Genomic DNA, 115343 nt, shown 5'->3' on the forward strand with positions numbered 1-115343 from the left:
AAAATGAATGTATCAGATTTGGCAGGAGGTATATATATACTAAAAGGTCTTACTTCTAACGGGGTACCAGTAACACGTAAGTTTATTAAAAAATAGGACTTTAATGCTTTTAAGATGTTTTTGCTGAAATGTTATCAGTTTTAAGATTTCATCAAAACACATCAGGATTGATAAATAATTAATGATATAAATTTTAAATCAAAACCAATGAAAAAATATACTATTCATTTATTTGTAGTTCTTCTATGTCTATTTTTCACAAACATAGATATCCAAGCCCAACAAATTCCAGATCCAGATTTGGGATTAAGAGCAGATTGGATGCGTGGATCCTTAGGCCTATTATGGTTACCAGAAAATAACCATAATGGAAATATAGAAGGCGTTTCTATAGAAGCTTTTTTAACTCAGATACAACACCTTAAAACTGTAGATTTTATTCAGGTAGGTTTAGCAAGCCCATATATTTATTCTCCTGTGCATACAGCACCACATCCGCTTTTAGAAAAGTTGTGGGAAGGAGATTTGGGACCGGATGGAAAACCAATAAATTTGGTGGTACCTCGGGCTTCAGCACCAGATCCATTTTTGAGTTGGTTAAAGGCTATAAAAGCAGCTGGCCTAAAAACAGAGGTGTACGTAAATTCGGCTAATTTGTTGCAATGGGAAGCTTTTAATGGTGCTCCAAGTGAGTTCCCTGATTTTTCAAATCGCTGGAAGGCCTATTGCGATACAGATCCTACAGTTCAAGCTTTTATTAATAGTGAAGCATACCATAAAGATGGAGTTAACGATGATCGTCGTCCTTATATGTTTGCTTATGCGGAGTTCATTCTTAAAGACTATGCCATGCGTTATGGCGATTTAATAGATGCTTGGTGTTTCGATGCTGCTCATGTAAACATGGCATCTGCAGGCGACGATTATAGTACGGGAAATATAGATACGCAAAGAGTTTATCAAGCATTTGCTGATGCCTGTCATGCAGGGAATCCAAATGCAGCTATAACCTTTAATAATGGAATTGGTGATCGCGATAGTGATCCGTTTTTACCATATCGAACACCTTCACTTTTTGAGGATTATAAATTTGGACACCCTTTTGGTGGAGCAGGAAATATGGTTGAACCTAGAGATCCGCTATATACCGTGAATTTTGGTATATGTGAATACATGCGAGACAATAATGGGCTTCCGTATACAAACGATGGTATAGATTGGAACGATAATGTTGTTGCTCATTTTTTTCCAAAACAAAGTACTACCTCGTGGAATGATGGGGGTACACCGTGTTTAACCGATGGAGAGTTTGTGGAATGGAATAATGTGGGCTTAATTAACGGAGGAGGTATCACTTGGGGAACACCTCTTGTGATAACAAATTTAAACAATGCTTCTCCAAACCTTACACTCCAACCTTATGCATTAAGACAATTAGAATTGGTAGATGCCGATCTAAGTGTAAATCAATATCCAGGAGCACCAAATTGGGCAAGACAATATACAGTTTTACCAGAAATCATTCCTGGACAAGATTATAGTCATACTTTAATCGAAGGCACAGATTTTTGGGATCCAGAAAATGTAGGGATAACAAATTTGGCTATTGTTGAAGGAGGAGAAGCTCTAGATTGGTTAACACTAACAGAAACAGAAGAGGGAATATGGGTATTAGGAGGTACACCAACTGAAAGCGAAGTGACGACATATACGTTTAAATTAAGAGCCGAAGATAGTGATGGATTTACAGATAGAGAAGTGACTTTAAATGTGGTATCTCCTCCTGATGGTTTTACAAATCCTGAAGACGGTTCTCCTGTTTGGAAGCTAAATTCCATGACTTTAGAAAACATACCAGTTTTAGAACCTTTTGAATATTATTTAGAAGAAGGTGTAGATTTTTATGATTTTGAAGGTGATGATCTTAGCATAATCATTAATGACGGCGCAGTTTGGCTTAATGTAGAAAAGTTGTCTAATGGGATTTGGTATTTAAGTGGTATACCAGAGTTAGACCATGTTGGTGACAATACGTTTACACTTACGCTTAATGACGGTACACATTCAACTGATAGCGAACTACAAATAACAGTAGATCCTTTAGACACTTCAGATGGAGTAGCAGTAGAAATTAGAGCGACTCCAGTGACTAATTATGGTATAGGAAAAATGGCCACTATGATTTCTGAAACACAAACCGCTACAGACGAATTGGCTACTTATAAAATCTCAATAGAAGTAATACCACCAAGCGACAAAGCTGTGATTTCAGGGCTCTCTGGTGGTGTGTCTACTGAATTTGCTTGGGGATTAGGTGATGGTACAAACGAAAATAGCGATGATATTTTTACAGGAAGTGATAACGAATGGGTAGAACGTATTCAAAATATTAAAATCATAGATTTTAATGCAAACGGCGGAAACCTAACTTTAGATAACATAACCATGTCATTTGAATCGGTTACTATTGTAAATGCTCAATCTGCAAACGATCGGGTTTCCTTAAAAGTAAATGATGTTATAACCAATTTGGCAAGATTATCTCTTACACCTGAGGTTATTTACTTAAGTGCGTCTACAGGAATTGAAAATATTCAAGATTTTGCAATAGGAACTGGAAATGAAGCAACCACTAATAAATGGTCGATAGAAGGTATTAATGTGCTTGTTAAATTTGATGAGACACTCTCTGTTGATGACACTATTCAAGAAGTTGGATTAGGATTTAGGTTATATCCTAACCCAGCTACAAACGAAATTTTTATGAACAAACCAATGCAGTCAGGCCAAATCATGGATCTTACTGGTAAGGTTATAATAGTTTATAATTCCGAAGTTCAGCATTTAGATATCTCTCAATTAGCCGCAGGCGTATATTTCTTAAAAGGGCAAAGTCCAGAAGGATATACCTTAATTAAAAAGTTTGTAAAGCGTAACTAACCATTACCAAAACTTTGCAACTTAAAACGTAATAAAACTAACAAAAAACTAATTATGAATTTTAAACAAACTAAATTAAAAACATATGTCAAATTTGTTTTACTATCCTGTTGCGCTTATGGTATAGCAGGGTTTCAAACAACCCATGCACAAATTTTCCATGATGAGTTTTCACCCTACGAGGTAAATTCAGTTAACGGAAATGCCACATGGCAAAAAGATGAAACCAGTGGAGATTATGTTTATAATAATGGAGGAACTCAATACACGCGGAGAGCAGTAATGTATTCAACCGAATCGTTTCAGTCTAATGATGGTTTCATATTAACTGTTGAATATACTACCGGTACTATTGATGTTGCCGCGGCACACAATTTTTCATTTGGATTAATAAGTGATGAAATAGATTTAGCTTCATTTACAGGTTTTAATCCGTATAAGAGCGACCTTTCGGTATACAGTATTGGAGCCAATTTAACTGCCGATGATGACGCCACAGCTAGAGGATTAAACTTTACAAATGGCACGGAACGTATCACTTTAGATGAATCTGGGACGAGGACGCAATTTGTTGCTGGAGAAAAGACTAAGGTAACTATAGAAATAGGCATAGGAGGTTCTTGGACGTATCGTATAAACGATGTTTATGAGGCTTCAGGAGTTATTGCTGATGGTATTGATTTAACCAAAAAGTATCATGTTGCTATTTACGGTCAAGATGATCAAGGTGGCGGAAAATCTATTCAATCCATAACATTAGAAAAAAACTATGCTCAAGGTGAACGTGCAAATAAATTAAGAGGAACATGGAATTCAGAAATCGATATAGATTTATTAGATGATAGAATAAAGAATCTTAAAACATTAGATCGTCTAGGCGTGAGTTTTACAAATGGTGCGGTATTATCTGCTGAACATTTTGCACCGCATAAATTATTTGATATGCTGCCTGGGGGCGATGCAGTAGCTCCAGCTTGGGGTAATTTAAATTCAGATAAACCGGAAAACGATAAGCTACTAACAAATATCTTAAAAGCAAAAGAAGCAGGTTTTAATGTTAAGGCCTATACAAATTCTGAAAATTTTGTTGGTGAAAACTCTGAATATCTTCAGCAATTTGTAGATAGTTGGATAGAATATTGCGATACAGATCCGGAGATTCAAGCTTTTATTAATAGTCAGCCTTATCATACAGCTATATGGAATGAAGTTACTGGTGAATATGAGGATGCTTCAGAAACTTTTCCAATGAGAAAGTATATGTTTTGTTATGCAGAATACTTTCTTAAAGACTTTGCCATACGTTATGGAGAGCATTTTGATTCATGGATTTTTGATGACGGAGGTACCATGGAGCAAAATGGAGATAATGCAGCAAGTGGCCTAATTGAAGAACAAAGAATTTATCAGGCTTATGCCAATGCAGTGCATGCAGGTAATCCTGATATAGCAATCGCTTTTAATAACGGAAGAAGTACAGTAAATTATGATGCATATCCTTATGCTCATCCAACTAGATTTGATGATTTTACCTTTGGACATGCTTTCGGAGGCAATAATAACCATGCTGAAAAAATAGAAGGAAATCAATTCGATCTAAATTACCAACATATTACTCGTATGACAGAAACAAATGGTTCTGTGCATTCTGGAGGAAATTGGGACTGGGATGATAAAATTGTTGGTAATTTTCATTCAAAATTATCAACAACAGCATGGAAATATGGAGCTACTCAAGCTTGGGAGCAAGACGATTTCAATCAATGGAACTTAGAGGCGATACAAGCGGGAGGATCTATGACTTGGGGTGGATCTTATAATAGAACGGTAACAGCTATATACGATTGGGTGTATGTTCTTTTAGAAGGGATGGATAACTATCTAATGACGCATGAAAGCCCAGGTAGTCCGAATTGGTCAAAAGCACATACGATTTTACCAGATGCCATTATGGGGCAACCTTATTCACATACTTTAGTTGAAGGTACAGATTTTTGGGACCCTGAAGGAGATAAAATTATATCACTTTTGGCTCTTGAAGATTTTCCTTCTTGGTTAACAATTAGTGAGCCTAATTCTGGTGTTTGGATACTTAGTGGTACACCTTCAGAATCAATAGAAACAAATTATGAGTTTAAATTAGAGGTAAGTGATGCTACTTCAGGAACAGAAAGGGTAGTAGAATTAAAAATATTAGACCCAGATTCTATAGGGGTAACTGATGTAATTATTTCTAAAGATCAATATTATTTAACTGTAAACGAAAATGTAGAACTATCTGCTCAGGTCATGCCTGAAAACGCCGCAAATCAATCAGTAATTTGGAGTAGTAGTGATTCTTCTATTGCTAGCGTAGATGAAAACGGTGTAGTAGAAGCTCATACATTAGGAAATGTTATAATTACAGTAAGCACCGTAGATGGTGGCTATAATAGTGAATGTGCAATTAGTGTTTTAGAGAGTTCAGATCTTAACCTTGCTTTGAACGGAGTAGCTACGCAATCGTCGACAGATTATGGGGGAGAGCCTTCACGTGCAATTGATGGTAATACAGATGGTGTTTTTGGAAACAATTCAGTAACACATACACAAGAAGAGGAGAATCCTTGGTGGCAGGTTGATTTAGGAGATGAGTATAGTATTGGTGATATTAATTTGTACAATAGAGTAGGAACTAATTATACAAGATTATCAAATTTTACTATTAGTATTATTAATTCAGAAGGAACGGAAGTCTATTCAGAATTAGTTGAGGAGGCTCCAAATTTGACGTCAACTATAAGTATTCAAGGTGTTGTGGGACAAGTTGTAAGAATTCAATTAAACACCATCAATGTTTTGTCTCTAGCAGAAGTTGAGGTGTTTAAATTTGACTCTGCATTGTCAATTGACACAATAGAAAATACATTCAAACTTTATCCTAATCCTGCAACAGATGTCTTAAATTATGACTTTAAAAATGTTGAAGGATTTAATCAAATTATAATATTTTCCATTTTAGGAAAACAAGTAAGTGTTGAGAATGTTAAAACTCCAAAAGGACAGATTGATATAAGTAATTTAAAAAGTGGTTTTTATATTTTAAAAGTAGTTGGAAGAACAAATTTCGTAATGAAATTTATTAAAGAGTAGGTATACAGTTTAAAGAGAACATTAATAAGTTTTTGATATCTAGGTACTATTGGTCGTTTTTTGTTTGGATTGTTGTGAAGCATTTAGCCGGATTTTAAAAATTGTTTTATAGTAATGTGTTTAACAAAATTGTTTTAATTCGGCTTATGCTTTTTTTTAATAGAAAGACATCCTAAATAATTCAACTAAAATATTAAGAGAAAAAATTAAAGAACAGGCAAATATATTACTGAACCACAAATACTTTAAATAGAATAAAATTTTAATATATATGAAGTACTATTTCATTTTGTTATGTACGCTATTCATGGTAAGCATGAGTAGTGTAGCTCAGGTAAAGGCAACAGAACATGCCGATTTTTATGTGTCAACCAAAGGTTCAGATACTTGGTCTGGTACCTTGGCTGCTCCTAATGCAAAAGCTTCAGACGGACCTTTTGCAACTTTAGAGCGCGCCCGAGATGCTGTACGCGATTTAAAAAAGACGAAATCAGGAAATATTACGGTATTTGTTCGTGGCGGTTTTTATCAATTAGATAAAACAATTGTTTTTGGTATAGTAGATTCTGGTGAAGGAAATTCAACCATTACTTATGCTGCTTATCCAAATGAAACACCAGTTTTTAGTTCAGGAAAACCAATTAGCGGTTGGGAAAAAGTAACAACCTATATTCCAGGCTTGCCTGAAAAAGCTAAAGGAAAAATATACGTTGCTAATGTGTCAGATGCCTTCAAAACACTTTATGATGAAGATGGGATGTTACCGCGTGCGCAATCTGAGGGCATTATTACGGAGGAAGGAAAAAATAGTAGAAACACACTTCATTTTCCTAAAGGATTTTTAAAAAATTGGTCTAATATAACAGATGTCGAAATTAAAGTACGACCACATCATGCTTGGATTGTGAATATGCTTCCTTTAGAGTCTGTGAATGAAGATACGCAAACAGCTACCACGTCTATTGATGCGACTTACGCCATGAATACCCTACATTTTTTAAAAACGACAGATAATTTGTGGGTTGAAAATGTTATAGAAGTTTTAGACCAAGAAGGTGAGTGGGTTTTAAATACTAAAGAAGGAAAGGTTTACCTATGGCCACGAAATACATCAACAGTATATGCGCCTCAACTTTTGGAACTTATCAGAGTTGAAGGTAAAATAGATTTCGATGGCCCTACCGATGTGCCTGTACGCAACCTTCATTTTAAAGGACTAACCTTTAAACATGGGGAGCGTTATACCTTAACCCCAGACGATAAAGGCCTACAGCATGACTGGGATATGCTAGATAAAAACAATGCTTTGGTTCGATTAAGAGGTTCAGAGAATTGCGTTATAGAACAATGTCATTTTCTTGATAGTGGTAGCGGTGCTATTCGTGTCGATTTATACGGAATGGAAAATACCATATCTAGTAATCATATTGAGCATATGGGTGGTGGCGGCATTCTACTTGCTGGTTATGGACCAGGTACTAAAGATGTTAATAAAAAGAATACGGTGTATAACAATAATATTCATCATGTGGGTGAGATATATTGGCATTCACCAGGGATTTTTGTTTGGCAAAGTGGCGAAAATCGCATTGCAAATAATTTAATTCATCATACCGATTATACAGGACTTATTTTATCGGGTTGTATGACCGATTTCTTTGCGAAAAATGGCAATGGGAGAGAATTGGTACGCACATTACGTAGAGATGATATGCCTAAGTTCTCTAAAGGGTTAAGTCTTGAAGAGGTGTTACCTTATTTACATACGCACAATAATATCGTTGAAAACAACGAGATTCATCATGCCATGAGCCGATTAGGCGATGGGAATGGGATTTACATTCGAGGAGCTGGTAAAAACAATATCATTAAAAGAAACTATATTCATCACTTGGAAGCCGATATGATCATGCAAGCTGCACTTCGTACCGATGGCGGACAAACAGGAACTCTAATCACTGAAAATGTGATCTATAAATGTACGTCTCAGGGTATCTTAACCAAGCTTGATAACAAAGTAGAAAATAATATAGTTGCCGATATTATTGCACCACCTCGTGGGTATTATTTGTCGGTAAGAGAAGGTCCTTTAACTGGAGCCACTATAAAGAATAATATATTTTACTCATCTTCTAAAGACGATACGTTTATAGATGAATTACCTCCAGGAAAGGCAGGCAGTTCAGAGGACCGTAGAGGAAGAGCTTTAGCACGAGCTCGCGATGCCGATACCGATAATAATATTTATTTCTGTAAGCCAGATTTAAATAAAGGGAAGGCACTTATCGAGAAAAATCGGAAGGACGGTATTGATAAAAATAGCCGCGCGGTAGATCCTATGTTTGTCGATCCTGAACATGGGGATTTCAGATTTAAACCAGGTTCCCCAGCCATCGAGATGGGAATCACACCTATCGATTTATCTCAGGTAGGATTGCGTAAAGACTAATAATTTAAAAAGATAATGCAATGAAATTAAAAGCAATCGGACTTTTAATACTTAGCCTGTTTTTTGCTCCTACGGATGTTTTAGGACAAGACAGACCAAATATCATAATGGTTATTACCGACGATCAAGGTATGGGCGATTTGTCTTGTTTGGGTAATCCATACATTAAAACGCCGAGTATTGATAAATTTTATGCCAATGCGGTTCGTTTTACCAATTACCATGTGTCTACAACTTGCGCCCCAACCCGAGGTGCATTAATGTCGGGAAGGCATTCTAATCGTGTTAATGTGTTTCATACCATTACAGGGCGCTCTTTGCTTTTTGAAGATGAGGTTATTTTGCCTCAAATATTAGCTCAAAATGGGTATGTAAACGGCATGTTTGGCAAATGGCATTTGGGTGATAACTATCCGTATCGTCCAGAAGACAGAGGTTTTCAAGAAGTTGTGAGACATGGTGGTGGCGGAATTACCCAAGGACCAGATTATTGGTGGAACGATTATTTTGATGATACCTTTTGGCACAATGGCAAAACACAAAAATATAAAGGCTATTGTACCGATGTGTTTTTTAATGAAGCCTTAAATTTTATTGAAGAAAACAAAGACAGACCGTTCTTTTGTTACATCTCTACTAACGCGCCTCATGCGCCGCTTAATCTGCCAGAAAAATACTTTAATATGTATAAAGATTTGGACGCGATTAACGAGAATGCTCAACGTTTTTATGGGATGATTACCAACATTGATGATAATTTTAAACAGCTTCAAAAAAAATTAGATGCTTTAAATCTTACAGATAATACCATTCTAATTTTTACAACTGATAATGGCTCGGCGTGGGGCAGAAATGTGTACAATGCAGGCTTAAAAGGCGGTAAAGGTAGTGTGTACGACGGTGGACATCGTGTGCCACTATTCATTCGTTGGCCTAACGGAAAACTAACAGGAGGTAAGGATATCGATGCCTTAGTGGCGCATTATGATTTGATCCCCACCTTTGTAGATCTCTTCGGGTTAGATTTTAACCCTGTAAAACCACTGGACGGGAAAAGCTTAAAACCATTGCTTTTTGATGCTAATCCCAAATGGGAAAATCGCATGTTATACATGGACACCCAGCGAAAACAAAATCTTATAAAATACAGAACTTATACGGTTATGGATGATAATTGGCGATTGATAAATGGTGATGAGCTGTATAATATTACCAAAGATCGTGGCCAAACTAATAATGTATTTAATCAATATCCCGAAGTGGCAGCACGTTTGTCTGCGGGTTACGAAATTTGGTGGCAATCCATTATGGCCGAAGGTCCAAACGAACGTTATGGGTATATAAAAGTAGGATCGCCTAATGAAAATCCTAGTCGAATTTCTGCCCACGACATGTTTACAGGAAAACATAATGGTGCCTGGCACCAAGACGGTGCTTCAAAAGCTGTTCAGGCCAGCGGAAGTTGGAAAATTGAATTTGTAGAAGATGGCGAATATGCTATTGCATTAAGAAGGTTTCCAAGAGAAAGTGGCTTAGCCATAAATGCAACCTTTCCAGGTCAAGAAAAACAAGTAGAATTACATAAGGTTCTTGAAGGTAGCGAGAAATCCGATTTTGAAACTGCTTTTTTATACGTTGCAAATATTGAAAAGGAACTGAAAATTGAATCAGGCCAGTCCGAAGTTACCTTTAAAGGAAAAATACCAGCGGGAAAATACGATATGGAAGCCCAACTTATTGATAAGGATGGGCATGTGCATCCGGCTTATTATGTATATATCGAGAAATTGTAGCTGGTAAATTTCAAAAGGAATTGAGTTTTTTTATGAATATAACTAACTAAACAAAATGAATAAAAATATAAAGTTTTCGAAGTTCAAATTAATAGCCATGGCTGCGCTGTGCTTTTTTCAATTTAATTGTAAAAACGAAAAGCATAAAAGCATTCCTGAAAACTCTGAAATCGATTATGTTACCGAAACGGTAGGAGACGTCGATTTCGGGAAAACAAAAATGTCTGAATATACGCCTGAAATCAGGGCGAATATGAATAAACTGTACGATGCTAAATTTGGCATGTTTGTGCATTTCGGACCATACGCACAACTTGCAGGAGAATGGAAGGGCAAAAAAGGAGCTGCAGAATGGATTATGAGACGTAGTTTTATACCAGTAGCAGAGTATGAAAAAGAAGCCGCAGGTAAATTTAAACCAGAAAATTTTAATGCTAAAGAATGGGTAGATATTGCTGAAAATGCAGGCATGAAATTTATTGTACTTACCGCGAAACATCACGATGGATTTGCCATGTATAAATCGGAGCATCCTTATAATTTGTTTGATTTTGCAGGTTTTAACCGTGATATTTTGAAAGAACTAGCGGAAGAATGTGCAAAAAGAGACATGAAATTGGGCTTTTATTATTCGCAGGACCAGGACTGGCATGAAAAAGGAGGCGCTGGTAACGATTGGGATTTTGGCAGTGTTATCAAACCAGCCGATGAATTTGATGCCTATTTTAGAGAAAAAGCAGTGATGCAAATAAAGGAGTTAACCACTAATTATGGCGATATTTTTATGGTTTGGTTCGATACACCTTTTCAAATTACAGATGAACAAAGTCAGCTCATGATGGATGTTGTTAAGGAACACCAACCGGGAGCATTAGTTAATGCACGACTGGGTAATGGATACGGCCATTTTGACGTGTCTATTGATAACGGTACCACACCAAGTGTAAGCAAAGCGACGTGGCTTCCTGATTTAAAAGTGCCTTGGCAAACGCATGAATCAGTAACAAAACATGGATGGGGTTACACATCTCGAGGTGCCGAACTTGACCGATCAGAAGATTATTCCGATTTTATTTATAGCCTGTGTAGAATTATAGGAAATGGAGGTGTTTATTTATTGAATGTTGCACCACGCCCTGATGGAACCATACCAGAATCGCAGGTAAATAGTATTCATGTTATTGGAGATTGGCTAAAAGTAAATGGTGAAGCCATCTACGGCGCTGACCCAAGTCCTTTAAAATTTCCGCCTTATGCCATCACAAGCAAGCCAGGTAAAGTCTACTTACATGTTCAAGATTTAGAAAATAATCAAGTGGCGTTAACAGGTCTTTTGTCTAAAGTAAATAAGGCTTATGTTTTGGCAGATACATCACAGCAAGCTTTAAAATTTACTCAGAAAAACGAAAAATTAAGTGTTACGCTTCCCGATGATTTAAAACAACAATATGTAACCGTGGTGGTCTTAGAAATAGAAGACCAAATCGCCAAAGTTGTTGATGAAACCTTACAGCAAGCAGCAGATGGAAGTATCCAATTACCGGTTTCAAAATGTGAGTTTTCTATTCGACGCATTAGTTACGATTACGATAAAAAGGTAACACACCGTTGGGGAGAAAATACCAAACAAGGTTTAATATGGACTGTAAATATTAAGCAGCCAGGAAGGTTTAAAGTTGTTAGTGAAGATTCTGGAAATGATGGATTTGAATACCAATTAAGTACATTAAAAGATACCATAACACTTAATGCAAAAGGAGAGATTGGTAAATTAACTAAAAAACAGCAAGACGGGTATATTAAAATTGATGAAGCTGGGATTCATAAATTAACCGTTTATCCTACAATACCGGCATCAAAAGCAACAAAAGGAAGCTATGAATTTAAAGGTTTAGAGCTTATTCCTGCAAAAGAATAAATACACACGACATAAATTCAATGAAAAATATAATCACTTTAGTCTGCCTAACTATTGGTCTATTAAATAGTTTTGCACAAACGAAATCCTTAAAAAATACGAAGCCAAATATCATTTTGGTAATGACCGACGACCAGGGGATGGGCGATTTAGCCTGTATGGGAAATCAAGTTTTAAAAACACCACATATTGATGCTTTTTATAATCAATCAACACGTTTTACAGATTTTCAAGTAAGTCCAACATGTGCCCCAACGCGTTCAGCTTTAATGAGTGGGGCTCGACCTTTTGAAGTAGGTGTAACACATACTATCATGCAGCGTGAACGCATGGCATTAGATGTTTTTACCATGCCACAAGCCTTACAATCGGCGGGTTATAAAACAGGTCTTTTCGGAAAATGGCATTTAGGTGATGAAGAAGAATACCTACCTATTAACCGTGGTTTCGATGAAGTACTTATGCACGGCGCTGGAGGTATTGGGCAAACTAAATATGGCGATTTTCCTCCAAATGAAGAGAATTTATATTTCGATAATGTCTTACTTCACAACGATAAAATTGTGCAAACTAAAGGCTTTTGTACCGATGTGTTTTTTGATGCTGCCGAAGCTTGGATAAAACAACAAGAGGATGCCAAGCAACCTTATTTTGCCTATGTCGCCCTTAATGCACCGCATGCGCCATTGGTAGCGCCGGAGGCTTATAAAAAACGATTTTTAGATTTAGGTTATGATGAAGGCACAGCAGGGCGTTATGGCATGATTGAAAATATAGACGATAATTTTGGCGAACTCATGCAAAAGCTTGAAAAATGGGACGCTTTAGATAATACACTGGTTATTTTCATGACCGATAATGGCGCAACCCATTTAAAAGGAACCCTTAACGGAAAACCAGTAACGCATTTTAATGCTAATTTAAGAGGGGCCAAAAACTCACCTTTTGAAGGCGGTACTCATGTGCCTGCGTTTTGGTATTGGAAAGGGAAATTGGGGACAGGAGTCGATATTAAAGCCTTAACAGCTCATATCGATATGTACCAAACTTTTTGTGAATTGGCAGGTGTAACCTTACCCGAAAAGATGCAAGAATTAAGCGGTCGATCATTGGTGCCACTATTAGAAAATCCGAACACAGTATGGGCCGATAGAGAATTGTTTATTCATTGTGGGCGATGGGCTGCAGGCGAACGCGAAGATGCCAAATTCAAGAAGTCGGCGATTCGAACACAAGAATGGCGATTTGATAATAATAGTCAATTGTATAACATTCCAAACGATCCCTCGGAAACAAATGATGTATATGCAGAACATCCAGAACTAATAGCACATTTAAGAACTACATATGATAAATGGTGGGAAAATACTAAGCCTTTAATGGTAAATGAAGGTTTGCCGAAAGTAGAACCCAAAGATCAGCCACTCGCTAAACGTTATTACAAGCAATTAAAAGAAACAGGGATACCAGAATGGCAGCCTAAAAGCACCGAATAATAGGTTCATTTAATATGCCTAACGTTCGATTATTAAATTAAATAAATCAACCTATCTGATATATTGTTAGGAGTTTAGAAAATAGAATACTTGAAATGGTGCGATTTAAGGCTTAATTTTATTACATGGTTATTGGTATTATTTGGTGGTAGAATTTATGCCAAGTTTAGAGTTAAAAACACCCTCGGCCCATTCCCACTACATGCCGAGAAAAGCTCCATTTTGGAAAAGCCCTTCATTAAAAAGTCTTGAACATAACGTTAATCGTTCCGGATTTCATTGCACTTGCTTGCTAATCCACGAGAAAACCTGGAAGCAACCAAACTCCATTTCACCTACACTATTAACCTTAAGTTTGCTTGGCTTAATTCCGTTGCGAGTCCAGTTGCTCAAAGTCCAACTTTAAAGACTACGATTGCATGACCTAGGCTTAAACGAAAAGGGCATAAACCTTTGCTAGATTACATTAATAATTTGCAAAATTCAATTTAGTGAAACGGCGTATACGAGACCCGTTTGGTTTATCCTGTGTTTTAGCCTAAGGATGGTGTGAGAGGAGCAGTGACGCCTTTTAAGTCGTCTACCGTCTACACGATTGTAAAACGTTTTTTATTCAGATACTATGTATGAAATTTTAACATAATTAGGCGAATATTTTAAAAGTTCTTCTGTTCCTTCTTCATTTTCTTTCAAATATCGAACCCCCAAAGGACTTTTGTAAACTGGCTAGGACTAGAAATTAAACTTATACGTTGTTCCTGTTTTACAAGTTATTTTATTAATTTTATTATGGTCGGGTAAAAATTTCCTGTTTGTCCTTTGTTAACTTTGATTGCAAATATTATTGGTAAAATGATGTTTATAACATAAAGAAAAAGCCAAAAATATAATGAAAGTATTAAATTTCCTGGCCCAATATCTAAATGTGTAATCTTAAGAAATGCTCCAATTATTAACCCAAAAGAAGCAAGTAAAGTCCAAATAATTTGAAAATTCAAAAGATTGGCTCCAATATCTTTCAAATCAATTATTTTATCTTTCTTAGTTATCCATAAGATAAATAGAATTACTATATTTCCTATTGGGATAAAAAGACCAAATAATACAGATAAATGAAAGTAAGTTAAATAGCTTCTGTCAGTTTTTTTTCCGTAATCTAAGATGTCTTCTGCATTTAAGTCTAAAACTTTGCAAATTAAATTCAGAGTTTTTCCTCTAGGTTCACTTTCATTATTTTCAATCCGTTGAATAGTTCTCAAGTTAATTTTTGCAGATTCAGCTAACTCTTCTTGAGATAGTCCTTTTTTCTTTCTAATGTCTCTAATTTTTTTTCCAATTTCGTTCATATAATAACGTTTATTTTTGGGTAAAATTAATTATGAAACTACCATTTTGATAACGGTTTACATACGACATTTTTACGACATTCATGCCAGTCATTGATTTTGTTGGATTCTAATTGGTTCTAACGTCAATCTGTATAATAACGTGCTGCAATTTTATATATTTCTACTAAAATACAGTTTTTTCTATTAGACGGGAGCTAAGATTCTATATTTTGAATTTTGTTTGTAAGCTTCTTGAAAGCCTATTGGAATGGTTGCTTTAATTCTTATTGAAGACGTGTAGCACAAGAATGGGAGGTTAGGCAGTTACTCAGAGTCCAATTTTATTACTTCTACGTTCTAAAAGAATTGTATCACGCCAAACTCCTTCCATTTTCCCTATTCGTTCTCGATATCCAACTTCTCTAAAACCAAGTTTTTATGAATTCTCAAACTTCCTTTATTTTCAGGGAAAATTCCTGCTTGTAAAGTCCAAATTCCATTTTTTTCACTTTCAGCTATTAGTTTCTCTAAGAGTTTTGTTCCAATTTGTTGTCCTGAAAAATCATTCGCAACATAAACACTAACTTCCGCCACTCCACCATATACACATCGACTAGATACGGGTGAAAGAGCAAACCAACCAACTATGACATTATCTAATTCGGCAACAAATCTACAGGTCTGCAAATGTCCATTATCCCAATCCACCCAATTTGGAATATCAAGTTGAAAAGTTGCATTCTTAGTTTCAATCCCTTGTCTATAAATTTCAGAAACTTGATCCCAATCTTTTTTTTCTAAAATTCTTAAATTCATTTTTATTTAGTGTTTTTTTGTTATGCACTACAACGGTTAATATATGAAAATTAGGCGAATTCGAAGCACAAAATTTTCGGTTAAGCACAAAGTTTAATAGGGGCTAAAAGCTATGATTTTACGTATGTTTCTCCTATTTTTTATAGCGTCTATTAAAAGCAGTAAGATGAGATAAAAAAAATATACTAATTTTGAAGATTTAGGCAATTGCTTTTTTTAGGATACGGAGTTATGTGCCATTGTAATACTGTAATTGCTTCAACTTGGGTTTGAGACAACTTGTTGTGTCTACCTTTTAGAAGAATAATCTATCTCCCCATATTTTCCTTCATTAAAATCTTTATATGCCAAGGCTATTCCTGCTTCACTATTCATTACAAATGGACCTTGCGAAACAATAGGCTCTGTATAATTTTCTCCACCAAAAAGTAAAATATCAATAGCCAAATCAGATAAATTCTCTATTTCAACTTCTCCAGCTTCTTTGTCAAATGCCACCAATTCTCCAGCATTAAAACTTTCCGTATTGATTATTGCTGAGTCTGTAGGTAAAACGGTCGCAACTTCTATTTTTTGAGGAAAGTCCATGCTAAATTTCTTCCCTGGGTTTATTTTGATATGAAATAGAAATTGCTCGGTGTAGGTCGGTATTTTTGATGTTAATTCTTGATAATCTCCAACAAGAACCCGTATAGATCCAGCATCTTCCGCTAATTGTTTTTCAGGTATATCCTTTGCTTGCAAAGGCAGGTACTCAGGTTTTTCTTCTTTGATTTTTGATGGTAGATTAATCCAAAATTGAAAAGCATAAATTTCCTTTTGACTGAATTCACCACTTGCTCCTGATCTCTCATCATGAACAATCCCATTGCCTGAGTTCATCCATTGTACACCTCCTGAAGAGACCAAAGAACGATTTCCTAAACTGTCAAAGTGTTCCACTTCGCCTTTAATGGAATAGGTTAGGGTAGCAATACCTCTATGAGGATGTGGACCCGTGCCTCCAGTCTTTTTGCCAACTACTTTTATAGGTCCTGCCTGATCAAGCAGAATAAAAGGTCCGACAGCTTTTGCCTGCCAGCTTGGTAAAAAACGGTTGATTGGTGCTCCGCCTACCGAAGTGCTATTGCCTTTGCCTGAAAAACTGATTTTCTTCTTCATAATTGTTCTAGTTTAAAATTTTTTTAACTTAAAGCTTTCCATCTTTCAATGTAAACATTCTGCTATATTGAGAAATAAGGGATGTCTCTGCTTATCTTTCTTCTGTAGTACCATCTGCATATTTTGCAAATCGTCCTTTTGTACGATCAAAAACTTGTTCTGTTTCAGACCAAGGCCAGCCGCCAAACTGAGTTTTTCTGTACTCTGCAAAACCCTGATTTAATTCTTCCTCGGTGTTCATTACAAAAGGGCCACGACTGGCTACGGACTCATTAATAGGTTTTCCTTGTAGAATTAGAAATTCGGACTCTTTATTACCATTGGTAATTGTTAGGCTTTGACCTGGTACCACTTTAACTAGCTGGTTGACGGTTACTATTTTGCCTTCTACATCTATTGAATTTCCCCTATAAAAGTAAAGCGTATTGTTTACCTGCTCGCTTGCCGTTGCTGGAAGCGTCCATTGGGCGTTAGCTTCCATTTTAACACTTAGGATGGCTACTCCATTATCAGGGTTGGCTGCCCAAGAATCTGGAGTTGGTTTGGGTGCTTGATTGGATTTATAGTTTCCCGCATATAGCTCAATTTGGGTTTTCTTACCATTGTTATCTGTTTCTTCGATTTTTGGAATGCTCTCTCGCCATAGCATTTTGTAATGTGGTTCTACCAATTTACTCCGACTAGACAAGTTTATCCAAATTTGAAAAATCTCCAGTGTATTTTCTTTATCTGTATGAATGAGCGGAAACATTTCTGAGTGTTGAATTCCTTTTCCTGCTGTCATCCATTGTAGATCACCAGCACCAAACCTGCCTGCACCACCAAGAGAATCACTATGGTCTACAAAACCTTGTTTCCCAATGGTGATTGTCTCAAATCCTCGGTGCGGATGATACGGAAACCCAGGGATGGTTTTTCCATGATACATACTATAACCGTCTTTCCCTTGAAAGTCTTGACCTACTTTTCTACCTTCTAACTCAGAAGGATCTACACCCATTTGCTCATTTCCTTTTGGATAGTGGTCAAGATGATGCATGGCAACCAAAAAAGGATCTTGCGTTTGCCAAGGCATACTCATAGCTTCTACTGCAATTATTTTATCTGTCATTTTAATCTGTTTTTGTAGTTACGAATTCTCTCTATTCGCTAAAAGATTCAAACCTTAAATTACTGGCACAATAATAAACCTTCCTACAGCAACAAATAAGGCAAGAACCATAAGAACTAGATTCATTTTGACCTTGTTTTGTTCCTTTCTGTCAGCGTGCACCTTCATAGCTCCAAGCATAGTCATGGCAAGCCCAATGGCGGCTATAGGCGTTAATACAGAAAAGAAATTAATGCTCATTGGTAAAATAAGACCTACAGCTCCTAAAAGCTCCAAAAGTCCAATGAGTTTGAGTGTTGAGCTTGAATAATTATCTACCCAATCACCAAGTTTTTCACGAAGTTCATTCTTGGGTTTACTAAGTTTTGTGGCTCCTGCCATTAGAAACATAAGGGCTAATAAGACTTGTACAATCCAAAGTGCTACATTCATTTTTTTCGATTTTTATATTAATTATTTTTAATTACAATACAAATGTCGTAGAAAATACATGCCTATGCATTAATGTATATTAAGAAATGGAATTCGGTTATTTTCCGGACTTCAATCTTTGACTTTTAGCAGCACTCAATGCTTCGGGAGTTACACCTAGGTAGGATGCCACCATATGTTGCGGCACTCTTTGCATTACATTTGGATAAGTTGAAACAAAAAAATCGTAACGCTCAATGGCCGAAGTACTCATGAGCATAATCACTCTTTTCTGAAGTACCCGCATACGTTTTACAAATTTCTTCAAATCGGGTTCAATCTTACCGTCTTTTTCGACCTGTATTACTACCGAGTCTTCTAAGGCATCGATGTATAAATCGCAGGGCTCGTCTGCTGCTGCATAATCAGTAACAATCCATCCTTCAGGGCCGAACATGAAAATGTGTTCTTTTCCTTTTTCATCAATAGTATAACTTCTGAGTAAACCAGACTTTACAAAATATGATTTTCCACCCAAGTCACCTGTTCTTTGCAGAATTTCCTTCTTTTTTACATTGATTTTTTTCATCTGAAATTTTCAATTTAAGAATTGATTTAATGGCATTCAACGTTTCCATAAGCGAAAAGTAGCAGGATTTACAAACTACATGTTCAATTAGTCACAGGTTTTAAATTTATAAATTATATTTCGTTTTAGCACTTTGTTGTTGGTTTATCCTGGGCCATTTAGTTGGTCTACCGCAACATCTAACGGACAGCGAGCATTCATTAAACCTTTTTGCGTAACATCAGTTTAAATCATAGTGGTTTCTGGCTTGGTATCTACTAATAAAACTTGAATATTATGAAAATCTTTCTGTTTTTTATAATAATTTGACATTCCACGCAAACCAATGGATGTGAACTAACATGGAGATTATTATGGGAATTTTACGAATAAATTCGAAGTTAAATACGCCGAATCTTATTTTCTTAACGAGATATAAAGATTCATTTATTTCATTGTCCGATAGGTTACAAATAGCCAAATCATTAAACGGAGATTTATTTTTGTTGCTACATTGTAATCATGCAGTAAATGTAAATGCTAGAGGTGTTTAAGTTTATGTAGGGAAAAGTCTAACGAAAAACACTAGAGAAACTATATGGTTAGCTTACTAGTTACCAAATCAGTTTAAAAGCACTTAGGATTTGATAGTCGGGGCGTAACACGTTTTTTTATTCAGTCAGTTTATTTTCAATGTTTTGATTTTTATTAGTCAATTCATTTGCAAATTCAAATTTATCTTTTGGTGAAATGACGATTAAATCAAATTTTCCGTAAGTCAGCTCAATTCTGTCCAAAGATGGGGCAGGAGATGAAATCAAATTAGTACTTTTTTTTATTGATGTAATTTTATTAATATCAAATGATTTATGGTAAAAAAAACCGCACTTTACTTTCAATAAACCATCCTTGGTAATAGTATATTTAGTAGAGAAGTTTAAATAAAGAAAATAAACATAAACTAGAGCGAATATTCCGCAAACCGAAATTATCGCTTTTAGGGGTTCACTTTGATAAATCATTAATCCAATAATTATCCCGAAAATTACAGTTAGGAACACCACCACTTCATATCCGAATTTTGATTTGTATGTTTTCATTTTATAAATCTGTTTTATTCAAATTATGTAGTGGTTCAAAAATATCACAATGTTTTGTAAGCCGCGCTAAATTAGAACTGTTTAATTGTCTAAAACTTTGATAAAGTTATTGTTTTAGTTTCCAGATTTAAACGAAAAGGAGGGAAACCTTTGCCAGATTACATTAATATTAGGCAAACTTCAATTTGGTGAACCGCCGTAGCTGTCTAGTCGATTGGCAATAGTTATTTTTAATTTCTTATCCTTGATAATTCAATTTCTAACTCTTCTTTAGATTTTTTTTCAATGGTACTTAGTTCTGAATTCAGAATGTTGTTTTTTTCGTAAGGATCATTACTTAAGTTGTACATTTCTTCTTTTCCATTAGCAAACACTAATAATTTGTAGGTGCCATTGCTAATGGTCCAAGCATCATTTTTTTCATTCTTCATTTCTGAATATTGATACTTTCTTATCGATTTTTTTTCAGAGAAAAGCGACTTAAAGCTTTTACTATCATTAATTTCATCAATTTCTACACCTGAAATTTCGGCTATTGTAGCAAAAATATCTGTACTTGTAATTAAATTGTTATCTATCCCTTTTCTTTCAACTCCCTTGCCAGATACAAATAATGGCATATTAATTCCACCTTGATATAGGCTTCTTTTTACCTGATTTTTATAATATGGATCTTGGGTAACTACGGGTTCGGTGCCGTTATCACCCATAAAAATGATAATAGTATTTTCTCTGTCTTCTTTTGATAATGAATTTAAAAGTTTTCCTATTTGAAAATCCATTGCCTCAATAGATGCCATAAAATAAGGAGTTGGATCTAGATCTTCATTGTAAGGAGGCAAATCTCCTTGCCTATGCATTTCTGCAGGAGGAACATGAAAAGGAGTGTGAGGAGCATTATAGGCTAACCACATAAACCAAGGTTTTTCTTGTTTTTCAATCCAACTAGATGCTAAATCTGTAAACTTTTTGGTAGTATATTCTGTTGATGTTGTTTGTTTTCCTTTTTCTGATAATGGCCAATTATAATAATCTTTTACAGAACCTATAAATATGCCTGCGTAATAGTCTATGCCAAATGTCTCGGGGTTAATAGTGGCATCGTAACCAGAGATATGCCATTTGCCAACTACAGCTGTGGCATATGAATTATTGGTGTTTTTGTTAATGTATTTTTGCAATAGAACTTCACTTTCATTCAATTTTTGATTTGCCCATCTTACATCTGTTCGGTATCCATATTTCCCCGTAATCATGGATGCTCTAGTAGGTGAGCAAGTGGGATATGTCCAGAAATTATTAAAGTTTAAACCTGCTTTTCTAATTGCATCTATGTTTGGTGTATGTGGTTTTATAGTACCTTCTGTAAATCCGGCCAAGGCATCTTTCCCCATATCATCTGCTATTATAAATAATATATTTGGTTCTTTATCAGGTATTTTTTTATGATTTATTTCACAACTAAATAATAAAATTGATATTAAAATGTAGAATGTTTTTTGCATTAGTGGATGGGGTTGGGGTATAGTTATTGGTACCAAAAGTATATAAAATGTAGCGTTAAATTAGCCCTAAGCTTTTTTTAGTTATAAAGAAACAAAAAACGAATCATTAGATCCAAGCTCGCTATGTTTTATAGCATTCATGAAAAAGCAGGAAGTAGAGTATATCTATAGGTCACTATAACAATAAATGAACACTCAAATTACGTCACCTTTAAATTATAGCTAGGAATCGACATAGTCTAGCGACGCTAGAAAATTCAGCATTTCAATACCTCATAATCATGAGATAAATAAAAAATTAAATACTAATATAGAAAAACTGAGCTAGTACTTTTGATAGGATGCGGTGTAGGCAATTGGCTTTAATTTTATTGGTTCTATTATAAGTTATTGATTTTTAATTTATTTGAAGTGTAAAATAACTTAGATGTATGGTTTTGTTGTTATTGTGAAAGGTTGAAAAATAATAGAGCGATCAAAATTTAATTCTGATCGCTCTATTATTCTAATTACTAAAGATTTTACCCCAAAAGGTTAATCTTGATAGGTCTGAATTGTACTAAATAGCTGTATATCCACCATCAATGAGATAATAACCTCCAGTTATAAAGGATGATTTTTCAGAACTCAAGAATAAAACGAGTTCTGCTACCTCTTCAGCTTTACCTAATCTATTCATAGGGTGTTTAGCTTTAAGCATTTCTAACATTTCCGGGTCTGCTATATTTAAAAGAGGCGTCTCGATGTATCCCGGTCCAACGGCATTGCATCTAATGTTTTTTTGCGCATATTCTGCACCTATATTTTTTGTTAAACCAACCACCGCATGTTTCGTAGTGGTATATGCAGACGACATAGGAGCAGCAACCATTCCGTGAATAGATGCCATATTGACAATAACACCGCCGTTATTTTTTTCCATCTGTTCTAGCTGATACTTACAATTTAAAAACACACCATTTAAATTAATAGCTACTACTTTTTCCCAATCACTAACGGAGTATTGTCCTGTTAAATTCTGTTCTCCCGAGATTCCAGCATTATTACAAGCTATATCTAGTTTTCCATATTTGGCTACGGTATTTTTAATTAAATTCTGAACATCTTCCTCTTTAGAAACGTCTCCTTCAATAAAGGAAGCTTCGCCTCCTTCAGATTTTATTTGATTTACAACACCCTGTCCGTTTTCTTCGTTAATGTCATTTATAATTACTTTGGCACCTTCTTTAGCATACAAAAACGCTACAGCTTTACCAATTCCAGATCCAGCACCTGTTACTAATGCTACTTTATTTTCTAACTGTTTCATATTATATTATAGATTAAATTTTACTTAAAAAACTTACTGTAAAAATCAATTACAATAGGAATTTTAGGTATAAAGGTAGCGTGGCTTTACCAAAAAAGAATGCACCATTTGGTGCAAATGTCCATTAGTGGTTTGAGAAAACGCGTCTAAATGTGTTTCTATGAATACCTAAATAAGATGCAATATGCGTGTATGGAAAGAGTTCAAAAACTTTAGGCTTATTATTTTGTAGCAGTGTTATTTTTTCTTCAGCAGATTTAAGTTGTAGTATTTGATTTTTGTGAACAGCATTTATAAATTCTTGCTGTGTTAGCAAAAGTTCAAATTGAAGAAAACGAGGATATTCTTTGTGCAATTTTTTTATGTCTTCAATATAAAAATAGGATATCATTGAATCCTCTTGAAATTTGATGTTTAAAATAGATTTTTCTTGGAGAAAATAACTTTCATAATCAAAAAGAGTCTCTTGACCATTGGGGTAAAAGAAATCTTGAATGACTTCTTCACCCTGATCATTTATTTTATATGAATATGCGGTCCCTGTTACTAATAACCCCATTTTTTCACATGTTGCATGCTCTTCTAAGAATAGCTCATTACGTTTAAAATGCGCAACTTTTATGTATTCTCCTAATACAGAAAGTTCATTTTCGGTAAGATTAAAATGGCTGTATTGTTGTTGTATATATTTTAAGATATCCATTCTTATTATTCAAGTTGTTTTAGCTCACTTAAGTTTGGCTCTAGTTTAGATGGCGAATTAAATTCTAAAGTAAGCAAATTAAATTATAGATAGAAGGTCTGCCAAGGCTTTCGTAAGTAGGCTTTAAGTGGCAATGAATTATAAATGATCGAAAACCAATTTATTGGGTAAATCACCTTCTATAGATGCGATTCAGTTATACTCAAACGAGTTACAGGTAACTAGTGAAACACCTCCCACATTTTTAGTACACGCCATCGACGATAAAGCAGTGCCGGTGGAAAATAGTATAAATTTATTATGTTGCTTTAAAAACAAAGGGAATTCCTGTAGAAATGCATTTGTTTGAAAAAGGCGGTCATGGTTTTGAATTAAGTAACGAGGCCACCCATGTGCATTGGAAAACACCTTGCGAGCATTGGTTGAGGTTACATGAATTCATTGAATAATCCCTTAGCTAGGAGTTAAACACTAGATTATAATTTAAAAATCTAAGCTAAATTATTCCGTAATCCTTGTTTTGAGAGTTAAGACTAGCATTTTAAACAAATATTCTTAAAATGAAACTTTTGTTTATATGGAACCATAATTCAGCTACATTCTGGGTTTATAGTAATCTGTTTTTGCAGTAAAATTATTGCTTTAATGGGAGATTAATTAATTCTGTTAGAATATAGCATATAACTTTTTATAAAATTATAAACCAGCAACTCAATTTAAACTTGCAAAATACCAAATCATAAGTTCTCCACAAGTCCCTAAAAACTAATCGAGCAAGTTGTTTAATTAATCAACCCGGCATGGATACTAAAAGTAATTAATTCGGCGGTATTTAATGCTCCGGTTTTGGTTAGCACATTTTTTCGGTGTGTATGGACGGTATCGATAGCGATATTTAAAATATTTGCAATAGATTTTGTGGTATGTCCTTTGGCGATATAGTTTATAATTTCCCGTTCCCGTTTGGTGATATTTTCTACCCAAATAAATTTATTTTTTAAGGTATGATCTGGAGAAAAATAATTTTTATCAATGCATATGTTGTAATACGATTTTCCTCCCTTTAAATGGATAAATGAAACAGCATCTAAGTTTTGAGGTTTAAGATGGCTAATATCGCTATGTATTCCTATTAAATGTTTCGGAACCAAATCGTCGGTAAATCCAATAATAGCAACCTGTAACATCATGGTTCGCTCCTGATTTGATTGATCTACATATTTATAAGTATAAATAGATTTGTAGTTGGCTACCTCTTCTTTTTTAAAAAGTTATAAAAGAAATCTTGAACAATTACCTCTTTCTTGTTTATGGATTCCATTTCACTTTCTAAGGCTTTATCTAAAAGTTTTTGCATAGTCACGGTTTTAGGGCATATGCCTAACATAGTTTCTACACTTGGTGAAATGTAATCAATACTTAAATCTATAAGATTAATTACATAATAATAACAAGTTCCAGGAGAAAAGATATCAGCAATTCGAACGAGCTGATCCGTTTTGTCGAAGATATCGTGTTGCTCTAAATTTTTCGTATAATTTTCCTTCCAAAAATCTACAATTGCCGTTGTCGATTGGTTATTCATTAGGTATAGGTTTAGTTAGATCATTTAAATTATAGAAATCCTTTAATTTTAACAATTATTTTAGATAACCTTTAAAAATCACCGACTAGTAACGTGTTTAATATGAATAGTTTAGGTGTGTTGTAAGAAAAATATGAGGTTGTTTTTTTGATCGAATTAATATAATACCCCATTATGTTTTGCTTTATTGATGAAAAAAACATTTAAACTTAAGGTCATTTTATTGAAATTGGATAGGTATAAAAAAAATAAGGACAGGATAACCAGAAGTTAAACTGTCCCATTTTTATAAAAAATTAAGGTTGAATTATTTTAGTTAAAACGTGAATTAAAATCCTCAAGTTCTATGGTAAAATGATCTAAAGCATGAAATTCGCTATCGCTAGTTTCTGGATTTTCGCTTGCTTTATACCAATCTGAATAAGTTGATAAATCGGTAGAAAAAGTATCGTAATGACTAGAATATGTTTTTACAACAATCTTAGGTGTTTCAGACTCAAAATCAAAATTTAAAAGTCTTAACCAGCCATCTCCAATCCCGTAAGTACTACCATATGGTGTGCGTAAATCTGGAGCCACATCTAATACACTTTGTCCACGATCTTGATAATCTGCTAATATTTGAACCACATCATGACCAGCATTATTTTTATCTACACGCATGGCTTTTCCATGATGATGGCCGCTAAGAATTAAAAATATTTGGTCGTTAGGAACTACCAATTTATTAAATACCTCTTCTGCCGAGTTGTTAAATTCCGGATCAATTCTTGCTAAATCAACTATAGGGTTTGCAAGACGTTCAGCATTTTCATTAATAAAATCGTGAGTGGTAATCATGGTTGGTATCCCGATATTTGCATCTAGAACAGATTGTGCCCACTCTAAAACGTCGTTTCCAGGATGCATTTCTAAACTAATATTTATAAAAGTATATCCTGCACCTTCAAATTTTTGAGCTGAGTTTGCACCACCTTTATAGCTCGAGATGTACCAATCTTTATTCTTAAAAAAGCTAGTATCTTCTCCAAAAACAGAATTAAAGTTTTTATGGCCTCCTATATGAAGCATACCTAAAATTTCAGGAATAACACCTACTGTGGCAATTTCTCCTAATCGAGATGGATCAGACTCAAAAGAAGCTTCAGACCACATGGCATCAGAATCATGGTTTCCTGGAGCTGCACCAAACGGAATTCCGGTTTGTGCCACTAATTGATAACCTTCACGAGCCAAAGGCATTTCAAAATTCAAAGTTTCTGGTGTTGGGAATACTTCCCCTGAGTTAGCTATTATCGAGTATGGGTCATGCGAAAAACCTCTTGCAGCATGCGCTTCATCTACAATTTCTGTTTGGTGTTGCCAAATATCTCCAACCGATGTTGCAAACACGATAGCTCCACCATTAGTTACTGCGTTACTTGCAATATATTGCATCATATCATAAAACTGGGTAGACGCATTTATTGGGAAATTTACACCATCTTTGATAGTATAGCTTGTTTGATGTGTAAAATCGGTCATATTTTGCGTATCCGGAATCATCGCAATTGAAAATGTTTTTTCTTCTGTAGTTTGATTGGGTTCATCATCAGAATTTTTATCGCAAGCCAAGAATACATTACTACAAATAAAAAGTCCTAAAATTAATCGTTTTTGAATTTTCATATCTCTGTTTTTTTTAATTGGTTGCGAATGTATCTTTTCACAGCTAGTTGTATGTTACCCTTTTTTTAAGGAACCATTACAATAGGTTTAAGTATTCTGCAAATGTTAAATTTTTATTGAATTAGGCTATTTAATGATATTCTTAGTAATCAATATTTTGCTTGACTTTTTTAATTTGAATGGTCTTTTTAAGTTATGCAATCGTTAAAGTGAATTATGAATAGTAATTTAAAACGATTGCAGTTTATCTGTTTATATCTAAGAATTGTAAATATTTTTGATGAATATGATGTAAGGAAGAAAAATTGTTCGCTTTTTATTTGTAACCCAATAAATGATGGCTGTTAAAAGGATAATTTTTATAGTAAAAATAAATGTTTAGAGGGTAGTGGAAACTAGATTTTTTATTAGGCATTTTGGACTACCTTGGAACAGACAATAGTGAATTAATAAAATTCTTAGTTTTAGGTCTACAACTCCATTTAGCTTTAACCATATTATTTACTGTTCTTTATAGAAGTTAATACGGATTTCGATTTTTTTAGAAAAACAGATACTAGTCGTTTAATGTATTACGAATCTTATCAATATTTAAGCTGTTCGCCATGGCGGTGAAAATTTCGAAATAGGCACGTTCATTATCAAACAATTCTTCGTGGGTACCTTGCTCGATCACGCTTCCGTTTTCTAAAACGATCACATTTTCGGCATCGATAATTTGCGAAATGCTGTGAGAAATAATAATTACGGTACGGCCTTTTTTAATGGCATCTAAACTCTTTTTAATTTGTTCTGTAGAAATGGCATCTAGACTAGCTGTAGGTTCGTCCAGAAAAATAATTGGCGGATTTTTTAAAAACAATCGAGCAATAGAAACACGCTGTTGTTGCCCGCCAGATAAAGAGGTGGCTTGTGTTTTATAACCTTTTGGTAGTTTAATTATTTGATCGTGGATATAGGCTTTTTTTGCGGCTTCAATAACGGCTTCATGTGTCGCATGTTCTTGTCCGTACAAGATATTCTCTTCAATACTACCATTAAAGATATGATTTTTCTGAAGCACCAATCCAATGTTTTCTCTTAGCCATTTTGTGTCGTATTCTAATAAATCAACACCGTCTAGATAAATTGTTCCAGCTGTTGGGGCATAGAATTTAGTCAGTAAATTAATAACCGTACTTTTCCCTGCACCGCTTAACCCAACCAAAGCGTTTATAGTATTTGGTTTAATAACGAGCGACGCATTAAAAAGTGCTTTTGTACCATTGGGATATACAAAATCGACATTTTTCATTTCGAAAGTACCCTCTACATATTCTGGAATATAACTGCCGCTAAATTCAGCTTGATAATCAGCATCCATAATATCGAAAAAGGCTTCCGAGTAAATTAAGGCATCATTCACTTCGTCGTAAATGCGGTGTAATTGTCTAATAGGTGCCGAAACATTATTAAAAAGTAAAATATGAAACATAATCGCACCAATATCCATCGTGCCATTTAGCACAAAATAAGAGGTTAAAATAATAATGATAACCACCCCAATTTGTTCTAAAAACGTTTTTACACTATCGAATAAAAAACTTAATTGACGCGTTTTCATTTGATTTTCGGTCATATTAAACTGAATATCTTCATGCTTTCTGCTTTCTAAATCTTCTCGAGTAAACGACTTAATAACGGTTATGGAATTGATAAGACTAATAATACCATTGTTTCTGGTTTCCCTAAAACGTCTCATCTTGCGTCTAAAACCTTTTAGTTTTTTAGCCTGTAAACTACTTATATAAAAGAAGACAGGAATAATAGCAAGACTGACTAACCCCACATAAACGTTGGCTTGAAACATAAAAAACAAAGCAATAATAGCACTAGAAAATAACGGAAGAATATCGATAAAGAAATTTTTAACTAACTGGGTTAGGCTGGTAATTCCTAAATCTATTCGGGTTTGCAGCTTCCCACTTTCGTTGTCCGGAGCACTGTAAAAAGCCATTCTATAGGTTAAAATTTTATCTACTATATTTTGAGCAAAATCTCTAGAGATATAGATTTTCATTTTTTCACCATAAAATTTCTGACCGTATTGAATAATGCCATAAACCAACTCTTTAGTTAACAGAATGGCACTAATGGTAATGAGTAGCGGAAAACCATCTTGTAGGGTTTTATTATCGTGAATTAAGCTTGAAATTTCATTAACCGCATATCGTAAAACAAGGGCATTTACCTGCGCTAAAAAAGCACCAATTAATGTAAGTGCTAGGGTGGCAATAGCTAAATATTTGTATGGTTTTACATAGACTAGCAATTTTTTAAAAAGCTCGACAGGGGTAAGTTTGGAGACTTCTCTCATTATATCGTATTTTTATTCAAAAGCGTGTATTATTTCATTTTAAGAAGTTATTAAGTTAAGAAGAATAATTGTTATGGGAGATATGGATCTCTTAGTTTTCCTAATTTTTTAATTTATTTTAAACTGAGAACATTTTGCAATCAAATGTTAAAATTATTTTAAAAAACGGATTGGGTTAAAAACCTCGAAATGAATCGTTTATTTTCATAAAAAAAGCTATCATTATGAAAAAAAATACTCACCTTGTTATTTTAGCCTTAGCCGCGATGCTTGTGGCTTGTAAGGCCAAAGAAGAGAATAAAATTGAAGTATCCGATGCTAAAAAAGAGCAATTGGCACAAGAACCTGCCGATACGGTACAAACGGCCATTGGTCCTTTGGTATTGCCAAAACCTTATGCCACAGAATCTGTTAGAAAGCAAAGTAAATTGGTAGATTGGCCAGAAGGTCAACTGCCAAAAGCACCTGAAGGTTTTACCGTTACAAAATTTGCAGATGGCTTTGAAAATCCGCGTTGGACTTATATTGGTCCCAACGGCGATTTTTTTGTCTGCGAAGCCAACACAAAAAAAAGCGCTGGAAGAATTACCTTATTAAGAGACTCAAATAATGATGGAACCGTAGATGTGCGAGAGCCATTTTTGGAGGACTTAAAACAGCCATTAGGTATGCTCATTATAGGAAATCATTTTTATGTAGCGAATACCGACGGACTTTATAAATATCCTTATAAAGCAGGACAAACGGCATTACAACCTGACCAAGGAAAGAAAATAGTTGAGCTTCCTGCAGGTGGTTATAACCATCATTGGACGCGAAATATTATTACCAATGCCAACCAAGATAAAATTTATATTTCTGTAGGATCGGCAAGTAATGTCGGAGAATATGGTATGGATGAGGAAATAAGACGCGCCAATATTCTGGTGGTCGATTTAGACGGTAAAAATGAAAAAATATATGCCAGCGGACTCCGTAACCCTGTGGGTATGGATTGGAATCCAAGTAATGGAGAACTTTGGACGGCCGTAAACGAGCGTGATAAAATAGGAGACAATTTAGTTCCCGATTATGTAACTAGTGTAAAGGAAGGTGGTTTCTATGGTTGGCCTTATGCTTATTTTGGAGCTATTCCAGATCCAAGATTAGAAGGACAGGCCCCAGATTTGGTGGCTAAAACCATTGTACCCGATGTGTCTGTTGGTCCACATACCGCTTCTTTGGGTTTAACTTTTTACGATGGAAATAGTTTTCCCGAGCGTTATAAAAACGGAATTTTTGTGGGGCAACATGGCTCGTGGAACCGATCTGTGCTTTCTGGGTATCGCGTGGTATTTATCCCTTTTGAAAATGGAAAACCAGCTGCTGTACCCGAAGATTTTCTAACTGGTTTTATTGCTGATGGTAGTGATACCGATGTGTACGGACGACCGGTTTGTGTCGCCGTAACCCCAGCAGGCGACTTATTGGTAAATGACGATGCCGGTAATACCATTTGGAAAGTGAGTTACAATCAATAATTAGACCCTACAACGCTGCCATACATGAAATATCTGTTAGTACAACTACTAGCGATTATTACTATAATCGCTAGTATAACCCCCATATATGCCCAAAATATTTCCGGACAAGTGCGTAATAGCAAGGATGTTCCTGTAGCTAATGTTACTATACTTTTTAATAACAATATTATAGGAGAAACGAATGCAGAAGGAAGGTTTTCTTTAACAGATTCCTATGAACTTCCTATAACTTTACAGTTTAAACATCCGGAGTATTATCTTAAATCAGTGACTATTAACCGTAATAATAGTGCGATCTATCTTTCATCTTTAGATCATTCAGAAGATTTAGATGCCGTGGTATTATCATCAACCTATCAAAAAGAAAGTCAAGTTCTTATTCCTACTTCAAAAATAACAACAACAAAATTTGCAGCATACAGTCCTATAGATCTTGTTTCAGCAATTAATGAAACGCCAGGCGTATATATACAAAGTGGCGCTTTAAATACAAATCGTATTATTATTCGGGGGGTCGGGTCGAGAACGCTTTATGGCACGAATAAAATTAGGGCTTATTTTAATGACATCCCCATAACTAATGGTACAGGAGCTACAGATATTGATGCCTATAATGCAGAAGATATTTCTAATATTGAAATCGTAAAAGGACCGAAGGCGACCCCTTATGGTACGAATTTAGGAGGGACTTTATTATTAAACTCTAAAGAAGCTTCAGCAGGAGAAACCTACTTTAAAGACAATGTAACCGTAGGCAGTTTTGGCTTGTTTAAGAACACTTTGTCTTTAGCTACAGCACAAGATAAATTTGCTATAAATCTCAATTATGATCATATGCAATCTGATGGGTTTCGAGATAATAGCGCGTATAACAGGCATAGCGTTTTGTTAACATCTAAGTATAAATTTAATCCAAAGAATGAAATCGGGGTCTTATTAAATTACACCGATTATCATGCACAAATTGCAAGTTCTATAGGGGAAACGGCTTTTCAAGAAGACCCTACACAAGCGGCTTACACTTGGGGTGCAGCACAAGGTTACGAAGCTAATAAGCAGGTGCTTGCGGGAATACATTTTACGCACCGCTTTTCTGAAACGTTTAGTAATACCAGCTCCGTTTTTTATAATTATTTAGATCATTACGAACCAAGACCTTTTAATATTCTCGATGAATTTACCAATGGGTACGGCGCTAGAACCTTATTTGCTAAGGATTTTAAATTTTTAAAATCGAACGCCAATCTTAGTTTTGGAACCGAACTTTACAAAGATGAATATAACTGGAAAACCCTTGAAAATCTTTATGAAGCGAACGATGGGAATGGCAGTCTGGCAGGAGATCTTATTAGCGATAATGTAGAACACCGGAATAACCTTAATGTATTTGCAACGATGACGCTTCCTATAACTGAAAAATTAAAAGCTCAGTTAGGATTTAATGTGAATGCTACTAAATACAGATTTTATGACGAATTTAATACAGGAGAAGCCAATAAAGATGCAGATCGTGATTTTGACCCCATTTTTGCGCCCAATTTAAATGTAATCTACCAGTTTACAGCGCAAACAAGTATGTATGCTAATATTAGTCGTGGGTTTAATTTTCCTTCTATGGAAGAAACATTAACTCCTGAAGGTTTAATAAATCCGGATTTGGGGCCGGAAACAGGATTTAATTATGAAATTGGAAGTGAAGTCTATCTTTTTGAAAGTGCTTTACACATGAAAATTGCTGCCTATATTATGGATATAAATAATCTATTGGTGGCAGATCGGGTAGGAGAAGATCAATATATAGGAAGAAATGCCGGGAAAACAGAACATAAAGGGATAGAACTTTCGGTAAAATACAATTATCATTTTACAAATGGATTGTATATTTCACCTTATCTAAATGCCGAATTTTCCGATCATAGATTTATAGATTTTGTAGATGGAGCTAACGATTATTCCGGAAATGATCTAACCGGAGTGCCCGATATTAAAATTAATGGTGGACTTGTCTTAGCTTATAAAAACCTTCAACTTAGCACTAATGTGCTTCATGTTGGAGAGATGCCATTAGATGATGGAAATACGCTTTCCTCTAATCCGTATACGGTTCTTAACGCCAAATTAGATTATAGTAAGCAAATAAATAAGCATTTGTTTATTGGACTAAATGTAGGTGTGAATAATTTTACCGATGAAGCCTATGCTTCGGCAGTACTTATAAACGCTGTAGGTTTCGGAACATCGGAACCGCGTTATTATTATCCCGGTATGCCCATAAACTGGTATGGCGGTTTAAAAATAGGGTATTCTATATAATATCAATTTTATAAATGGATAGAAAATGTCGAATTTATCATTGATTTGCTTTCAATATTTTAATGATTCGATTATACATTAATTCAGATAAGTTCCAATTGTAACCTTCAAAATTCACCGTATTTGTAAATTGAATTACCACAGCATCTATTTCTTGGTGATATTTTGCGATGGTTTGGTAACCCGGAATTAATCCTGTGTGTTCAAATTTATAAATTGAGGCATATAGGTCTTGTTCTTTCTTATTTTTAAATACCGAGCCATCATTTAAAGCTCTTATAAATTTTCCCAAATCTTCTGCAGTAGCTAACATAGAGCCCACATCATCCGATTTTAAATCGTTTTCATATCCTACGTAATAACCGCTCATAACATCATCCATATCAACCTGCTGTATAGAACCAAAGGTATGATTTAGATGTAGTGGTGTTAGTATGGTTTCTTTAATATATTGAAACGTATCGTACCCAAGTCTTCTACTCATTATTTTATCGAGTAACAAATAGTTGGTATTCGAGTATTCGTAATCTTCTCCAGGTTTAAAATTAGCGGGTAAATCCAGAATCAAGGCGAGATTTTCTTCGGCCGTTTCTTTTGGTGCAGCCCAATACATATAAGTATCGGTATAATTAGGAATACCACTGCGATGCTGAACTAACATGCGTAAGGTAATGTCATCTGCATTTTCAATTCTAGTTTTTAATTCTGGTAAATAGTCGGATAGCGTTTTGTTTAACGATAATTTACCGCTGTTTACAAGTTTTGCCACGGCTACGGCATTATACAGTTTACTAACACTAGCTATTTTAAACAGGGCATTTGGATCTGCAGGGATTTTACCAGTTCTGCTTTTTAAACCTGCAGCATATAATGTTGATGGTTTTCCGGCTTTATCTACATAGACAATAATACCATCAAAACCATAATCTGATACCTTATTTACTTGTTCCTGAACGGTTTTTGGTAATGGTTTTAGCCATGCCGTTACAACAGGCCAAGGGACAAAATATAGGGATATAAGTGTCCCTAGTAATAAAAAAAATCTAATAATTTGTTTTGATGAAATTTTAGCCATTTTAATTAAAATACATCCTCATTAAATCGTAAACATTTACTTAGGCGTTCTATATCTATGTTTTAAATATAAAATTTTCTATTGATTTACTTCTTCCCAAAGTTGTCTAACAAATACGACATCTTTATTTATTCTTTTAAACACTTCTTTATTTGGAATAGTTGGTTTTTCGCCTTTTTCAGCGCCACCTAAATCATATTCAGTATGTATGGAAATAGGTACATTAATTTGGTGTGCTTTAAGCAAAGAAAAATAGCGTTTAAAATCGACCATACCTTCTCCTAAAGGCGTATATTCAAAAGTCCATGATCCACCTTTTTTAGACCAAATAAAATCTTTAATCACCAACGTATTAATATATGGGGCTATAAGTTTAAACCCAATTTCCCAATTTGTTCCCCCATCTATAGCAGCATGAGCGATATCGTATTGACTACCTATGTGTTTTGGAGATAAACCGTTTAGTCCGCTATGTAAATCCCAAAGAGCAGAACCATAAAAGTGACCAGGAAGATTTATATAACTCCCGCTAATTCCACATTTTTTATTCAACTGTTCCAAGTCTTTAAAATAGGTTTTAGCATTTTCTACAACTTCTAAAACCGTTTGATCTTCGGTATATTTAAGTAAATCTGGTCGGTAATATTTATAGCCTAAGGCACTCGCCACTTCTAAGACCTTTACATGTTCTGGGTTGTTTGCGTCCATAACATTAGAGCAAATCATATTCGGTTTTAGATTGAAGCTTTGCATGGCTTCCGTAACTCTAGGTAAATCGTCCTGTACACGTTCTAGTAAAACATGTCCGTTTGGCCTTACCGTTAAATCAATTCCATCAAAACCCATTTCAGAAACAGCTTCACTCATGTCTTTATAATCTAAATATTTTAAATGTTTAGAAAATAGGGATAAGTTAAGAGGTTTAAAAGTTGAATTTTTATTTGTAGAGGCCTCTAATGACCCGCTTTCAGACGATGATTTTGATGCTTTCATGATATTTTTTTATCGTTTTTTGTGAAACTTGAACTGGACTTAATAGATCTATTTTAATAATTCCCTTAAAATAGGAGTGCGTATTTAATACGCTCTAATTTACTAAATACCGAGTGGTCTAAGGCATACTTTCTTAATATTATAAAGTCTCCCAAATCTATGCTTTCAAAAACGTAATTAATGGGTTAATAAATTCATTAAAAGATTCTATATGCGGTAAATGCCCCACGTTTTCAATTTCGATTAGTTGAGCGTTAGGGATTTCTTTTTGGGTTCGTTTTCCAAGCTCGTTGTATAATCCCATAGTTTTTCTAACCGATTCTGAAACCAATGGTTTTCCTAATGCAGTTCTATCTCTAGTTCCAATAATTAATAAGGTTGGTGCTTTTATGTTTTTAAATTCGTAAACCACGGGCTGAGTAAAAATCATATCGTAAGTTAAAGCGGCATTCCAAGCAATAGTTTTATATTCAGAATTTAAGGTCCAACCGGCTAATAAGTTCACCCATTCGTCGTATTCTGGTTTCCATTTATTGTCGTAATAGCTCACTAATTGATATTTTTTTATGCCTTCGTAGTTCTTTTTAAGTTCGTTTTCGTACCACCATTCTACCGGTTTGTATGGGACTTTTAATTTCCAATCTTCAAGACCAATAGGGTTTTCTAATATCAGTTTTTCTGTTGTTTCTGGATACATTAATGCAAAACGTGTCGCCAACATACCTCCCATAGAATGTCCTAAAACGGCAGTTTTTTCTATGTGTAAAGCATCAAGTAAGGCTTTTGTGTTTTGAGCAAGTTGCTGAAACGTATAGTGAAAATGGTCTGGTTTAGAAGATTTTCCGAAACCAATTTGATCTGGAACAATGACACGAAATCCTGCTTTAGTTAAGGCGGCGATAGTTGTTTCCCAATACGCTCCATTAAAATTCTTACCGTGCATTAAAACAATATTTTTTCCGTTAAAGTGCTCTGGTTTTATATCCATATATCCCATTTTTAAATCTTGTTCCTGTATTTTAAGATCTAAAGTCTTTACAGGATATGGATATTGATAATTCGATAATTCTAAATCTAACCATTGTAGGGCATCATTTTGCGCCATACCTACTTGAGTAAACAGTACGAGTAATAGTAACTGGATTACATTCGTTTTCATATTTTTTATTTTTTTTATTTGTTAAACCTTGCTTAAAATCCCTTCTGAATATTCCAGATTTAAAGTTAAGATTTTAATTTATATAGTATTTTCTCTAAAGCAAATATGATTAATCTTTATCGATTACTAATCTGGATAAAGCTTTAGGATAGCCACGTTGTACGGCTAAGGTTTCTGCCAACTCATCGATTTCAGTTTTCGAAATGCACGACAATATATCGTTGTGTTGATCGTCTTTTAACATTTCAGGTATAATCCCTTCTTCCTGAATTTTTTCAATAATTTGATGGGCCACCGTAAGGGCAGAGGAGGCCTTTATAATTTCGCTTCGCGCGTACGATTTACACGGGAAACTAACTTCTCCAACTCTTAAATTAGGATCGTCTCCAGGGATTTGTTGTGCGCCGTATAATGGTGGTCCGCCAACAGTTGCTGTTTTAAAAGTGGGGACAAATTTAGACACCAGTGCAATCCCATTTTCTGTTCTCCTTTTTATTTCTGAAATGTCCCAACCTTGTTTTAATTTCTTGCTAATCGCTTCATTAAATTTTGGTTGTTTGCTGTTGTTTTTAGACCTTACCAATCCTTGTTCAAATAAGGTAATATCGTTGGTCATTCCATGAATTTGATAATAATCGTCGCAATAAGGTGTTAATTGGGCCATGCCGTTTGGAGTACCGCGCTTGCCATGAAAAATTAACTCAGGGATTAAACCTTCAATAGGTTGCCATTTAGATATGTAAGCGGCTTTAAACTCAATTAATCGTTCAGGATTTAAAGCTAAAGATTCATCGAATATACCTGTTTTAAATCCGCAGGAATTCACTAAATATTTTACGTTATAGGTGGTATCTTTAGTCTGTATTTCCCAGTTATATCCTAAATTTTTATCGCGAACATCTTTAATTTTCTTGACGTTGGTATTGGTGTTTAGACTGCAATTTTCGGTTTTATTTAAGGCTAATTGTGCTTGTGCACCAAACCGAAAAAGATTCCATCCGTATTCCTGCACCATGAAAACAGGTGTTTTTAATTTTGTATGGTCAACTAATTTCAGGGTGTTAGTCATCCATTCATCTGTTGTAGCGGGGCGTTTTACTGTTGGTTTTTCTGCCAATGCCAATATATCGGCTTGTGAGTATGCTTTGTAATAATGCTCTGGAGGACCAAGAATTTCATTTAAAGGATCTTGAGTAACCAATCTTTTGTAATAAGAAACTAAATCTTCTAAGCGCTGGGCGATGATATACGGTTCGTAAGTCTCAGATTTTGGAATACTTATAAATGTAGGGCGTTCATCTATAGAATGCGGAAATAAACGGGCCATGTCTATCGATTGTTTCATTAACACCTTACACTGATCGATTGAAATGTCTGGATATAAATTTCCACCAGCATGTAAATGACAAAATGGAGGACCATTAACGACGCTTTTTTCCTGTTCAAACAAAATAGAATCTACCTTATGTTTGGCTAATTCTAAAGCGATAACAACTCCCGAAATACCTCCTCCTATAATACCAACATCGTGTATGTTCTTCATATTAAAACATGTCTTGAAGCTCCGCAAATTCATTAACCACAACAGTCGGGTTATAATCTGCTATATTTTCATTGTAGTTATAGCCGTAACTTACACCTATACTATCCATTTTTGCATTTAGTGCCGCAAGAATATCATTTTTAGAGTCGCCAACCATAATACTATTTTCAATAGAGGTATGGGTTAATTTGGCAAGATGTAAAAGTGGTTCGGCATGTGGTTTTTTTTGTGCTAAAGAATCTTCTCCAACCCAATGTTTGAACAATGATTTAATTTGCAAGGTATTGAGTATGGGTTCTATAAAACCGTAGGGTTTGTTGGTGCAAATTACAAGGTTATAGCCTTTTTTATCCAGATATTTTAAGGTATCCAATACGCCTGGATACATAAAAGTATCTTTACATGTTACTTTTTTGTAGGCCGATAAATAAATGTCGAAAGCTTTTTTTAGAAATTCTTCAGTTAATTTTTGATTGGGCAAAGCATATTCGAGAGAGCGCTTTACCAGCGGTTTAGCGCCATTGCCTATAAAGGGTGTTACTTGCGCTACGGTTAATGGTTGCGTATTAAAATGAGATAACATGGTGTTAACGGCCAAGGTTAAATCGGGGATGCTGTTAATAAGCGTGCCATCAAAATCGAATATAATAAGTTCTTTCTTTTTAAAATTCACAATACTTTATTTTTTGACAAAGATGCAGAAGTTTTAATAAAATAGTAAGGATTTACAGGAATGTTGAATAAAAATTAATATGACTTACTAGTTAAAATCGCGATGAGTCGTGTAAAATTGATGGGAGATATTTTTATTTGCAATAAGGTTGTTTATTACCTTATAATGTCTATAAATTACTTATTTGAATCGGTTAAATTGTTAATTTAACGAAAATATATGTATTGAAAATATTTTATAATTAAGTTTATAGATTATAACCCTATAATAGCTATCTTGAAACTACTTCCTAAATTTTTATTTGTATTTTTTATCTTCTTATTGAAGCCGAGTTTATATGCCCAAAAAGAATCTGCTAATTGGTATTTTGGAGAATCTGCAGCTATAAGTTTTAATAGTGGTACTCCAACTTCCATTTCAGGAAGTAACTTGATTACTCATGAAGGAAGTGCAACCATATCTGATGCAAATGGTAATTTATTATTTTATACCGATGGGGTTACTATATGGGATAAACAAAATAGAGCAATGCCTAATGGCCATGATTTATTTGGTAATAAATCGAGTACTATGTCTGCTTTAATTGTACCTAAACCAGGCACAATAAATAGGTATTATGTTTTTACCATTGATGAACCAGGGAAATCTAAAGAGAATTTTGACGACGGAGAAATTAATGGGGTAAATTACTCTGAAGTAGATATGACCTTAAATGGAGGTTTTGGTGATGTAATTTTAAAAAATAAGCCATTAATTACCTATAATGTTAACGATGAAACGGAGCGATATTTTAAATCTTCAGAAAAAATAACCGCTGTAACCCACGACAATGAAACCTCAATATGGGTTATCACACATTTAGGAAAAACCTTTTATTCTTTTTTAATAGACGAAAATGGCGTAAACGAAACTGCGGTTACTTCTTCAGTGCCAACCGAAGTTTTTCCAAGAGTTAATGCATACAGTATAAATGTTACTGCCATTGGGTATTTAAAACTATCTCCTAACGGGAAAAAATTAGCCATTGCTCATAGCTCTACGGCATTGGGAAGTCCAAGAACAGGAACCAAAAATAATGGTAAGATTTTATTATACGATTTTAATAATATAACGGGACAGGTTACCAACGAAAGATTAATTAAAGTTGATACCTATCCGTATGGATTAGAGTTCTCTCCCAATTCTAAACTACTTTACGCAACGGTTGGGAATTATGATGTAGATGATCATTTTGTCGAAGGTTATTTATATCAATACGACTTATTCAGTACCAATATTCCCGCATCAGAAGTTTTAATTAATAAATCAAATTATTATGCGGGTGCTTTACAGCTAGCCATAGATGGGAAAATTTATAGGGCGGGATATAGAGGAGTCTCAGGAATAAAAACATTATCTTATATCGATAAACCTAATAATATAGGATCGGACAGTGATTATATTCACGCTAGAGTTAATTTAGATTACGGCGTGGTTAAGTTAGGTTTGCCTCCTTTTGTACAATCTATTTTTAAATATAGGTTTGATTACACGTATACGTGTTCGGGTTCTGGTTTCGATGCTACATTTAATATTTTACCAGACCCGAGTGAAGAAGATCCAGATTTTGAAATGAGTTGGGATTTTGGAAACGGACATACTTCAAACACAAATTTTACAAATTATTATGCAAGTCCAGGAGATTATGATGTCACCATGACACTAAATATTAATGGTGAAGACCAAACATTTAAAAAAACAATTACAATTGCAGAATTACCAACATTAGAGAGTTCATACGAACTTGTTGCTTGCGATGCGTTTGATGGAGATGCTACCGACGGATTAACCAATTATAATTTACAAAATGTAAGTGGTGCTAATTCAATATTTACTTCAGATGTGGTACAGGTGTATTATTATGAAACTTGGGCAGAAGCGCATGATGATACAGATAGAATAAATGCTATTAATAATGGTAGTTATGAGAATATTTCAAAAAATCAAATTGTATATGCCAAAGTATATGCTAATAATTCAGACTGTTATCAAATAGTCAGAGTGAAATTAACCACAGAAGATCCTATAACAATAGGAACATACAATCTTGCAGCATGTCCCGATGAAACTCCCGGTATTGGTGTTTTTGATTTATCTGAAATTGAAACTCAGCTTAGAAATAATCCAACTTTTGGAACAGATGTCTTATTTTCATTTCACACTACTCGAACTAATGCTCAATCAGGTTTAGATCCTTTACCTACACTTTATAAAACTCCGGATACAACAATATTTATAAAAGGAGAAAGTAGTAATGCCTGTTTCGATATTGGTGAAGTCCAATTAAAAGTCAATTCATTTCCTGTTTTACAAAATCAAGAGTTTAATGTATGCCCATCAGATTTAGTTGCAGGGTTTACTATAGACACCGGGATTAAAAGTACCACATTCAATTCGAATTCCTACACCTATACATGGGAGCGGATAGGAGGGATCACAAATGTAGGGTTCAATACTAGTGAAACTTATATTGCTCATGCTGCAGGAGATTATAAAGTTACCATTTCAGATGCTCATTGTAACGTTTCAATAGTGGTTAGTGTGAAAGAGTTTGCAAGACCCGATATATTAGATTTAAAGATAGATGATTTAAATTTGGAGGTACAATTATCGAATCCTAGTACCGATTTTGAATATGCGGTAGATTATCCTAACGGATTTCAAACTTCCAATACCTTTTATAATTTACAGCCAGGAGAACACAAACTTTATGTGCGAGATGTTTTTAGATGTAATTTGGTAGAACAAACATTTAATGTTTTCGGATTTCCAAAACTTTTTACACCTAATGGAGATGGATATCACGATTCTTGGAGTGTAGAAGGGTTAGACCGTTCTAGGTATAACAAACCTATTTATGTATATATCTACGATAGATATGGTAAAATTTTGCATGTATTCGATGCTCTAGATTTTAATAGTAGTTGGGATGGCACATTTAAAGGTGAGGTGGTAAAGAGCGACGATTACTGGTATAGTTTTGTGCTTCCAAATGGAAAAGCATATAAAGGTCATTTTACGCTTAAACATTAAAAAAAAATGAAATATTATTAAGAGATTTCCAGCTATTAGATTCTAGGAACATATTGCAGTGAACAGAAAAATAAAGGCTTAAGTAATTTTTTGATAGATTTTACGATCTCGATATAGGTTTTAAGAATCATATTCCATCACATTAAGACATATAAAAAGTGTAGTTTTAAAGAAAATGATATCACTGTAAACTTGTTTGTATTCATAAAAAGAGCTAGAAATACGCTTTATTAATTGCTTTTATGACGAAAATTGGGGTTTAAAAATTAATTTTTTCTAAATCTTTTGATTAGTAAACCGATAATTCGTATTTTTGGTTTACCAAATTGGTTGACCAGTTTAAATTATAAGCAAATGAACATGACTAAAAGTACAATTTCAATTTTATTTCTTTCAATTTTATTTACGGCACAAATGAGTGCTCAAAACGTAAAGAAAATGGTGAAAAACATGCAAGAATTAGATCTTGCTATTAAAAGTGCAAAACCAGGCGACCATCTTGTTATGGCGAATGGGATTTGGGACGATGTAACTATAAAATTTAAAGCCGTTGGAACTAAAGAACAACCTATTGTTCTTGAAGCAGAAACTGCAGGTAAAGTTTTTATAGAAGGACAATCTACTTTAAGATTGGCAGGGGAGTATTTAGTGGTAGACGGTTTACATTTCAGAAATGGATATACTCCTAAATCTACAGTTATCGATTTTAGAACGGATAAAGAAAATATTGCCAATAATTGTAAAGTTACAAATTGTGTAATCGACTCTTTTACACAATTAGACCGTGAAGAAAAAGATCATTGGGTTCAGTTTTTCGGGAAACACAACGAATTAAGTAACTGTTATATTACCGGAAAATCTAATCCAGGACCAACAATTAGAGTGTTTTTAAATGGAAACGAAAACATTAACAATCACCATAGAATTGTAAATAATTATTTTGGAGAAAGACCAAGAGCTGGTGGACCACACGGAGAAACTATCCAAATTGGAGATAGTTATACGTCTATGACTCCTTCTTACACACATGTTGCAAATAACTTATTTGAGAAGTGTAACGGTGAAGTTGAAATTATTTCAAGTAAATCTAACTTTAACGAGTTTGAGCATAACATCTTTTTCGAGAGTGAAGGATCGTTAGTATTACGTCATGGCAACTATGCTAAAATTAACGGTAACGTTTTTATTGGTAATGATACGTCTACAGCAATGGGAGGAATTCGTGTTGTAAATACAGGACACTGGATTACCAATAACTATTTCTACAAAATTAACGGAAACGAGTTTAGAAGTGCTTTAGCAGTAATGAATGGGGTTCCAAAATCACCATTAAATCGTTACAATCAAGTAACAGATGTTGTTGTTGCTTACAATTCATTTATAGATTGCGAAGTACCAATGCAATTTAGTGTAGGATCTAATATAGATAAAAGTGATGTATTACCTGCATCAGAAATTCGTTCTGAACGACCAATTCGTACGGTTGTTGCAAACAATTTAATTTACAATCACGATGCTAGTAAAACAACTCAAATATTTGGTTACGATAAAGTAGATGGTGTAAACTTTAAAAGCAATATTACTAATAATAAAGTAGAAGGTGATGTAGATACAAATGGCGGACTTACACAAAAAGACATCGAGGTAACTAAAATCTCAGATTGGTTCTATGCACCGACTACTAATTTTACAAATGTGTATAACGGGTATGAATTTGAAACGATTAATAAAGACTTTTTAGGAGCAGATAGAACAAAAAGTAAAGCTATTGGAGCTGTAACGTTCCCTTTATCTACTGGTAAAGTTGAAATTAACAAATCTCAATATGGACCAAAATGGTACAAAGTTGAAAAGGCTAAAGCAAAATCTAACACGATAAAAGTCACTTCAGAATCAGATTTTGTTAGTGCTTTAAATAAAGCAAAATCAGGTGATATTGTAGAGTTAAAGTCTGGAACTTATAAGTTGTCTCAAGCGATTAAAATAGATAAAGAAATCACTGTAAAATCTACAGGGAAACGCAAAGCTAAAATAGTATATTCAGGAGCAGCTAACACACCATTATTTCAAATGCTTCCTAAAGGTCATTTAATTTTAGACAATGTAGCTATTGAAGGTACAGAAACTCAAGATGCATTCGCTACTTTAGATAAAAACATGTCTAGCGCTTATAACTTAACGGTTAAAAATAGTGAAATTTCTAACTTTAATAGTGTGCTAACAACATCTAAAGGTTCGTTTGCTGATGATATTATAATTGAAAACACAACTATTAAAGATTGTACTAATGGTATTCAATTAGCATCAGAAGATGATGATAAAGGAGATTACAGTGCAGAATTTGTTACTATTAAAAATTCAGTTTTCGAAAATGTAGATAAAAACGTTTTAAATTACTACAGAGGTGGTTATGATGAATCTTCAATTGGAGGGAATTTAGCTCTAGTAAACAATACCTTTAAAAACAGTGGTTCTAAAGAAGAAAGTAAAATCTTATTACAAACTCGAGGGATTGTAAATATGGATTTTAACGGAAATACCTTTACAAATAACCCAGTATCTTACGTGATTATTCTTTGGGGAGAAAAAGGACAAAAATCTGTAAACAATACCTTGAATAATTCAGGTGAAGTTAAAACAGAACAAAACTTAAAAATGAAATTAATGTACTAATATCGATTAGTTACTTCAACACATTTCAAGCAAAAAGAGCTTACAATTAAAATTGTAAGCTCTTTTTTTTGTTTCATACTTTTAGATGTAACCTCTATTTTAAAAAATAGAACTAAATGCTCAAGGCCCCGCGGAATCCTCTAGCGGCGTAGTAAGATTCGGCTCCATTATGATATATAAAGGTATGGTCGAAACGGAAATCTCCAAATAGTGCACCGCCAAGTGTTCTTATCTTTTCTGGAGTTTCAATCCAACTCGAAGTTTTAGTGTCGACAGGATCTAGACTTTGTAACAGTTTATATTGGGTTTCATTTAATAGGTTAATTCCCATTTCTGTAGCCATATCTAGGGCACTGTTTTTAGGCTTAAATTTTTTTCTTGCATCTAATGCTGCTCGGTCGTAACATAAACTTCTACGGTCTTTCGGACTCTCTTTAGTACAATCGAAAAAAGTATACAAGTCTTCATCTTGGTCGTAATTAACTACATCTGGTTCGCCACCGGTGCGTTCCATTTCGTTAAGGGACCACAATTTATCAGGATTGGCTTCTAACCGAACCAATACTTTAGACCACTCGATATCCTTATGACGATGCCTATTAGCTTCAAATCGTGTTTTTAAAATATTTATAAGGGTCTCTTTTTCTGTGTCTGTTAAAGTTTTGGACATAAGTGTACGTATTAAGATATTGAAAATAAGCAAAAAAATCATCTTAGAAAACAAAGCGTAATGTTTATAAGATTTGTTTTAGCATCAGATTTATTATTCAAATTACTAATTACAGAAAAATGTGTTGTTTCTATTATTTTTCAATTCAAAAATAATCTTCAGTATGAAAGTAAAATACCGTGCTTAATCCTTCAAAAAAAAATCCTTCAACATATTATCATGTGAAGGATTTTTTTTGATTAAGATCGAATTATTTTGAAACCTTATCGACTACAATTTTTTGATCGCGGTTAGCCAATTCCCAAGCGGTATAAAACACCAAACGCGTACGGTTTTCTAGCAAATCGTATTGAATTTTGTCAGGGGTGTCTGTAGGTTTGTGGTAATCGTCATGCGTTCCATTAAAATAGAAAATTACAGGAATATTGTTTTTAGCAAAGTTGTAATGGTCTGAACGGTAATAAAAACGATTCGGATCGTTTTCTGCATTGTATTTATAATCTAACTCAATGTTGCAACATTGTTTGTTTACAGTTTCAGAAATAGTATGTAATTCTGTACTTAGTTTATCGCTTCCAATTAAATAAATATAATTACGGTTGCTACTTTCGCGCTTAGGATCGGTTCTACCGATCATATCGATATTTAAATCGACCATGGTATGTTGTAATGGTTTAATAGGGTTTACATCGGTATAATAACTCGAACCTAATAAGCCTTTTTCCTCGCCTGTTACATGTAAGAAAAGGATAGAGCGTTTGGGACCCTGACCGTTATCTTTAGCCGATTTAAAGGCTTCAGCTATTTCTAATAAAGCGACAGTACCCGAACCATCATCGTCTGCACCATTATAAACTTCGCCGTTTTTAATGCCTTCATGATCTAAATGTGCAGAAATAACTATTATTTCATCTGGCTTTTCTGTTCCTTTAATAAAGGCAGCAACATTTTCAGAATTGAAATTGTCTGCTTGTTTTTCAAATTTTAATTTAAAATCTACCGGAATCGATTTAGGGGTAGATTCCTTATCTATGTTTGGTAAAATGCTTTGCGCCACATTGGTATTTACAATAAAAAAATACATGGACTCGCTTTTCGATTTTAAGGCCATTCTTCCTTTAGCATTTCCAAACCTTTGGGCCGCCATTTGGTAAATTTCTGGTGCATAAAATAAAATGGCTTTGGCCCCTTTTGCGGTAGCAATATCACGTTTTAAGGCAAATTCTTGTCTAAAATTAGACCACTTACTAGCTTCAGATGTTCCAGAAATAACATAAGTACCATCTGGGTTTTTAGGTTCTCCTGCCTTAAATAAAACGACTTTTCCTGAAATATCAATAGATTTATAATCGGAGTAATCGCCCTCTTCTATACCATAACCCGCATAAATAACGTCGTTGGTGTTTATCGCACCAGACTCACTTGGTAAAATAGAAATATAATCGTCTATTAAATTAAATGTAGTACTGTTAATGGTTAATTCTGCTTGCGGTGGGTTAACGGTTTCTAACGGCACGTCCTGAAAGTAATTTCCATCAGACTTGGCAGCAGGTATGCCCAATTCTATATAGTGTTGTTTTAAATATTCTACAGCTTTTTTCTGACCAGGTTCACCGGTTTCACGACCTTCAAATTCATCTGAAGCATAGATCATTAAATCTGTTTTTAACTCGGCTTCAGTTATGCTTTTTGCATAATAATTTACATCGTGTGTTGTATGCGTTATAGGTTTTGTGGCAGTGGTGGTTTTAGAGTTTCCACAGCTTAGAAGTATAGCCGCAACACTAGCAAGTATATAGTTTTTATTCATGGGTTAAGGTTTTATTTTTCTTTTATAACAGACTTTAGATGCATTATAATGCAATACTTTCAAAGTTAATCTTTGGTTTGAATATCGGCATCTAAAGTTGGGCGATTTGGCTGATTAGCTAATTGCCAAGCGGTAGCAAATACTAATTGAGCACGCTTTTGTAACATCTCGAAATTAATTTTATCTACAGTGTCTGTAGCTTTATGGTAGTCTTCGTGAGTACCGTTAAAATAAAAAATTACAGGAATGTTATGTTTTGCAAAATTGTAATGATCTGATCGGTAATAAAATTGGTTCTTATCGTCTTCTGCATTAAAAGTATAATCTAATTCTAAATTGAAAAACGTGTCGTTTACATGTTCCGATGTTAAATGAAGCGATTCGCTTAACCGATCTGAACCAATTAAATATACATAATTAGGGTTGTCTTTATGCTTGTCGTCTACACGGCCAATCATATCAATATTCAAATCTGCTATGGTGTTTTCTAAAGGGAAAACAGGATTTTCTGTATAAAAACGAGATCCGTAAAGCCCGATTTCTTCAGCGGTAACATGCAAAAATAAGATGCTTCGTTTTGGTCCATGGCCATCTAAAACAGCCTGCTTAAAAGCTTGAGCAATTTCTAAAATAGCCACTGTTCCGGAACCATCATCATCGGCGCCATTGTAAATTTCACCATCAATAATACCAACATGATCTAGATGAGCCGAAACAACTAAAACTTCATCAGGTTTTTCTGTTCCTTCAATATAGGCGAGTACATTTTCTGATTCCCCTGTGTTTTCGGGTAAATAGGAGGCAGGAATGTGCTGAAAATATAGGGTATCGTCAACCGCAGCGTTTATGTTTTCATTTATATAATATTGTTTTAAATATTCGGCTGCTTTTTTCTGACCAGGAGTTCCCGTTGCTCGACCTTCAAAATCATCAGAAGCATAAATTTCTAAATGTTGTTTTAGCTCGGTAGTTGTTATGGTTTGTGCATATTGTTTTACCAAGCTACTATCCTGTATCGTTATGGCATCGTCTACTTGGTCAGATTTAGAATTTTCTTTTGCGTTAGAACACGATCCAATCAATAGAAAAGTACTAAGAATATAACAGAATTTTAATGGCATATATTAAGGTTTTATAATTTTTAAAAGAGCGTTTTTAATGTCGCGGAATGATTTTATTTCCGTTATCATCAAATTTAATATCTAAGGTGTCAGCGGCCTTAGTTGTATCTAATTTAGGCGGTGTTTCTTTTTGTTCTACAGCCTCTTGCTTATCAATTTCAGAGTTTGTAAATAGTAATTTATAGAAGGATAAAACTAAAGCTATGCCAGCTAGTAAAACCGAGAGCTGTGCTGTTTTTTTAGGATTTACTTTTTGTTTTGAAATATGTATGCCATAACCACCTAATAGCAAGGCTAAGCCCGAAGGTATGAATGCTAACTTAAACCAAGGCATGGTCGATAATAAAGTAGCCACTATGGCTAAAATTAAAGCGGATATGATGATTAATTTTCTCATATAGATGTAAACCGGAGTAGTTTTATTTAAAACCCGAAAATACAATGTTTTTTAATGGATTACTAACAAAGATATAAAACTAAAAAGGCTCTTTCTGAAATGAAAAAGCCTTTTTAATAGTACTTAATAATAAATATTACTTCCATCCACCACCAAGGGCTTCGTATAAATCGACAACATTTAATAATTTTTGAAGCTTACTTTCTACCACACTAAGTTCTGCATTTAATGCGGCTGCTCTAGCGGTTAAAAGATCTAAATATGTACCGTATCCGTAGTTTAAAAGTTCTTCGGAATTGGCTTCTGCATTTTTAAGTGCCACAACTTCTTGCTCTCTAAATACAATTTTCTTGTTTTCGGCATCAAACTTATATAAAGCGTTAGACACTTCGTTTCCGGCAATTAAAAGGGATTGCTCGAAATTTATCAAGGCTTGTTTTTGTTGGGCTTGAGACACTTCGTATTGTGTTTTAATACTTCGTTTATTGAAAATAGGTTGTGCTAAACCACCAACAATATTGGCGAATATAGAATTTGCACTTATCCAATCTTTTAAATCTAAACTCTGAAATCCGCCAGAAGCTGTTAATGTTAAAGCCGGATAAAATTGACTTTTGGCAACATTCGTTAATTCGAAAGCATTTATTAAAGCATATTCTGCAGCCATAACATCGGGTCTGTTTCTAAGCAGGGCAGAAGGGACTCCTGTTTTTATATCAGAAGTTAATTCTTGGTTATCTAAGATTGTACGTTCTACAGATTGAGCACTTTTACCTAACAATAAATTAAACGTATTTTCTGTTTGATAAATAGCAGTTTCTATATCTATTTTTAAAGCGCTAGCATTCTTGTATTGTGCTATACTTTGGTCTACAGCCACCTGAGTAACCTGTCCAGCTTCCATTAAGGCTTTTATAGTTTCTACACTTTTTTCTCTTACATCTATAGATATGTTGGTAACTTCAAGCTGAGCATCTAAAGCTAATAACTGATAGTATGTTGTTGCAATACTAGAAACCAACATGGTTTTAACCGCTCTATGTGCAGCAACAGATTGTAAGTAATTAGCATCGGAGGCCCGTTTAGCACTTCGAATTTTTCCCCAAATATCGGCTTCCCAAGATAGGTTTGCAGATAATTCAAATTGTTCTATCGACCCATTAAAAAATGAACCGAATTGACTGTTTTTAGAAAGTTCTTGATGCGTAGCGCTTGTATTTAATCCAACACTTGGCAGATACCCCGCTTTACCCTGTTTTGCATAAGCTTCTGCGGTTGCCATTTGTTGAATGGCCATTCTAATATCCATATTATTTTGCAGGCCTTCTTCAATATATTGATTCAAATACGGGTCTGTAAATAAATCTTTCCATGATACATCGGCCATAGATAAACTATCGGTAGATAGATTCTCGGTACGGTATAAATCGGGTGTTTCTTCAAACTCTGGCCGTTCATAATCTTTGGCTACAAAACAACTTTGTAAAGTTATCGCAGCAAAAAGTAAAACTCCAAACTTATTTAGCATATTATGTTTTATAATTGATATCATACTAGTGTTCTTCAATGTTATGTTCTACGATGGCTGGTTTACTAGATACTTTTTCTTGTAACCATTGGAATAATATAAAAAGGATAGGTATGACGAATACACCTAAAAAGGTTCCTATAAGCATTCCTCCAGCAGCACCTGTACCAATAGATTTGTTTCCTTCGGCACCAACTCCTTGTGCTAAAACCAGAGGCATTAATCCTAAAATAAAGGCGAAAGAAGTCATTAAGATTGGACGCAAACGGGCTTTCGCACCATGTATTGCCGCACTCACAATATCTTCTCCATTTTTACGCCGTTGCAGTGCAAATTCTACAATAAGAATGGCATTTTTGGCGAGTAAACCAATAAGCATGATTAAGGCGATTTGGAAATAAATATTGTTTTCTAAACCTAAAAACTTCGTACTTATATAAGCTCCAAATACCCCAAAAGGAATGGAAAGTACCACGGCAAAAGGCAATAAATAACTTTCGTATTGAGCACTTAATAAGAAGTAAACGAATAAAATACTTAAGATAAAAATAAACGTAGTTTGGTTTCCTGCATTAACCTCTTCTCGTGTTAAACCAGAATAGGCTATCGAATAATTACTTGGTAATTTCGCGGCTTCTTCCTCTATAATTCTAATGGCATCACCAGTACTAAATCCGTCGTTAGTAGCACCTGTAATGGTGGTTGAATTGAATAAATTAAATCGGGTTACAGACTGCGGACCGTACACTCGTTTTAAATTAACAAACTGAGTAATAGGAGCCATTTCACCAGAATCGGTTCTTACGTACATGCTATTTAAAGCATTTACATCGGCACGATCTTCTGGTAAAGCTTGAATATAGACTCTAAATTGTTTTCCAAATCGGGAAAAATCTGAAGCATAAATCCCACCAATATACCCTTGTAGAGTAGAGAAGATACTATTAATAGGAACTCCTTTCTCTTTTGCTAAAGGCACATTCACTTCCATTTCGTATTGTGGATATTTTGTATTGAAGGAGGATTGTGCATATTTAATCTCTGGGTGTTTCATTAAAGATGCAGCAAAATCTTGGTTCATTTTGTCTAAGTCGGAAAACTCACCTCCAAATTTATCTAATAGGTTTACTTCAAATCCGGCAGAGTTACCAAAACCACGAATACTAGGAGGGGCAAAGAAAATAATATTTGCTTCTGGCACTGCGGCTGCTATACCAAATAATTTTCCGGTAATAGCATTCGAAGACAGTGCATCATCTTCACGTTTGTCCCAATTTTCTAATTTTATAATTCCGAAACCATAGTTTGTTCCAGAACCACTAATTAAGCTTCGTCCTTTAATAAAGTTAACACCTGCAACACCTTCTAAACCATTAATTCTGGAATATAAGTCTCTAGCAACGGCATCGGTTCTATCTAAAGAAGATCCTGGAGGTAGCTCGATATTAGCAAAAATAATTCCTCTATCTTCATTAGGTACAAATCCTGTAGGCGTTGTTTTTGCAGCCCAAAAGATTCCAGCAACTGCTATGGCTAAAAGTAATACTGGCACCCATTTTTTTCGATATAAAAACTCAAGAGATTTTCCGTACTTAGTAACTGTGGCGTTAAATCCGCGATTAAAAAGTGTGTAAAAACGTTGTAAGGCATTCTTACCTTTTAGGTCTTCATCGTCTTTATGTGTTTTTAATAATAAGGCACATAATGCCGGACTTAAGGTTAATGCGTTTACAGCCGAAATTAAGATGGCGATAATTAAAGTAACACCAAATTGCTCGTAAAATACACCTGTTGGACCTTGAACAAATGTTACCGGAATAAATACTGCGGCCATTACTAAAGTTATCGAGATAATAGCACCAGAAATCTCATTCATAGCCACTAAGGTGGCCGTTTTCGGATTTTTTTCGCCATCGTCCATTTTGGCATGTACGGCTTCTACAACTACGATAGCATCATCTACTACAATACCAATAGCAAGGACAAGAGCAAATAAGGTTAATAGGTTTATAGAATACCCAAAAACATTCAGGAAAAAGAAGGTTCCTATAATAGATACGGGTACTGCAATAGCTGGAATTAATGTGGATCGAAAATCTTGTAAAAAGATGAATACTACCAAAAATACCAGCAAAAAGGCTTCCAATAAAGTATGAACTACTTTTTCTATAGAGGCATTTAAGAATAAACTGGTATCGTAAGGAATAAATACCTTTAAACCGTCTGGTAAATCTTTTTCAACCGTACTTAATGTGGCTTTTATATTTTCAATAATCTCTTGGGCATTAGACCCTTTTGTTTGAAAAATTCCCATAAACACGGCAGGTTTCCCCAAACTCATCGCATTAGAAGAATACGATTGTGCATCTAATTCTATTTCGGCAACATCGTCTAATTTAAGAAACTCGCCATTTCCTAACGCTTTAATTACGATATCTCCGTATTGTTGTTTTTCTTTAAAACGTCCGCTATAAGTTAAAACATAAGAGAATGCTTCACCGTTATTCTCACCTAAGGATCCGGCGGCAGCTTCTAAATTTTGCTCTTTTAAAACGGTCGTGATATCTGATGGAATTAAATTATACGCTGCTAATTTTTCTGGTTTTAACCAAATACGCATCGCATAATCTTGTTGTGAAAACACACTAACATCTCCAACACCACTAATACGTTGCATGGCAGGAATAACGTTAATTTTTAAGTAATTCTGAATGAATGTTGCATCGTACTCATCATTTTCAGAATACATAGAAATAAACATTAATGCACTTGTTTCTTGCTTCTGGGTGGTAACCCCAGTGGCAATTACTTCTGCAGGCAATAATGGATTTGCTCTAGATACACGGTTCTGAACGTTTACCGCAGCAATATCGGAATCCATTTCTTGGTCGAAATATACCGTGATTTCTGCTGTACCATTATTAGATGCGGTAGAGGTAATGTAGGTCATGCCTTCTACACCGTTAATTTGTTCCTCGATAGGAATAATAACACTCTCTAATACAGTTTCTGCATTGGCTCCAGGATAAGATGCACTAACCTTAATGGTTGGTGGTGCAATATCTGGATACTCTTCTACCGGTAAACTCGTTATACTGATGACTCCAAGGAGCACTATGATAATAGAAATTACCGTTGAAAGTACAGGTCTTTCAATAAATGTTTTTAACATACTCTATGAATTTCTAGTTTTTAAATAATACTTCTATAGGTTTAGTAACCTCATCGAAAGGAACTTCTTGAGGGGTAATAACCATGTCGTTTCTTACTTTACCAATTCCGGAAGCAACAATTTTATCGTTAGCATTTAAACCAGATTCTAAAACATATAAACCATCTATAGATGCTTTAACTTTTATAATCGTATTTACCGTTTTATTATCTTCTCCTACTTTATAAAGCATGATGTTTCCTTGTTGTTCGTAAGTCGCTTTTTGAGGGACTACTATGGCATCTTCATAAACCACAGGAATTTGAATGGTACCACTACTACCGTTAGAAATTAAACGATTTGGATTGTTAAAAACGGCTCTAAGACTTACGGTCCCTGTATTTTGATTGATTTGTCCAGAACTGGTTTGAATTTTACCCTTTTCTGAATAGACACTTTTATTAGCCAAGATTAAGTTTACATCTGGGTAATGTGTTAATTTTTCTTCTAAGTTTTTCCCTTCGGTATTTTCTAGAAAGTCTAAGTACTGCGTTTCGTTTAAACTAAAAAAAGCATATACTTTACTAATATCGCTTACAATGGTTAATGGAGTAGGGTCGCTTGGACTAATTAAAGCACCTTCTCTAAAATTAATAGCACCCACATAACCATCTACCGGACTTTTAATTGTGGCATAGCCAATGTTTGCGTTAATAGCACTGTAACTCGCTTCTGCTTGAGCCAAATTTGCTTTGGCTGTTTGTAATTGTACAGGACTAATAATACCTTTTTCTACTAAAGGAATTAATTTTTCTACCTCAACTTGGGCCACATTAACACGAGCTTTTGCAGCTCCAGCATCCTGACTCAAAGATTGAGTTTCTAACTTAAAAAGAACTTGTCCTTTTTTTACAGGTTCTCCTTCGTCTATTAATACCTCTTGAATATAACCGCTCACTTTAGCTCTTACTTGGCTACTCACGATTCCACTAATGGTAGCAGGGAAATTTTGGTAAGCCGTTACTGTTTTGTTTTGTATTACGGTAACCGGAAAAGCAGGAGCTTGTTGTGGGGCTGACTGTTTTTCGGCTTCTTTTCCGCAACTTATTAAAGTTATGGCTATAAGAAATAGCGATAATATCGTGTAATGTCTATTTTTCATTAGTATCCTATTAAATGTTTTGGTTGTTTATTTTTTCTTTTAAAATGGTAATGCTTTTTGTGGCTTCTTCTAAAAACTTGATGTTATCATTATGAAAATCTAGATTAAATGGTTTTTCATCATTTGGATCTTCATCGTTCACTGTTTTTTTGAATTGCTTTACTTCAATGTGGATATCTTTTAAATTTTCCCAATTGGTTATAATCTCATCGATGTCCTGAATTATGGCATCCTGATTAAAAACAAAATATTTTTTTCGGTCGCCAGACTTCGTGAAATATTTAATTTTTTTTAAATCCTGTAAATGGTTTAAATGTGTAGAGATGGTACTTTTACTGGCACCTAGGTTAACCAAAAGATCATCGAAAGTAGAGCCTTTTTTTCCTGTAAGTATAATGAACGACAATATTCGTGCTGCTAAAGGCGCGATTTGAGAAACATGTTCAAAATGAACCCCAAGCTTTTCTACTAACCTTTTTTTTTCTTGAATGAGTGCTTCTGTCATTTTGTATATTAATGATTTTGTATGCAAATATAAAGTTAGTTCGGAAACTACCGAACTAAACGAAGTTAACTAATTGTTAAAAAAATAAAATATTATAACTTAATATAATTTAGAGGAACTCTTTGTTATTCATCTTGTTAATCGGTTTTAATTAGGTAGAAAAACAGATGTTTGGCCTAATTTGACAAGGCCCTAAAAATGAAATAGAGGATAAAATGAGAAGAGGAAGACAGCTAGGTTATAGAATATAGTAGTCGGCTACCAAGATTATAAAAACTTAAAAACCCCAAATTCGAAATTGAATTTGAGGCTTTTCCCAAAAAAACACCATGAAGTGTGTATTGTATAAATGGAATGCTTTACATGGTACATTTACATTCTCCAGGGCCTTGAAAAATATCCCAGCCTAGAGTGATCATATGGGTACCTGTATTATATCCAAAAAAGTCGTTAACGGTTACTTGGTATGAGTAAGCAAAATATAAGTTGTTTATTTTAACACCTGCCATTGGACCAACGTTTAGAGGCTTTAAAACTTGGTCGTTTAAAAAACGATACGATAATCCTGCCCAATAGTAACTATACGGAGTTTTGTATCTAAATTTTACGTTTAAATCTGTAGTCGACCTTCCGTCACTTTCGTAATATTGAATGTAGGTTGAAGGTTCAATTTCAAATTCGCTATTTCTAGATTTTCTAAAAATATATCCCGCATAAACTTGATAGTTTCTTAAACGTGCAGGTTCGTTAGTATCGAAGATTTTAAGATCTTTATTCACCACATTGTTAATATTTAAACTGATGTAGAATTCTTTTAAACGGTATAAAGCAGACACATCAAAATTGTGGTTTATGGTTTTACGGTCGTCTGTCACCGAGGCATCAGGACCGTTAAATTCGTTAACATCGATTCTAAAAGTATTCACGTTATACGAAATACCAAACGATAAAAAGCTATCGTTATCATAGTCTAAAGTTAAGTGATGCGCGAACGATACTTTTGCTCCAGATTGATTGGTGTATCCGTTTTTATCATTATAAATAAAGGCACCAACACCAGAACGTTTTCCAATACGCATATCGGCAGCTAATGATTGGTTATCGGGTGCATCTTTTATACCTACCCATTGTGTGAGTCCGTTGGCACGTATTTTAATATTTTCTCCAATTCCGGCATAAGCGGGTGACAGGATAAAAGGGTTGTCTGCTAAATATTGTGTGTAAGTTGGTATTGTTAATTCTTGTGCGTGACTCATCAGCGAGAAAAGACACAGCATTAAAATAAGATTAAATTTTTTCATGGTATGTAGGTTTTATTTTGGGGGTTTAATAAAACCCTGGTTGCTTTGGGAAACAACCAGAGTTTAGGTGTTCTTATCTGTAAAGGGTGAAATGCCCAACATATTCTTTTTGAGAAATTGTAAGATCGTTTAGGTTAATAGTATACCAGTAATCTCCTGTAGGTAGGTTACTTCCATTATACCTTCCGTCCCATTTCTCATTACTTTTAAGTACTTTAACTACACGACCGTAGCGATCTAATACTTTAGTTACAATGTTAGGATAAGCAGTGGCATTTATAGGTCCCCAAGTATCATTTTCGCCTGTACCATCAGGAGTGAAATAATTAGGAATTTCTATTTCTATAAAGGTACCAGGGATGATTAATAATTGTATACAACCCATAGCATCTGTTACTTTAACTTCTATTGGACCACTTTCTGTTAACTTATACACGTTATTGCTACCATAGTCAACTCCGTTAAAGGAATAGGTATAGTCTTCTGTTCCTCCAGACACAATGGCTTCAATTTCATTTAAGTCTCCTTCTTTTACTTCTAATTCTAATGGCAGTGGGTTGTCTATAGTTAAAGTTAGGGTTGCAGAACAACCAGATAGATGAACCACTTCAATTTCGTAAGTTCCAGAAGCTAAGTTTGTAAAACTATTTTCGGTTTTATTAATTTCTCCGTCTATATAATAAGAAACAGCACTTTCAACCTCATCATCTACAATGATATGAGTTTGATTTATACCACAACCGTAAACCGTTTTTGCTACTGGGGCAATATTAACAGGTGTTGCAATTGTAGTTTGTACTGTTGTTGTACATCCGTTAGCATCTTTTACATAAATGGTATATGTATTACCTCCTTTTAAATTATCGAAAATCAGCTGACCTTCAACAAAATTATTATCAGGATCTAAACTTGTGTAATATGGTGGTGTTCCCGAGTTTCTAATTATTTCGATTTCTATTGCAGCATTATTTTCGTTAGCACAAGTTTCATCGTAAACTCTTAAAACACTTGCTTGAATAGGTGTTGGCTCTGTTACCGTTTCTGTGGTTTCAAAATAACAACCAGTTTCGTCATACACTCTTACAGTATAAGTTCCAGCCGTTAAGTCTGTGAATGTACTGTTTGTAGTTTGATCAAAATTAGGTGAAATAGCATAGGTGAAATTTCCTTGTCCACCAACGGCATTTGTAACGGTAATAGTACCCGAATTGTCTCCATTACACAGTACTTCTGTATGATCTACATCGGCAGATATTGGTGTGGTAGGATCAATGTCTACAGCCACAGTTTTTATACAACCGTTAGTATGTTTAACCGCAATAGTATGTGTACCTACACTTAAATTTGTGAATACATTAGTCGAAGCAAAAGCACCTCCATTTAATGCATAGGTTACATCGGTCTTAACAGCATCTTCTACAGTTACCGTAACTAGGTTACCAGATGCATTAGCGGTACAGTTACTTTCTACAGTTGCTACTGGATTGAAGTCAATTCCTGCATCGATGTCGATGTTTAGAGGAATAATTTCACATCCGTTAGCATCTTTTATTCTGATGTCGTATTCTGAGCCACCTTTTAAGTTTTCGATAATAAATTGATTACCGGTTACTGGTTGGAAAGGCGTATTGTTAAGCTTAATCTCATAAGGCGCTGTTCCTCCAGAAATATCAACGGTAATACTTCCATCTTGAGCTTTAAAACATACTTCGTTCGATGCCGTTGCAGTAGCATCTAATCGAGCTGTTGGCTGATTAATAATCGTTCCGTTAACTACAGTTTCGCATCCTAAAGTAGCATCTAGTACTTTAATAGTATACGATCCTGCTAATAAGTTAGAGAATGTATTAGATGTGACATACGTATAGTTTGGTGAAATAGCATATTGATAATTTCCTGAGCCACCAGTTGCAGTTACAGTAATTTCTCCTGTAGCATCTCCAAAGCAAAGCACTTCTGAAGCTACTGTTGTTGTAGCCGCTATTGGCGTTAATGCATTAATAGTAAATGGTTCCTCTTTAATACATCCAGAAATGTGTTTTACATACACGATGTAATCGCCAGGGGCTATGTCTGTGAATACATTAGATGTTGTATATGAAATACCATCTAGAGCATATTCTACTTCTGCTTTTTGGTCCTCATTTACAATCACAGTTACGGTATTACCAATGGTATTATTATCACAGGTATCATCTACTATAACCTCTGGTTCTAGGATAACTCCAGAATTAACAATTATTGTAGAATCTGTAATGCTACAACCATTAGCATCTTTTATTTGAACCGTGTATTCTGTAGCACCTTCAAGGTTATTAAATACATGATTGTTTGAAGTTACAGCCTCAAAAGAGCCACCGTTTAAACTAATTTCATAAGGCGCTGTTCCGCCGGCAATATCTACTGTAATACTTCCGTCGTTAGCTTGGTAACACATTTCGGAAGTTGCATTTATGGTTGCCGTTAAAGGAGCAGAAGGTTCGTTAATAACAATGTTATCTAGTATAACCTCGCAACCAATTTCGTCTTTAACCATTATTTGATAAATACCAGCACTTAAATTACTGAATGTATTCGAGTTTTGTAAGTTGAAATCTGGAGAAATACCATACTGTAAAGTTCCTGTGCCTCCAGTTGCATTTACAACAATTTCACCATTAGTTTCTCCATAACACAATACTTGAGACATTACGGTGTAATCTGCAACAATAGGTTCTAATGGATTAATTTCGAATTCCACTGTTTGTGTACAGCCGTTCGTGTGTTTTACATAGGCCGTATGGGTTCCTACAGGAAGGTTTGTGAATTCATTAGTTGGTTGATAATTAATACCATCTATAGAATATTGCACACTGTCTTTAACATCTTCATTTACATTAATAATAATATCAGACTGTGGACCATTGTTATAACATGCTTCAACAATCTCAACCGATGGATTTAGTTCTACTGCAGCATCCATAAACTTTTGGGTATCGGAGCTGTCAGAGCTACAGTTGTTAACATCGGTTACCCAAATTTGGTAGAAGGTATCTCCAGATAACCCAGTGAAGGTATATTCATTCGTTAAAATGTTATCCACATTTGTGAGGAGGGCTCCGTTAGCCTCTAATTTAATAGCATAAGGCATGGTTCCTCCTGTAATTTGGATTGTTATAGATCCGTTGGCTTCTCCTAAACATTGCTCACCTACTAAAGCAGTAATTTCAGCATTTAAAAGTTCAGGTTCGTTAATGGTAACGGTTATAATTTGGAAACATCCACTTTGATCTTGAACATACACCTCATAATCACCAGGAGCTAAATCTTTAAAAGTGTTCGTGTTTACAAACTGATCTAAGTATGGTGAAATAGCATATTGAATCGTTCCTGTTCCGCCAGAAGCATTTATAGTAATAGTACCATCATTTTGGCCATTACAAGTAACATCTGTTTTCGTAAACGCCACCTCTAAAGGATTAGGGTCTGTAATGGTAATAACCTCCGAAACTGCACTACAATCTGCACCACTATAGGCATAAACTAGATAGATTCCTGCTGTTAAGTTGGTAAATATTCCACTAGTTTGTGGTGCCGTGATAACATTATTAGTAGCTGCATCGTAAAGTTGGTAAGTGTAATTACCTAAACCATGAGATGCTTCAGCTGTAATAGTTGCATTATTATCTCCTGCACAAGTAATAAAGGCAGCAGAAAGATCTATTTTTAAATCTACTGGAATAATAGGCTCCACTACTACTTTATTACTTAAAACAATATCACAATCGTTGGCATCTTTAATGTAGTACTGGTAAGTACCAGCTCCAACCTGAAATGTAGATGGATTAGTAAATGGATTGAAATTACTTCCATCTGTACTGTATTGATATGGTGCTGTTCCTCCAGAAACCGATAGTGTGATTGATGCTTCAGTATCACAGGTTGCCGATGCATTAAGCGTTAATTCTCCTTCAATAACATCTGCAGGTTCTGTAATGGTTACATTAGGCGTAATAAACTCACAATTCCAACCATCATTCACTACAACATAATATGTACCTGCTGCTATATTTTTAAATACATTATTTGGTTGTGGTCCAGACGATGTACCTGTAGCCGTATTAAATAAGGTATATAAATAGCCGCTTCCTTGACCACCGGTAACGTTGTTTACGGTTATTTCTGCATTAGCATCTCCAATACAAGATAAATCTGTTAACGATGCTGAAATTGTAGCATCCATAGGAGTAGGAGCGTCTAAGGTAATATTAGCAGACGAGAAGTAACATCCACTTGCATCTGTAACGTTTACTTTATAAGTTCCAGCTGCTAAGCCTTCAATACTATTATCTGCCGATGCGGCTTGTAAAACAGCACCTGCAGCAGTTGTAAATTCATACATTAGGGCACCTGTTCCGCCAGAACCAATAGCTGTAATGGTTCCTAAATCGTTAGTACACGTTACACCAGTAGTTTCTATATCTACTGCAATACCAGAAGCTGGTGTAGAGATATTAAATACAGGGGTATTTGTAGAACAGAACGGTAATTCTGTTTCTGTAATTTCTACATAGAAATTTCCTGCAGGTAAATTATTTATTACTAAAGTACCATTAAAAGGATTTACAGTACCACCAATAGCCGGAGATAATTCATTTCCGTCTGTATCTCTTACTCCGTACGTATAGGTTCCTGCATACCCGGTAATACCAATCGTTACGCTTCCGGTGTAATCACCATAACATAATACGCCCGTAACTGCGTCAACCGTCGTTTCAATGGTATTGTAAGGCGCAACAGTATACGGTTCTGTAATTCCATAACATCCAGTTTCTTTATTAGTTACCATAAATGTGTAGGTTCCTGGTTCATCTAAAATAAATTCATTAGAATCTTGAGGTGTTCCCGATGGTAATAATTGATAGATGTATTCTGTTGGATTATCGTTAAGTGTTAAAATAATTCTTTCACCATTGTTACAGCTAATCGCATCTACCTGATCGATTTTAATATCTTCCATTTCTGGTAATGGCTCAATGATTACAGAACCTGCTATTTCGCATCCATTAGCATCTTTTACAAAAGTTTGAATGGTTTGAGGGGTTCCAGAGTCTATGACACTAAACGTATTTGTTTTAAAATAATCGGTACCGTTTATACTATAATAATATGGCGTTGTACCACCAGTAGCTTCAATGGTAACGGTAGATGTATTTGCGGTATTATTTATAGCACAAGTAAACTCTGTCGCGGTAGCAGTTGTTGCTAAAATACCAGGCTCTGTAATTGTAATGGCTAATTCGGCCTCACAGTTTCTAGCAGAGGTTACTTGTATAAGGTAGTCACCAGCACTTAAGTTCTCAAAAATACCAGAAGTATTAGATTGTGCTACAACTGCAGGAGATGTACCGGTTAAGGTGTAGGTGTAAGGTAAATTAATTTGGTTGTTAGGCAATCTAACCGTTACACTACCATCGTTACCACCATTACAATTCACATTATCAATTTGTACATTATTAATATCGAAAGCCACTGGAGTTCCAGCAGGAATTTCAACATCTATTGTTTTAACACAATTGGTTTCATTATCTGTAATGCTTATTGTATATGTTCCCGAAGGTAAATCGTTGAAAGTGTCTCCAGATAAATTACCAGCAGCAGGAGATAGAGAATAGCTATAATTGCCAGATCCTCCTAATGCATTTACAGTTATACTTCCATCGGATACATTACAATCTGGCGTAGCAGAAATATGTGCAGAAGCACTTCCGTTTAAAGGAGGATAGATTGTGATTTTCTCTTCAGAAGTACAACCGTTGCCATCTTTTAATACGATAGTATGTTCACCAGAATTTAAATTTGTTAACTCGAACGCATTAGAGCTATCTTCGTTATAGGTTTTAAAAGCAGAACCATTAATACTGTATGTATATGGAGCTACACCTTCTTGATCGCGAGTTACAATAATAGTAAAGTTTCCTTCTTCACCACAAATTGTAGTAGCATCTACGATAGCTGTTAAGGTTGGCGCTGTGTCTATAGGCAAGGTTATTGTTGCTGAGGTTTGTTGGATACATCCAAAAACATCCATGGCATATACATCGTAATCTCCACCTTCGGCATGGAACACTTTAGTGTCTAACCAGGCATCGCTAACCGTTGGAGTTGCACTACCAGACGGTAAGAATAAATATTGATAAGGTGCTGTACCGTATTTAGCTTGTGCGGTAATAACACCAGCTTTATCATAACAATTATCATTTTTAGTGATTGTTGCAGTAACTTCTAAAGGTTCTGGTGATTCTGAAATTGTGAATGGTGTAGAAGCTATAGAACATCCGCCTACTTCATTAAATAAAATATAGTAATCGCCTGGCTCTAAAGAACCGAAATTTGTAACTGAAATATCCGAGCCACTAAGTCCTGTTTCTCTTCCAGAGAATCCTGTGTCTTTATGTGAATTGGCGTGGAATATTTTATACGTTACTTCTGAAGCCACGTAATTTCCAAATGTAAATGAAACACTTCCGTTATCACTTCCTGTACACGTTACATTATGTTCATCATCAATGGTAGCTGTTAAATTTGATTGAGAATCTATTGGGGATTCAGCAGCTTTTATTATATAACATTTTGTTATTTCATCATATACAACAAAAGTATAAAGTACTCCAGGTATTAAATTGTCAAAGGTATATGTTAACGGTGTAGTTGGATCTGGATCATAGTATGTCGTTGTATATGGAGGTGTATTGGTTTCTAAAATTCCAAACTTATATTTATCACTTGATATTGAAGTGTTGACAGTTACTGTTGCTATACCGTTGTTGGTGCAATTGTTTGGAATTGATGAAATGTCGACTGTTAAATCATCGGGAGGAGAAGCTATAACGATTTTATCTTTAATAATAGAACACCCATTAGCATCAACTACATTTACTTGGTAAATTCCGTAATCAATTACAATAAAAGTATGATCTTCTCCTGCGGCAGGAACATACGATTTTGAGTAACCAAAATTATTAGTCACATAGTAGGTATAACCAGGTGTTCCTCCATTAACATTTTTTACAATGATTTCCCCAGATAGAGGGTTGATAGCATCCTGTTGACAGATGATATCTTGAGTACCTATTTCAAAGGAAATTTTTTCAGGCTCTGCAATAGTAATCGTTTCGTTAGCATTACATCCATTGGCATCGGTAATGGTAACCGTGTATGTTCCTGCTTTCAATCCAGACGTTTGATTTCCTAAATCATTCCCGTTTTGATCGATAACAGAGATTGAATATGGAGGTAATCCGCCTGTAGCATCTACAGAAATAGCTCCGCTATTGTCGCCATTACAGAAAATTCCTTGAGTGATAGCAAGGCTAGGAGCATTAAGTACTGGTAACGGACTAATAATTACATCGGCAGATTCTACGGTACATCCTAAAGCATCTGTAATTAAAAAATTATAAGTGCCGTCTGTAGTTGCATTGTAGGTAAATGCCGTACCCGTTACGGTTGTTTTAGTACCGTAATTTCCGCCATTTACTGCCACTTGGTAGGCGTAGTTTGGCGCTCCTCCCGTTATGCTGACGTCTATAGTAGCATCTGGAGTTGTAGAACAATCTAAGTTTTTAGACTGAATGGCCTCTACTATCATTTGTGGTGCTATAGTTTGATTAAGCACTGTAGCAGGACAACCGTTAGCATCTTTTACTTCTATGGTATAATCGCCAGCTGTTAAGTTAGAAAAGGTATTGTTATCTTGAAATGCACTTCCGTTTAAACTATAAGTATAAGGTGCTTTTCCTCCAGTTACATTTACAATTATAGAGGTACTGCTACCGTTACTTGAACATAATTCAGATGCAGCATCTATAGTTGCAACCGGTGCTGAGGTAGAAATTAAGTCGAACGAGTCTGATACCGAACAACCGGAAATATCTGTAATGGTATAAGTATGTGTTCCAGATTGATTTAATCCGTTAAACACCTTATTCTTTTGAGGTCCAACTGTTGTACCGTCTGGTAAGGTTAAGCTATAGGTTTTGGCGCCTTGTCCGCCAGATGCATTCAAAGTAATAGAACCTTCAGTACTACAAGACATTGGCGTAATATCTGGTGTTCCGCTAACCAACGGATTTCCAGGTTCTGAAATCGTTACAGAAGTCGTCGCTTTACAATTCGTAGTTTCGTCTGTAACTTCTATAGTATAAGTGCCTGCAGCATAATTGAAATTTAAAGTTGATGCTGATTGAGCGGTTTGTAATGCTCCACCATTAATAGAGTAGGCGTAAGTTGAAACAAAACCGTCGATAGTAAATGTAGCTTCCCCGCTATCGCTTCCTGCACAATTAACATCGCCCACTACAGTTCCTTGAACTGTAATTGGAGAAATGGCTTCAATAGTATAAGAATCTGAAATGCTACAACCTTTTTCGTTGGTTACTAAAAACGTATACGTTCCCGCTGGTAAATTATCGAAAACATTACTTGTTCCGTTATCAATAGTATTAGGAGATGTCATTTTGTAATTAAAAGTTCCATTACCACTAACATTAAGTGTTACTGTTGCCGAGGTTACGCTACAAGAAACTTCTGTACTAGAAAACGAAATTGACTTAGGCGCATTTGCCGATTCTATAACAATACTGTTAGTTGTAAATGTACAGTTATTGGCATCCTTAATTACAATAGCGTAGGTTCCAGAAACCAGATCGCTAAATGTATCTGAGTTTTGAAAGTTTATACCATCTATACTATAAGTATAAGGCGACGTTCCGCCAGACACATTTTGAGCTTGAATAATTGCTGTTTGTGTACAGCTATAGTCTTGAATTAATACAGCTTCTCCTTCAATAGAAGAAGAGCCTTTAATTTCTGCAGTATCTTGAAGTTTACAGGTTGAACCGTTTATTGTATAATTGATTTCAATTTGATACGAACCCGTATTTAATTTACTAAACACATTCGAAGTTTGGAATTTTGTTCCGCCATCAATACTATATTCTAAAACATAACCATTCGTATTTGCTACATCAATTTTTATGCTTCCTTGATTGGTTTCAGAACACGTATTATCTGTTGTCGAAATGGTATAAGTTGGAGCGTCGGCTTGAGTGATTTCTACCTGTGTATTGGCTTCGCAATTGTTAGAATCGAATACTTTGATAGAGTAAGTGCCAGCGGTATCAACCGTAATGATATTACTTGTTTGGTAATCTGTTTCATTATTTATATAGTAAAAATATGGAGGAGTACCACCTTCTGTAGTTATAGTAATTTCACCATCTCCACAACCTACGGGAGCTGTAATTGCTGCCGATACTTTTAATGGATCTGGTTTAATAATGGTAACATCTTCGGTATACGTACAGCCATCGGAAGTTGAAACACTTACCGTATAATCTCCTGCATTTAATTTATCAAAAGAATAATCGTTATCATCTATCGGACCAACCGTATTAATAACTTTTGCTCCTTGTTTTAGTTCGAATGTGTATTGCGGATCTACATCGTTAATTTGTATCCTAATTTTTCCTTTATCTGTAGCACAAAATGGTTGTGTGGTAATAACATCTGCAGTAAAATCGCGCTCTCTAACAGGAATATTTGGCACGGTAAATACACAGGTTCCGTTAGTTACTCCTTTTGGTCTAATATGAACCGTATAATTCCCAGCTGTTGCAATTTGGAAAATATTTGAATCTTGGTAAGTCCCATCTTCACCAGTAATACTAAACTCATATCCATCTGGCACACCTTTAATAGTGATATTACCTTCTGTCTCACAAATAATGTCGTTATGTGTTTCTGTAGGTGTGAATAAGTTTTTATGCACATTAAAATAGAAACGCACGAAACAACCATCCTGATAAATAATTTGCAATCTGTATTCTCCTGCTTCTGAAGCATTATAATTAGCAGAGTTTCCTACCTCACTCCAAGTACAATCGCTGCTTTTATTCGCACAGTTTGTAGTTGAATCGCTACAGCTACCTTCGTTAAGTTTTTCCCAAACAATGCTTTGTGCATCAGTAATGTTAGACTCTAAAAGTCTAGAATCGCCTTCGCCACATAAAAATAATAAAGGTAATTTACTATTATCGTCTGGACAAGTAACCACTTGGTTGGCATATTTTAAAATAGGATTTGGAAGGTCTGCTCCAAAACGAACTACGTTAACCGTTTCTGTAATAGAAACACAAGGCGTATCGGTAGTGTTTACCGACGTGTATATTCCTGGTTCTGTAACGGTAATAGTTTGTGTGGTTCCAAGCGGCGTTCCATTTGTAGGCGTCCCTTTGTACCATTGGTAGGTTTTATACCCTTCTCCAGCAGATATTTTCATAGAGCTGCTACAAAGTACTTCTTCGCGTTCAAAGGTACAACCATCAATATCTACTAAAAAGTTAGTAGATCCAGGTGTTGTTAAACCGCAATTTCCTATACCAGAAACACTCGGGCTTTCGTTACCAACAATGTTTCCAGAAGTTCCACTATAATAAGTAGAATAGGCTTGATTTTTTACTATGTTAGAACAGGCATCACGAAGTTTAAAACACTCCTCGATAACCTTTACTTTAATTCTTATTTCGTATTGTGCACCACCTTCTTTTACTAAAGCATCAGGAATATTAAAGTCTAATGCGTGGCTAGGCTGATCGTAAGTATAGGTAACGCCAGGAGCGTTAACCAAATTTATTTCTAAATAATCAACATTTATAGGAAGGGCATCCTTTAACGTATATTTTATAGCATCATCGTTTCCTGTATTTTGAAATTTTAATACATATTCTAATTCTTGCCCCAAAACAACATCCCCATTATTAATGTCTTTTCCCGAAGTATCCTCAACGACTTTCGTTAACGTGATATCCGGTTGAATAATTTCAACGGCAAAAGCGTTAAAATAGAAGTGAAACACATCGGTTTCTGTCCCCAAAGTAATGATTGCTGAAGTATCTCCGTTATCAATGATACCATTACCAGGATTGTCAATTTGTATAATACCCCCATCATACCCTAAGGTGTTAGAACTGTTCGGATTTCTAACATCGTTTCCTGAAATGGTGGTTACACTACTATTAAAAAAGTTATCATTATCTCTTCCTGGTGCAGACAATTTTGCTCCGTTAATAGCTAAATAGTCACCAGTAAAACCATAATCACCTTCTAAGCAAGCAAAAGCATATTTCGCACGTACTGGTCCGATAGGAATTGTTTTAAATCCGTCGATAGGAACATCTAATTCAACACCTCTTCCAATGGCACTAAACCCATCAAAAGACACAATAGCTTTTCCTGGCAGTAAAGGATCTTCATAGACTACAAATAAAGACCAACCTGCACTTGTACCAACACTTTCCCAGCTGGCATTTCCAGTAGAAGCTAAAACATTTGCTACCGTATAGGTTCCTTCTGGGTTTTGTAAAGCCAGAACCATATCTGTTACATCTGCATAACAAGCAAACGATTTAGATACTTTTTGTATGGGTGTATTAACCGCATCGTAAATTAATTCTCCTGTGATATCTTGGTATCCACCAGCAGGTGTTTTAAACTTAATTTTATTAATAGAACTTCTGTCATCTTCATAATAAATACCAGACCAGTATAACCCGGCATAAATGATGTTGTAGCAGTTTGTAGGCACCTTTAAGTCGGCTGAACTTGAACTAAATGTAGAGTTATCGTTATCTATATCGATATACTGCATATCTAAATTCGCATTCATTTCGTTCCCGTTGTAGGCATCATTAGGACCATTGTTTCTATCTTTTCTATTTAATATGTTATTACCAATTAATAACATATCACCTTTTAAGGTCTGATCGAATCTAGGTGTGAACGGAACATGATTTCCGAAATTGTTTTGTGCGTAGGAGAGCATACTGCACAAGACGACTGCAACAGTTAGTACTGTTTTAATTAAAGTAGGTTTTCTCATAGTCTTTACATTTTAGCACTTTGGGGAAATGCTGTTTAGTAATTAGGTACTTATTTGGATTATTGGTTTTCTGTTTTTTACTATATGTTTAACACTTTGGGGAAATGTTAACCATATATTTATTTTTTATTGGTTGTTAATTTTTATTCGTTTCATTCGTGTTTATTGGCATAATCCATATATCATCAAAATATTTATGATTTACATTCGTATAATAGCTTATTAATGCATCCTGCCATTCATCAAATCGTTTCAAGTATACATACATGTAATTGTTTTTAGGATTAATAAATGAATCTGGATCTAAACCTCGACTCAATAAATCATCTTTAAAATTAATAGCATTTGTATAGTCTGAGAACACATTAGCAACTATGTAATAGCCTTGAGGGATATCTTTCATTTCAAGCTTTACACCTGTACTTGGCGATTGTCTTAAATCTTCTACACCTTTTAATTTTAAACGGTTTCTAACTTCTTCGTCCGCTTTTTCTTGGGCTATTTGCAAGTCTGTTTTTGCAGGTACCGTTTTCGGGTTTTGTTCATCTTCATTATCAACATGAATAATATAAAGGTCTTTGTCTTCGCCTTTTTCAGTTTTATCATTTAAAGCACTAATAGCTTCTGGTAAAATGTCGTATCGTTTAATATTTACAAGTGTTTTATTATTTATGTCCTCTTTAGGCGTAGACACTAAATAGTAGCCATCTTTTGCGTTTTTTAAATCTTCAACCGTTTTAGGAACAATTTTATTTTGAGTTGCATTGGCATTTCGTAAAACTATAGGTTTCGCGTTTTTACCTAAAGCTTGTACATTCTCTGCACGATCTGCATAGGTTTTAAGATTGGTGATTCGGGTTTCAACTTCAATTTTTTCTGAAGGAGTTAAAGTTTCATCTTCCAATAAGTTTTCTAAGAATGGTAAAGTGTTTTCATCCAGTTCAACTTCTATATCTGCAAGAAGGTTATCTTTTTCTGAAGTAGCATTTAATACATCGTACTCTTCGATTAATTTTTCGGCATCGTGATTAAAAGCTTCAAACGGATCGGTTTTACGTTCGTGTTTTATTGCAAATGCAATATTGAACTCATGCGTAGAACCAAAATTTGAAATGCCATTTTTAATTCCTTTTTCGTAGGTATACCCAATAGAAATACGTTTTGAAAGATGCACCCCAAGTCCTGCACTAATACCATAAAAGCTATCGTAACCTGTTTGTAACCATCCAAGTTTAGGGGCATCAAAAATTGCAGATGCTCCAAAATCAAAATCGGTAACTTCGTTAAAACGTGTACGAACTAGCCCCTGAAGTGTTGCTTCCTCTAACAAGACCTCCATAGATTGTAAAGGATGCGTGTACATACCGTGAATAATAAATGATTTCGGAACATAATCATTGGCTAATTTTGTTGAAGAAAAATCAAAATCCACTAAATTTTCGGCGTATAATCCAAAATCAAATTGCTTATAACTTAAATTAATTCCTGGCTGAATGCTTAATAATGAGGTGTTATCTAAACCTGCTATAAGCGGATCTTGATCGCTTGTTACAATTTTATTTCGGTTTAATCCGCTATTGTAATAAGCAAAATTGAAACCTAAGGTTAAATCTAATTCGTTGTTAAGTTTAATGTTGTATGCGTAATTAGCAAGGGCTCCAAAACTTGAAATGACTCCCATGTTCTGTTGAAATAATCCAAAACCTAATCCAGCCTTTTCGGTGAATTTTCCAGAGTAGCTAATAATGTACACTTTAGGTGCATCGTTAAAACCAACCCATTGACTTCTGTTATATGCCGAAATGTTTGTGTTATGTTCTCGAACAAAAGTAAACGTAGGGTTTTGTAAAAAACGATTGTATTTTAAATTGTTTTGAGACGGTACACTTAAGGACAACACAGGGTTTTCTTGCGCACAAATTTGACCCAGTGCGAAGACCTGAACGATAAAAAATAATATGATGTGTTTTTTTATCATCTCCTTATTTTATTATGGTTATAGATCCTTTGTTTGTAATTTCATTTCCAGATTTTATGGTGTAATAAAACACCGGACTTTTTGTTGAAAATTTAAAATCTGTTGCAGGCCAATTGTTCGAATAATTGGTTGTTTTTAAGACTTCCTTTCCTGTGGCTTCATATATTGTAATTTCTGTATTTTCATTTAAATAGGTTGAAGGTAAGGCCCAAGTGTCGTTATAACCATCGCCATTTAAACTCACTATATTAGGAATAGCAATCGCATTGTTTGGTATAATATTTACGTTGAATTCTCTAACCGTTTCACAAGATCCAACGGAAGCCGTTAAGGTGTAAATACCAGCTTCAGATATTTTTACTTCCCATGTTTCGCTAATTATAGCATCATTAAATTTCCAGATGTAAGTTGAAGCTCCTTCGGCAGATAATGTTAGGCTTGTGCCTTCGTATAAATTGATGTCTGATGGATGACTAGTAATAACTTGGCTGTCATCGAAATAATTTAGCTCAATACTATTAGAAGCCACCGTACAATTGGCATCGCTTATTTCTAAATAATACATACCAGCTTCTTGAGTGGTAAGTTCTGGAGTTGTTTCTAAAACCTGAGTATCACCTTCCTTATACCACGCATAGCTATATTGCCCTAAATGTGGATTGTCTGTTGTTAAAACTACTTGGCTGTTAGTATCGCAAAGCGTGCCTTCAGAAGTAATAGAGAAGGCTTCTATAGATGATAATTGTACTTCGATATTATTCGAAATAACATCGCCAAATCCAGGAATATGGCTTACTAAATTGTAGGTTCCGTTTTGTGTAAAATCTTGAATGTCTAACTCTAAAGAGGTCGCATTTGCAACTGTAGCACCGTCTTTTAGCCACTGAAAACTGTAGGTAGAAGTGTCACCTTCAAGTAAATCTATCGTCCCATTAGCTGTAGAGGCTTCTAAACTAGATAGCGATAACTGAGTAGGTGAGGTAGAACAGGTTTTAAAATCAGCGTCTGTACTAATGGTCGCAACAGCGTCTGTAGGCGTTGAAATTGTAAACGTTTTAGATACTTCGGTAATACAATCGGCAGTTTGTGCTACGGTAACTTTATAAATTCCGCCCTCTGTAATGGTTAGGGTAGATTGATTTTCGTTGTTTAAGGCTACATCATCTTTATACCAAGAATAGGTTGGATTAACGGCATCCGTTTGCACTTCTATTAATTTAGTTGTTCCAGGAAGTAAAACATCGGATTCTGGTGTTTCTGAGGTAATAGAAATTTGTCCTTTTACTAAGGATATGATGTTTGATGTTGAGGTACAATCGCCAGTTAAAACATCTAAATGATAATCACCCTCATTAGTAGTGGTTATACTGAAGGTATTTTCACCAGTAATTAAAACATCATTTTTATACCATTGGTAGCTGTAATTAGAATTGGTTACCGACGATGTAATGACTACAGAGTTTCCTTCGCACAAAGCCGTGTTGTTTGAAATTTCTATAACTTCTGAAGCCAAATTAATATCAAGTGCATTAGAAATAACCGTTTCAGAATTACCAAGATTTACGTCTAAGGTATAGCTACCATTTTCTGAAGCCGAATTGATATGTATTGAGCTTGAGGTTTCTCCACTTACTTCAATATTATTGTTATACCATGTAAAAGAATACGCTTGGGTATTTCCTAATAAATCGATGACGGCATTGTCTGTAATAGCATCAAATTTAGAAACGCTTAATGTAGTTTGGGCGCTATTACAAGCCTCATAATCATTAAGAGCAGTAATCGCTAATTCGTAATATAATGGAGCATATACTGTAATAGATGCTTCTTTTTCTATTGTACAAGGAGAATTTTGGGCCACGGAAACACGATACACTCCTGGTTCTGCTACCGAGATATTAGATTCTGATGATCCAGTTATAACACTACCATCTTTAAACCAAGTATAGGTTGGGGCAGTGGCCGTTGTTGTGGTGTTTAATTGAATGGTGTTTCCAGGAATAAGTAGTACTTCATCTTGGTTGTTGTTAATAGAAATATCTATATCTAATAAATCGATATCAATAGCATTCGATACAAAGTCACAACTTCCATTATCTATGGTAACATGATATAACCCTGGTTGGGTAGCATTATAAGTTGGTGCATCAGAATTTGCTATAGGGCTATTGTCTTTAAACCAAGTAAAAGTAAAACTACTGTCCTGAAAATTACTTGTTAAAAGGGTGCTTCCGCCATTGCAAATAGCATTTGCATTATTTTCCGATGAAATAATAGGTTTAATATCACTAATAACATTAACATCGACAATGTTAGAATAGGAATCCATAACACAGTTACCATAATCGACAATACAATAATACGATCCCGACTCAGACACCGTTAATTGAGATGTGGTTTCTCCCGATATTTCTAAAAAGTTTTTATACCATTTATAGGTAAGTTCAGGATAATATACAGGCGATGCTGGCGTGTTATTATTATCGATCGTTAAGGTGTAGGTTTCCCCTTGGCAAAGAGATACATTACTATCGTAACTATTTATTGAAAACGGTTGATTATGAATAGCGTAATGTGCAGAAAAAGCACTTGATTCCGGACTTGTAAATTCTGGATCTGTACTTTTAATTCTTATTTTATAACCTGTCCCAGAAGCAGTTTCCGGAATTTTAAATTTGGCACGAACTGGAGATGTAGTATTGGTTAAAGTTTCTAAAACTGTAGGTGCATCGAAACTTCCAGAGCCATCTGAGAGTTCTATTAAAAAGGTGTTGTCTGAGCCTAAATTTTGTGCTGGATAAAATGAAAACGTAACTTGATATTCATTAAAATCGGTTGATGCACAAGCCTGAGTAAAATCTAATGTCGGAGTTAAAATCGTGATTTGGGAGTAACTCTCTACAGTAAAAAATAACCAGATAAATAGTCCAACAAACAAACAGTGCTTATTTGGTAGGTTAATGCTTTTCATGGTGGATTAGTAAAATTTATTTAGATGTTTACTTCTTTTTGGGGTAAGTAGTAAAAGGCTAAATAAAAGTGGCTTTTAGTTTTGTTTCAATATGCTTTTGTTATAATTAAAAAATGTATTTATACTTTTCTAAGTCTACTTCATTTTATTGTTGAAGTAAGAATTATAGGATAAACCTATGAATTTAATTACGCTTCAACAAGTATTTTTGCATTTAATCGATAAAATGCAGCATTTTATCCCGATAATTTTTTGTGACTTTGAAAAAAAGGTGCTTAAAAAAATACGAAATGTATTTAAAAACAAGGGCTTAAAAGTGAAAACTGAAAAATGTGATTAAAAAGCGATTTTTTATTAAAAATAGAGCTTAAAGATACTTATGTAAGATAAATCGATACCATTTATGTAGCGCTAAAATGGTGTTGAAAGTGTAGAATTTTAGGTGTACAAATTGCTATTTTTTCCTTTTTATAATAAAGTACTGTACCAAAAGCTAAACCAGATGTCTTTTAAGACCGATATAATGTGTAGTGATTTTTATATAACCTCAATACAGTAACTTTCCTAAGAGAATACAAAACGTTTTGAAAGTGATTGTTTAAAGCATATAGCCTTAGGAAAACAAATTAATCATTTAAAACTTCAATGTCCACTTTGGTGATACCGTCATCAATAAAATCAAGTTTTTTAGCTGCAGCACGAGAGACATCTATAATTCTGCTTTTTTTTCGTGGTCCACGATCATTAATAGTCACAATTACAGATTTGTTGTTACTTAAATTAGTAACCCGTACACGAGTATTAAAAGGAAGTGTTCTATGGGCCGCGGTTAATTTATTCTTTTTATAAGTTTCGCCGCTCGCCGTTTTCTTGCCTTGCAAACTATTGCTATAATAACTAGCGATACCAGTAGTAGTTTGTGCTGTAGCTGTTTGTGTTGCCCAACATATAATTACAACACAGATTATTTTTATTAAATTTTTCAAAAGTAAGTAGGTTTTTGGGGTGGGAGTTCTATGATTCGCGGCTAAATATAAAATATTATAACATTAATAAACAATAATCAGTCTTCCTTTTTAACAGGTAAGGGCTTTATACGACCGTCGTAATTTATGGTATTTCTATTGGTGCTATTAATATTTAAAGTTGTGGTTTCTGGGCCGTAAATGCGGAGCGTACAATCGAAAGTTTCGGTACCATTGGTAGCAGAAAAATTGACTATTACAATGCGTTTTTTATCGTTATAACTTACTTCGTAATTTTTAAGTTCACCATCAAATTTAATACCGCCATCTCCACCATAAGGAATGCTTTGGGCCACGCCAAAAAAAGGTAGTTCGGCTTTGGCTTTTGTTTTATCAATATTTAAATAATTTGGGTTGCCAATTAAAGTTATGCGTTTTCCACTCTGGGTGGTCGCCCAATCACCTTCAAAGGTATATTGTTTGGTATCAATAAGAGTTTTCATATTAGCAAACTCTTGTGCTTCTTTTTCTTTTTTGGCTGCTTTTCGTTCCGAGCGTGTTTGTGCAACAGAAAAATGAATTCCAAAGCATATAACAAATAGTACTACTATATATTTTTTCATGCTATATAATTTTATGTAATCATTTCAAATTTAGACTAGATTTTTTAAGTTTTCTAGAGCTTTAGTTATTTTTTATGATTCAGGATATTTCTAAACTAAAGACATCAAAATAATTTTTAAGTGATGTTCTACCTTTAATATACAATAAATAAGTCAATTTTATATTGGCTACTGTATTCACTTTAAACTAAAACCAGAAAAATACATAGTTATACGTATTGTGTGCAGTAATATTGCTCGAAGTAATGATTTTCGAATATTTGAAGTGACTGAAGATCTTTTTTCGATATTTGGAGGAAATTTAAAAGCTGAAGATGGTTTTTTTATTAACATTGGAAATGACCTAGCGCTTTTTTAAAAACGATTTTAGCCATAACCCCGATTTTTTTATAATGCGTTCTTGGCTTTTAAAATTGGTATAGAACAATCCAAATCTTGGTTTTATGCCTTCTGCCCATTCAAAATTATCTACCAAAGTCCAGAAAAAATAACCTTGTACTGGAATGTTATTTTCTATAGCCTTTAAGGTGTATTTAAAAGTCTTTTTAAAATAGGAAATTCGATTTTTGTCAAGGATTTTCCCATCCTCTAATTCATCTTCAAAACAGATACCAGATTCTGTAATGTAAATGGCTTTTATTTGTTGGTATTGATTAAATTGTTGAAGCACTTTGTATAACCCTTTTGGATAAATTTCTAAATCCATAGCATTTATATTCACATTTCTTTTTGCCGCTGGTACCTCGGTGGCAAATAAAATAGGAGGGAAAAGACTAAATTTGGCCACCACTTTAAAATAATATTGCACCCCAATAAAATCGAAATCAAAAGGCATTAATGCATCGTCACCCGGTAAAACATATTTTTCTATACGTTTTAAACCAGGAATAGTTTCGGTGGGATACCCGAGCCCCAAAGCGGGTTCTAAAAAAAACGATTCAGTAAAGCATCAAGGCGTTCTGCTGCCTTTTTATGAATAATACGTCTGTTTATTGGCCGTACATAAGAGCAAGAAAAGGAAGTTCCTATGTTGGCCTGTTCCACATTTTTTCGAACAATGCGTCCTCCAATAGCCTGACAAAGGGTGGCGTGATGAGCGGCAGGTAAAAAATTTCGTAAGCCTTTCTTTCCTGGAGCGTGCATCCCCATAAAATAGCCTAAGCCAATAAAACTCATAGGTTCGTTTAAAATGATCCATGTTTTTACTTTAGATCCGTATTCTTTAGTACAAAACGTAACATAGCTTTCAAACCAATCTAAAATCGCTCTGTTGGTCCATCCTCCCTGATCCTGTAGGGCTTGAGGTAAATCCCAATGATATAAAGTTATCCAAGGTTCAATATTTAAACTCAAACAGTAATCTATAACATCGTGATAAAAAGCTACACCTTCCGGATTAACGTCTCCTGTTCCTAAAGGAAATAGACGAGACCAGGACAATGAAAATCGGAAGCAATCTAAATGTAAAGCTTTAACGTTTAGAATATCGTCTTTATAATACGTGTAGAAATCTGTTGCTGTATTACCGTTTCCTTTTTTAAACTGACTGCGATTGGTAAATGTATCCCAAATAGACGGACCTTTACCATGGGTGTTATATGCACCTTCGTTTTGATACGCCGAGATTGTTACGCCCCATTTAAATGATTTTGGAAAATGTTTAGATTTCACAAGCTTAGGTACTCAAGCCTTTTTTGCTGGATTTAAAGCTTGGTTTAATGATAAAAGTAAACTTTACATATGAAGTTTATAGTAATTAAACTTTAAGAATAGATTAAGGATTCTGGCTAAGTGCGACTGCTTTATTCTAGGTTGGTTTAACTACCTTTGTAAGGTTTCCTCTAAAAAGGTCGTCTACATAATCCAATAAAATTGTAAAACGAGTTAGTATATGATGAGTCATCCAGATTTAAAAACAATCAAATTTTCGGTATTAGATTTAGTTCCTGTTTTACAAGGGCATTCTCATCAGCAATCGATGCAAAATTCTCTAGCCTTAGCGCAACATGTTGAATCTTTAGGATATGAAAGGTTCTGGATCTCTGAACATCATAATATGGATAGTATTGTAAGCTCGGCCACTGTTGTTTTGTTAGGTTATGTGGCCCAAGGCACCAACTCTATCCGGGTAGGATCTGGTGGTATTATGTTACCAAATCACGCTCCTTTGGTCGTTGCAGAACAGTTTGGGACCTTAGCCACATTATATCCAAACCGAATCGATTTAGGTTTAGGAAGAGCTCCCGGAACAGACCAACGTACGGCCATGGCTTTGCGTCGAGATCGACAAGAAACGGTGCAAGATTTTCCGAATAATATTAACGAATTGCAAGCATTCTTTTCTAATAATAATCCGCACGAAGCCGTTCGTGCTATCCCGGGTGAAGGCCTAGAAATTCCCTTATATTTATTGGGCTCCAGTACATTTAGTGCAGAACTGGCCGCTTCTAAAGGGTTGCCTTATGCTTTTGCTAGCCATTTTGCTCCGGCACATTTATTTGATGCGCTCCATATTTATAATAATAAATTCACTGCATCGTCTTCTTTGCAACAACCGTATAGCATGGCGTGTGTAAATGTAATTGCGGCAGAAACAGATGAAGAAGCCCATGTATTGGCAACAAGTTTATATCAATTAGCTATGGGTATTGTTAGCAATACGCGCAGGCCGTTACAACCACCAATAGCTACAATGGATGGTATTTGGAATGAACCTCAAAAAGCTATGATTAGTAATATGCTACATTATACTTTTATAGGGTCTAAGGCCACTGTGGAAAAGCAATTAACAGATTTTGTGTCTAAAACGCGTATACAAGAGCTTATTGTTGTATCGCATATTTACGATTTAGAGGCTAGAAAGTTATCTTATACTATTTGAGCGAGATTTTTAATGGCTAATTCTTTATAGATTTCTTTATTTAATTAACCAAATCTATGTGTTACATTCCTGAATTGTATGTATCCAAAATTAATAGCAAATGAGGTTGTGCCAATTGCAATTTTAACCTAGTAAATAGAATATCTTATCCATTTAAATTAATCTGCCATTTTTAATTTGTATTCTAAAAAAACAAAGTCGGTTTAAACGTCCTGAATGTTTTAGTTAAGTGCAAAAGGTGTAGTTTTCTGACAAATTCACACTTTAGTCATCTTAAAATGGCGTTTTTAATTGTCTCTAAATTTAGCTGAATTTTCTCCTCCTATATATATAGGTATAACACTGACAATTTTATTCTACTTAAAACCTCTTCTCTTAAAAACAAGAGTTCTTAAATTATTAAATAATAATGTGTTAGCGAAATCGATTTCGTAAATTTTCGAAACTTTTATCCCTTAATCTTTTAAGAATATAGACCTATTTAAGGTGAAAAAAGAGGCCGGAAATTGACTTTTTTAGGGTGAAAATTGGAAAGGTTTTAGATGAAAAATCCTTTTTTGAGGGCGCAAAAGTAGTTAATCTGACGTTCAAAAACTTCAAAATTTTAAATTTAAGAAAACTTTAAGAGTGTTAGAATTATCAATTACATAATTCTAAAGGGTCTATTTTCACAAAATATAGGTTTAATTAAAGATTTATTGAGATTAAGTAGATTATTGATTAGGAATTTTTAAAGACTACGGAAATATATCGAAAGGTGACACTTGTCATGTTTTGAACTTGGCTTTCTCACGAAATTTGTAATGTAAAATTAATCAAGGATTTTAATAAACAGAAAGATGAAAGTAGCAGAGTTAGAAAAAGAAAGTTTGTCAACTGAAGGATTCCAAAACGGAGATTGGAATACATCTGTAAATGTACGTGATTTCGTATACAGGAATATTACACCTTACCACGGAACTCACGATTTTTTAATTGGACCAAGTGAACGTACTCAAAAACTTTGGGAAGTATGTAAAAGTGCAACTCAAATTGAAAGAAATAATAATGGAGTACATTCTGTAGATACAGATACTGTTTCAGGAATTGCAAATTTTGAAGCAGGTTATATAGATAAAGAAAACGAAGTAATTGTTGGTTTACAAACCGATGGTTTACTTAAAAGAGCTATGAAGCCTTTTGGTGGGTATAAAGTTGTGCAAAAAGCATTAGAAGAGCACGGTTTAAAACCAGCAAACGCAGTAAATGATTTATTCTCTAAATATGTAAAAACGCATAATGATGGTGTTTTTGATGCTTATAATGCAGAAATCAGAAAATTTAGATCGTTAGGTTTTTTAACAGGTTTACCAGATAATTATGCACGTGGTAGAATTATTGGTGATTACCGTAGAGTAGCTTTATATGGAATTAATAGTCTTATTGAGGCTAAAAAACAAGATTTAGCAAATATTGAAGGTCCTATGACCGATGCCGTTATTCGCTTAAGAGAAGAAGTTTCTGAGCAAATTAAAGCATTAAAGGATATGATTGCTATGGGTAATGCTTATGGTCTTGAGTTAGGTCGTCCTGCTGCAAATGCACGTGAGGCTGTACAATGGACATACATGGCGTACTTAGCAGCTGTTAAAGAACAAGATGGTGCTGCAATGTCTTTAGGTAATGTATCTACATTCTTAGATATTTTTATTGAAAGAGATTTGAAAAATGAAGTAATCGGAGAAATTGAAGCTCAAGAGTATATCGACCAATTCGTAATGAAATTAAGAATGGTTCGTCACTTAAGAATGTCTGCTTACGATGAAATTTTTGCAGGAGATCCAACTTGGGTAACAGAAGCTATTGGTGGTATGTTTGCCGACGGTCGTACAAAAGTAACTAAAACGGCTTTCCGTTTCTTACATACGTTATACAACCTAGGGCCATCACCAGAACCAAACATGACTGTTTTATGGTCGCCATCATTACCTGAAAACTTCAGAAAATATTGTGCTAAAGTAGCTATAGATACCTCTTCAATTCAGTTTGAAAACGACGATTTAATGCGTACACTAAGAGGATCTGATGATTACGGTATTGCATGTTGTGTGTCTTACCAAGAAATTGGAAAGCAAATTCAGTTCTTCGGTGCGCGTACTAACTTAGCTAAGACTTTATTATTAGCAGTAAACGGTGGACGTTGTGAAGAAACTGGAACACTAATGGTAGACGGAATAGCTCCAGATAACGATGAGTATTTAGACTTCGATAAAGTAATGGCTAATTTTAAATTAGCAATGGTAGATGTAGCACGTGTTTATAACGATTCTATGAACATTATTCACTACATGCACGATAAATATTACTACGAAAAAGCTCAAATGGCTTTAATCGATACGAATCCAGCAATTAATATCGCTTATGGTATTGCAGGGTTATCAATTGTAGCAGATTCATTATCAGCAATTAAATATGCGAAAGTAAAACCAATCAGAAATGAAGAAGGTTTAACTGTAAGCTTCGAAATAGAAGGTGATTTCCCTAAATATGGAAATGACGACGATAGAGTAGATGTATTTGCTCATGATGCAGTAGAAGACTTTAACAACGAGTTGAAAAAATTAGCGGTTTACAAAAATGCAGAGCCAACTATGTCTGTACTTACTATTACGTCTAACGTAGTATACGGTAAAAAGACAGGTGCAACTCCAGACGGTAGAGCTAAAGGTGTGGCTTTTGCACCAGGAGCAAACCCAATGCACGGACGTGACACTAACGGAGCAATTGCTTCATTAAACTCGGTTGCAAAAATAGACTATAAAGATTCATTAGATGGTGTATCTAATACCTTCTCAATAGTTCCTAAATCTTTAGGTTCTACAGAAGAAGATCGTATTAACAACTTAGTGGCAACACTAACAGGATACTTCTCTAATGGTGCACAACACCTTAACGTGAATGTGTTAGACAAAGACACTTTATTAGATGCGATGGAGCATCCAGAAAATCACCCGCAATTAACAATTCGTGTGTCTGGATATGCTGTTAACTTTGTAAGGTTAACAAGAGAACAACAATTAGAGGTAATTTCTCGTTCTTTCCACGAATCTATGTAAACTAAACTCTGTTTATATTAATACCCTGAGGTATTCAAAATTTAGAAGACACTGATTTATAACTATAGCTTTTATAATCTCCCCTAAAAAGTGTAACTTGTTTTTTGAATACCTCTTTTTTTTAATCTAAACCTTACTATTATTAAAACTTCAAATATTACTTTAAGCGTTCATTCTATTGAGTCTTTTGGTACTCATGATGGACCAGGAATACGTATGGTTGTGTTTTTACAAGGCTGTAAATTAAAATGTCAGTATTGCCATAACCCGGATACGATAGACACTCAAGGGGGAACAGAATATGATATTGAAGACCTTGTAAAACGTGCAGTAAGAATGAAATCTTACTTTGGTGACAATGGAGGTGTAACAGTTTCGGGAGGAGAACCTTTATTACAAGCCAAAAGCTTAATTCCGTTTTTTAAGCGATTAAAAGAAGAAGGCATCCATACAAACTTAGATACTAACGGCCGTTTATTAAATAATCCAACTAAAGAATTATTAGACGATTATGCCGATTTAGTAATGCTGGATATTAAACATATGAATGAAGAAGGGTTTCAAAAAATTGCGGGAGCGAAAAACAAAGAAACCACCTTTAATTTTGCAAAATATAGAGAGGAATCTGGTAAAAAAATGTGGTTACGCTACGTTTTAATTCCTGGAATTACCAACACTCCAGAATTGCTTCATCAATTAGGAGACTACTTTAAAGATTATAAAACTATAGAGCAAATAGAACTTCAGCCATATCATAAATTAGGAATTCATAAATGGGAAGCATTAGGCTGGGACTACGAATTAAAAGATGCCAGAGAAAATACTCAGGAGGAATTAGATGAGGCTAAAGCCATTTTAGAAACCTATTTTAAGAAGGTTAAGATTAATTAATATCAGCTTATTATTTACTTTAAAAAACGATCATGAATTCACCTAAAGAAGGTATAAAAATAGTAAATGAAATTGCGCTTAATAAAGAAGGATACACCGTAAGTAAAACCTTAATTCTTGCGTTTTTGGCAGGGGCTTATGTTGCCTTTGGTGGTTTATTAGCGATTATTATTTCTGGAGGCTCTCCAGGTATTGCAGCTAATAATCCAGGCTTAGCAAAGTTTTTATTTGGTGCAGCATTCCCATTAGGACTTATTCTTGTTGTACTTGTAGGCGCAGAACTTTTTACTGGTAATAATGCCTATTTTATTCCTAATATTTTAACCAAAAGACAACGTGCAATGGCCATGTTTAAAAACTGGGGATTGGTATATTTTGGAAACTTTATTGGAGCCATGTTCATTGCTTATGTAATTACACATTTAACACATCTTGTAAGTAGTGAACCCTATATAAATACGGTTTTTAAAATAGCTAATAGTAAAACGAGCAACCCATTTTTAGTAACTTTTATTAAAGGTGTCGGAGCCAATTGGTTGGTTTGTCTTGCTCTTTGGCAAGGTATCGCAGCAAAAAGTTCTAGTGGTAAAATTTTAGCCATTTGGATTCCTGTAATGGCGTTTGTAACTATGGGATTTGAACACAGTATTGCTAATATGTATTTTATACCTCTAGCTATAATGGAAGGTGCAGATATTACTTGGGCTACCTTTGTAACTAAAAATTTAATTCCTGCTACTATGGGGAATATTGTTGGAGGAGCCTTATTTGTTGGGTTACCATACGGGTACTTATTTGGAAAAACAGAAAACTAAACTTTACAAAATATTAAAGTATAAAACATCAAACGTGCTCTTTCGGGCAAACTACTAAATTTTAACTAGCTTAAGAGGTCGTCTAAAAACCAATTAGGCGACCTTTTATTTTTTGAACATTTTGGGTTTAATCAGGATTTTCTTTTTTACTTAGTAATTCGAGTCTAGTTAAAAATAGGCACTGTGATTTTATATGGCTAAACTCACTTTTTTAAGGTTATGTGCCATTGCAATAAGTCCTATTTCGGTAATTACTTTATCAAGTCCTCTTAACATAAACCTTTTGAAGTTCATATTGTGTTTAATATTACCAAAAACAGCTTCAACATCCCAGCAACGCTGTTTTCTATGAGCAACTCCTTCTGGGCTTAATAATTTTTGTTTGGCTTTTGCTTTGAGTCTAACCAATTTGTGATTCCTCTCTATAATGCGGTTGTATTTTGATTGATGACAGAGACTCCGGAGCTGGCATCCGAAGCAATTCTTAGCCTGATATCTATCGATTTTTTGTTCATATCCTGTAGCTGTTTGTCTTATGTAGCTACCAATATTTTCCATAGGTTGTCCCATAGGACAGTAATACGTATCTGTATTATGGTTATAAAAAAGTTTATCTGCTGCAAATGGATTTTTAGTCTTACCTCGTTTCTCATCTAACTGTTCTTTATGGAAGTAATTGTACTTAACAAAAGCTTCGATATTCTGATCTTCCAGATAGGTGTAATTTTCATCACTACCATAACCTGCATCTGCTGTTAAGGCTTGTGGAGCTTTGCCATATCCCTTAATAAAATCTTCTGTATGCTCTATAAGTGTGGTGGTATCTGCCGTAGTTTGTGCAAGGGTGTAATTGGTAATAAACTGATTGTTGGTAGATGCTTGCAAATTATATCCTGGTTTGAGCTGTCCATTTAGCATATGGTCTTCTTTCATTTTCATAAAAGTAGCATCAGGATCTGTCTTGCTCATTGAGTTGCGACTCCCCATGTGCTGCTGGTAGGTATTATATTTTGCTATATTCCCAGGCCAGTTCTTTTTGGCATAGTTAAGCTTTTGCTTCACTTTTTTATCAATCTCTTTTCCTTGGAGTGCTTGATTAATTTTATCTATGGTTTGGGAGACTTGCTCAGGATTTATCGCTTTAAAATTATCTGGCTCGTTAGGCTTTTGTTCTTCTTCTGCATATACCGTCTCTACATAACGCCATAGTTCTTTGAGTTGTTTTTCAATACGTGAGCGTGAGGTTTTAATGCTTTTGCCCCATACAAAAGTATAGCGATTAGCATTGGCTTCTATTTTGGTGCCATCAACATAAATATCTTTTAAACTCAAGTAACCTTCCTTAGCAAGGAGAATAACAACTTGATTAAATATCTTTTTAAAATTCCCTTTGAGTTTTCCTGAACGAAAATTACTGATGGTATTATGATCGGGTTGGATACAACCACTAAGCCACATAAAATGAACGTTTTCTCCCAAGGCTTGTTCTATTTTGCGAGAAGAATATAAATTACGAAGATAGGCGTAGATTAAAATTTTGAGTAAATCTCTTGGGTGATAGCTAGAAGTACCACCTCCTTTATAGGTGTTTTCTATAGAACGAATGTCTATCTGATTTAAAATACTATTTACAATACGCACAGGGTGATGTTCTGGAACAAAATCATCATAACTCGGAGGAAGAAGACTCAATTGTGTCTGACTATTGGTCTTCCATACAATGTTGCTTTTCATACTTTTAAAATACGAAAAACTGAACTTTTGATAAAATCTAAACCAAAAAAAAGAGGCTGCCTTTTTAGACAACCTCTTTTGTTTTTTGAGGTTTTATTAATTTACTACATTACTACATTACTACATTACTACATTACTACATTACTACATTGTTACATTGTTAATAGTATAATAAAAAAAGCCCCGTAAAATATACAGGGCTTAATAATAGGTAACATCGGATATAAGGTTTATGCAGCTGTCAATTTTTGGTGAATTAACGATTGCCATGTGTTTATTATTTGAAGTTCGCCACTTAACTGCATATTTTTATCTTCATTATAAAATTCAAATTGAGGTGCTACATTAGTTTGATCTGTAGGGATAAAGCCTAACTTTAGCGTTTCTATGGCGTGAGCACTGCTTTTAGCGTTTAAATGTTTCCCTGTTTTAATTGTATTACAATCTTTATAATTCGATAAATCTAAGCATTCTTCAATAGTATTATCTATGCCTTTCTTAAAGAAAAGGACAAGGTTTTTTACCTCGTCTAATCCAATTATAAAATCAGATCCTACATCGTATTTACTTATAGAAGCATTATATTTTTGAGCGATTTGAGTTAAAGATTTCAACATTTGTTTTTTTCTTTTTCTGCTATTAGTTGTTGTTAATATAAATGGTAATGCGCAGATTGCTATAAAGATAGCACTTAAGATAAGTGTTCCAGTATTCATTTTTTTAGTCTTTAAATTATTGTATAGTAAAAGTGGGGTATATAAAATATACCCAAAAGCCTTATGTTTAGTGTTTTAAACACTAATTATAGACTAGGAATTACCAGAAATAATGAAAAGGAAAAATGGCATCGTTTTTACGATGATTAACCAAAGTATTGGTTTGGTATTTGGAATATTGTGAAATTTGAGCAAGAACGTATGGTTCTTTATAATTTGAAATCCAACCTGAATTTTGGAATGGAATTTTTAAAAATTGCCCGGATGAAGGATTAAAGGAAAAACTAAAAGTTTCAGATTCTGAAGTAAGTGTTATAAGTGATTTTGAAACAGAAGAAATTTTCTGTTGCGATTCAGAATGCTTAGAATTCAGCTCGAAAGTTTCTGGTATAGGCTGTGATGCACTATAGAGTGCAAAACAGTAGATAAGGCAAAATAACATGCCCCCAGAAAATTTAATAAGCTTTTTCATAGCACAAATATAAATTTAATTCTAACTCAAATAACATTCAGCTAGGATTTTTTATAGTTAAATTTTTTGAAGGTAGCATGGTAATAAGCATGAATAAAATATTAATTATTAAAGCGGTTGGAGGACATGTTTTCAGAATGGGTTTCAGATACAAACTCCACTGTTTTAACCGATTTTGGTATAGTCATTAAAACCACGGCTGTCGATGTGTAAGTTTGTGTGCCTTGTTCTTTAACAGCATACTTAATTTCAGCATGAGAATTGTCAATAATCGTTTCCGATATACTAATCTGTTGTTTCTTATTGTTAGGTTTCGCTGTTATGGCTGCTATGTTATAATGTTCAAAATCGATAGCAGTTACCTCATTTTGCATAGTTTTAGCTACAGAGAAATAGGTTTCGAAATCCGATTGATTAGTAAAAACAAAGTGTCTAGTTCCTTCAGTATATTTAATGTTGTTTTGAGGAAAATATCCATTTATATAAGTTATATCATGCGTTTTTTGCATATCCGTATTGTTATGTGATAAACTATTTTTTTTAGATGGATTACATGACAAAAAAAATATAGAAAAAACAAGGAGTATCAAGGACTTTAAATTATTCATGATTTTGATTTATGTTATTTTTAATAAAAACTATGGAATTATAAACCAGCCATGGCTCCCTGCCACAGCTCCAACAATGGTGATTACACTTAGAATTAATAATACCCAATGAAGACGATGAATAATTTTGAAAGCTTTATCCGGATTTTTTTCAACTTCCTTTTTAAATAATTTATGAAGCACCAAAGGTTCTAAAACATATAGAATTAAAGTGAAAATAATCCACATAATGGTCATAGCATGAATCCACCAAAAACGATGATCTAGATAGCGGTCCCAGGCATCCATATCGTAAAGCATATAGAAACCAGTAAGTCCTGTAAGTAATGTTGTAATTTTAGCTTGTGTAGCGAATTTACCTTCAATATTTTCAAAAGTTTGAAGTTTATCTTCTTTAGAGTTCATTTTTTTTACCGCAGGCAAAATAACAGTGGTTACCATAGATACACCACCAATCCACAACACAACGGCCAATACATGAATAACTCTAGCAAGGGTAAAGGTTTCCAATTTGTAAGAATTTAGTTGTACTAAGATATAAAAAGCTGCAATTTTAATTGGAAATTTGTATCTATAAATTTGATAATTCTAAATTTCGGTATTCAATATTAAGAATTTGATATTCTATGTTAAATAATCGATTAGGATTTAATTTTAGAAGCCATACTAATTAGGAAGAAATTGTTTAGGTTGAACATTTTAGAAGGTTTCGTTCTAAACCTTTGTTTAGATATACGGTAACATATTCATAATAATTTTCTAACTTCTGTACTGGATTTTAGTATGATTTTTGGTGTAAAACTAAAATTCTATTATGGCATCAAATTACAATAGTAGACGTGGATTTATACAGAAAGCGTCATTAGCCCTAGGAGGCTTAATTCTAGCTCCTAATTTTATAAGTTGCAATACCGATGATGATTTTGAAAAGGATTATGATTATACACAATTAAGCATAAAGAATTTTAACCAAGGCGTTGCGAGTTTCGATCCTAGTAGCACTAGTGTTATTATTTGGACACGATACACCGCGGCAAATCATGACATTGTTTGGGAAGTATCTACAGATGCTGATTTCTCTCAAATAATAAGACAAGGAAAATTAACAACAGAAAGTTCTAGAGACAATACTTTAGCAGTAGAACTAACAGAATTAGATTCGGACTTAAAATTATACTATAGGTTTTTTAACGAGGCAGATAATGCAAAATCTGTGGTAGGAGAAACCATAACTTTGCCTGAAAACGCATCATCTGTAACATTAGCTGTATGTTCATGTTCAAATTATCAAGCGGGGTTATTCACTGCATATGATGCCATGGCAAATTCTGAAGCCGATATTATAGTTCATCTTGGGGATTATTTATATGAATATGGAGCAGGCGGGTATGGCGCGACCGATGAAAATGCATTTTTAAATAGACACCATGAACCAACTCACGAAATGCTGTCTTTAGAGGATTATAGAATACGGTATAAACAATACCGCTCGGATGTCTCGCTACAATTGGCTCATCAAAAAAAGCCGTTTATTTGCGTATGGGATGATCATGAGATAGCGAACGATACGTATATCGATGGTGCAGAAAATCATGATGAAACCACAGAAGGTTCTTTTGAGGTAAGAAAACAGGCAGCCCTTCAAGCTTATAGTGAGTTCTTACCTTTTTCTAGATTAACTGAAGCTAATAATAGTATTATTTATAGAACTATAAATATAGGAAACTTAATAGACCTTATTATGTTAGATACCCGAGTGATTGGTAGGGATAAACAACTTAATTTAGCCGATTATTATACCACTACAGGTTTCGATGCTTTAGGGTTTCAATCAGATTTAAGCGATGTTTCTCGAACACTTTTAGGAGAAGATCAACGCCAATGGTTAGTGAATAACATACAAAGTAGTTCTGCCAAATGGCAAGTTTTGGGACAACAAGTTTTAATGGGGCAAATGTTTGTGCCCTTAGAATTATTAACATCTTTTGGTCAGGCTAATTTTGTACAAATTCTAACCGAACTAGTTACTATTAAAACAAGAATGTTACAACAAGATCCTACAGTTACTCCAGAGGAAAAATCTCGTGTGTTAACAGCAATTCCGTATAATTTAGATGCATGGGATGGGTATGCAGCGGAACGTGAAATACTTTATCAAGCTTTAAACGGGAAAAAAATAGTTACACTTGCCGGGGATACACACAATGCTTGGCATAACACTTTAAAATCTCAAGATGGTACAGAAGTTGGAGTAGAACTGGCTACTTCTAGCATCAGCTCTCCTGGATTTGAAACGTATTTAGGAGATACAAATCCCGCATTACTTGAAGGATTTCAACAGGCAATGACGACATTAGTTGAAGGGCTAGAGTATTTTGATGCTTCTAGACGTGGCTATCTTTTAGCAACTTTTACAAATTCAGAACTTATTTCAGAATGGGTATATGTAGATACTATATTATCTGAAAGCTATACAGCAAAAGTAGGTCACTCCGTTACTTACACAACCTAGTGTTTTAAAATTAATTGATTTAGTCGACCTAGGCCTTAAGATGAGTTTTGTTTTAAGGCCTTTTAATTTGTATTTAAAATATTTACCCTAAGCAAGTGCTCTAGTTCTATTTGCTAAGGAGACATACCTACTACTGGAGGTAATTATTAATATATTCTTAGGGCATAGGATAAATGGTTCCGCTAATATGCATTTTATTTCAAAAAAAATCTTCTGGGAAAGGTTAAAGAGCAAATTCAAACCAAGAAAATTGATGAAATCCTAAATTTATACTCATACACTTTAGATATTATAGGACTGATAAATTAAGTAATTACAGGATACAAATAGTGATATTTTGTAATATATGATTTTAGAAAGTTTTAATTAAGAAATCTTTAATTCTATACTTATAAAATCAACTCAATGTATTCAATGTTTATCGTTTCGCATTAAAAGCTTACTTTAGTTAGCAATAAATTATCAAGTTTAATTTAAATGAATATCACCACATTCAATTCCTTTAAAAGTAGAAATTTCCGATTGTTTTTTATGGGACAATCGGTGTCTTTATTAGGGACTTGGATGCAAAAAACAGCCGTAAGTTGGGTGATTTACAGTTTAACCCAATCTAAATTTATGTTAGGGGTTACCGTTTTTGCCACATTGTTTCCAACGGCTTTAGTTTCGCTTTATGGCGGTGTTATAGCAGATAGGTATAACCGGCACAGGGTGTTGTTAATTACTCAAATCGTTTCGTTAATTCAAGCTGTATTACTTACACTTTCTATTGTTTATTTTAAAGATCATGCCGTTTGGACCATTATAGTTCTTAGTGCAATGTTAGGAATTATTAATGGGTTCGATGTGCCTGCAAGACAATCATTAGTTAGAGAAATGGTTAACGATAAAGCCGATTTACCCAACGCTTTAGCTCTAAACTCTTCTATGGTAAATCTTTCCAAATTAATTGGACCAGCATTGGCTGGTTTTATATTAGAATCGTTCGGAGACGAAGTTTGTTTTGGCTTAAATGCCGTGAGTTTTATTCCAGTAATTATGTCTCTGTTATTAATGCGATTGCCCAAGCAAGAGGCAAAAGTTAAAGTTGAAAAGAATATTAAAGCCGAGTTTAAAGAAGCTTTAAATTATATTAAACGCACACCAGAAATCTATTCCATCCTTATTTTTGTCGCTTTAATGAGTTTATTTGTGCTGTCATTTTCAACCTTAACACCAGCATTTGCTAAAGATGTCTTTAAGGGGTCTGCATCTACTTTAGGGGTTATCGATGGTGTTATTGGTTTTGGTGCATTTTTAGGAGCTATGTTTTTGGCTTCTTTAAAACCTGGAGCAAATTTAAGCAAGGTTTTGGCTATTAATTCTCTTGTTTTTGGAGTGGGATTGATTTTATTTTCAAAAACCACCAATTATTATTTAGCCTTGATATTTGTTATGATAGGAGCCTTCGGAATGATGTCTGTAAGAACCATTACAAATACCATTATTCAAATTAATGTACCTAACAAATTTAGAGGTCGAGTAATAAGTATTTATGTCATGATTCTAACCGGATTGTTGCCTATTGGTAGTTTAGCCATAGGTACTATATCGCATTATATTGGGGTGCAAGCTATGGTTTTAATTCAAGGTATAATCGCTATAATTATTGCATTATTTTATGGCAAATACCTCAAGAAAGAAAAATTAAAAATGCAGGCTGTAGCGCTATTAGAACAGCAACCAGAGCAAGGACTTGGTATTAGAAATGATTAGTTAGGGTTTTAACGCTTTAAGGGCATAAACCATAGGAATTTTAGATTCTAATCCCGCAATTTGAAAACGCTTCGTATCCATTTGCACGGTGTTATTAAAGCAATTATATGGAGAATAATCAAATTCCTGAAACGACTCTAGATTTAAATTCTGCTGAAGTAAACTTGTAAAAACCTCGGCTAAACTGTGATTCCAAGTTACCGATTCATGTGTAATATTTGCAGATGTGTCGGCATAACTTCCTGTTTCCATTTCAACAATCGCCTCGTTATTAAAATAACTGTAAGTAATGTCGTTAAAAGCATCGTTAAACATCCACACCACGGGGTGAAATTCAACAAAAATAAATTCTCCTTTAGGTTTTAAATAGGTCGAAATAAGTTGCGCCCATGGGTCTAAATCGGGTAGCCATCCTATAGTACCATAGCTGGTAAATACAATATCAAAACAATCATTAAGATGGTTGGGTAAATCATATACATCACAACAAATAAACTGAGCCTCGAGTTCTAAGGTTTCTGCTAATGTTCTAGCTTTGCTTATGGCAACATCAGACAAATCTACTCCGGTTACTTCGGCACCCATTCGTGCTAAAGTCAAGGTGTCTTGACCAAAATGACATTGTAAATGCAATATTTTTTTGCCCCTAATATCTCCTAATAATTCTAATTCTATGGGGTTTAAAGAAGATGTTCCTGCCATAAACCCTTTAAGGTCGTAAAATGCAGATTCAAGATGAACTTCGGTTTTCGCATTCCAAGCGGCTTTATTTACCGCTTTATAATTTGTTGTTTTATCCATATTGTATTGTGCAACCAATTTTTACACCTAACAAATTACATAAATTCTTTAAATAGTAACTTTTAAAATGGTCTAGATTTACGAATTATGAACCAGCCATATGCACCACCAAACAAATAGTCTATCTTTGTTCAAATTTTTTAAAGCATAAACTTGAAAGACCTTTTACTTATTACACCGCCTTTTACGCAGTTAAACACCCCGTATCCAGCTACGGCTTATCTTAAGGGATTTTTAAATACCAAAGGGATTTCAAGCTATCAAATGGATTTAGGGATTGAAGTGATTTTAGAACTATTTTCTAAACCCGCTTTTTCTGTAATTTTTGAAATGGCTTTCGAAAATAATACGATCCTGTCTGAAAACAGTAAACGTATTTATGCTTTAAAAGATGAATATTTAAAGGTGTTAGACGATGTCATTCGGTTTCTTCAAGGAAACAACCCAACGTTTGCACGTCAAATTTGTTCTAAGCAGTGTTTGCCTCAAGCCTCTAGATTCGATCAATTAGACGATTTAGAGTGGGCTTTTGGTAGCATGGGAATGCAAGACCAGGCCAAACATTTAGCCACGTTATTTTTAGAAGATTTATCCGATTTTGTAATTGAATGTATCGACGATAATTTTGGCTTTAGTCGCTATGCCGAACGTTTAGGCATGAGTGCCAATGCCTTCGATGAATTGTATGACAGTCTTCAACAAGATCTTACCTTTATAGACGATATTACGTTACAGATTCTAGAATCTAAGTTAGAAGAGATTCAACCAAAAATAGTCTGTTTATCGGTGCCGTTTCCAGGGAATTTATACAGTGCGTTTCGTTGTGCACAATTTATAAAATCTAATTTTCCTACTATTGTTGTTGAAATGGGAGGCGGATTCCCCAATACAGAATTACGCTCGCTTACGGATGCTCGAGTATTCGAATTTTTTGATTATATCACTTTAGATGATGGCGAGCGCCCCATAGAATTATTACACGATTTGGTAAGTAATGAAAAACCGCTAAGCGATTTTCAGTTTAAACGGACGTTTCTTTTGGAAGACGGAAAGGTTACTTATAAAAACAATACAAATTTACCCGATTATAAACACAGCGAAGTAGGGACTCCAGATTATTCAGATTTGCTGTTAGATCAATATATTTCGGTTATCGAAATTGCAAATCCTATGCATAGTTTATGGAGCGATGGCCGATGGAATAAACTCACTATGGCGCATGGTTGCTATTGGGGTAAATGCACGTTTTGCGATATTTCTTTAGATTATATAAAAGTTTACGAACCCATTACAGCGAAACTCTTGGTAGATCGTATGGAAGCCATTATAGCGCAAACGGGTGAAAACGGATTTCATTTTGTAGATGAAGCAGCGCCGCCTTCGTTAATGAAAGCTTTAGCACTAGAAATTTTGAAGCGAGAACTAAGCGTTACATGGTGGGCCAATATCCGATTCGAGAAAAATTTCACAAACAACTTGTGTGTGCTTTTAAAACAATCTGGCTGTATAGCGGTTTCTGGTGGTTTAGAAGTGGCCTCAGATCGTTTACTAAAATTGATTGATAAAGGTGTAACCGTAGAACAAGTCGCTCAAGTTACTCGACATTTTACCGAAAATAACATCATGGTGCATGCGTATTTAATGTACGGCTATCCAACGCAAAGTATACAAGAAACGGTTGATAGTTTAGAAATGGTACGCCAGTTGTTCGAAGTTGGAGTATTACAATCTGGGTTTTGGCATCAGTTTGCTCTTACGGCTCATAGCCCGATAGGTTTAAATCCTTCAGACTATGGTGTTATTCCGCATTATAACGACATTAGTTTTGCAAATAATGATGTTGCTTTTTCCGATGTAAAAGGTATAGACCATGCCCAATTTAGTGACGGACTTAAAACTTCATTATTCAATTATATGCATGGTATAGGCTTCGATATTCCGCTTCAAGATTGGTTTAATTTCGATATTCCCGATACCACAATAGATCCCGATTTTATTTACGATAGTTTACAAGATGTTCCTAATTTTAATACCAAACCCACTGCAAAAATTGTTTGGCTTGGGCATCAGCCAGAAGTAGAAGAGCTCACGAAAACGAAGCGCGGCCAGACCTATTCAAGTTTAAAATTAACGTTTTATGAAAAAACAGATAGTTTTCAAATTGTTATAGGTAAAGCTAAAGGGGAGTGGTTGTTAAATTGGTTACTTCAGCTTAGTCCAGCACAAGCGCCAGTAAAATCGTATGGAGTTTTAAAAACCAGTTTCGAAACCCAGTTCGACGATTTTGAATTGTTTTGGTTTTCTAAACCCTTGCAAATTTTAAAAGCACATGGCTTGTTGGTATTGTAAATAAAAAGCTGTGTTACTGCTATAAGTTTTGCACTACTAGTGCAACTAAAATTATGTATATTTGAAACTATGAAATGTATAGCATTCATCTTATCTCTTTACATTCTAGGCCTCAACGTTATGCCTTGCGAAGATGTTGTGCGTATAGATGATGAGCAACAGCTAGTTTCAGAATTAGTTCAGCATAATGACGCCGACCACAATCATGATTCTTCAGATTTATGCTCGCCGTTTTGTCAATGCCATTGCTGCCATATTCATGCTACAGCATTTTCTCCGTTACAAATTACCTTTAGTATTCCAGAAATTTCAACAAAAATATTTCTTCATTTTGATAGTTTAGGAGAAGATATTCATTCTAAACGTTTACAACCTCCCCGGGTATAATGTGTCCTGTATTTACAGGGTTTAATACAGCATTCTTAAAATAATATTTAAGAACACAACTTTATTATAATCACATTATAACTCAATTTCTATGATTAATAAAATCATCGATTTTTCAATCCATAATAAATTTATTATTGGGTTGTTAACTCTTACTTTAATAGGAGCAGGGATATGGAGTCTTACCAAAGTACCCATAGATGCCGTTCCAGATATTACAAATAACCAAGTTCAAGTTATTACACAAGCGCCAAATCTAGGTACAGAAGATATAGAGCAGTTTGTGACCTATCCGGTAGAGATGGCTATGAGTAATTTGCCTTTTGTAACAGAAATTCGCTCGGTTTCACGTTTCGGATTATCGGTAGTTACCATTGTTTTCGAAGATGATATGGGGACGTATTTACCGCGACAATTGGTTTCCGAAAAACTGGAAGCGGTAAAAGATGACATCCCTGAAGGATTTGGTACACCAACCATGGGACCAATAACGACTGGTTTAGGTGAAATTTATCAATACACGCTAAAAGTTGCTCCCAAATTTAAAGACACTTATTCTATTTCCGATTTACGTACCATGCAAGATTGGATTGTACAACGGCAAATGGCTATGGTACCTGGAGTAGTCGAAGTTAATGCTATAGGCGGAAAAATTAAGCAATACGAAGTCGCTGTAGACCCAAATGAGTTGAACGCGATGGGTATTACAATTACCGATATTTTTAAAGCTTTACAAGCGAATAATCAAAATACAGGTGGGGCTTACATCGAAAAAAACCACAAGGCAAACTTTATTCGTGGCGAAGGTTTAATTCGCAGTTTAGACGATATCAAACAAATTGTAGTTCAGCATACTAATGGAATTCCTTTAACTATTGACGATATCGCTCAAGTACAATTTGGTTCGGCGATTCGGTATGGAGCTTTAACGCAAGATGGAGAAGGCGAAGTTGTAGGTGGCTTGGTGATGATGCTGAAAGGTGCCAATTCTAATGAGGTGATACAAGAAGTCAAGAAGAGGATGTCTGAAATTCAGAAATCACTTCCCGAGGGTGTTCAAATTGAACCCCTGTTAGACCGCAGTAAACTGATTGGAGAAACCACCTCTACGGTAAGTACAAATTTGATTGAAGGAGCACTTATTGTCATTTTTGTACTCATTTTTTTATTAGGAAATTGGCGAGGCGGCCTTATCGTGGCTTCAACCATTCCCCTATCGCTATTATTCGCTTTTATACTTATGAACGCCTTTGATGTGTGGGCAAACCTAATGAGTTTAGGAGCGATTGATTTCGGAATAATTGTAGATGGTGCCGTAATTATTGTTGAAGCTACAGTATTTATGTTTGCTTCAAAGCATTATAAAAATAAAAACACAACACCCGAAAATAGAGATGCCATAGCCTCGAAAGCCTCAAAGAAAATGATGAATGCCGCCTTTTTTGGTCAGCTTATTATTTTAATTGTTTTTCTACCCATTTTAGCTTTAGAAGGCATTGAAGGAAAAATGTTTAAACCCATGGCATTAACCTTCATTTTTGCTATGATAGGGGCTATGATTTTATGTTTAACCTACGTCCCAATGATGTCGGCTTTAGTACTTCGTGCACCAAAATCTGAAAAATTATCTTACGGCGACAAATTTGTGTATTGGGTAGAACGAAAGTACGAACCGCTATTGAATTCAGCCTTAAAACACGGAAAATGGGTTGTAAGTATCGGAGTTTTACTTTTTGCACTTACCGTGTTTATGTTTACTAAAATGGGAGGCGAATTTATTCCGCAATTGGATGAAGGCGATATTGCGTTTCATGCCATTTTAAAACCTGGAAGTTCGCTAACAGAAACCATAGAAACCACAACAAAAATAGAGCAACTTATAAAAGCAGAATTTCCTGAAGTTGAAAAAATTGTAAGTCGTATTGGTGTTGCCGAAATTCCCACTGATCCTATGCCTATGGATTTGGCTGATGTGATAGTAATTTTAAAACCAAAATCGGAATGGACTTCGGCAGCCTCTAAAGACGAATTGATAGATAATATGAAGGCTACTATAAGTATACTGCCAGGAGTAAATTACGAGTTTACGCAACCAATAGAAATGCGTTTTAACGAATTGCTAGAGGGTGTGCGAGAGGATATTGCTATTAAAATTTATGGTGAAGATATTTATGTGTTGTCTGAAAAAGCAGAAGAAATAACTAAATTAATAAGTGGAATTGATGGTGTTGGAGATATGAAAGCCGAAGCCACAACAGGTTTACCACAAATGACGATTACTTATAACCGGCATAAATTAGCACAGTATGGTTTACAAATTAATGAACTTAATCACATCGTGCAATCGGCTTTTGCCGGTGGGAAAGCGGGCGTTATTTTTGAAGGCGAAAAGCGTTTCGATGTTATGGTGCGGTTGCAGGAACACAACAGAACAGATATTAGCGATGTTCAGAATCTGTTTATTAAATTACCAGGAGGGTCACAGATTCCGTTGAAGGAAATCGCAGAGATTTCGTATAAATCGGGGCCCATGCAAATTAGTCGCGATAATACCAACCGACGAACTTATGTGGGTGTAAATGTCCGTGGCCGGGATGTAAAATCGTTAGTTACCGAAATAAAAGCCAAGTTGGATGCGGATTTAAAACTACCTCCGGGATATTTTATTCGTTACGGTGGTGCTTTCGAAAATTTAGAACGTGCCAGTTCTAGATTACAAACCGTAGTGCCTATTTCCTTAATATTGATTTTTGTCCTGATTTATTTCGCACTAAAATCCTTCCCACAAACCCTAATGATTTACATTGCTATTCCCATGGCAACTATTGGAGGTGTTTTCGCCTTGTGGCTTCGAGACATGCCGTTTAGTATTTCGGCAGGTGTTGGGTTTATTGTGCTCTTCGGCGTGGCAGTATTAAACGGATTGGTAATGATTAGTGGTTTAAATGAATTAAAAGATGAAGGTGTTTTTAATTTAAAAGACCGAATTTTTAAAGGCACCAAACGTCGTATTCGGCCCATATTGTTGACCGCTTTTACAGATGTTTTAGGGTTTTTACCTATGGCAATTTCAGCTTCGGCAGGAGCAGAAGTGCAACGCCCCTTGGCGACAGTGGTTATTGGCGGCTTGTTAACTTCTACGTTTTTAACGCTATTTATTTTACCTATTTTATACCATTGGGTTGAAAAACAGCAGGATAAAATCACGTTAAAACGTGCCATGGGACCGGCTATTGCGATGCTAGTTTTATGTTTGGGTATACCGCAGTTCGGATATGCCCAACAAAATCTAGAACCATTTCCAGAGATAACTTTGGAAGCCGCTGTAAACCTAGCTAAAAAACAATATCCGTTATTAAAGCAAAAAAGTTTAGAGGTTGATAAACAGGAAGCTATAAAGCAAACGGCTTTCGATTTTGGAACGACTCAAATTTTTACAGGAGGAGAAGAAATCGGGGACAATGGCGGTGTGTATACGACTATTGGAGCGGGGCAAACTAATATTGATGTGTTTGGTTTTGGAGCTAAAAAACACTTGCAAGAGCAGCGTGTTTTATTAGCCCAAAGTGCTTATGAAGTGTCGGAACTTCAATTGGAGTTAGAAGTGAAAATGGCCTGGATAAAAGCCTATCAAACCAAAAAGCAATTCGACTTGTTTACCGAATTAGATTCCATTTACACACGTTTTGAACAAGCTGTAGCACTGAATTATAAAGTAGAAGCCATTTCGAGATTAGAATATTCGGCAGCAAAAAATCAATATTATCAAATTCAAAATAATAAGACTAAGGCCTTAAGCGATTACAAAATAGCTTTGTTACAATTAAACCTTTGGTTGTCTGCAGATCCATTTTACACGGTGGCAGAGTTGATAGAAACGGAAGCAGATGTATTTATGGAATTTGATATAGAACAGCATCCCGCATTTCAGGTTGCCGAGTTAGAAGTTTTAGAGTCCGAAGCACAAGTAAAAGCGGCACAAACCAAGAATCTACCCAAATTTAATGTACAAGGCGGTTTACAAAAAATAAATGGAAATTCAGGATTTTACAGTTATCAAGCGGGAATTTCGGTTCCATTTTTGTCGGGTAGTCATCGAGAAGCCTTGCAATCTGCTAAAATTGATAAAGAGATTGCAGAAACCAATGTGCAGTTAAAACAAAATCAAGTTAAATCGAAATATAACCAAGCGTTCCAGCAATATAAGCAATGGTCGCAATCTTGGCAGTTTTACAGTACAAAGGTTTTGCCGTTAGCCAAAGAACAACGGCAAGGTGCCTTGTTAGCCTATAAAGAAGGTGCCCTAGATTATACGGGGTTTTCGCAATTAATTAACGAAGCAATTCAATCGGAATTGGATGCTCAAGAAGCGCTTTTAAATTATTTTAATAGTGTGTTTGAATTACAATATTTTAATAAGAAATAACATGAAACAGATAGTATATATTTTTAATATAGTCGTTTTAATTAGTGTTTTTAGTTGTGGATCGAAGGATTCAAATTCTGAAAACACTAAAGCAAATCATGCTGAAGAATCAGTCGAACACAATCATGAAAACCATGATGAATCGGAAGGTGTTCATTTAACAGGAAAGCAATTTGATGCTTTAAAAATGAAAGTCGATACGCTATCTACACGAGCTATGCGTGGTTATATAGAAGCTAATGGCAGTCTCGATGTTCCACCTCAAAACGAAGCCGCGATAACAACAGTGTTAGGTGCTAATATTGCATCGATAGAAGTGATAGAGGGCGATAAGGTGAATAAAGGTCAGGTAGTGGCCTATTTGTCGCATCCTAATATTATTAAAATGCAAACCGATTATTTAAATGCGTTTAGTAACAGTAACTATTTAAAAAAGGATTTTAACAGACAGAAAACCTTATACGATTCTGGCGTTGGTTCTGGGGCTAATTATCAAAAAGCAGAAGCCGAATATGAAGCCTCAAAAGCTATGGTAAATGGTTTGGGAGCCCAATTGCAATTGTTACATTTAAATCCGAAATCTGTCCAATCGGGTACTATTTATCAACGTGTCGCGTTGCGAAGTCCTATAGAAGGTTTTGTGCAAAAGGTACGGGTAAAAACAGGCCAATATGTAGCTCCAGAAACCGAAGTTTTCGAAATTGTAAACACACATCATGTGCATGCCGATTTGATGGTGTTCGAAAAAGATGTTCAGAATGTTAAAAAAGGCCAACGTGTTCGTTTTTCTGTACAATCGTTACCAGAAGAAAAATTTATTGCCGAAATTTATTCGGTAAGTAAAACATTTGAAGATCAACCAAAGGCAGTTCATGTTCATGCCGAAATCGAAAATAAAAAAGGGCATTTAATTCCGGGTATGTATATTAAAGGTCAAATTCAAATCGAAGAAGTCGAGTCTGTAGCTGTTCCGGAGCAGGCTATTTTTAATGATGCAGAACGGTTTTATATTTTTAAAGCTGAGATAGGGGAGTTTCAAGATTGGAATTTTAAACCGGTGGAGGTTATTTTGGGAGATAAAGATGGTGATTGGCAAGCTATTCGTTTTCTTGAAGACCAAGATAAAACAGGACAATTTGCACTAAATAACGCCTACTATTTGAGTGCAGAAATGAAAAAAGGCGAATCAGAACATAGTCATTAAGTATATGAAAAGCATAGAAGAATTTTTAGAATTAAAAGGTATTCGGGTTACAGCGATGCGGCTGCTGATTTATAAATTTTTATCTGAAAAGCAAGTTGCGGTAACGCTTAGTGATATTGAAGATGCTTTTGATAAAGCCGACAGAACAACCTTGTACAGAACCATTAAAACCTTTGAAGAAAAAGACATCGTGCACCAAATAGATGATGGGACAGGAGTCACCAAATACGCGTTGTGCGAACCTAATTGCCACTGCGATTTAGAAACCGATTTGCATTTGCATTTCCACTGTACACAATGCGAATCTACCATGTGTTTAACGCATAATAAAATTCCAAAAATAAATGTACCCAAAGGATTTGTTGCCGAGCATGCTAACCTTGTGGTTAAAGGTGTTTGCGATAAGTGTAATGTAAATTAATGCACTTCCATTGCATGGAATTTTTGGTCATCTTTGAACTAGTATAATATATTAGAACGCAATTAAGATGAACGATATACATAATAATTCCTTACCCAACGAAGACCAATGTTGTAGTCACAATCATAATCACAATGTGGATGCTGGAGGTGATACGTCTAAATATAAAATCTATTTACCGGCTATTTTCAGTTTTGTATTGCTTATGGCTGGTATTGTTTTCGATTATTTAGATGTCGAATTTTTTCAAGGTGTTATTCGCATAATTTGGTATGTAGTAGCCTATATGCCCGTAGGATTACCTGTAATGAAAGAAGGTTTAGAAAGTATTAAACAGGGCGATTTATTTACTGAGTTTTTATTGATGTCTATCGCCACCATAGGAGCTTTTGTATTGGGAGAATATCCAGAAGGGGTAGCCGTTATGCTATTTTATGCTGTTGGCGAATTATTTCAAGGTGCTGCTGTAAAAAAGGCCAAAGGAAATATAAAAGCCCTTTTAGACGTACGGCCAAAATCGGCACAGGTGTTGAGAGATGGGAGTTACAAAACGGTTAGCCCAGAAAAGGTACATATTGGAGAAACTATTCAAATTCGAGTAGGAGAGCAGGTGCCTTTAGATGGTGTTTTAAAATCGGATAAAGCGTCTTTAAATACGGCAGCTCTTACAGGCGAAAGTAAACCAAATACGATACTTAAAGGCGATAAAGTATTTGCGGGAAGTATAAATTTAAATCAGGTTATAGAGGTTGAAGTAAGCAAAGAGTTTAAAGATAGTTCTATATCTCGAATTCTAGATTTGGTTCAAAATGCCACGTCTAGAAAGTCGAAAACAGAATTGTTTATTAGAAAATTTGCACGAATTTATACGCCAATCGTAGTGGTTTTGGCTATAGGGATAACGGTATTACCCTATCTGTTTGTATCCGATTATGTGTTTAGAGATTGGTTATATCGCGCTTTAATATTTTTGGTAATTTCTTGTCCGTGTGCTTTAGTCATTTCAATTCCACTCGGATATTTTGGTGGTTTAGGGGCGGCTTCTAAACATGGTATACTCTTTAAAGGAGCTTCATTTTTAGATGCCATGGGCAAAATAAATACGTTGGTTTTGGACAAAACAGGAACCGTAACGCTGGGAATTTTTAAAATAAAACAGATTAAAACGTTTGGTTTAAGTGAAGATGAGTTTATGAATTACCTTATGGCTATAGAGGCAAAATCGACTCATCCTATAGCAAAAGCTATTATGCACTATAAAGATAAAGCCGTTTTCGAGGCTGAAGACATTACAGAAATAGCTGGTCAAGGGGTACAAGGTATAGTGCAAGGTAAAATTGTTTTGGTAGGAAATACAACTTTAATGGAAACGCATAATATTTCCGTTCCTGAGGATCTTAAACGCATTGTGGAGTCTGTTGTTTTAGTGGCAATAGATAGTGTGTTTGTGGGGTTTGTGGTGATTGCCGATGCTTTAAAAATAGATGCTAAAGACACGATAACTAAATTACGAGCAGTAGGTGTAACTAAACTAATGATGCTTTCTGGGGATAAGGATAGTATTACGCAACAAGTGGCTTCAGAATTACAAATTTCGGAAGCGAAAGGAGGGTTATTGCCAGAAGACAAACTTCATGAAGTTGAAGCTTTAAAGAAAAATTCGAAGGCCGTAGTTGCCTTTGTGGGTGATGGTATTAATGATGCGCCAGTACTTGCTGTTAGCGATATCGGGATTGCAATGGGTGGTTTAGGTAGTGATGTGGCTATAGAAACTGCCGATGTTATTATTCAAACCGACCAGCCTTCAAAAATCGTTACCGCTATAAAAATTAGTCGGTCAACACGAGCTATAGTTTGGCAAAATATAGCCTTGGCTATTGGCGTTAAACTCATAGTAATGATACTTGGTGCAGGTGGGTTAGCAACCATGTGGGAAGCTGTATTTGCCGATGTTGGTGTGGCATTCTTAGCTATTTTAAACGCTGTTCGTTTACAGCGGATGCATTGGGATTAAGTTTAAAACTATTATTTAAAGGTGTATGACAGTCCGTTAAAGAATTGGTATTGTGTAGTTGGAATGTCTTTTGCGGGATAAGAGTCGTAATTTAAAACGTAGGATAAATTGAAATCTAAATTTTTATAGACTTTTAAAGAAACTCTGGTAAAGAAATCAAATCTGTAATCTTTCATGAGATTAATCTTAGGCTGATAGAATGCAGAAATTTTAAAAGAAATGTTTTTAACCAAATTATAAACAAGTGTATAGGAGGCACATGCTCTTATATCGTTATGATAAATAGTTCCTAAACCGGCATCATCATTGTCTTCGTGCTCGTAAACATACATTAAATACGTCCCGATAGACATCATTAAATCATCATTTTTAATGAATTGAAATCTCGGACCCCCACCAACTAAAATCCTATTGTCAATATTAGCAATGGTGTTGGTGTAGACTTGAAAAAATACTTCTGGGATAAAGGTTTTGGATTTATAATAGTCGTACCTAATTTGATAGGTTCCTTTATTCTTTATATCGCTTCCATCTACTCGTTTTATATCTAAACTGGCAGTAAATGCCAGTAAATGTTTCTGCTTTCTATATTCAATATAAGAGTAGTTGTTAAAGGTGAATATACGTTTCGTGTTTTTTTCAAAACTGGCGTTCAATTCAACTCCTCCAGAAAATCCAACAGTGTCTTTTTCAAAAACGAAATGTTCAATGTTAAAAATTTGAGCATATGCAATACCATTAAATAATAGTACAACTAATACAACGATGTTTCGTATAAAACAGATAGTTATCTTTTTAAATTTAGCCTAAGATAAAGTCCAATTCGGCAATTTCAAAATTAATTAGACTCCTTTTGATTTATAGTAATATTACAAATTTCAATTATAAACCCATATTTGAGATGTAAATTAATATATTATGAATTAAAATTAGTCCTTTATAAAATTATGCATGCATAATAAAATCCATTATCTTTGTTTAAACCGATTTCTTATTTATGCAAACAAAACTAACAGAGTTGCTAGGTATTACCTATCCCATAATTCAGGCCCCTATGTTTTTGGTCTCGAATGTGGCTATGGTAAAAGCCGCCATGAAAAGTGGAATTGCTGGGTGTATTCCAGCACTAAATTATAGAACTTTACCGGAGTTAAAAGCGGCAATTCAAGAACTAAAAGCAGCTAAGATTCCCGGAGGTGCTTTTGGATTTAATTTAATTGTAAATAAATCGAATATTAAATTTAAAGATCAGTTAGCGTTAATTTGCGAAGAAGGTTGCGATTTTATAATAACGTCTTTAGGTAGCCCAGAAGAGACCATAAAACAAGCACATAAAGTGGGCATAAAAGTGTTTTGCGATGTTACAGATTTAAGATATGCCCAAAAAGTAGAGGGCTTAGGAGCAGATGCTTTAATTGCTGTAAATAATGAAGCTGGTGGACACCGGGGAGCATTATCGCCACAAAACTTAATCCAAGAATTGACATTGCATTGTAACATTCCTGTAATTTCTGCAGGGGGTGTAGGGCGGAAGGCAGATGTCGATAAAATGTTACGTTATGGAGCAGAAGGAGTTTCTGTAGGAAGTCCGTTTATAGCGTCTATAGAAGCCAATGTAACCGATGAATATAAACAAGCTTGTATCGATTATGGAGCTAAAGATATTATAATGACAGAACGTATTTCTGGTACACCTTGTACAGTAATTAACACACCTTATGTTCAGAAAATTGGAACGAAACAACCTTGGTACGAGAAGTTGTTGAATAAAAATAAAAGTCTTAAAAAATGGGTTAAAATGTTGCGTTTTTCTATTGGTATGAAAGCCACAGAAAAGGCGGCAAAAGAAGTAACGTACAAAACGGTTTGGGTTGCAGGACCTAGCATAGAATACACCAAAAAGATTTTATCGGTTAAAGAAATCGTGGCGAAACTGGTAAGTTAATACAGGACTAAATCTTTAATTAATTTTGATTTTATTACAATCCATTCTTCTTTTAAAATCCCATATACGCAAGTATTTCTTTTAAATCCGTCTAATAAATAGGTGTTTTTTCTTAAAATACCTTCTAAAGTTGCTCCCAAATGCTCAACAGCTTTCCGTGAGCGTGCATTGCGTTCATCAATTTTAAATTCTACTTTTTCAAAAGCCATAGTTTCAAAAGCATGTTGGAGCATCAAAAATTTCATATGACTATTTAATCTAGTACCTTGAAATTCATAACCAATCCATGTAGAACCAATATCTAATACTTTATTTACCACATTTATATTCATAAAACGTGTGCAACCGGCATACCTTTGGTTTTGCTTGTCAAAAACTATAAAAGGAATGCATGTGTTGTTATTAAATCCATCAATTGCTGTCTGAATATAATCTCTTAAAGCTTCTGTAGTTGAAATATTTGTGGGGGAATACTGAACTAAATTGTTCTGAAAAGCTATAGGTTCCAAATCTTTACAATAACTTAAATCTAGAAGTAAGAGTTTAACACGAGAATCTTCTAATTGCTGAATGTTCATGGTAAGAATAGATGTATCTAAATTGTGTTTTGTACTTTTGTTTCACTAAAATAAATGATTTATATGAAACCATCAAAAGAAGAAATTTTAAAACAAGCGAATGCAGCCTGTAAGAATACCTTAATGGAAACTTTACAGATTGAAATTGTTGATTATTCTAATGATATGTTGATTGCCAGAATGCCCGTAAATTCTAGAGTACATCAACCAGATGGTGTACTTCATGGGGGTGCAACCGCAGCTTTAGCAGAGAGTGTAGGGAGTTTTGCATCTCATATTTTTTTAGACACAAATGCTTTTTTTGTTCGAGGTTTAGAAATTACAGCCAATCATTTAAAGAGTGTTACTTCGGGTTATGTTTATGCAAAAGCATCCTTTTTACATAAAGGAAGAACCACCCAACTTATAGATATTCGTGTTACAGATGATGACGATAATTTAGTTTCAATATGTAAACTATCCACAATTACTTTACCTAAAAAACAATAAATGCATCCATCCGATTTTTTTGAATATCTGGTAAATCAATTTCAGAATACATTGCCATTTGTTGCTTATAGAAAACCAAATGAAAATCGTATAACTGTTCTTTGTCAGCAGGATGATGAACTTTACATCACTAAAGATTTATCTGAAAGTGGATTTGTTTTTGCTCCGTTCGACGATACTTTAGATATGATTTTGTTGCCTTTAGAAACGTCTAAAATAGCATACTGCGATGCCTTTGAAGGGGAAGCTAATTTAGAGAATCATATTCAGCTATCACCGTCTTCAAAAACGAAATCGGATTATATACAATTGGTTGAAAAAGCAATTTCTGAAATTGAAACTAGTGCATTAAAAAAGGTAGTATTGTCTAGACCAGAACATGTTTTAAATAATAATTTACATGTTTTTGAAGTTTTTAATCGTTTACTGTCTACTTACAAAACGGCCTTTGTGTATGTATGGTATCACCCAAAAATCGGACTTTGGTTAGGAGCAACACCCGAAACCTTGTTAAAAATTGAAGGAGAACGCATGTCGACTATGGCTTTGGCAGGTACGCAAGTGTATAAAGAAACTACAGATGTTATTTGGGGTAAAAAGGAGCAAGAGGAACAACAATTTGTAACCGATTATATTGTAAATAATTTACAACCTATAGTCAAATCCATTTCAACTTCGGAGTGTAGAACAGTAAAAGCAGGAGCTTTATTACATCTTCAAACACAGATTTCAGCGCAATTAGAATCTCGAGAATTGCAACTATTACCCATTGTAAAGGCTTTGCATCCTACACCAGCAGTTTGCGGATTACCAAAAGAGAAGGCGAAACAATTTATTTTAACACACGAACCTTATAACCGAGAATTTTATACGGGATTTATGGGCGAATTACATTTTAAAAAACGCCAAACACGAAATACAAACCGGAGGAATGTAGAAAATAACGTGTATGGAACGGTAAAACCGGTTTCGAATTTATATGTGAATTTGCGATGTATGCAAGTGTTAAAAAATCAAATTATTATTTATGTAGGTGGAGGCATAACTAAAGATTCTGTTGCAGAAGCCGAGTGGGAAGAAACTGTTAGTAAAACATCAACCATGATGCGTATGCTATAGCAAGCACTCAATTTTGAGGTGTCGGTGTTATTATTTAAAAGTATCAGTTATATTGCTTAATTTTGTGACTCATTTCTTAAATAGAGTTCATGATATATTCTGCGATTCCCCTCGCACAAACGGTAATCACACTTTGCAAAGCAAAAGGTATAAAACACATTGTTATTTCTCCTGGCAGTAGAAATGCCCCATTAACAATTGGATTTACTCACGATCCGTTTTTTAAATGTTATAGTATTGTAGACGAGCGCTGTGCTGCTTTTTTTGCATTAGGAATTGCGCAACAATTAAAAGAGCCCGTTGCTGTTGCATGTACTTCAGGAAGTGCTCTATTAAATTATTACCCAGCCATTTCGGAAGCGTTTTATAGCAATATTCCTCTAATTGTACTATCGGCAGATCGTCCTAAAAATAGGATTGGTATTGGCGACGGACAAACAATTAATCAGCCTAATGTGTTTAAAAATCACATTTTATATTCAGCAAATTTAAATATCGATGCCAAAGAGCACCACGATGATTTTAAAGAAGCCTCGTTCTTAAAAAGTATAGAACAGAAATTAGAACTCTTTTTAGCACATCAGAAAGGGGTACAAGAAACCAACGAAGAGGAAATCAATACGGCCATAAACACAGCAATTGAAAACCATGGTCCTGTACATATTAATATTCCGTTTGAAGAACCTTTATATGAGACGACCGAGACTTTAGCGGTTTCTCCGAAAATCATTGCTAAAGAAAAAGAAGCGACTCCTTTAGATTTTGAAACGCTTGAGTTTTGTGCAGATGATTGGAATGCTGCAGAGCGTAAATTTGTCTTGGTGGGTGTTAACGGCCCAAACGACATCGAACAGAAATATCTAGACCTATTGGCTAACGATGACAGTGTTTTGGTTTTTACAGAAACTACATCTAATTTACATCATGAAGGCTTCTTCCCGAGTATAGATAAAATAATTGCACCATTAGACGATTTAGATTTCGAGGCTTTACAACCCGATATTTTATTAACGTTTGGAGGATTAATTGTATCGAAAAAAATAAAAGCATTTTTAAGAACCTATAAACCAAAACAACATTGGCACATTGGAGAAACTAAAGCGAACGATACTTTTTTTAGTTTAAATAAACATATAGAGACGACGCCAAACCAATTTTTTAGTCAATTTTTAAAACGCACTGTAGCTGTAGATAGCACCTATAAATCGCATTGGGAAGCGGTTAAAATCTTACGAGCTACCAAGCATGATGCTTATATAAACGACATTTTATTCAGCGATTTAAAAGTATTTCATATCCTGTTAAATACCTTACCCCAAGCATCTGTTTTGCAATTAGGGAATAGCTCCACAATTAGATACACGCAACTTTTTAATATCCCTAAAGATGTTGAAGTGTTCTGTAATCGCGGTACGAGTGGTATAGACGGAAGTACATCTACAGCCATTGGTTGCGCAGTAGTGAACCCAAAACCAACTACACTAATTTCTGGAGATTTAAGTTTCTTTTACGATAGTAATGCGCTTTGGAACAACTATATTCCTAAAAACTTCAGGATAATTGTGATTAACAATGAAGGAGGAGGTATTTTTAGAATTCTACCCGGACATAAAAACACAGTTAATTTTGATTATTTCTTTGAAACAAAACATCATTTAACCTGTAAACAGTTAGCCGAGATGTATAATTTTGCATACCATTCGGCTACAAATGAAGATGAGTTAAAATTGGAGTTAGCATCATTTTATAATGAAACGAACACGCCTAAAATATTAGAAATTTTTACGCCGTCAACCATAAACGACACCATTTTATTGGATTATTTTAAAGCCTTAAAATAGTTGAGATTTGCATGACGATGATTTATAAATTCAATACGTAATATTAGTATCTTTGCACTATGATAAAATTAGGAGAATACAACACGTTAACCATTTTACGTGATACCGAACCCGGATTATTTCTTGGAGATGATGAAAATAACGATGTACTATTACCCAATCGTTATGTTCCAGAAGTTTTCGAAATAGGAGACGAGATTGAGGTTTTTGTGTACTTAGATAATGAAGAGCGTATTATTGCGACAACAGATAAACCTTATATTAAAAAAGGAGATTTCGCATTATTACGTTGCAATCAAACCAACGATTTTGGAGCATTTTTAGATTGGGGCTTAGTAAAAGAATTGTTTTGCCCATTTAAAGAGCAAGCTTTTAAAATGAAAAAAGGAGGTTGGTATTTGGTATATTGTTACGAAGATGAAGTGAGTAATCGATTAGTAGCGTCTAGTAAAACCAATCATTTTTTAAGTAATAAAGAATTAACCGTAGAGCCGTTTGAAGAAGTCGATATTATTGTTTCACATCCGTCTGATATAGGTATGAACGTTATTGTTAATAAAAAACATGCTGGATTAATTTTTAGAGATGATATTTTTCAAGATTTAAGTGTTGGTGATCGATTAAAAGGAATTGTGAAGAAAATCCGCCCTGACAATAAGATTGACATTATGCTTGGTAAAATTGGTTATAGAAGTATAGAACCAAATGCCGATTTAATAATGAAAGAACTCGAAGATAACAGCGGTTACCTTAACTTAACCGATAAATCTTCGCCCGAAGCGATTAAAGAAGCGTTACAAATGAGTAAGAAAAACTTTAAAAAAGCTGTAGGGACGTTATATAAAAAGCGTTTAATTGAATTAAAAGACGACGGTATTTATTTAGTAGAATAAACCATGTTTAATTATAACAAGAAAGCCTCAAATTTTTAGAAATTGAGGCTTTTTTGTTTGAAATTTTTAGAATCAACATCACCCTGAATTTAGTTCAGGATCCTAATAGTTTGTGATTCTGAAACACGTTCAGAATGACGGTGAATTAAGTATTATAATTGAAGCTAGATTACAAGTTTAAATCTTTTCTAATAGAACGAGGTAAGGCCTCTTTATGTACCATAATAGAAATGGTTTTTAGCTTAAAATAAGCTTCACTCATATAAATATAACCATCGTTAGACACACGATCCGAATTTCCACCCCAAGAATTTTTTACCTTATAATAGGTGTTCCCTTTTTGGTCTTCAACTAAACCTACTATATGCATTAAATGGTCGTCTGTGGTATCAAAATTTTCAAATTCTTTTTGACGGTATTCTGCCGTAACTTTTAATTCCTTTTCAATTTCTTTTAAAGCAGATTCATTATTTTTTTCATCTTTCGGAATTACAGCAATTCCGTATTTAGAAGAAAATGTTTTTTCACTCACATCGCAATCCAATTCAATTGTATAACCTGCTTTTAGGGCGTCATTTGTAATATCCACCAAATCATCTAATTCAACATTATAAAAACTTCCATTAGAAAAATTATCTGGAATATCTAATATAAAAGAAGTTTCGTATGGGTGATGTGTAAACGAAGTAATAGAAACATAGTCTTTAGGGTTTAATCCCGTCATCTCTAAAAACGATTGTGGTGTGTATTTTACTCCTTCGTAAGTAAAAGACGTTACATTTTTGCCCAATTTATCATCTAAAATATTTGAAACATCTGTTTTCCAGTCACCATCATAGGTTTTCGGATTTTTAATATAATCGTCTAAAACGGTTTTTAATGCTTCAACAAGTTCAGAATGGTCGTGTTTTTCTTCCTTCTTTTGTAAACCTGTATACACTTCGTTAGGCACCAATCCATAAGCAGAAACACTATTCATGACATCATGGGCCAAGCCACCTTCGCTAAACTGTGCTTTTCCTTGGCGCATTACGTAATTCCAAGCTTTTACAGGATACGTTTGTCTTACGTTGTACATTTCAGATAAATCGATATGTTTACCCGATGTTCTAATAATTTCACTTTCTAAAAAGGAGGTAGTTGAAAAACTCCAACACGTACCTGTTTTACCTTGATTTATAACATCTTTAGCATCTAAAGCAGTAATGGTTTTAAATTTGTATGCTTGCGAGAAACATGTGGTTGTTAATGCTATTAATAATAAGAAAATACTATATTTTTTCATTCTGAAGTAGGGGTTTATTTAAAATGATTTATTTTTGGCTAAAATAAGAAAAATGGAACAAGCAAATTGGGTAACTGTCAAAGAATACGAAGACATTACTTATAAAAAATGTAATGGCGTGGCACGCATTGCATTTAACCGACCAGATATACGAAATGCCTTTAGACCAAAAACGACGAGTGAGTTGTACGATGCCTTTTATGATGCTAATGAAGATGTGAATATAGGAGTCGTATTATTATCTGCCGAAGGTCCATCGTCTAAAGATGGTGTTTATTCTTTTTGCAGTGGTGGAGACCAAAACGCAAGAGGAAAACAAGGTTATGTAGGAGAAGACGGGTACCACAGATTAAATATTTTAGAAGTTCAACGCTTAATCCGCTTTATGCCAAAAGTAGTTATTGCAGTCGTTCCTGGATGGTCTGTAGGTGGCGGACATTCGCTTCATGTGGTTTGCGATTTAACTTTGGCAAGTAAAGAACATGCTATTTTTAAACAAACAGATGCCGATGTTACAAGTTTCGATGCGGGTTATGGTTCTGCGTATCTAGCAAAAATGGTTGGACAAAAGAAAGCACGAGAAATTTTCTTTTTAGGAAGAAATTACTCGGCTCAAGAAGCTTTTGAAATGGGAATGGTTAACGCTGTTATTCCGCATGCAGAGCTAGAAGATACGGCATACGAATGGGCTCAAGAAATATTAGCTAAATCGCCTACATCTATTAAAATGTTGAAATTCGCTATGAATTTAACCGATGATGGTATGGTAGGCCAACAAGTATTTGCTGGAGAAGTTACACGTTTAGCTTATATGACAGATGAAGCTAAGGAAGGTAGAAATGCCTTTTTGGAAAAACGTAAGCCTAACTTCGAGAAAAAATGGATTCCATAAAAATTGCTTATGAGTAATGTTTCAAAATGGATTTCGGCTATGCGTTTACGAACCTTGCCGTTATCTATTTCAGGTATTATTGTTGGTGGATGTTTGGCTGCTTATAACGGATTTTTTATTCCGTTAATTTTTTCTCTAGCTATACTAACCACATTAAGTTTACAAATTTTATCTAATCTCGCTAACGATTATGGCGATGGGGTAAAAGGCACTGATAATGAAGATCGTATTGGCCCCATGCGGGCTTTACAAAGTGGTGCAATTACAGCAAAACAAATGTTATTTGCCATAAAGATAAACGTGGTAATTACCCTTATTTTAGCTTGCGCTTTAATTTATGTGTCTTTTGGATCTGAAAACTTCCTATTATCTCTGCTATTCTTTGTACTAGGGATAGGTTGTGTGGTTGCTGCCATAAAATATACCGTAGGAAATTCTGCCTACGGGTATAGAGGTTTGGGAGATATTTTTGTATTTGTATTTTTTGGATTAGTTAGTGTTATAGGAAGTTATGTGTTATTTGTTAAACGTATAGATGGGATAACTATTTTACCTGCAATTGCCATAGGACTGCTAAGTACAGGCGTTTTAAATTTGAATAATATGAGAGACATAGCATCTGATGCTAAATCGAATAAAAATACTTTAGTAGTGAAATTGGGTAGTAAAAGAGCTAAAAATTATCATTACTTTTTGGTTGGAGGTGCTATGGTTTTAACAGCATTATTTGGAGTATTGTATTATAAATCGCCATGGAATTTTATTTTTTTAGTGGTATTTATGCCTTTAATTAAACATATTATTACCGTATATAAAAATGAAATTCCTAAGGACTTAGATCCCGAGTTAAAAAAATTGGCTTTAAGTACATTCTTTTTAGCTTTGCTTTTAGGAATAGGTAGATTATTGTAAAAATATTCCTCATAAAATTGTTAAATAAATTTATTTTCACCTTAAATTATTAAAAATCAATAATTTAATTCGTATATTTATAACAGTTGATATTTCATTATTATCAATAGTAGGCTAATATTTAGCTTCATTTTTGGGGATTGAAAAACTCAGACAAATTATTTTTAATATGTCTGAGTTTTTTTTGTACTTTAATTTCAAAATATAGATATATGAAGATTACATATTACGGTCATGCCACACTTGGCATAGAAGTGAACGATGTTTCTATACTTGTAGATCCATTTATTACAGGAAACCCAAAAGCATCTCACATCGATATTAACAGCTTACAGGCAGATTACATTTTAATAACCCATGCACACCAAGATCACGTTTTAGATGTGGAGGCTATAGCAAAGCGAACCAATGCTGTTGTGGTGTCTAATGCTGAAATTGTTGCCCATTACGACAAATTAGGAATAGAAGGACACCCTATGAATTTTGGTGGCTCGTGGGATTTTGAATTTGGAACAGTAAAATATGTAGTAGCACAACATTCATCATCGTTCCCAGATGGTAGTTATGGTGGACAACCAGGTGGTTTTGTAATTGAAGGTGAGCGTAAAAATATTTACATAGCTGGAGATACATCTTTAACCATGGATATGAAATTAATTCCCTTATTTTTAAAGTTAGATTTAGCCATATTACCTATTGGAGACAACTTTACTATGGGAATAGATGAAGCCATTCATGCCAGCGATTTTGTAGAATGCGATAAGGTTTTAGGCTATCATTTTGACACGTTTGGATATATTGAAATAGATCATGAGGAAGCTAAACGTAAATTTTTTGATAAAAATAAGGACCTAATGCTATTAGAAATTGGTGAGAGTATAGAGTTGTAAATCTTTACCTTGAATAATATATTGGCTTTGTTTTAATTTCTTAAAGGAATTGAAATGAAGCTTTTTTTTATTCTATTTTCAGCCTAATAAACAAATTTGAAGTTTAATTTATTACAGATCAGTTTTTGTCGCTTATGATTATGAATTTTAGCGGTAGGTCTGTGTTTCTTAAGTATAAATTCGGCTTTAATTAAGATTGTTGCCCTTCAATTATATAAAAATTAAAAGAATTAATTATTAAGAATTTTGTGAAATATTTAGCGTACAAAGGGTAGGTAAAGAACGAAAATAATTGACTATTTTTGGGAATATGATTTCAGCAAGCTATCGAAAATATATCCTAAATTTTAAAAATCCTAGCGGAACTTCGAGAGGGGTACTAACAACTAAAGAGACTTGGTTCATTCATCTTAATAAAGATGGTAAAAATGGAGTGGGAGAGTGTGGTGTATTTAGAGGACTTTCGGCAGATGACAGACCCGATTTCGAAGAAAAATTGCAGTGGATTTGTAGGCATATTGAGAATGATTTAGAGGAATTATTAAATGAATTAATCGAGTTTCCAAGCATCCAATTTGGTTTAGAAATGGCCTTTAAATCGTTAGCGGGAAAACACCCTTTTGAGCTATTTCCATCAAAATTTACGAAAGGCCAAGATGCTATACCCATTAATGGATTAATTTGGATGGGAAGTGAAGATTTTATGAAATCTCAAATTAAAGATAAAATTGAAGCTGGTTTTAGTTGTATAAAAATGAAAATTGGAGCCATCGACTTTCAAACCGAAATAGATATGTTAAAAGCTATTCGGAAGGAATTTTCAGCTTCTGAAATTGAGTTACGGGTCGATGCTAATGGAGCTTTTAGTACTAAAGAGGCGCTAGAAAAATTAAAAATTTTATCAGAATTTCAATTACATTCTATAGAACAACCTATTAAAGCAGGGCAACTGGAAAGTATGGCGCAACTATGCGAGCAAACTCCTCTGCCTATTGCTTTAGATGAAGAGTTAATTGGAGTATTTAAAGAGCAAGATAAACAGAACTTATTAAAGCAAATTAAGCCGCAATATATTATTTTAAAGCCTAGTTTGGTAGGCGGATTTCAGGGCAGTAATTCATGGATTTCTTTAGCAGAAAAACAAGAAATAAATTGGTGGATAACCAGTGCTTTAGAAAGTAATGTTGGCCTAAATGCTATAGCGCAGTACACATATATTTTGCACAGCGATTTACCACAAGGCTTAGGTACAGGTGGTTTATTTACCAATAATTTTGAGTCGCCTTTACAAGTAAAAAATGGTACATTGCAGTACCAAACAAACCTAAATTGGAACTATAATTTTTAATTAAAAATATGTATATAAGTCAGGCTTATAAAGGATTACATGAATGGTGGCGTTATATAATAGGGGCAATTATAGCGTTTATTGGAATTATTATTTTCTCGGTTCCACATCTTGTCGCATTGGGGATAAAGACCATGCAAGGTGGTATCGATTTATCCAGAATGGACGACACCAATTACATCATGACTCTTTTTGATTCTAATTTAAACCTGGTGTATGTTTTATTACCTTTTTTAGGCGGACTCATATTTTTGTTATTAGCAGTAAAATATGTACATAAATTATCCATTTTAAAGCTAACCACTACCAGAGATCGAGTAGATTGGAAGCGTGTATTTTTCTCCTTTTTTTTATGGGGAGGGGTTTCTTCATTATTTATAATTGTAGATTATTTTATTGCACCTGAAAATTATCAATATAATTTCGAATTGAATAGGTTTCTGTTGTTAGCAGTAATTGCAATTGTATTAATCCCTTTTCAAACCAGTTTTGAGGAATATTTATTCAGAGGATATTTAATGCAAGGCATCGGGGTGATTTCAAAATCTAAATTAGTTCCCTTAGTGTTAACCTCTATTATTTTTGGCGGATTACACATAGCCAATCCTGAAGTTGCGAAGTTAGGGAACACCATAATGATATACTATATAGGTACAGGTTTGTTTTTGGGTGTGTTAACCTTGATGGATGAAGGTATGGAATTGTCGCTAGGTTTTCATGCTGCAAATAATTTGTTTACCGCGTTATTGGTAACATCCGACTGGAGTGCGTTGCAAACCTATTCTATTTTTAAAGACATTTCTAATCCAGAAGAATCAGGATTAATGGAAATATTTGTTCCTGTTTTTATTGTATTTCCTATATTACTTTATATATTTTCAAAAACATACAATTGGACAAACTGGAAGGACAAATTAACCGGACGTGTTTTAGAGCCTATACGGGAGCCGATATTAGAACATCAAGAATTACAAAATCATAATACTATAAACATTATTTCTCATGATAACAGCAGTGAAGACCAAAGTCCCAACCTACGATAAAATTCATTTAAAGTTTAAATTAAATGGACGGTATTACGATACCGAATCTTTAAAAGAAGTTGCGTATTGTTTTATTAAAGAAGGAGAGCCACACCAAAAAACACTAGGTGATTTTTTGCAAGCTTGGTTAGATAATAATGACTATGTAGAAGTACAAACTTCAGGATCTATCGGGGTTCCTAAAATGATTAAAATTAAAAAACAAGCCATGGTAAATTCGGCTATAGCAACAGGAAATGCGTTTAACTTACGCCCTGGAGATAGTCTTTTACATTGTTTACCTTTTAATTTTATTTCGGGAAGAATGATGCTGGTTCGCGCTATGATTTTAGGCTTAGAATTAGATGTGGTACCACCTCGTGCAACACCAGTTTTCGATGAGACCAAAACTTACGATTTTTCTGCTATGATTCCATTACAAGCCGAAAACTTGTTACCTAAATTACATCATTTTAAATCTTTAATAATTGGAGGAGCAGCAGTATCACATCAATTGTTAGAAGATATTCAAAATATAGATACACAATGTTATTCAACTTACGGAATGACGGA

General features: G+C 34.6%; 76 protein-coding genes and 1 pseudogene (1 of these 77 cut by a window edge). 34 read left to right on the top strand and 43 right to left on the bottom strand.

Features of this window, described 5'->3' with window-relative positions:
- Positions 1–207: 207 nt before the first annotated feature.
- The 6 genes from A9D35_RS00705 (at position 208) to A9D35_RS00730 (ending at position 13728) form a co-directional block, all read left to right on the top strand.
- Positions 208–2940: a T9SS type A sorting domain-containing protein gene (locus A9D35_RS00705; RefSeq protein WP_066217784.1), complete on the top strand. Its 2733-nt coding sequence runs from the start codon at positions 208–210 to the stop codon at positions 2938–2940.
- A 54-nt stretch (positions 2941–2994) separates the two neighbouring features.
- Complete coding sequence (locus tag A9D35_RS00710; protein ID WP_066217786.1) at positions 2995–6072, top strand: galactose-binding domain-containing protein; 3078 nt, start codon at positions 2995–2997, stop codon at positions 6070–6072.
- A gap of 271 nt (positions 6073–6343) precedes the next feature.
- A complete protein-coding gene (locus A9D35_RS00715; protein ID WP_066217787.1) occupies positions 6344–8521 on the top strand; it encodes a right-handed parallel beta-helix repeat-containing protein in 2178 nt (725 codons plus the stop codon).
- A gap of 20 nt (positions 8522–8541) precedes the next feature.
- Positions 8542–10314: an arylsulfatase gene (locus A9D35_RS00720; RefSeq protein ID WP_066217789.1), complete on the top strand. Its 1773-nt coding sequence runs from the start codon at positions 8542–8544 to the stop codon at positions 10312–10314.
- 55 nt (positions 10315–10369) lie between these two features.
- A complete protein-coding gene (locus A9D35_RS00725) occupies positions 10370–12232 on the top strand; it encodes an alpha-L-fucosidase (RefSeq protein WP_066217790.1) in 1863 nt (620 codons plus the stop codon).
- A gap of 20 nt (positions 12233–12252) precedes the next feature.
- Entirely contained in the window at positions 12253–13728 is a 1476-nt protein-coding gene (locus A9D35_RS00730) for an arylsulfatase (RefSeq protein WP_066217792.1), read from the top strand.
- 770 nt (positions 13729–14498) lie between these two features.
- Here the strand turns inward: A9D35_RS00730 and A9D35_RS00735 are convergent.
- The 6 genes from A9D35_RS00735 to A9D35_RS00760 all read right to left on the bottom strand — a co-directional run bounded on the left by A9D35_RS00735 (position 14499) and on the right by A9D35_RS00760 (position 19144).
- Complete coding sequence (locus tag A9D35_RS00735; RefSeq protein WP_066217793.1) at positions 14499–15074, bottom strand: helix-turn-helix domain-containing protein; 576 nt, start codon at positions 15072–15074, stop codon at positions 14499–14501.
- 378 nt (positions 15075–15452) lie between these two features.
- Entirely contained in the window at positions 15453–15872 is a 420-nt protein-coding gene (locus tag A9D35_RS00740; RefSeq protein WP_369692134.1) for a GNAT family N-acetyltransferase, read from the bottom strand.
- A gap of 288 nt (positions 15873–16160) precedes the next feature.
- Complete coding sequence (locus tag A9D35_RS00745) at positions 16161–17033, bottom strand: pirin family protein (RefSeq protein ID WP_066217796.1); 873 nt, start codon at positions 17031–17033, stop codon at positions 16161–16163.
- Positions 17034–17124: 91 nt separating this feature from the next.
- A complete protein-coding gene (locus tag A9D35_RS00750; RefSeq protein WP_066217798.1) occupies positions 17125–18144 on the bottom strand; it encodes a pirin family protein in 1020 nt (339 codons plus the stop codon).
- Positions 18145–18198: 54 nt separating this feature from the next.
- The gene (locus tag A9D35_RS00755) at positions 18199–18576 is read right to left on the bottom strand and encodes a DoxX family protein (protein ID WP_066217802.1); all 378 of its coding nucleotides are present in this window, start codon (positions 18574–18576) and stop codon (positions 18199–18201) included.
- A 97-nt stretch (positions 18577–18673) separates the two neighbouring features.
- Complete coding sequence (locus tag A9D35_RS00760; RefSeq protein WP_066217804.1) at positions 18674–19144, bottom strand: Crp/Fnr family transcriptional regulator; 471 nt, start codon at positions 19142–19144, stop codon at positions 18674–18676.
- Positions 19145–19497: 353 nt separating this feature from the next.
- Here A9D35_RS00760 and A9D35_RS19590 point away from each other — a divergent pair, with 353 nt between their 5' ends.
- Entirely contained in the window at positions 19498–19677 is a 180-nt protein-coding gene (locus A9D35_RS19590) for an N-acetylmuramoyl-L-alanine amidase (protein WP_159427030.1), read from the top strand.
- Positions 19678–19794: 117 nt separating this feature from the next.
- Here A9D35_RS19590 and A9D35_RS00765 read toward each other — a convergent pair whose 3' ends face one another.
- From A9D35_RS00765 to A9D35_RS00805, 8 genes are all read right to left on the bottom strand, one after another.
- On the bottom strand, positions 19795–20223 hold the full coding sequence (locus tag A9D35_RS00765; RefSeq protein ID WP_066217806.1) for a PH domain-containing protein: 429 nt from the start codon (positions 20221–20223) through the stop codon (positions 19795–19797).
- Positions 20224–20453: 230 nt separating this feature from the next.
- The gene (locus A9D35_RS00770) at positions 20454–21728 is read right to left on the bottom strand and encodes a sulfatase-like hydrolase/transferase (protein ID WP_066217807.1); all 1275 of its coding nucleotides are present in this window, start codon (positions 21726–21728) and stop codon (positions 20454–20456) included.
- A 559-nt stretch (positions 21729–22287) separates the two neighbouring features.
- Positions 22288–23037, bottom strand: a complete 750-nt coding sequence (locus A9D35_RS00775) for an SDR family NAD(P)-dependent oxidoreductase (RefSeq protein ID WP_066217809.1) — start codon at positions 23035–23037, stop codon at positions 22288–22290.
- A gap of 124 nt (positions 23038–23161) precedes the next feature.
- Positions 23162–23740 (bottom strand): Crp/Fnr family transcriptional regulator, encoded by a 579-nt coding sequence (locus A9D35_RS00780; RefSeq protein ID WP_066217811.1) that lies wholly within the window; start codon positions 23738–23740, stop codon positions 23162–23164.
- A gap of 782 nt (positions 23741–24522) precedes the next feature.
- On the bottom strand, positions 24523–24930 hold the full coding sequence (locus A9D35_RS00790) for a response regulator transcription factor (protein ID WP_066217814.1): 408 nt from the start codon (positions 24928–24930) through the stop codon (positions 24523–24525).
- Positions 24931–24989: 59 nt separating this feature from the next.
- A complete protein-coding gene (locus A9D35_RS00795; protein WP_066217816.1) occupies positions 24990–25325 on the bottom strand; it encodes a hypothetical protein in 336 nt (111 codons plus the stop codon).
- A gap of 312 nt (positions 25326–25637) precedes the next feature.
- Positions 25638–26993, bottom strand: a complete 1356-nt coding sequence (locus A9D35_RS00800) for a metallophosphoesterase family protein (protein ID WP_066217818.1) — start codon at positions 26991–26993, stop codon at positions 25638–25640.
- 556 nt (positions 26994–27549) lie between these two features.
- Entirely contained in the window at positions 27550–29349 is a 1800-nt protein-coding gene (locus tag A9D35_RS00805) for an ABC transporter ATP-binding protein (RefSeq protein ID WP_066217821.1), read from the bottom strand.
- 224 nt (positions 29350–29573) lie between these two features.
- Between A9D35_RS00805 and A9D35_RS00810 the strand changes: the two genes are divergently transcribed.
- Both A9D35_RS00810 and A9D35_RS00815 read left to right on the top strand, forming a co-directional pair.
- Positions 29574–30869, top strand: coding sequence for a PQQ-dependent sugar dehydrogenase (locus A9D35_RS00810; protein WP_066217822.1), 1296 nt, complete (start codon positions 29574–29576; stop codon positions 30867–30869).
- Between the two features lie 24 nt (positions 30870–30893).
- Positions 30894–33185, top strand: a complete 2292-nt coding sequence (locus A9D35_RS00815; protein WP_066217826.1) for a TonB-dependent receptor domain-containing protein — start codon at positions 30894–30896, stop codon at positions 33183–33185.
- A gap of 37 nt (positions 33186–33222) precedes the next feature.
- On the opposite strand, the gene A9D35_RS00820 is transcribed toward A9D35_RS00815, so the two are convergent.
- The 5 genes from A9D35_RS00820 to A9D35_RS00840 all read right to left on the bottom strand — a co-directional run bounded on the left by A9D35_RS00820 (position 33223) and on the right by A9D35_RS00840 (position 38628).
- Entirely contained in the window at positions 33223–34260 is a 1038-nt protein-coding gene (locus A9D35_RS00820) for a serine hydrolase domain-containing protein (protein ID WP_066217828.1), read from the bottom strand.
- Between the two features lie 78 nt (positions 34261–34338).
- On the bottom strand, positions 34339–35253 hold the full coding sequence (locus A9D35_RS00825) for a sugar phosphate isomerase/epimerase family protein (protein WP_066217829.1): 915 nt from the start codon (positions 35251–35253) through the stop codon (positions 34339–34341).
- 157 nt (positions 35254–35410) lie between these two features.
- On the bottom strand, positions 35411–36412 hold the full coding sequence (locus A9D35_RS00830; RefSeq protein ID WP_066217831.1) for an alpha/beta fold hydrolase: 1002 nt from the start codon (positions 36410–36412) through the stop codon (positions 35411–35413).
- A 109-nt stretch (positions 36413–36521) separates the two neighbouring features.
- Positions 36522–37955, bottom strand: coding sequence for an FAD-dependent oxidoreductase (locus A9D35_RS00835; RefSeq protein WP_066217833.1), 1434 nt, complete (start codon positions 37953–37955; stop codon positions 36522–36524).
- Between the two features lies 1 nt (position 37956).
- A complete protein-coding gene (locus A9D35_RS00840) occupies positions 37957–38628 on the bottom strand; it encodes a phosphoglycolate phosphatase (RefSeq protein ID WP_066217834.1) in 672 nt (223 codons plus the stop codon).
- Between the two features lie 276 nt (positions 38629–38904).
- On the opposite strand from A9D35_RS00840, the gene A9D35_RS00845 reads away from it, so the two are divergent.
- Both A9D35_RS00845 and A9D35_RS00850 read left to right on the top strand, forming a co-directional pair.
- Complete coding sequence (locus A9D35_RS00845; protein ID WP_141675451.1) at positions 38905–41700, top strand: T9SS type B sorting domain-containing protein; 2796 nt, start codon at positions 38905–38907, stop codon at positions 41698–41700.
- Between the two features lie 360 nt (positions 41701–42060).
- A complete protein-coding gene (locus A9D35_RS00850; RefSeq protein ID WP_141675452.1) occupies positions 42061–44373 on the top strand; it encodes a chondroitinase-B domain-containing protein in 2313 nt (770 codons plus the stop codon).
- Between the two features lie 112 nt (positions 44374–44485).
- Here the strand turns inward: A9D35_RS00850 and A9D35_RS00855 are convergent, their stop codons facing one another.
- The 15 genes and pseudogenes from A9D35_RS00855 to A9D35_RS19595 form a co-directional block, all read right to left on the bottom strand.
- Complete coding sequence (locus A9D35_RS00855; RefSeq protein ID WP_066225674.1) at positions 44486–45043, bottom strand: DUF4256 domain-containing protein; 558 nt, start codon at positions 45041–45043, stop codon at positions 44486–44488.
- A gap of 250 nt (positions 45044–45293) precedes the next feature.
- Positions 45294–46853: a M28 family peptidase gene (locus tag A9D35_RS00860; RefSeq protein WP_066217837.1), complete on the bottom strand. Its 1560-nt coding sequence runs from the start codon at positions 46851–46853 to the stop codon at positions 45294–45296.
- 65 nt (positions 46854–46918) lie between these two features.
- Positions 46919–47974 (bottom strand): M28 family metallopeptidase, encoded by a 1056-nt coding sequence (locus A9D35_RS00865; RefSeq protein ID WP_066217838.1) that lies wholly within the window; start codon positions 47972–47974, stop codon positions 46919–46921.
- A 34-nt stretch (positions 47975–48008) separates the two neighbouring features.
- Positions 48009–48371 (bottom strand): hypothetical protein, encoded by a 363-nt coding sequence (locus A9D35_RS00870; protein WP_066217840.1) that lies wholly within the window; start codon positions 48369–48371, stop codon positions 48009–48011.
- A 136-nt stretch (positions 48372–48507) separates the two neighbouring features.
- The gene (locus tag A9D35_RS00875) at positions 48508–49923 is read right to left on the bottom strand and encodes an efflux transporter outer membrane subunit (protein WP_066217841.1); all 1416 of its coding nucleotides are present in this window, start codon (positions 49921–49923) and stop codon (positions 48508–48510) included.
- A 1-nt stretch (position 49924) separates the two neighbouring features.
- A complete protein-coding gene (locus tag A9D35_RS00880; protein WP_066217842.1) occupies positions 49925–53071 on the bottom strand; it encodes an efflux RND transporter permease subunit in 3147 nt (1048 codons plus the stop codon).
- A 13-nt stretch (positions 53072–53084) separates the two neighbouring features.
- A complete protein-coding gene (locus A9D35_RS00885) occupies positions 53085–54212 on the bottom strand; it encodes an efflux RND transporter periplasmic adaptor subunit (RefSeq protein ID WP_066217843.1) in 1128 nt (375 codons plus the stop codon).
- 10 nt (positions 54213–54222) lie between these two features.
- Positions 54223–54717 carry a GbsR/MarR family transcriptional regulator gene (locus A9D35_RS00890; RefSeq protein WP_066217845.1) on the bottom strand — a complete coding sequence of 165 codons (495 nt, stop codon included), beginning with the start codon at positions 54715–54717 and terminating at the stop codon, positions 54223–54225.
- Between the two features lie 359 nt (positions 54718–55076).
- Positions 55077–56018 (bottom strand): PorP/SprF family type IX secretion system membrane protein, encoded by a 942-nt coding sequence (locus tag A9D35_RS00895; protein ID WP_066217846.1) that lies wholly within the window; start codon positions 56016–56018, stop codon positions 55077–55079.
- A 73-nt stretch (positions 56019–56091) separates the two neighbouring features.
- The gene (locus A9D35_RS00900) at positions 56092–67938 is read right to left on the bottom strand and encodes a T9SS type B sorting domain-containing protein (RefSeq protein WP_083191575.1); all 11847 of its coding nucleotides are present in this window, start codon (positions 67936–67938) and stop codon (positions 56092–56094) included.
- 136 nt (positions 67939–68074) lie between these two features.
- Positions 68075–69916 (bottom strand): PorP/SprF family type IX secretion system membrane protein, encoded by a 1842-nt coding sequence (locus tag A9D35_RS00905; RefSeq protein WP_066217849.1) that lies wholly within the window; start codon positions 69914–69916, stop codon positions 68075–68077.
- 4 nt (positions 69917–69920) lie between these two features.
- Positions 69921–72887 carry a T9SS type B sorting domain-containing protein gene (locus tag A9D35_RS00910; protein ID WP_066217851.1) on the bottom strand — a complete coding sequence of 989 codons (2967 nt, stop codon included), beginning with the start codon at positions 72885–72887 and terminating at the stop codon, positions 69921–69923.
- A gap of 626 nt (positions 72888–73513) precedes the next feature.
- Entirely contained in the window at positions 73514–73873 is a 360-nt protein-coding gene (locus tag A9D35_RS00915; RefSeq protein ID WP_066217853.1) for a septal ring lytic transglycosylase RlpA family protein, read from the bottom strand.
- A gap of 77 nt (positions 73874–73950) precedes the next feature.
- A complete protein-coding gene (locus tag A9D35_RS00920) occupies positions 73951–74475 on the bottom strand; it encodes a DUF4251 domain-containing protein (RefSeq protein WP_066217854.1) in 525 nt (174 codons plus the stop codon).
- Positions 74476–74818: 343 nt separating this feature from the next.
- A pseudogene (locus A9D35_RS19595) lies at positions 74819–76146 on the bottom strand (glycoside hydrolase family 1 protein).
- 223 nt (positions 76147–76369) lie between these two features.
- Here A9D35_RS19595 and A9D35_RS00930 point away from each other — a divergent pair.
- The 4 genes from A9D35_RS00930 (at position 76370) to A9D35_RS00945 (ending at position 82157) form a co-directional block, all read left to right on the top strand.
- Complete coding sequence (locus A9D35_RS00930; RefSeq protein ID WP_066225675.1) at positions 76370–77356, top strand: LLM class flavin-dependent oxidoreductase; 987 nt, start codon at positions 76370–76372, stop codon at positions 77354–77356.
- Positions 77357–78195: 839 nt separating this feature from the next.
- Entirely contained in the window at positions 78196–80451 is a 2256-nt protein-coding gene (gene pflB, locus A9D35_RS00935; RefSeq protein ID WP_066217855.1) for a formate C-acetyltransferase, read from the top strand.
- Between the two features lie 177 nt (positions 80452–80628).
- Positions 80629–81342: a pyruvate formate-lyase-activating protein gene (gene pflA / locus A9D35_RS00940; RefSeq protein ID WP_262487500.1), complete on the top strand. Its 714-nt coding sequence runs from the start codon at positions 80629–80631 to the stop codon at positions 81340–81342.
- Positions 81343–81374: 32 nt separating this feature from the next.
- Positions 81375–82157 (top strand): formate/nitrite transporter family protein, encoded by a 783-nt coding sequence (locus tag A9D35_RS00945; RefSeq protein ID WP_066217859.1) that lies wholly within the window; start codon positions 81375–81377, stop codon positions 82155–82157.
- 189 nt (positions 82158–82346) lie between these two features.
- Here A9D35_RS00945 and A9D35_RS00950 read toward each other — a convergent pair whose 3' ends face one another.
- The 5 genes from A9D35_RS00950 to A9D35_RS00970 all read right to left on the bottom strand — a co-directional run bounded on the left by A9D35_RS00950 (position 82347) and on the right by A9D35_RS00970 (position 86197).
- Positions 82347–83891, bottom strand: coding sequence for an IS1182 family transposase (locus A9D35_RS00950; protein WP_066217549.1), 1545 nt, complete (start codon positions 83889–83891; stop codon positions 82347–82349).
- A 230-nt stretch (positions 83892–84121) separates the two neighbouring features.
- Complete coding sequence (locus tag A9D35_RS00955) at positions 84122–84607, bottom strand: hypothetical protein (RefSeq protein ID WP_066217862.1); 486 nt, start codon at positions 84605–84607, stop codon at positions 84122–84124.
- A gap of 100 nt (positions 84608–84707) precedes the next feature.
- Positions 84708–85079 carry a hypothetical protein gene (locus A9D35_RS00960; RefSeq protein ID WP_066217864.1) on the bottom strand — a complete coding sequence of 124 codons (372 nt, stop codon included), beginning with the start codon at positions 85077–85079 and terminating at the stop codon, positions 84708–84710.
- A gap of 101 nt (positions 85080–85180) precedes the next feature.
- A complete protein-coding gene (locus tag A9D35_RS00965; protein ID WP_066217866.1) occupies positions 85181–85588 on the bottom strand; it encodes a hypothetical protein in 408 nt (135 codons plus the stop codon).
- A 129-nt stretch (positions 85589–85717) separates the two neighbouring features.
- Positions 85718–86197, bottom strand: coding sequence for a hypothetical protein (locus tag A9D35_RS00970; protein ID WP_066217867.1), 480 nt, complete (start codon positions 86195–86197; stop codon positions 85718–85720).
- 304 nt (positions 86198–86501) lie between these two features.
- Between A9D35_RS00970 and A9D35_RS00975 the strand changes: the two genes are divergently transcribed.
- On the top strand, positions 86502–88199 hold the full coding sequence (locus A9D35_RS00975) for an alkaline phosphatase D family protein (RefSeq protein WP_066217869.1): 1698 nt from the start codon (positions 86502–86504) through the stop codon (positions 88197–88199).
- 477 nt (positions 88200–88676) lie between these two features.
- Positions 88677–89954, top strand: coding sequence for an MFS transporter (locus A9D35_RS00980; protein ID WP_066217871.1), 1278 nt, complete (start codon positions 88677–88679; stop codon positions 89952–89954).
- Here the strand turns inward: A9D35_RS00980 and A9D35_RS00985 are convergent, their stop codons facing one another.
- Positions 89955–90755, bottom strand: coding sequence for a class I SAM-dependent methyltransferase (locus A9D35_RS00985; RefSeq protein WP_066217873.1), 801 nt, complete (start codon positions 90753–90755; stop codon positions 89955–89957).
- Between the two features lie 153 nt (positions 90756–90908).
- Here A9D35_RS00985 and A9D35_RS00990 point away from each other — a divergent pair, with 153 nt between their 5' ends.
- The 6 genes from A9D35_RS00990 (at position 90909) to A9D35_RS01015 (ending at position 101556) form a co-directional block, all read left to right on the top strand.
- The gene (locus A9D35_RS00990) at positions 90909–93104 is read left to right on the top strand and encodes a B12-binding domain-containing radical SAM protein (protein ID WP_066217875.1); all 2196 of its coding nucleotides are present in this window, start codon (positions 90909–90911) and stop codon (positions 93102–93104) included.
- A 69-nt stretch (positions 93105–93173) separates the two neighbouring features.
- Complete coding sequence (locus tag A9D35_RS00995) at positions 93174–93491, top strand: DUF6660 family protein (RefSeq protein ID WP_066217877.1); 318 nt, start codon at positions 93174–93176, stop codon at positions 93489–93491.
- A gap of 91 nt (positions 93492–93582) precedes the next feature.
- A complete protein-coding gene (locus tag A9D35_RS01000) occupies positions 93583–97917 on the top strand; it encodes a CusA/CzcA family heavy metal efflux RND transporter (RefSeq protein ID WP_066217879.1) in 4335 nt (1444 codons plus the stop codon).
- A gap of 1 nt (position 97918) precedes the next feature.
- On the top strand, positions 97919–99121 hold the full coding sequence (locus A9D35_RS01005) for an efflux RND transporter periplasmic adaptor subunit (protein WP_066225677.1): 1203 nt from the start codon (positions 97919–97921) through the stop codon (positions 99119–99121).
- 4 nt (positions 99122–99125) lie between these two features.
- Positions 99126–99542, top strand: coding sequence for a Fur family transcriptional regulator (locus A9D35_RS01010; RefSeq protein WP_066217881.1), 417 nt, complete (start codon positions 99126–99128; stop codon positions 99540–99542).
- A gap of 67 nt (positions 99543–99609) precedes the next feature.
- Positions 99610–101556 (top strand): heavy metal translocating P-type ATPase, encoded by a 1947-nt coding sequence (locus tag A9D35_RS01015; RefSeq protein WP_066217883.1) that lies wholly within the window; start codon positions 99610–99612, stop codon positions 101554–101556.
- Between the two features lie 11 nt (positions 101557–101567).
- Here A9D35_RS01015 and A9D35_RS01020 read toward each other — a convergent pair whose 3' ends face one another.
- On the bottom strand, positions 101568–102212 hold the full coding sequence (locus A9D35_RS01020) for a DUF481 domain-containing protein (protein ID WP_066217885.1): 645 nt from the start codon (positions 102210–102212) through the stop codon (positions 101568–101570).
- A gap of 341 nt (positions 102213–102553) precedes the next feature.
- On the opposite strand from A9D35_RS01020, the gene A9D35_RS01025 reads away from it, so the two are divergent.
- Positions 102554–103501 (top strand): NAD(P)H-dependent flavin oxidoreductase, encoded by a 948-nt coding sequence (locus A9D35_RS01025; RefSeq protein ID WP_066217887.1) that lies wholly within the window; start codon positions 102554–102556, stop codon positions 103499–103501.
- Here A9D35_RS01025 and A9D35_RS01030 read toward each other — a convergent pair.
- On the bottom strand, positions 103498–104079 hold the full coding sequence (locus tag A9D35_RS01030) for a GNAT family N-acetyltransferase (protein ID WP_066217888.1): 582 nt from the start codon (positions 104077–104079) through the stop codon (positions 103498–103500). The two genes, A9D35_RS01025 and A9D35_RS01030, sit on opposite strands and share 4 nt — an antisense overlap.
- Before the next feature lie 63 nt (positions 104080–104142).
- On the opposite strand from A9D35_RS01030, the gene A9D35_RS01035 reads away from it, so the two are divergent.
- From A9D35_RS01035 to A9D35_RS01050, 4 genes are all read left to right on the top strand, one after another.
- Positions 104143–104568: a PaaI family thioesterase gene (locus A9D35_RS01035; RefSeq protein ID WP_066217891.1), complete on the top strand. Its 426-nt coding sequence runs from the start codon at positions 104143–104145 to the stop codon at positions 104566–104568.
- Positions 104569–105687, top strand: a complete 1119-nt coding sequence (locus tag A9D35_RS01040) for a chorismate-binding protein (RefSeq protein WP_066217893.1) — start codon at positions 104569–104571, stop codon at positions 105685–105687.
- 89 nt (positions 105688–105776) lie between these two features.
- A complete protein-coding gene (gene menD / locus A9D35_RS01045; RefSeq protein WP_066217895.1) occupies positions 105777–107528 on the top strand; it encodes a 2-succinyl-5-enolpyruvyl-6-hydroxy-3-cyclohexene-1-carboxylic-acid synthase in 1752 nt (583 codons plus the stop codon).
- Positions 107529–107587: 59 nt separating this feature from the next.
- Positions 107588–108421, top strand: a complete 834-nt coding sequence (locus tag A9D35_RS01050) for a CvfB family protein (RefSeq protein ID WP_066217897.1) — start codon at positions 107588–107590, stop codon at positions 108419–108421.
- Between the two features lie 169 nt (positions 108422–108590).
- Here A9D35_RS01050 and A9D35_RS01055 read toward each other — a convergent pair whose 3' ends face one another.
- The gene (locus tag A9D35_RS01055; RefSeq protein WP_066217899.1) at positions 108591–109706 is read right to left on the bottom strand and encodes a C1 family peptidase; all 1116 of its coding nucleotides are present in this window, start codon (positions 109704–109706) and stop codon (positions 108591–108593) included.
- A gap of 52 nt (positions 109707–109758) precedes the next feature.
- Between A9D35_RS01055 and A9D35_RS01060 the strand changes: the two genes are divergently transcribed.
- The 6 genes from A9D35_RS01060 to A9D35_RS01085 all read left to right on the top strand — a co-directional run.
- Positions 109759–110598 (top strand): 1,4-dihydroxy-2-naphthoyl-CoA synthase, encoded by an 840-nt coding sequence (locus A9D35_RS01060; RefSeq protein ID WP_066217901.1) that lies wholly within the window; start codon positions 109759–109761, stop codon positions 110596–110598.
- 9 nt (positions 110599–110607) lie between these two features.
- On the top strand, positions 110608–111510 hold the full coding sequence (gene menA, locus A9D35_RS01065) for a 1,4-dihydroxy-2-naphthoate octaprenyltransferase (protein WP_066217903.1): 903 nt from the start codon (positions 110608–110610) through the stop codon (positions 111508–111510).
- Positions 111511–111722: 212 nt separating this feature from the next.
- A complete protein-coding gene (locus tag A9D35_RS01070; protein ID WP_066217905.1) occupies positions 111723–112400 on the top strand; it encodes a metal-dependent hydrolase in 678 nt (225 codons plus the stop codon).
- Positions 112401–112710: 310 nt separating this feature from the next.
- The gene (locus tag A9D35_RS01075) at positions 112711–113748 is read left to right on the top strand and encodes an o-succinylbenzoate synthase (protein ID WP_066217907.1); all 1038 of its coding nucleotides are present in this window, start codon (positions 112711–112713) and stop codon (positions 113746–113748) included.
- 8 nt (positions 113749–113756) lie between these two features.
- Entirely contained in the window at positions 113757–114791 is a 1035-nt protein-coding gene (locus A9D35_RS01080) for a CPBP family intramembrane glutamic endopeptidase (protein ID WP_066217908.1), read from the top strand.
- On the top strand, positions 114751–115343 hold the 5' portion of the coding sequence (locus tag A9D35_RS01085) for an AMP-binding protein (protein WP_066217909.1). The gene runs 490 nt beyond the window's last position; 593 of the gene's 1083 nt are visible here — the first part of the coding sequence; the start codon lies at positions 114751–114753; the stop codon falls past the right edge of the window. Before A9D35_RS01080 ends, A9D35_RS01085 begins: the two co-directional genes overlap by 41 nt.

This window comes from Formosa haliotis (assembly GCF_001685485.1).
In the GTDB taxonomy this organism is placed as follows: Bacteria; Bacteroidota; Bacteroidia; order Flavobacteriales; family Flavobacteriaceae; genus Formosa; species Formosa haliotis.

Bases quoted from the DNA above. Each gene is read 5' to 3' on its own strand.
- A9D35_RS00705 (WP_066217784.1), top strand. From the start codon at position 208: ATGAAAAAATATACTATTCATTTATTTGTAGTTCTTCTATGTCTATTT.
- A9D35_RS00710 (WP_066217786.1), top strand. From the start codon at position 2,995: ATGAATTTTAAACAAACTAAATTAAAAACATATGTCAAATTTGTTTTA.
- A9D35_RS00715 (WP_066217787.1), top strand. From the start codon at position 6,344: ATGAAGTACTATTTCATTTTGTTATGTACGCTATTCATGGTAAGCATG.
- A9D35_RS00720 (WP_066217789.1), top strand. From the start codon at position 8,542: ATGAAATTAAAAGCAATCGGACTTTTAATACTTAGCCTGTTTTTTGCT.
- A9D35_RS00725 (WP_066217790.1), top strand. From the start codon at position 10,370: ATGAATAAAAATATAAAGTTTTCGAAGTTCAAATTAATAGCCATGGCT.
- A9D35_RS00730 (WP_066217792.1), top strand. From the start codon at position 12,253: ATGAAAAATATAATCACTTTAGTCTGCCTAACTATTGGTCTATTAAAT.
- A9D35_RS00735 (WP_066217793.1), bottom strand. From the start codon at position 15,074: ATGAACGAAATTGGAAAAAAAATTAGAGACATTAGAAAGAAAAAAGGA.
- A9D35_RS00740 (WP_369692134.1), bottom strand. From the start codon at position 15,872: ATGAATTTAAGAATTTTAGAAAAAAAAGATTGGGATCAAGTTTCTGAA.
- A9D35_RS00745 (WP_066217796.1), bottom strand. From the start codon at position 17,033: ATGAAGAAGAAAATCAGTTTTTCAGGCAAAGGCAATAGCACTTCGGTA.
- A9D35_RS00750 (WP_066217798.1), bottom strand. From the start codon at position 18,144: ATGACAGATAAAATAATTGCAGTAGAAGCTATGAGTATGCCTTGGCAA.
- A9D35_RS00755 (WP_066217802.1), bottom strand. From the start codon at position 18,576: ATGAATGTAGCACTTTGGATTGTACAAGTCTTATTAGCCCTTATGTTT.
- A9D35_RS00760 (WP_066217804.1), bottom strand. From the start codon at position 19,144: ATGAAAAAAATCAATGTAAAAAAGAAGGAAATTCTGCAAAGAACAGGT.
- A9D35_RS19590 (WP_159427030.1), top strand. From the start codon at position 19,498: ATGGGAATTTTACGAATAAATTCGAAGTTAAATACGCCGAATCTTATT.
- A9D35_RS00765 (WP_066217806.1), bottom strand. From the start codon at position 20,223: ATGAAAACATACAAATCAAAATTCGGATATGAAGTGGTGGTGTTCCTA.
- A9D35_RS00770 (WP_066217807.1), bottom strand. From the start codon at position 21,728: ATGCAAAAAACATTCTACATTTTAATATCAATTTTATTATTTAGTTGT.
- A9D35_RS00775 (WP_066217809.1), bottom strand. From the start codon at position 23,037: ATGAAACAGTTAGAAAATAAAGTAGCATTAGTAACAGGTGCTGGATCT.
- A9D35_RS00780 (WP_066217811.1), bottom strand. From the start codon at position 23,740: ATGGATATCTTAAAATATATACAACAACAATACAGCCATTTTAATCTT.
- A9D35_RS00790 (WP_066217814.1), bottom strand. From the start codon at position 24,930: ATGATGTTACAGGTTGCTATTATTGGATTTACCGACGATTTGGTTCCG.
- A9D35_RS00795 (WP_066217816.1), bottom strand. From the start codon at position 25,325: ATGAATAACCAATCGACAACGGCAATTGTAGATTTTTGGAAGGAAAAT.
- A9D35_RS00800 (WP_066217818.1), bottom strand. From the start codon at position 26,993: ATGAAAATTCAAAAACGATTAATTTTAGGACTTTTTATTTGTAGTAAT.
- A9D35_RS00805 (WP_066217821.1), bottom strand. From the start codon at position 29,349: ATGAGAGAAGTCTCCAAACTTACCCCTGTCGAGCTTTTTAAAAAATTG.
- A9D35_RS00810 (WP_066217822.1), top strand. From the start codon at position 29,574: ATGAAAAAAAATACTCACCTTGTTATTTTAGCCTTAGCCGCGATGCTT.
- A9D35_RS00815 (WP_066217826.1), top strand. From the start codon at position 30,894: ATGAAATATCTGTTAGTACAACTACTAGCGATTATTACTATAATCGCT.
- A9D35_RS00820 (WP_066217828.1), bottom strand. From the start codon at position 34,260: ATGGCTAAAATTTCATCAAAACAAATTATTAGATTTTTTTTATTACTA.
- A9D35_RS00825 (WP_066217829.1), bottom strand. From the start codon at position 35,253: ATGAAAGCATCAAAATCATCGTCTGAAAGCGGGTCATTAGAGGCCTCT.
- A9D35_RS00830 (WP_066217831.1), bottom strand. From the start codon at position 36,412: ATGAAAACGAATGTAATCCAGTTACTATTACTCGTACTGTTTACTCAA.
- A9D35_RS00835 (WP_066217833.1), bottom strand. From the start codon at position 37,955: ATGAAGAACATACACGATGTTGGTATTATAGGAGGAGGTATTTCGGGA.
- A9D35_RS00850 (WP_141675452.1), top strand. From the start codon at position 42,061: ATGACTAAAAGTACAATTTCAATTTTATTTCTTTCAATTTTATTTACG.
- A9D35_RS00855 (WP_066225674.1), bottom strand. From the start codon at position 45,043: ATGTCCAAAACTTTAACAGACACAGAAAAAGAGACCCTTATAAATATT.
- A9D35_RS00860 (WP_066217837.1), bottom strand. From the start codon at position 46,853: ATGAATAAAAACTATATACTTGCTAGTGTTGCGGCTATACTTCTAAGC.
- A9D35_RS00865 (WP_066217838.1), bottom strand. From the start codon at position 47,974: ATGCCATTAAAATTCTGTTATATTCTTAGTACTTTTCTATTGATTGGA.
- A9D35_RS00870 (WP_066217840.1), bottom strand. From the start codon at position 48,371: ATGAGAAAATTAATCATCATATCCGCTTTAATTTTAGCCATAGTGGCT.
- A9D35_RS00875 (WP_066217841.1), bottom strand. From the start codon at position 49,923: ATGATATCAATTATAAAACATAATATGCTAAATAAGTTTGGAGTTTTA.
- A9D35_RS00880 (WP_066217842.1), bottom strand. From the start codon at position 53,071: ATGTTAAAAACATTTATTGAAAGACCTGTACTTTCAACGGTAATTTCT.
- A9D35_RS00885 (WP_066217843.1), bottom strand. From the start codon at position 54,212: ATGAAAAATAGACATTACACGATATTATCGCTATTTCTTATAGCCATA.
- A9D35_RS00890 (WP_066217845.1), bottom strand. From the start codon at position 54,717: ATGACAGAAGCACTCATTCAAGAAAAAAAAAGGTTAGTAGAAAAGCTT.
- A9D35_RS00895 (WP_066217846.1), bottom strand. From the start codon at position 56,018: ATGAAAAAATTTAATCTTATTTTAATGCTGTGTCTTTTCTCGCTGATG.
- A9D35_RS00900 (WP_083191575.1), bottom strand. From the start codon at position 67,938: ATGAGAAAACCTACTTTAATTAAAACAGTACTAACTGTTGCAGTCGTC.
- A9D35_RS00905 (WP_066217849.1), bottom strand. From the start codon at position 69,916: ATGATAAAAAAACACATCATATTATTTTTTATCGTTCAGGTCTTCGCA.
- A9D35_RS00910 (WP_066217851.1), bottom strand. From the start codon at position 72,887: ATGAAAAGCATTAACCTACCAAATAAGCACTGTTTGTTTGTTGGACTA.
- A9D35_RS00920 (WP_066217854.1), bottom strand. From the start codon at position 74,475: ATGAAAAAATATATAGTAGTACTATTTGTTATATGCTTTGGAATTCAT.
- A9D35_RS00930 (WP_066225675.1), top strand. From the start codon at position 76,370: ATGAGTCATCCAGATTTAAAAACAATCAAATTTTCGGTATTAGATTTA.
- pflB (WP_066217855.1), top strand. From the start codon at position 78,196: ATGAAAGTAGCAGAGTTAGAAAAAGAAAGTTTGTCAACTGAAGGATTC.
- A9D35_RS00945 (WP_066217859.1), top strand. From the start codon at position 81,375: ATGAATTCACCTAAAGAAGGTATAAAAATAGTAAATGAAATTGCGCTT.
- A9D35_RS00950 (WP_066217549.1), bottom strand. From the start codon at position 83,891: ATGAAAAGCAACATTGTATGGAAGACCAATAGTCAGACACAATTGAGT.
- A9D35_RS00955 (WP_066217862.1), bottom strand. From the start codon at position 84,607: ATGAATACTGGAACACTTATCTTAAGTGCTATCTTTATAGCAATCTGC.
- A9D35_RS00960 (WP_066217864.1), bottom strand. From the start codon at position 85,079: ATGAAAAAGCTTATTAAATTTTCTGGGGGCATGTTATTTTGCCTTATC.
- A9D35_RS00965 (WP_066217866.1), bottom strand. From the start codon at position 85,588: ATGCAAAAAACGCATGATATAACTTATATAAATGGATATTTTCCTCAA.
- A9D35_RS00975 (WP_066217869.1), top strand. From the start codon at position 86,502: ATGGCATCAAATTACAATAGTAGACGTGGATTTATACAGAAAGCGTCA.
- A9D35_RS00980 (WP_066217871.1), top strand. From the start codon at position 88,677: ATGAATATCACCACATTCAATTCCTTTAAAAGTAGAAATTTCCGATTG.
- A9D35_RS00985 (WP_066217873.1), bottom strand. From the start codon at position 90,755: ATGGATAAAACAACAAATTATAAAGCGGTAAATAAAGCCGCTTGGAAT.
- A9D35_RS00995 (WP_066217877.1), top strand. From the start codon at position 93,174: ATGAAATGTATAGCATTCATCTTATCTCTTTACATTCTAGGCCTCAAC.
- A9D35_RS01000 (WP_066217879.1), top strand. From the start codon at position 93,583: ATGATTAATAAAATCATCGATTTTTCAATCCATAATAAATTTATTATT.
- A9D35_RS01005 (WP_066225677.1), top strand. From the start codon at position 97,919: ATGAAACAGATAGTATATATTTTTAATATAGTCGTTTTAATTAGTGTT.
- A9D35_RS01010 (WP_066217881.1), top strand. From the start codon at position 99,126: ATGAAAAGCATAGAAGAATTTTTAGAATTAAAAGGTATTCGGGTTACA.
- A9D35_RS01015 (WP_066217883.1), top strand. From the start codon at position 99,610: ATGAACGATATACATAATAATTCCTTACCCAACGAAGACCAATGTTGT.
- A9D35_RS01025 (WP_066217887.1), top strand. From the start codon at position 102,554: ATGCAAACAAAACTAACAGAGTTGCTAGGTATTACCTATCCCATAATT.
- A9D35_RS01030 (WP_066217888.1), bottom strand. From the start codon at position 104,079: ATGAACATTCAGCAATTAGAAGATTCTCGTGTTAAACTCTTACTTCTA.
- A9D35_RS01035 (WP_066217891.1), top strand. From the start codon at position 104,143: ATGAAACCATCAAAAGAAGAAATTTTAAAACAAGCGAATGCAGCCTGT.
- A9D35_RS01040 (WP_066217893.1), top strand. From the start codon at position 104,569: ATGCATCCATCCGATTTTTTTGAATATCTGGTAAATCAATTTCAGAAT.
- menD (WP_066217895.1), top strand. From the start codon at position 105,777: ATGATATATTCTGCGATTCCCCTCGCACAAACGGTAATCACACTTTGC.
- A9D35_RS01050 (WP_066217897.1), top strand. From the start codon at position 107,588: ATGATAAAATTAGGAGAATACAACACGTTAACCATTTTACGTGATACC.
- A9D35_RS01055 (WP_066217899.1), bottom strand. From the start codon at position 109,706: ATGAAAAAATATAGTATTTTCTTATTATTAATAGCATTAACAACCACA.
- A9D35_RS01060 (WP_066217901.1), top strand. From the start codon at position 109,759: ATGGAACAAGCAAATTGGGTAACTGTCAAAGAATACGAAGACATTACT.
- menA (WP_066217903.1), top strand. From the start codon at position 110,608: ATGAGTAATGTTTCAAAATGGATTTCGGCTATGCGTTTACGAACCTTG.
- A9D35_RS01070 (WP_066217905.1), top strand. From the start codon at position 111,723: ATGAAGATTACATATTACGGTCATGCCACACTTGGCATAGAAGTGAAC.
- A9D35_RS01075 (WP_066217907.1), top strand. From the start codon at position 112,711: ATGATTTCAGCAAGCTATCGAAAATATATCCTAAATTTTAAAAATCCT.
- A9D35_RS01080 (WP_066217908.1), top strand. From the start codon at position 113,757: ATGTATATAAGTCAGGCTTATAAAGGATTACATGAATGGTGGCGTTAT.